At 40.0% G+C, this 95710-nt stretch carries 74 protein-coding genes, 1 tRNA gene and 1 pseudogene (1 of these 76 only partly in view); 37 read left to right on the forward strand and 39 right to left on the reverse strand.

Features of this window, described 5'->3' with window-relative positions; translation table 11 throughout:
* A protein-coding gene (hutH, locus tag FNW07_RS00795; protein ID WP_126743257.1) for a histidine ammonia-lyase crosses the window boundary here: on the reverse strand, positions 1-979 show its 5' portion. 548 nt of this gene lie to the left of the window's left edge; only the first 979 of its 1527 coding nucleotides appear in the window; it begins with the start codon at positions 977-979; the stop codon falls past the left edge of the window.
* A gap of 113 nt (positions 980-1092) precedes the next feature.
* Here hutH and FNW07_RS00800 point away from each other — a divergent pair, with 113 nt between their 5' ends.
* Entirely contained in the window at positions 1093-2352 is a 1260-nt protein-coding gene (locus FNW07_RS00800) for an NAD(P)/FAD-dependent oxidoreductase (RefSeq protein ID WP_126743256.1), read from the forward strand.
* Positions 2353-2369: 17 nt separating this feature from the next.
* Here the strand turns inward: FNW07_RS00800 and FNW07_RS00805 are convergent, their stop codons facing one another.
* Positions 2370-2963 carry a hypothetical protein gene (locus FNW07_RS00805; RefSeq protein ID WP_126743255.1) on the reverse strand — a complete coding sequence of 198 codons (594 nt, stop codon included), beginning with the start codon at positions 2961-2963 and terminating at the stop codon, positions 2370-2372.
* A gap of 119 nt (positions 2964-3082) precedes the next feature.
* On the opposite strand from FNW07_RS00805, the gene FNW07_RS00810 reads away from it, so the two are divergent.
* Complete coding sequence (locus tag FNW07_RS00810; protein ID WP_126743254.1) at positions 3083-3850, forward strand: enoyl-CoA hydratase/isomerase family protein; 768 nt, start codon at positions 3083-3085, stop codon at positions 3848-3850.
* Positions 3851-3916: 66 nt separating this feature from the next.
* Here FNW07_RS00810 and FNW07_RS00815 read toward each other — a convergent pair whose 3' ends face one another.
* The 3 genes from FNW07_RS00815 to FNW07_RS00825 form a co-directional block, all read right to left on the reverse strand.
* Positions 3917-4132 (reverse strand): hypothetical protein, encoded by a 216-nt coding sequence (locus FNW07_RS00815; RefSeq protein ID WP_126743253.1) that lies wholly within the window; start codon positions 4130-4132, stop codon positions 3917-3919.
* Positions 4133-4165: 33 nt separating this feature from the next.
* On the reverse strand, positions 4166-11212 hold the full coding sequence (locus tag FNW07_RS00820; protein ID WP_126743252.1) for a YDG domain-containing protein: 7047 nt from the start codon (positions 11210-11212) through the stop codon (positions 4166-4168).
* Between the two features lie 188 nt (positions 11213-11400).
* The gene (locus FNW07_RS00825) at positions 11401-11994 is read right to left on the reverse strand and encodes a hypothetical protein (protein ID WP_126743251.1); all 594 of its coding nucleotides are present in this window, start codon (positions 11992-11994) and stop codon (positions 11401-11403) included.
* A 39-nt stretch (positions 11995-12033) separates the two neighbouring features.
* On the opposite strand from FNW07_RS00825, the gene FNW07_RS00830 reads away from it, so the two are divergent.
* From FNW07_RS00830 to FNW07_RS00840, 3 genes are read left to right on the forward strand one after another with little or no spacing between them, the layout of a single operon-like run.
* Positions 12034-12486, forward strand: coding sequence for a 6-carboxytetrahydropterin synthase (locus tag FNW07_RS00830; RefSeq protein ID WP_126743250.1), 453 nt, complete (start codon positions 12034-12036; stop codon positions 12484-12486).
* A gap of 16 nt (positions 12487-12502) precedes the next feature.
* Positions 12503-13258, forward strand: coding sequence for a UDP-2,3-diacylglucosamine diphosphatase (locus FNW07_RS00835; RefSeq protein ID WP_126743249.1), 756 nt, complete (start codon positions 12503-12505; stop codon positions 13256-13258).
* 32 nt (positions 13259-13290) lie between these two features.
* Positions 13291-13701 (forward strand): DoxX family protein, encoded by a 411-nt coding sequence (locus tag FNW07_RS00840; protein WP_126743248.1) that lies wholly within the window; start codon positions 13291-13293, stop codon positions 13699-13701.
* 18 nt (positions 13702-13719) lie between these two features.
* On the opposite strand, the gene recJ is transcribed toward FNW07_RS00840, so the two are convergent.
* A complete protein-coding gene (gene recJ, locus FNW07_RS00845; protein WP_126743247.1) occupies positions 13720-15447 on the reverse strand; it encodes a single-stranded-DNA-specific exonuclease RecJ in 1728 nt (575 codons plus the stop codon).
* 149 nt (positions 15448-15596) lie between these two features.
* Between recJ and FNW07_RS00850 the strand changes: the two are divergent.
* Positions 15597-16898: pseudogene (locus FNW07_RS00850) on the forward strand (adenine deaminase C-terminal domain-containing protein).
* A gap of 6 nt (positions 16899-16904) precedes the next feature.
* Here FNW07_RS00850 and rsmI read toward each other — a convergent pair.
* Positions 16905-17606 carry a 16S rRNA (cytidine(1402)-2'-O)-methyltransferase gene (gene rsmI, locus FNW07_RS00855; RefSeq protein WP_126743246.1) on the reverse strand — a complete coding sequence of 234 codons (702 nt, stop codon included), beginning with the start codon at positions 17604-17606 and terminating at the stop codon, positions 16905-16907.
* Positions 17607-17646: 40 nt separating this feature from the next.
* Positions 17647-18690 (reverse strand): hypothetical protein, encoded by a 1044-nt coding sequence (locus FNW07_RS00860; RefSeq protein WP_126743245.1) that lies wholly within the window; start codon positions 18688-18690, stop codon positions 17647-17649.
* A 248-nt stretch (positions 18691-18938) separates the two neighbouring features.
* On the opposite strand from FNW07_RS00860, the gene FNW07_RS00865 reads away from it, so the two are divergent.
* From FNW07_RS00865 to mscL, 3 genes are all read left to right on the forward strand, one after another.
* Positions 18939-19559, forward strand: a complete 621-nt coding sequence (locus tag FNW07_RS00865; protein ID WP_126743244.1) for a thymidine kinase — start codon at positions 18939-18941, stop codon at positions 19557-19559.
* A 3-nt stretch (positions 19560-19562) separates the two neighbouring features.
* Complete coding sequence (locus FNW07_RS00870) at positions 19563-22007, forward strand: bifunctional UDP-N-acetylmuramoyl-tripeptide:D-alanyl-D-alanine ligase/alanine racemase (protein WP_126743243.1); 2445 nt, start codon at positions 19563-19565, stop codon at positions 22005-22007.
* Positions 22008-22088: 81 nt separating this feature from the next.
* A complete protein-coding gene (mscL, locus tag FNW07_RS00875) occupies positions 22089-22502 on the forward strand; it encodes a large conductance mechanosensitive channel protein MscL (RefSeq protein ID WP_126743364.1) in 414 nt (137 codons plus the stop codon).
* A 20-nt stretch (positions 22503-22522) separates the two neighbouring features.
* Here mscL and FNW07_RS00880 read toward each other — a convergent pair whose 3' ends face one another.
* Together FNW07_RS00880 and FNW07_RS00885 are read right to left on the reverse strand one after the other, a co-directional pair.
* Positions 22523-22984, reverse strand: coding sequence for a hypothetical protein (locus tag FNW07_RS00880; protein ID WP_126743242.1), 462 nt, complete (start codon positions 22982-22984; stop codon positions 22523-22525).
* 65 nt (positions 22985-23049) lie between these two features.
* A complete protein-coding gene (locus FNW07_RS00885; RefSeq protein ID WP_126743241.1) occupies positions 23050-25026 on the reverse strand; it encodes a metallophosphoesterase in 1977 nt (658 codons plus the stop codon).
* 223 nt (positions 25027-25249) lie between these two features.
* On the opposite strand from FNW07_RS00885, the gene FNW07_RS00890 reads away from it, so the two are divergent.
* The 5 genes from FNW07_RS00890 (at position 25250) to FNW07_RS00910 (ending at position 31659) form a co-directional block, all read left to right on the forward strand.
* Positions 25250-26239, forward strand: coding sequence for an aspartate-semialdehyde dehydrogenase (locus FNW07_RS00890; RefSeq protein WP_126743240.1), 990 nt, complete (start codon positions 25250-25252; stop codon positions 26237-26239).
* Between the two features lie 103 nt (positions 26240-26342).
* Positions 26343-26693, forward strand: coding sequence for a hypothetical protein (locus FNW07_RS00895; RefSeq protein ID WP_126743239.1), 351 nt, complete (start codon positions 26343-26345; stop codon positions 26691-26693).
* A gap of 83 nt (positions 26694-26776) precedes the next feature.
* The gene (locus FNW07_RS00900; RefSeq protein ID WP_126743238.1) at positions 26777-28984 is read left to right on the forward strand and encodes a TonB-dependent receptor; all 2208 of its coding nucleotides are present in this window, start codon (positions 26777-26779) and stop codon (positions 28982-28984) included.
* Between the two features lie 116 nt (positions 28985-29100).
* Entirely contained in the window at positions 29101-31152 is a 2052-nt protein-coding gene (locus FNW07_RS00905) for a prolyl oligopeptidase family protein (RefSeq protein ID WP_199745221.1), read from the forward strand.
* A gap of 129 nt (positions 31153-31281) precedes the next feature.
* Positions 31282-31659: a DoxX protein gene (locus FNW07_RS00910; protein WP_126743236.1), complete on the forward strand. Its 378-nt coding sequence runs from the start codon at positions 31282-31284 to the stop codon at positions 31657-31659.
* 60 nt (positions 31660-31719) lie between these two features.
* Here FNW07_RS00910 and FNW07_RS00915 read toward each other — a convergent pair whose 3' ends face one another.
* The 3 genes from FNW07_RS00915 to FNW07_RS00925 all read right to left on the reverse strand — a co-directional run bounded on the left by FNW07_RS00915 (position 31720) and on the right by FNW07_RS00925 (position 34508).
* Positions 31720-32535 carry an SDR family NAD(P)-dependent oxidoreductase gene (locus FNW07_RS00915; RefSeq protein ID WP_126743235.1) on the reverse strand — a complete coding sequence of 272 codons (816 nt, stop codon included), beginning with the start codon at positions 32533-32535 and terminating at the stop codon, positions 31720-31722.
* Between the two features lie 39 nt (positions 32536-32574).
* Positions 32575-33255: a monofunctional biosynthetic peptidoglycan transglycosylase gene (mtgA, locus tag FNW07_RS00920; RefSeq protein ID WP_126743234.1), complete on the reverse strand. Its 681-nt coding sequence runs from the start codon at positions 33253-33255 to the stop codon at positions 32575-32577.
* Positions 33256-33362: 107 nt separating this feature from the next.
* Positions 33363-34508 (reverse strand): FAD-binding oxidoreductase, encoded by a 1146-nt coding sequence (locus FNW07_RS00925; protein ID WP_126743233.1) that lies wholly within the window; start codon positions 34506-34508, stop codon positions 33363-33365.
* A gap of 224 nt (positions 34509-34732) precedes the next feature.
* Here FNW07_RS00925 and FNW07_RS00930 point away from each other — a divergent pair, with 224 nt between their 5' ends.
* The 3 genes from FNW07_RS00930 to FNW07_RS00940 all read left to right on the forward strand — a co-directional run bounded on the left by FNW07_RS00930 (position 34733) and on the right by FNW07_RS00940 (position 41656).
* Entirely contained in the window at positions 34733-38374 is a 3642-nt protein-coding gene (locus FNW07_RS00930; protein ID WP_126743232.1) for a GEVED domain-containing protein, read from the forward strand.
* Between the two features lie 91 nt (positions 38375-38465).
* The gene (locus tag FNW07_RS00935; protein WP_126743231.1) at positions 38466-40376 is read left to right on the forward strand and encodes a S9 family peptidase; all 1911 of its coding nucleotides are present in this window, start codon (positions 38466-38468) and stop codon (positions 40374-40376) included.
* Between the two features lie 131 nt (positions 40377-40507).
* Positions 40508-41656, forward strand: a complete 1149-nt coding sequence (locus tag FNW07_RS00940) for an aminopeptidase C (RefSeq protein ID WP_370511486.1) — start codon at positions 40508-40510, stop codon at positions 41654-41656.
* Positions 41657-41921: 265 nt separating this feature from the next.
* Here FNW07_RS00940 and accC read toward each other — a convergent pair whose 3' ends face one another.
* The 6 genes from accC to pdxA form a co-directional block, all read right to left on the reverse strand.
* Positions 41922-43268: an acetyl-CoA carboxylase biotin carboxylase subunit gene (accC, locus tag FNW07_RS00945; RefSeq protein ID WP_126743229.1), complete on the reverse strand. Its 1347-nt coding sequence runs from the start codon at positions 43266-43268 to the stop codon at positions 41922-41924.
* A gap of 132 nt (positions 43269-43400) precedes the next feature.
* A complete protein-coding gene (gene accB / locus FNW07_RS00950) occupies positions 43401-43877 on the reverse strand; it encodes an acetyl-CoA carboxylase biotin carboxyl carrier protein (protein WP_126743228.1) in 477 nt (158 codons plus the stop codon).
* A 21-nt stretch (positions 43878-43898) separates the two neighbouring features.
* Positions 43899-44897, reverse strand: coding sequence for a beta-ketoacyl-ACP synthase III (locus tag FNW07_RS00955; protein ID WP_126743227.1), 999 nt, complete (start codon positions 44895-44897; stop codon positions 43899-43901).
* Between the two features lie 166 nt (positions 44898-45063).
* Complete coding sequence (gene rpmF, locus FNW07_RS00960) at positions 45064-45258, reverse strand: 50S ribosomal protein L32 (RefSeq protein WP_126743226.1); 195 nt, start codon at positions 45256-45258, stop codon at positions 45064-45066.
* A gap of 9 nt (positions 45259-45267) precedes the next feature.
* On the reverse strand, positions 45268-45813 hold the full coding sequence (locus FNW07_RS00965) for a DUF177 domain-containing protein (RefSeq protein WP_126743225.1): 546 nt from the start codon (positions 45811-45813) through the stop codon (positions 45268-45270).
* A 90-nt stretch (positions 45814-45903) separates the two neighbouring features.
* Complete coding sequence (gene pdxA / locus FNW07_RS00970; protein WP_126743224.1) at positions 45904-46947, reverse strand: 4-hydroxythreonine-4-phosphate dehydrogenase PdxA; 1044 nt, start codon at positions 46945-46947, stop codon at positions 45904-45906.
* A gap of 59 nt (positions 46948-47006) precedes the next feature.
* Here pdxA and FNW07_RS00975 point away from each other — a divergent pair, with 59 nt between their 5' ends.
* A complete protein-coding gene (locus FNW07_RS00975) occupies positions 47007-47594 on the forward strand; it encodes a riboflavin synthase (RefSeq protein WP_126743223.1) in 588 nt (195 codons plus the stop codon).
* 30 nt (positions 47595-47624) lie between these two features.
* On the opposite strand, the gene FNW07_RS13995 is transcribed toward FNW07_RS00975, so the two are convergent.
* A complete protein-coding gene (locus FNW07_RS13995) occupies positions 47625-47702 on the reverse strand; it encodes a hypothetical protein (RefSeq protein ID WP_370511487.1) in 78 nt (25 codons plus the stop codon).
* On the opposite strand from FNW07_RS13995, the gene FNW07_RS13725 reads away from it, so the two are divergent.
* The 4 genes from FNW07_RS13725 (at position 47689) to FNW07_RS00990 (ending at position 51487) form a co-directional block, all read left to right on the forward strand.
* A complete protein-coding gene (locus FNW07_RS13725) occupies positions 47689-47859 on the forward strand; it encodes a hypothetical protein (RefSeq protein WP_158626836.1) in 171 nt (56 codons plus the stop codon). The two genes, FNW07_RS13995 and FNW07_RS13725, sit on opposite strands and share 14 nt — an antisense overlap.
* A gap of 709 nt (positions 47860-48568) precedes the next feature.
* The gene (locus tag FNW07_RS00980) at positions 48569-49129 is read left to right on the forward strand and encodes a DUF4468 domain-containing protein (protein ID WP_126743222.1); all 561 of its coding nucleotides are present in this window, start codon (positions 48569-48571) and stop codon (positions 49127-49129) included.
* Positions 49130-49311: 182 nt separating this feature from the next.
* Entirely contained in the window at positions 49312-50508 is a 1197-nt protein-coding gene (locus FNW07_RS00985) for a hypothetical protein (RefSeq protein WP_126743221.1), read from the forward strand.
* Between the two features lie 94 nt (positions 50509-50602).
* Positions 50603-51487 (forward strand): hypothetical protein, encoded by an 885-nt coding sequence (locus FNW07_RS00990; protein WP_126743220.1) that lies wholly within the window; start codon positions 50603-50605, stop codon positions 51485-51487.
* A 194-nt stretch (positions 51488-51681) separates the two neighbouring features.
* Here FNW07_RS00990 and FNW07_RS00995 read toward each other — a convergent pair.
* Positions 51682-51755, reverse strand: a tRNA-Ile gene (locus FNW07_RS00995).
* A gap of 113 nt (positions 51756-51868) precedes the next feature.
* A complete protein-coding gene (gene mce, locus FNW07_RS01000) occupies positions 51869-52270 on the reverse strand; it encodes a methylmalonyl-CoA epimerase (RefSeq protein WP_126742165.1) in 402 nt (133 codons plus the stop codon).
* Between the two features lie 199 nt (positions 52271-52469).
* Here mce and rbfA point away from each other — a divergent pair, with 199 nt between their 5' ends.
* Both rbfA and FNW07_RS01010 read left to right on the forward strand, forming a co-directional pair.
* A complete protein-coding gene (rbfA, locus tag FNW07_RS01005) occupies positions 52470-52862 on the forward strand; it encodes a 30S ribosome-binding factor RbfA (protein ID WP_126742166.1) in 393 nt (130 codons plus the stop codon).
* Between the two features lies 1 nt (position 52863).
* Complete coding sequence (locus FNW07_RS01010) at positions 52864-54066, forward strand: ABC transporter permease (RefSeq protein WP_126742167.1); 1203 nt, start codon at positions 52864-52866, stop codon at positions 54064-54066.
* Positions 54067-54072: 6 nt separating this feature from the next.
* Here the strand turns inward: FNW07_RS01010 and FNW07_RS01015 are convergent, their stop codons facing one another.
* The 4 genes from FNW07_RS01015 to dusB all read right to left on the reverse strand — a co-directional run bounded on the left by FNW07_RS01015 (position 54073) and on the right by dusB (position 59204).
* A complete protein-coding gene (locus FNW07_RS01015) occupies positions 54073-55095 on the reverse strand; it encodes a PAS domain-containing protein (RefSeq protein ID WP_126742168.1) in 1023 nt (340 codons plus the stop codon).
* A gap of 11 nt (positions 55096-55106) precedes the next feature.
* On the reverse strand, positions 55107-55553 hold the full coding sequence (locus FNW07_RS01020; protein WP_126742169.1) for a response regulator: 447 nt from the start codon (positions 55551-55553) through the stop codon (positions 55107-55109).
* Positions 55554-55577: 24 nt separating this feature from the next.
* The gene (locus tag FNW07_RS01025) at positions 55578-57965 is read right to left on the reverse strand and encodes a PAS domain-containing sensor histidine kinase (protein ID WP_126742170.1); all 2388 of its coding nucleotides are present in this window, start codon (positions 57963-57965) and stop codon (positions 55578-55580) included.
* A gap of 237 nt (positions 57966-58202) precedes the next feature.
* On the reverse strand, positions 58203-59204 hold the full coding sequence (gene dusB, locus FNW07_RS01030; protein ID WP_126742171.1) for a tRNA dihydrouridine synthase DusB: 1002 nt from the start codon (positions 59202-59204) through the stop codon (positions 58203-58205).
* 410 nt (positions 59205-59614) lie between these two features.
* Between dusB and lepA the strand changes: the two genes are divergently transcribed.
* From lepA to FNW07_RS01065, 7 genes are all read left to right on the forward strand, one after another.
* The gene (gene lepA, locus FNW07_RS01035; RefSeq protein ID WP_126742172.1) at positions 59615-61411 is read left to right on the forward strand and encodes a translation elongation factor 4; all 1797 of its coding nucleotides are present in this window, start codon (positions 59615-59617) and stop codon (positions 61409-61411) included.
* A 220-nt stretch (positions 61412-61631) separates the two neighbouring features.
* A complete protein-coding gene (locus tag FNW07_RS01040) occupies positions 61632-65684 on the forward strand; it encodes a T9SS type B sorting domain-containing protein (protein WP_126742173.1) in 4053 nt (1350 codons plus the stop codon).
* A gap of 89 nt (positions 65685-65773) precedes the next feature.
* Positions 65774-66823 (forward strand): thiamine-phosphate kinase, encoded by a 1050-nt coding sequence (gene thiL, locus FNW07_RS01045; protein WP_126742174.1) that lies wholly within the window; start codon positions 65774-65776, stop codon positions 66821-66823.
* A gap of 132 nt (positions 66824-66955) precedes the next feature.
* Positions 66956-67285 carry a helix-turn-helix transcriptional regulator gene (locus FNW07_RS01050; RefSeq protein ID WP_126742175.1) on the forward strand — a complete coding sequence of 110 codons (330 nt, stop codon included), beginning with the start codon at positions 66956-66958 and terminating at the stop codon, positions 67283-67285.
* 12 nt (positions 67286-67297) lie between these two features.
* Positions 67298-67801: a DUF6428 family protein gene (locus FNW07_RS01055; protein WP_126742176.1), complete on the forward strand. Its 504-nt coding sequence runs from the start codon at positions 67298-67300 to the stop codon at positions 67799-67801.
* 7 nt (positions 67802-67808) lie between these two features.
* The gene (locus FNW07_RS01060) at positions 67809-68444 is read left to right on the forward strand and encodes an MIP/aquaporin family protein (protein WP_126742177.1); all 636 of its coding nucleotides are present in this window, start codon (positions 67809-67811) and stop codon (positions 68442-68444) included.
* A 12-nt stretch (positions 68445-68456) separates the two neighbouring features.
* On the forward strand, positions 68457-68867 hold the full coding sequence (locus tag FNW07_RS01065; protein WP_126742178.1) for an arsenate reductase ArsC: 411 nt from the start codon (positions 68457-68459) through the stop codon (positions 68865-68867).
* A gap of 57 nt (positions 68868-68924) precedes the next feature.
* Here FNW07_RS01065 and FNW07_RS01070 read toward each other — a convergent pair whose 3' ends face one another.
* On the reverse strand, positions 68925-70472 hold the full coding sequence (locus FNW07_RS01070; protein WP_126742179.1) for a glycine--tRNA ligase: 1548 nt from the start codon (positions 70470-70472) through the stop codon (positions 68925-68927).
* Between the two features lie 93 nt (positions 70473-70565).
* On the opposite strand from FNW07_RS01070, the gene FNW07_RS01075 reads away from it, so the two are divergent.
* Together FNW07_RS01075 and FNW07_RS01080 are read left to right on the forward strand one after the other, a co-directional pair.
* The gene (locus FNW07_RS01075) at positions 70566-71249 is read left to right on the forward strand and encodes a ComF family protein (protein ID WP_126742180.1); all 684 of its coding nucleotides are present in this window, start codon (positions 70566-70568) and stop codon (positions 71247-71249) included.
* Between the two features lie 200 nt (positions 71250-71449).
* The gene (locus FNW07_RS01080; protein ID WP_126742472.1) at positions 71450-73048 is read left to right on the forward strand and encodes an Ig-like domain-containing protein; all 1599 of its coding nucleotides are present in this window, start codon (positions 71450-71452) and stop codon (positions 73046-73048) included.
* Here FNW07_RS01080 and FNW07_RS01085 read toward each other — a convergent pair.
* The 8 genes from FNW07_RS01085 to FNW07_RS01120 form a co-directional block, all read right to left on the reverse strand.
* Entirely contained in the window at positions 73041-73805 is a 765-nt protein-coding gene (locus tag FNW07_RS01085; protein ID WP_126742181.1) for an amidohydrolase, read from the reverse strand. The genes FNW07_RS01080 and FNW07_RS01085 overlap by 8 nt on opposite strands.
* A gap of 6 nt (positions 73806-73811) precedes the next feature.
* A complete protein-coding gene (locus tag FNW07_RS01090) occupies positions 73812-76625 on the reverse strand; it encodes a GH92 family glycosyl hydrolase (RefSeq protein WP_126742182.1) in 2814 nt (937 codons plus the stop codon).
* Positions 76626-76714: 89 nt separating this feature from the next.
* Positions 76715-77182, reverse strand: a complete 468-nt coding sequence (locus FNW07_RS01095) for a hypothetical protein (protein WP_126742183.1) — start codon at positions 77180-77182, stop codon at positions 76715-76717.
* A 142-nt stretch (positions 77183-77324) separates the two neighbouring features.
* Complete coding sequence (locus FNW07_RS01100; RefSeq protein ID WP_126742184.1) at positions 77325-78071, reverse strand: succinate dehydrogenase/fumarate reductase iron-sulfur subunit; 747 nt, start codon at positions 78069-78071, stop codon at positions 77325-77327.
* Positions 78072-78148: 77 nt separating this feature from the next.
* A complete protein-coding gene (locus tag FNW07_RS01105; RefSeq protein WP_126742185.1) occupies positions 78149-80149 on the reverse strand; it encodes a fumarate reductase/succinate dehydrogenase flavoprotein subunit in 2001 nt (666 codons plus the stop codon).
* A gap of 12 nt (positions 80150-80161) precedes the next feature.
* Positions 80162-80827 carry a succinate dehydrogenase cytochrome b subunit gene (locus FNW07_RS01110; RefSeq protein WP_126742186.1) on the reverse strand — a complete coding sequence of 222 codons (666 nt, stop codon included), beginning with the start codon at positions 80825-80827 and terminating at the stop codon, positions 80162-80164.
* 165 nt (positions 80828-80992) lie between these two features.
* The gene (locus tag FNW07_RS01115) at positions 80993-81859 is read right to left on the reverse strand and encodes a hypothetical protein (RefSeq protein ID WP_126742187.1); all 867 of its coding nucleotides are present in this window, start codon (positions 81857-81859) and stop codon (positions 80993-80995) included.
* 59 nt (positions 81860-81918) lie between these two features.
* Positions 81919-82773 (reverse strand): ChaN family lipoprotein, encoded by an 855-nt coding sequence (locus tag FNW07_RS01120; RefSeq protein ID WP_126742473.1) that lies wholly within the window; start codon positions 82771-82773, stop codon positions 81919-81921.
* 111 nt (positions 82774-82884) lie between these two features.
* Here FNW07_RS01120 and FNW07_RS01125 point away from each other — a divergent pair, with 111 nt between their 5' ends.
* From FNW07_RS01125 to FNW07_RS01135, 3 genes are all read left to right on the forward strand, one after another.
* On the forward strand, positions 82885-84177 hold the full coding sequence (locus tag FNW07_RS01125; protein WP_126742188.1) for an aminopeptidase P family protein: 1293 nt from the start codon (positions 82885-82887) through the stop codon (positions 84175-84177).
* Positions 84178-84222: 45 nt separating this feature from the next.
* Positions 84223-85026 carry a TIGR00266 family protein gene (locus FNW07_RS01130; protein WP_126742189.1) on the forward strand — a complete coding sequence of 268 codons (804 nt, stop codon included), beginning with the start codon at positions 84223-84225 and terminating at the stop codon, positions 85024-85026.
* 102 nt (positions 85027-85128) lie between these two features.
* Entirely contained in the window at positions 85129-85911 is a 783-nt protein-coding gene (locus FNW07_RS01135) for an alpha/beta fold hydrolase (RefSeq protein WP_126742190.1), read from the forward strand.
* Positions 85912-85914: 3 nt separating this feature from the next.
* On the opposite strand, the gene FNW07_RS01140 is transcribed toward FNW07_RS01135, so the two are convergent.
* From FNW07_RS01140 to FNW07_RS01155, 4 genes are all read right to left on the reverse strand, one after another.
* The gene (locus FNW07_RS01140) at positions 85915-88680 is read right to left on the reverse strand and encodes a PD-(D/E)XK nuclease family protein (RefSeq protein ID WP_126742191.1); all 2766 of its coding nucleotides are present in this window, start codon (positions 88678-88680) and stop codon (positions 85915-85917) included.
* 62 nt (positions 88681-88742) lie between these two features.
* Positions 88743-90149, reverse strand: a complete 1407-nt coding sequence (locus FNW07_RS01145; protein WP_126742192.1) for an OmpA family protein — start codon at positions 90147-90149, stop codon at positions 88743-88745.
* Between the two features lie 121 nt (positions 90150-90270).
* Complete coding sequence (gene kbl, locus FNW07_RS01150; protein WP_126742193.1) at positions 90271-91464, reverse strand: glycine C-acetyltransferase; 1194 nt, start codon at positions 91462-91464, stop codon at positions 90271-90273.
* 50 nt (positions 91465-91514) lie between these two features.
* Entirely contained in the window at positions 91515-94667 is a 3153-nt protein-coding gene (locus FNW07_RS01155) for an exodeoxyribonuclease V subunit beta (RefSeq protein WP_126742194.1), read from the reverse strand.
* Positions 94668-94925: 258 nt separating this feature from the next.
* Here FNW07_RS01155 and FNW07_RS01160 point away from each other — a divergent pair, with 258 nt between their 5' ends.
* Positions 94926-95534, forward strand: a complete 609-nt coding sequence (locus tag FNW07_RS01160; protein ID WP_126742195.1) for a superoxide dismutase — start codon at positions 94926-94928, stop codon at positions 95532-95534.
* Positions 95535-95710: the final 176 nt, after the last annotated feature.

Here is a 95710-nt window from a genome sequence, read left to right on the forward strand (position 1 = left end):
TCACATCCACAATCGGATTATCGTTCGCAGAGTTGATTTCGTTTTCCAAAACGGCAGCCACATTTTTTACCGTATCCAGAACAGGTCCTAAAATTTGAGGAACACAACGTAAAGAATAATATTCCTGAACTTTTTCCTTGAAAATATCTTCACTGTTCTCACCGGTATAGAGATGTTCTTCGCGTTTTCTGACCAATTTGCTATCGGTCAGGTTATCACGCATTCTTTGCGCGACTTGTTGTTGGCCAAAATGACGCTTGGTATTGTTTAATTCTGCCGACAAATGATCATCATATGCCTGAACGATTTCGTTGATCGCACAAGAACATTTAATGGACCAATCCAGTAGTTTTTCGGAGTTGTGTACATTCACGATACCAATTCCGGTCATTACCGAAGTACCGTTCATTAATGCCAACCCTTCACGGATTTCAACCTGGATAGGTTGTAGATTTTCTATTTCAAAAACTTCTTTAGTTGCTTTTCTTTCTCCTTTGTAAAAGACTTCTCCTTCGCCTATCAGCACTAAAGCCAAATGGGCCAACTGGACCAAATCCCCACTCGCACCTACACCTCCATGTTCAAAAATTAACGGAGTAATATCTCTGTTAATCAATTCCTTCATTAAATGGATAAGCGAAGGATGTACTCCTGAATTACCCAAAGAAAGCGTGTTCAGACGTGCTAAAATTGCCGATTTAACATTGACCGGGCTTAGTGGTTTTCCGGTTCCTGAGGAATGGCTTCGTATTAAATTGTATTGCAGCTGTAATTGGTGTTCGTCTTTAATGCGGTATTGGGCCATTGGGCCGAATCCGGTATTTACACCATAAATAACTTTATTTCCTGAAAATTCCTTTAAAAAATCGAAGCTTTCGTGAACCCGTCTTTCAACTGTATCGCTGATAACTACTTTCTTTTTTTTGAAAACAATATCCCCAAAATCATTTAAGCTTAAATATTCATTTATTGTACCCATTCAACAGTATCGTTTTTACAGAATTATAAAATTAATTCCGTTTTTTTATTTAAAAATTATGTGGTTAATTTGAACTCGCAAATGTAATACATTCTCCATAACAAAAAGAAAACATGATAAAGGAATTTGTTGATGTACTGATTATCGGCGCAGGTCCTTCGGGATGCGTCTCTTCCTGTTATTTACACAATAATGGCGTCAAGGTAAAAGTGGTCGAAAAAACCAAATTCCCAAGACTGGTCGTAGGCGAAAGCCTAATCCCACGAGTGATGGATCATTTTGATGAAGCGGGTCTGCTTCCTGCCTTGAAAGCGATGAATTTCGAAAAAAAATGGGGAGCACGTTTTATTCGCGGTGAAGAAATATGTGTTTTTGATTTCAGTAAAAAATTTGGCGAAGGCTGGGATTGGACCTGGCAAGTTCCCCGGGCTGACTTTGACAATACGCTGGCACAGGAAACCATCCGTAAAGGAGTTGATTTAGAATTTGAAAGCGAAGTTGTTTCAGTAGCTTTCGAAGGAAAAAATTCAATTACGGTAGTGAAAGATGTAAATGGGGTTGCCAAAGAAATTCACGCCAAATTCATCATTGATTCCAGTGGATATGGCCGGGTTTTACCTCGTTTATTGGATTTGGATACGCCTTCCAAATTAGACCCGCACTCTTCGATTTTTACGCACGTAAACGACATCAATCGTCCTGACGGAGAAGAAGGAACGTTAATTTCGTTCGATATCCTGGAAACCGAAGTTTGGCTGTGGGTAATTCCGTTCTCCAATGGAAATACAAGCCTTGGTGTGGTCGGCCCGACAACATTCATTAATTCTCTTTCAGAAAATAAGGATAACGCCGAAGCATTGAAAAATGCGATTCAGCTGTCTGATTATTATATCAAGCGATTTGGCGGAGTCGAATTCATGTTTGAACCTGTCAAGTTAGAAAACTACTCCCGTTCCGTAAAACAAATGTACGGTGATGGATTTGCGCTGACCGGAAACAGTTCGGAATTTTTAGATCCGGTTTTCTCGTCCGGAGTAGCGTTTGCTACCGAATCAGGTATGCTGGCAGCCAAATTAATCCACAAAGAATTAAATGGCGTAACTGTGGATTGGGAGAAAGATTTTACTGAGTACATGCGCCGGGGGATTGGGGTCTTTACAACTTATGTGAAAGAATGGTACACCGGGAATCTGCAGACTTTGTTTTTTCATCAGCCTGAAAACCCGGAGGTTAAGGAGAAAATATGTGCTGTCTTGGCAGGATATGTCTGGAATCAGGAAAATCCTTTTGTAAAAAAACATGATAATGTCATTAAAAATATGGCGCACCTGATTAATCAGGAAAAAGAGCATAAAACAAAAACCAGCGAATAGCTGGTTTTTGTTTAAAACTATTTCGTTTTGGACTTTAGATCGAAAGCAAACTCTTTGGCCAGTTTGGCATAGGCCTCCGAAATTCGATACCCTGAATTATAATCAAATCCTGCCGCACCGCTTCCTAAAGCTTTATCATACTTGAGTGAAATCAAAACATTTCCCGGATTAGCCGTTTCAAAAACAGTAACAACCGTGTCTAATTTCGACGACGATCTCATTACACCGACATTGTATCCAGGATAAATCCATACAGACTTAACATTTAATGTATAATTTGACGGGGAATTTTTGGCTACCTTTACTGCTCCATTGTCAAATCTTTTATTAAAAGACTCGATAAATTTTGGCTCATACCTTTCTTCCCGATCGGAAAACCATGATTTTTTAAAGTCTTCATCGGTGCCTTTTTCTTCCCTCTTTTTCATCTTATCGGCTAAAAATTCCTCCTCTGTGGCAAATTTGTCCACTTTTAAATTTGAATAATCGAAAGTCAAATTATATTCCGAAATTCCTTTAAGATTTTTAAAATCTCCGGACAAAACAGTCATCTTCTGAGCCATTACAAAAGAGGAAATAAACAATAAACTTAATACTGTGATTTTTTTCATTTTTTTGATATTGAAATTTTACCTTAAAAATATTATTTTATTTTTATAAATGCATTATTTATCAAAAAATACATCTAAAAGAAATCTGCTCTTTTTATCTTTACTTCAAAATTACACCCATGACAACGGACAGACCCAACGGTTCATTATACATTAAAATTGAAAACAAAATCGCAACCCTTGAATTCGGGCATCCGGCAAGCAATTCTTTTCCGGGCGAATTATTACAACGCCTGACGGAAGAATTAAATACATTGAGTACAAATCCCGAAGTCTCTGTAATTGTATTAAAAAGCGAAGGAAATGGGGCTTTTTGTGCCGGTGCTTCTTTTGATGAATTACTTGCCGTCTCCGATTTGGAACAGGGGGCGAAATTCTTTTCGGGTTTTGCCAATGTGATCAATGCGATGCGAAATTGTTCCAAACTCATTGTGGGACGGATACACGGAAAAGCAGTAGGTGGCGGTGTTGGATTGGCAGCTGCCTGCGATTATGCCATGGCGACTGCGGAGAGTGCTGTTAAATTATCGGAGCTGGCCATTGGAATTGGGCCTTTCGTTATTGAACCGGCCGTTTCCCGTAAGATCGGAAAAGCAGCATTGGCCGAAATGACCCTGGCTGCACATGAATGGCAAAATGCCTACTGGGCCAAGGAAAAGGGACTCTATGCGAAAGTTTTTGAAAACGTGACGGAATTAGACCGGGAACTGGATCTTTTCTGTTCCAAATTGGCCTCCTATAATCCGGAAGCATTAGCGGAGATGAAAAAAGTCATTTGGGACGGAACGGAGCATTGGGGGACTTTACTCCCGGAGCGGGCTGCAATCTCAGGCAGACTGGTATTATCTGACTTTACCATTCAGGCATTGACACAATTTAAAAAATAGTTTTTAGAATTTATAAATAAAAAACCCTGTTCGTGCTGAACAGGGTTTTTTTAATGCTAATCTCTTTTATGCTTTTTGTTGTTTAGAATACGTCCGGTATTTATAAAATACAAAAACCAATCCAACCAATATTAAAACCCATAAATAGTCATTTATCGGCGCAGCCGGCTGATCTAATGGATCCGGATCTACGGGATCTCCAAAATCTCCCTGCGCAAAAGATACCACGCTGAACATCAGCGTGAAAAACAGGGTATAAAGGAATGTGATGTACTTTTTCATAATTATAATATATTTTTAAATCTTAATCAATCTTTAATTTATAACCTTAACGGTTACAGTTTCCTCATTTTCAGACACAATCTTGAATAACAATGCTGCTGTGCTGGTATTCAATCCCGATAGTATCGCTGTATTACTGTTAATTCCGGATTGTTTGAAAATCATTCGGCCGTGGATATCAAATACAACAATCTCTTTCATCGTGATGGCTTTGGTATTCACATGGAAAACACCCTGGTTCTTGTAAACTATCACTGATGCTTTATCAAACGTGTTGTTTGAAACCGTTAATGTATTACTGTATACCACTTCAAAACGGGCATCAAAAGTTCCTGCATCTGAATAAAAAGTATATGGAGCCGTTTTAATATTATGGACTAATCCAGTTGTAAGGTCTCTGATAAATACTTCCTGTGCATCCAAAAACAGACCGTCCATCATCGCTAATGTAATTGTGTAATTTCCGGCAGTAGCCGCTTTGAATCCAAGCGAAACGACATCTGCTGAATTAAACGGCAGTGAACGTCCCTGAATCGTGAAATCCTGTCCTCCAATTTTCGATGACAAAGCACTTCCGTTATTACCATAGGCTAAACCGTCATAATCACGATCTACTGCTTCTGTTGCTCCTTCGGCATAGGCAATCATTATTTGATTGAAGGTACTTCCCGTGGCATCGGTTAAATTAAACCACAAACGGTGTCTTTCCAATGGTGCAGCCGTCGTCATATTCGTTTTGAAGAACTGATTAGCATTGTCGCCAACACGCATCGCATTGGTAAAATTCGCTGTTCCTGAGGAAGTAGCTTTTACCAAAAATCCTTGTCCTGCGTGAATAATCCCGTTTGGCACATTTGCCGGAACACCTGAAGTCCCTAAAGTAGCAGAAGTTCCACCTGAACCTGAATTCCATAGCGCATAATTGGTTCCTGCCGGGAACTGTCCACTGGCGTTCATCGTTAATGTATGCGCATAAAAATACAAGGTCCCATTAATAGCAGGATTATTGGTAGCATTAACAAAAGTAGTTCCATTAATTGCCGATGGATAAGGATTTCCTACCAAATTATACCCAGTTCCTGAAGTTTCCAATGTATAGGATGTGGCACCGTTGTTAGGTACTCCGCTGAAAATCCCTAGCCATACCTGAGGTGTAGTGGTATAATTATTAGGAGCACGAACTGCAAAACCTTTGGCCGGCGTGAAAATCGAAGCCGCAGACAGACCAGTAGTTACATAGGTATTGGTTGCGGTGTTATACACATAAAAACGATTGGTCAATGTTTGTGGTGAAAAAGCAAACAAATTTTGATTGGCAACCGGAGAAGACCATAACGTATGATCCAAACGCACCTGTAAAGCCGAATTTCTTTTCACTGTAATGGCACCTGTATTGGCAACATCATTGATCTGAATTAGATTGGCATTGTTCTCAATGGTCATTGTACCCGCATTCACAATTGCATCTGTTACCGTTAAATTATTACCTGATGAAACCGATAAAGTCGCCCCTGCATTTATTGTAAGATTATAAGCAGAAGCAGAAGTTGCAATTACAGGCTGATTGGTTACGGCAGGAATTAAAACCACTGTAGACAAAGTAGGTATCGATCCACAACTCCAGTTTCCAATATCATTCCAGGAAGTACTTATCGCTCCGGTCCAACTATTGGTTACGTTTGTTACGGTAATCGAGGCTTCTGCCGAACTGCCACAGTCCGCAGTAACATAAGCATAATAAGTTCCGGCTCCTGCAACAAAAGTACTTCCGGTTTCTAAGTTTGTTCCCGTTCCTCCGGTGCCAGTCCACCAAGTCACTGATGCATTGTCTCCAGTTATTCCGTTAGCAGTCAAAGTGGTTGTAGCTCCAGAGCATACTGGGTTAGAAGCTGCAGTTACAGAAGTTATTCCAGCAGGTGTTTTCACGGTTACCGTTGCAGAACCTGTTTGTGCCTGTGAACAAAATTGACCTGCAATACTAACTAAGTTATAAGCAAACGCTCCGCTTGTACCAGTTGGCACCGAAACCGTAACACTGTTACCCGCAGTCGTTGTTACCGTCTGATTAGAACCTCCGTTGATATTATAGGTAAATGTATAAGGCGCCGTTCCGCTTGCCCCTGTAAAAGTGATATTCGGAGCACTTGCATTATAGCAAACTGTTGCTGTTCCTGAAATTGTTGCCGTTGGCAAAGGATTTACCGTCAAAGAAACTGTATTGCTGCTTGTACAGCTATTCGCTGTTGCAGTAGCGGAATAAGTAACACTTGCTGATGGTTTGGCATAAACTGTAGAAGAACTTCCTCCTGAATAAAGAGTGGTTGCTGCTGCGTCGGTATATAAATCCGTATTAGGAGTCCATGTTATTGCCGATGGTTTAGTAAAGCTAAATTTAAGGTTATTTCGTGTTGAATAAGTAAAAGAAGGTGCTCCTGCATAATTATCAATTGTTGCTGAATCTACATTATCAATACGATAATAAGCGGTACTGACAAATGCGGTAGTACTGTAATATGCTGTATTTGTTGGTGTTGTCGCTCCTGTATTGTTATTAGTGTAATTGATTCCAATTAACAAATTGCTCGTTCCGTCCCAGGTAAAATTAGTTGAAAATGGGATGTTGTTATAACCCGATGTTGGGAAATAAGGTGAACCCCCAGAATAAACCGTAGTCCATCCCGTTGCTACCATAGCAGTGGTAGAAACAGAAGTAGCTGCCGTATTTTGTAACTTAACTTTCAGATTACTTAGTCCATATGTATTATCAGCAACGGCCAGCTGCAATTGTAATGCAGAAATCACCGATCCGGCTGACAGTCCCATACTACTTAGCGTTGCGGCCTGCACCAGCATTTGTTGTTTCGCGCCGCCGTAAAAATTTTGAAATGGGTTTGGCCCAAGTCCAATAGTACTAACAGCGGCACTCGTTGTTGCTGTTCCTGTTCCTACGCTGCCGGATCCTATATAAGTACTCGTGGCGGTAAGTGGTTGAATCGCTCCACTGCAGATAGTTGCAGAAGTCGGTGAAATAGTTACCGCAGTCGGTGCCTCGTTAACACTGACAACGGCTGCAGCAGACGTAGTTATTGCACATGCCGTACTGCCTGTAATAACGACATCGTAGCTTGCTGCATCAGCCGATGTGGCAGATGCAATAGAATAAGCAGATGATGTGGCTCCTGATATATTTACGCCATTTTTTCTCCACTGGTATGCAGTAGCTCCACTGGCACTAACACTCAAATTAATTGCACTTCCGGTACATAAGGACTGGGTTGCTGGCTGGGTTGATATTGAAGCTAATGTACCTGAACAGGCAGTAATATATCCGTTTAAGGTTAAATTATCAAGTCTCCAGTTACCGGTACTGCTTCCTCCATAGGGATAAATTCTAAAGGTGGTTGCACTCATCACATCAGTAAATGATGTCCCCGACAATGAAACAGTTGCACCAACAGTAGGAGCACCTGAACCTATTGTCGTTGCATAAATTCCAGAACCAAGATTAGAAGTATAGCCATCCGCACTTGATCTTACAACAAAATTAGTTGCTCCTGCCGCCGTACCCAACTGCATAAAGGTCAATGAGGTTGATGTTAATAGCTGACCACTCACAGGCGTTACGGTAAACTGTATATAATTATTTGTATTCACCGTTGTTCCCCAACCTCCTGAAACTGATAAATTATAATATCCGCTTGTTGTAGTGCCTGTAACTGTATTTGGGCTTACATCAGCATAAGTAAGATTTGCATTTGGAGTACTGACTATTAAATTACTTGCAAACTGATACTGACCAAGGCTTACACTTCCTTGTGTCACACTCAGACTTTGAGCAACATCCGAAGCAGCATTATAATTCCCGCTACCCGCCTGTGAAGCGGTAATAGTTGTCGTTCCAATACCGGTAATATGAATGTTACCACCAACAATCGTTGCAACGGCAGTATTCGAACTTACATAAGTAATAGGATTAGTTCCTGATGTTGTAGAAGTAGCGCCAGGACTGTAATCTGCATCTGTTGTCGTCTTTGGCGCTAGTGCTCCAAAAACAATCGTCTGATTGGCTTTAGTAATATCAGCCGTTCCGGTTGGCTGCGTTAATGTATAATTGCCCGCATCAGCGCCTGACTTAGTGTAACTAACGGTAACGGTCAAGGCCGTTCCAACATTTGACTGTGAAAAAGTTCCCGTACCACTACCAAGAGTAACCACATCACTCAATAATACGCCGCTTAGCGAACCGCCGCTTAATGTAGCTGCAGTAGTACCATCATATACCTTATTGTTGGCAGTAGCACCTGTAACTGTTAAAGTGGCAGTAGTGATATTTGCCGATATTCCTGTCGGTTGTGCAGCCGTATAATTTGATGTAGGTGCGGTATATCCTGATACGGTTATTGCCTTAGCTGTACCTACTACTTTTGTAGCAAAAACATATACCGGAGTTCCAGTTACTGTGTAAGTTTCTCCATTTTGCAAACCCGAATAAGCGGCTGTACCAGTTACTGAAGCTGCGGTTGTAGCATCATATACTTTGTTTACACCAGTCAGCCCTGTTATGGTCAATGCCGCTGCTGTAATATTAGCTGTTAATCCTGTTGGCTGCGTCAGCAGATAATTTCCTGAATTCGCACCTCCAAGAACCAATGATGGAGTTACTACAATACCGGTACCAACGTTAGCACTCGCAAAAGTTCCTCCACCACTTACCGTAACTGCATCCGGCGCAATAACCCCTACCAAAGTAGCACCTGTTATTGCAGCAGTTGTAAGTCCATTGTAAGTCTTATTAGAAGCAGTCGCTCCTGTCACCGTCAAAGTTTTTACTGTAATATCAGCACTCAGGCCTGTAGGCTGTGTTAATGTATAATTTCCTGCATTAGCACCACCCAAAGTCGATGTGGAAGTAACAACAATTCCAGTTCCAACGTTTGCCGAAGCAAAAGTCCCTGTTCCGCTGTAAGTAACTACATCAGCACCCACAACTCCTGTAAGCGTGCCAACCACCGTTGCCGCTGTAGTTCTGTCGTAGATTTTGGAGTTCGCCGTCGCACCAGCCAAAGTAAGCACTTTCGCCGTGATGGTATATACCAAAGTAGCGCTGCCGCTTCCTCCGCCGTTGATCGCTGAAATTGTAACACTATAAGTTCCTACGTTTGCGGTTGGAGTACCTGTAATCTCTCCCGTACTTGTATCCAGGCTTAGTCCCGCCGGCAATCCACTGGCAGAATAAGACGTCGGTGTATTGGTAGCGGTGATAAAATAAGAGGCCGATGCAACGCCATAAGTAGCTGATGCCGTTAACGCACTAGTAATTACAGGCGTAGCAAACGATGTTATATCTGCCGTCAATCCAGTTGGCTGCATCACAGTATAGTTACCTGAAGCAGGGCCACTGATAGTATATCCTGAAACTGTAACTGCCAATCCGGTACCCACTGCACTCTGTGAAAAATTAGCAACATAAGGTCCTGCAACAGTGACATTACCCGAATCACCTGCAACAACACCGAATAATGTAGCCGTGCCGCTCAAAGTGGCTGTGGTAGTGTTGTCAAACACCTTATTGTCAGCTGTCAACCCGGTAATAGTCAATGCTTTTGCAGTAATATCTGCTGTCAGACCCGTAGGCTGTGTAAGAGTATAATTTGTTGATGGTGCAGTATATCCTATAACTGTAATGGCTATTCCTGTACCAACACCTGCAGTCGCAAATGATAAACTAGGTGTACCCGTTACCGAAAAGCTTTCTCCATTAACCAGACCTGAATAAGCAGCAGTTCCTGAAGATGCTGCCGCAGTCGTACCATTATATATTTTATTTACTCCCGAAAGTCCTGTAATTGTTAGACCTTTTGCAGTAACTGAATTACCCGAGGCAGATGTCGTGATATTCACAGACGTTGCCCCTGTACTCGAAAGCACTATATTTTGCGAATTATAAGAACCGGTTACAGCCGCTGCTGCTTTTAAACGAATATATAAGGTCCCGCTTGCACTTCCTGCTGTTTGAGTATAAGTCGCTGTCGAACCAAAAGTTATATTATCACTCGAAACCTCAAAACCGGTTGGAGCAGTAGCCACAAGATTAGCAGTTAAGTTGCTTCCCGAAACAGCGAAACTTTGCGCTGTTGAAACAGTACCATAAATAGTAGTGAAAGCGGCTGCGGTGGCAGCACCGGTAATTGTAGGGGTCGGACCTGCGGTTGTGAAATTTACTGGATTACCCGTACCACTTGCATAAGTATTGTATACTTCTGAAAGTGCCGCACCATCGAATTCACAAACCATCACACGGTAAGTGCTAGATGCAGACAAGCCTGTTACCGTAACACTTGGCGTTCCTGTGTTATTAAAAACACAATACCAGCCTGTTGCGCCTATTTGAGTACCAGAACCGAAAACTGTATTAGCAGTATAAGTTGTGCTGTTAACAGGCAAAGCCGAACCACTACTGGAAGCTGAAATAAACATAGCCCTTTTCGCGCCAGAACCATTGGAACAGGAAATAGCGGCTATAGAGGTAGGAGTTATTGCTCCTGATGTTATAGCGGTTGCTTGAGTGGTTCCTTTAATATCAACTGAATACACTCTTGCACCAGCTGTCCCGGTTGCATTAGGTGCGGTAACTCGTATTTGAGCCGCAGAGTACACAGCCGTGGCGGGCATAACAACAGTCTGTGTCCCTTTAGTACTTGTTGTCGCTAGTAAAGCCCCTATTTGCGTCCAAGTGGAACCATTATAATATTCAACTTTAATTTTATCAGAATTAGTAACAATTGTTCCAAAAGACTGCAACGAAAGAGAAACTGATACATTACTGTAAAGTGAAAAATTCATTGCCGGGGAAGTCATACTGTTTGTCGTAAGAGTAATCATTTTCCAATAGTCAGTTGCGGCATTATTTGTTGCTGCTGTGATAGTCCATCCTGCATTTCCCGCCGGAGCATTTTGCGCCGGAAGATATAATTGAGGCACAATTGCTGTTGTTTGTCCCGATCCACTTAAAGACAAAAACAAAAAGGCAGTTAAAACCAAAAATGAACGTAAATTTTTAAAATGTAAAGTTTTTCTCATAACTGTATTTTAATATAAATTAGGAGCACAAATATATTACGTCACTATTTGATGGGATTTCATCAATCTTAAGAGAAAGATATACAACACCATAACCGCCGTTTTTTATTTTTTTGCGCCGACAAATATATGCAGAAAACTCATTACGAAATCATTATGCAATATTATTTTATTGTAAATCTTTTACTTTAAGTACCAAAGGCCTTTCTTGTTGAAGCAGAAAGGAATAAAATGTAAACCTGCTGAAATATTGCAGGTAACCGCAACGGTAATATGGATTTCTTGCAATCTGACTTAGCTATATGCCACCTCCATTTACAATTATGCCACCTCCATTTACAATTATGCCTCCCGCATTTACAATTATTGCTCCCGTATTTGCAATTATAGCTCCCGCATTTTACAATTATACCTCCCCGTTTTACAATTATGCCTCCCGCATTTACAATTATTGCTCCCGTATTTGCAATTATAGCTCCCGCATTTGCAATTATACCTCCCCGTTTTACAATTATGCCTCCCGCATTTGCAATTATCGCTCCCTGTTTTGCAGTTATACATCCCCGTTTTACAATTATGCCTCCCGCATTTGCAATTATTGCTCCCCGTTTTGCAGTTATACCTCCCCGTTTTACAATTATGCCTCCCGCATTTACAATTATTGCTCCCCTTTTTGCAGTTATACCTCCCCGTTTTACAATTATGCCTCCCCGATTTAGAATTACGGCTCCCCGACCTATAATTATGGCTATCCGCCGTAGGGACATCGAAAAGGAATACATAAAATAAATTCACTAAATTTGCCAATCAAATGCAAAGCAATGAGTAAAATCAGAATTACAAAACAATTCAGTTTCGAGACCGGTCATGCTCTTTTTGGTTACGATGGGAAATGTAAAAATGTCCACGGCCATAGTTATAAACTGTCCGTTACTGTTATTGGAAACCCAATTACCGATAATTCTAATGTGAAATTCGGAATGGTGATTGACTTTACCGATTTGAAAAAAATTGTAAAAGAAGAAATTGTCGACCAATTTGATCACGCGACCGTTTTTAACAAAAATACCCCACATATTGAACTGGCCAACGAATTGAAAAGCCGGGGACATGACGTGATTTTGGTCGAATACCAACCCACCAGTGAAAACATGGTCATTGATTTTGCCAAAAGAATTCAGGACCGTTTACCCAAAACCATCGAATTACACTCGCTGAAACTTCAGGAAACGGAAACCTCTTTCGCCGAATGGTACGCCAGCGATAATTTGTAATTCCAAAACCAGCCTTATGCAGTTATCCCAAAATAAAAAAATTTACTTTGCCTCCGACCAGCATCTTGGGGCCCCTACAGCCGAACTGAGTTTTCCAAGAGAACAAAAATTCGTCGCCTGGCTTGATGAGGTGAAATACGATGCGGAAGCTATTTTTTTATTGGGCGACCTGTTTGATTTCTGGTTTGAATATAAAACGGTGGTGCCAAAAGGATTCGTCAGAGTCTTAGGAAAACTGGCAGAAATCCGGGACAGCGGTATTCCTATTTACTTTTTTGTAGGGAATCACGATCTATGGATGAGTGACTACTTTGAGAAAGAACTGAATATTCCGGTATACCACACCAATAAAGAGTTTGTTTTCAATAACAAAAAATTCCTCATTGGGCATGGTGATGGCCTCGGTCCTGGGGACAAAGGATACAAAAGGATGAAAAAGGTCTTTAAAAACCCATTTTCGAAATGGATCTTCAGATGGCTGCATCCGGATGTGGGTATGCAATTAGGGCACTATCTTTCGGTAAAAAACAAGCTAATTTCCGGCGACGAGGACGTCAAGTTCCTTGGAGAAGAAAAAGAATGGCTCGTATTATACGCCAAACGGAAATTAGAAACCCAGCATTTTGATTACTTTATTTTTGGGCATCGCCATCTTCCGATGCAAATCGAAGTGGGCGAAAATTCCCAATACATCAATCTGGGCGATTGGATCGGCTATTTTACGTATGGCGTTTTTGACGGAACTTCTTTTGAACTGAAAAAATTCAAATAGTAACTTTCCACTTAAATATTTAATTTCACAGTATGGCATCTAACCTTTCTCCGCAAAAATCTTTACAGATCTTCCGTATCATCCTTCCCCTATTCCTTATGATTCATGGTTTATTCCGTTTAATTTCAGGCGGGGTGGACGGATTTGGAATCTTTTTGGACAGTAATCATTTTGTTGGCGGAGCAGTAATTGCATGGTCGCTTACCATACTGGAAATTGTGGGGTCATTGTTTATTATCTTAGGTTATTTCGTCAAATGGCTCTCGTTGCTATTTATTTGCGAACTGATTATGGGTGTTGTTTTGGTACACGCCTCAAATGGATGGTTTGTAGTGGGCGGAGGTTCCGGAGGCATCGAATATAGTCTGTTACTAGTTTTAGGATATCTCTTACTTGTCTTTTCAAACCCACAGCCTCTTACGGAAAGTCAAAAAAAGCTTTAAGCGAAGATTTGATAAAGGCTATTCTACTAATCTAATATCTTTCAATCGCAATTGTGCGGTAACAATTCCATTCCATTCGTTTTCATCAATGCAATACGCGGCTTCAAACGGTTTTTGATTTACCGTTAAATCCATTTTGTCCCCTAATCCAAAACCAATCGCGGCAATACCTTCAGAATTATTCTGTTTTACGAAAAGTTTCAGATGTTCATTATCAGCGCCTAATTTTTTTGGGTAACCGGTATCTTTTATGTTTTTAGAAACAAAAATCGGGGTCATGTTTTGTGGGCCGAAAGGTTCGAATTGTTTCAGGATCCGGATTAATTTTGGTGAAATGTCTGCAAAATCAATTTCAGCATCAACAGAAATTTCCGGGGTCAGCATATCGGGATGAATGGTATCTTCGACTACTTTTTCGAAAGCTTCTTTGAACGCCAGATAATTTTCTTCTTTTAATGTCATTCCGGCCGCATACATATGTCCGCCAAATTGTTCCAAATGCTCCGAACACGCATCTAAAGCATTGTACACATCAAAACCCTTAACCGAACGGGCCGAAGCCGCCAGTTTATCACCGCTTTTAGTAAAAACAAGCGTCGGACGATAATACGTTTCAATCAGCCGTGATGCCACGATACCAATCACGCCCTTGTGCCAGTCCGCCTGAAAAACAACCGTGGAAAAACGTTTCTGTTCCTGATTGGTTATAATCTGCAGCAATCCCTCTTTCGTAATCTGCTTGTCCAAATCTTTCCGATCGGAATTGTATTTCTCGATTTCGGAGGCAAACTGCTGTGCCTGTTCAAAATCAAATTCCGACAATAATTCTACCGCATGGTTTCCGTGTTTAATACGTCCCGCGGCATTGATTCGAGGCGCAATGATAAAAACAACGTCGGTGATGTCTAAAGTTTTCTTTTTTATCTGATGACCCGAGACCGAAGGTCGAATTGACGAAGTAATAAGTGCTTTGATTCCGGGACGCGGATCAGCATTGATCACCTGAAGTCCAAAATGTGCCAAAACCCGGTTTTCTCCTGTCATCGGGACAATATCTGCGGCAATGGCGGTCGCTACCAAATCCAGATACGGAATTAAATCCTCGATTGTCTGATTTCGGTTTTGACCCAAAGCCTGAATCAGCTTGAATCCGATACCGCAGCCACATAATTCATCGTACGGATAGGTGCAATCGTTCCTTTTCGGGTCCAATATTGCCACTGCTTCCGGCAACACATTTCCGGGTCGGTGATGGTCGCAAATCACAAAATCGATGTTTCTTTCTTTGGCGTAGGCCACATGATCAATAGATTTTATGCCGCAATCCAATGCAATAATCAATGAAAATCCGTTGTCGTCGGCAAAATCAATTCCTTTAAAAGACACGCCGTATCCTTCATCATACCGGTCGGGAATGTACGTCGCGACATTCGGATAATGGGTTTTCAGATAGGAAGCCACCAAAGAAACTGCCGTTGTTCCATCCACATCGTAATCCCCGAAAACAAGAATATTTTCGGCATTGGATATCGCCAATTCAATTCGGGCCACCGCCTTATCCATATCTTTCATCAAGTATGGATCGTGCAATTGATCTAAGGTGGGACGGAAAAAGTTCCGGGCTTCTTCAAAAGTTTCAATGCCGCGTTGCACCAAAAGCGTGGCGACAAAATCTTCCACATTCAGGGCTTCGGCGAGGTTTTTAATTTTTTCTTCGGAGGGTTTGGGTTTGATGGTCCAGCGCATAATTTTAGTTTAAATGAAAGGCGTTTAGTTGAAATCCAAAATTAGTATAAATTTCAATACGCTGACAATTACTTATTAACAGCAAAAGGCGTTTGGTAACTGCTTCGAAAAAAGAATTACTTTTGCCCCCTCATTCTTAAAAAGATACCATGTACATTCAGGGACAGATTGTAGATATAGCCAACAGACGCATTTATTCGGGCGAAATAATTGTCGAACAAGGAAAAATTGTTTCAATCACCGAAAAACAGCATGCCAATACAAACTATATCCTTCCGGGATTTATCGATGCCCCCATCCATATTGAAAGCTCGATGCTGGTTCCTTCCGAATTCGCCAAAATTGCAGTCCTTCACGGAACCGTCGCCACTATTTCCTACCCCCATGAAATTGCCAATGTGTTGGGAAAGCAAGGTGTTTACTATATGATAGAAAACAGCAAAAAAGTACCGCTGAAATTTGAAGGTGCTCATCCGGGAAGGAAGTGCCGCTAAAAATTTCGATACGTTAATTCCGTTGCTTTCCGAAAACTAAGAAAACATGATGTTCTGTTCCGATGACAAACATCCGGACGACTTGATTCTGGGTCATATTGATGCTTTATGTGCGAGAGCTGTAGCAAAAGGAAGCGATGTTTTTAAAGTCCTTCAGGCCGCCTGTATCAATCCGGTGAAACATTATAAAATGGACGTGGGGTTACTTCAGCAAAATGACCCTGCCGATTTATTGTAGTTGAAAATCTAACCGATTTTAAAATCATCCAAACCTATATCAACGGGAAGCAGGTAGCCTCAAACGGGAAATCTTTTGTGGAACATATTCATTTTGAAACACCAAATAACTTTAATATCTCTAAGAAAGAAGTAACCGATTTTGAAGTAACCAGCGTAGCTACTACAATTAGGGTCATCGAAGCTTTGGAAGGTCAATTGGTTACTAATGAAATCCATCACAAAGCCTTGATTCAGGACGGAAAACTGGTTTCAGATACTGAAAATGACATCCTAAAAATGGCTGTGGTCAACCGCTATCAAAACACGGCGCCTGCGATTGCATTTATTAAAAACTTTGGTTTAAAAACAGGCGCAATTGCGAGTTCAGTAGCACATGATTGCCATAATATTGTAGTGGTAGGCACTTCCGATGAAGAAATCTGCAAGGCCGTTAACCTGATTATTGAAAATTCGGGTGGGATTTGTGCTGTCGACGGCGACGAAAGCAAAATATTGGCTTTGCCTGTTGCCGGAATCATGAGTGATAAAGACGGATGGGAAATTGGAAAATTATACGAAGAAATAGACACGATGGCCAAAATGATGGGCAGCAAATTGAAAGCTCCGTTTATGACATTGTCTTTCATGGCGCTTTTGGAAATTCCCGATTTGAAATTATCCGATAAGGGATTGTTTAGCGGGAATACTTTTTCATTCGTGGATTTGGAAATCGAATAATCGAACTTATTCCGAATCTCTCTTATTTTCCTTAACTACGATTTTCCCGCCAACCACGACAACGATTTCGCCTTTTGGCGGCTTGTTTTCAAAATGGGTCAGTACTTCCCGAACCGTTCCGCGGACATTTTCCTCGTGCAGTTTGGACAATTCCCGTGACACACAAATCGGTCGGTCTTCGCCAAAATAAGTAATAAATTCCGCCAAGGTTTTCACCAATTTATGGGGAGAAACATATAGAATCATCGTGCGCGTTTCTTCGGCCAAAGCCAAATAACGCGTCTGTCTTCCTTTTTTATCAGGCAGGAAACCTTCAAAAATAAATTTATCATTGGGTAATCCGCTGTTCACCAAAGCCGGAACAAAAGCGGTAGCTCCGGGAAGGCATTCCACATCGATTTTATTTTCAACACAAGCTCGGGTCAGCAAAAATCCCGGATCGGAAATGGCCGGTGTTCCTGCATCGGAAATTAGCGCAATGTTTTCGCCCGATTTCAATCTCGAAATTAAATTCTCGATTGTTTTGTGTTCGTTGTGCATATGATGGCTGTGCATGTGCGTGCCGATTTCAAAATGCTTCAACAATTTCCCACTGGTGCGCGTGTCTTCGGCCAAAATCAAATCGACTTCCTTAAGGATTCGGATCGCCCTGAAAGTCATGTCTTCGAGATTGCCAATTGGCGTGGGAACAATATATAATTTGGACATAGCTGAAATTTAAACCCAGAATCGGGAGTGTGTGTTTAATTTATGAAAATCTTCTTTCGACAATTTCCATAAAACGCTGGGCATAATCGTCTTTCCCTTCCCAATTGTGATAATCCGGCTTGACCATCTCGTCAATAAAAATCTGTGCTTCATCAAAACTGTCAAAAGTGCTCAACTGAGAAACCACACGGTTCAAATCCTCGCTGCTTCCTCCAAACAATTGTTTTTCGAAGGCAATTTTATCATTCAGTCCGAAAGTGATCGGTCTCTTGATATCATTATTGGTACGGACAGGCTTTGGTTCGTCGCGGAATTCCTCACGCTCAAAAAATGTTTCTTTTGATTGGATTACTTCATCGTCTTCCTGGTGATTTTCTACTTTGGTGAAAACTTCCGGTTCTATTTCATCAACGATCGCTTGCTCTTCTTTTTTCTCCGTTTTCTGAACGCGTTCAAAAATTGGCTCCGAATGCGAACCGCCCAATAAATCCTCAAACGAGATCTGTTTGATTTCCCTTTTTGGTTCCTTTACTTCAAATGCGGGCTCTTCTTTAAACAATTCGAAATGTGGTTCAACATCGTTATTTGCTTCTAATTCCGCAATTGGTTCTTCAATATCTTCTGAAATTTCATGTTCGTCAACAATGGCAGTTTCTTCCAAATCCATTTCCTCCTCCACGGTTCGTTCAGCTTCTTGCGAAACCATTTCTTCTGTGTCCTCTGCTTCTTCCGGAACAGTTTCCTTTATTTCTTCAGCAATTTCCTCTTCCAGTATTTCGGGAGTGGTTTCTACTTTTTCTTCTTCAATATTCTCCGGCGCATCCTCCATTTTATTGGTGATTGCCGCAGTACCTGTAATTGCACTTTCATTTCCTTCAAAAGCACTATTCAGCTTCTCCTCTATTTCTGCCTGTCCAATAGTTGGTTTTACCTCAGCAAAATTTTCTTCCAGAAAACGTAAAACAGACAATTTCTCGTATAACTTCTGGGTTTCCTGGTGCAACTGAATGACTTCCGACTTATTTTTTAGCTTTAAAATTCTATGTGCAATGCTGATTAAATCGGCTTCCAACTTTTTTTTCATAACTTTTAGAATTATAGTGAATAAGGCGTGTCATTTTTAAATAAAATCTTTCCGTAGTTTTATTTATCTAAAGGAAGAAGAAACCTTTACCTACAATATTTATATTTTGCAAATAAGTGTTAGTGAATCTTCGATTTGATAAAATTTTTATACTTTTGAAACGACGTAAAAGTATAAAATTTTTAAGTCGGTTTATACCATTACAAAGTAATAAAAACTATTCATTTTTACGAGCAGAAAAATACAAAATGTTTCTCGAAAATACAGTAAATCATAAAGAACAATTTGGGTGGATCGAAGTCATTTGCGGTTCGATGTTTTCGGGTAAAACCGAAGAGCTCATCCGACGATTGAAAAGAGCGCAATTTGCCAAGCAAAAAGTCGAAATTTTCAAGCCGGCCATCGATACCCGCTACCACGACGAAATGGTAGTGTCGCACGATTCCAATGAAATCCGCTCGACGCCTGTTCCTGCCGCCGCCAATATTGCCATCCTTGCACAAGGTTGTGACGTGGTGGGCATTGATGAAGCGCAGTTTTTTGATGATGAAATTGTAACAATTTGTAACGATTTGGCCAATCGCGGTATCCGTGTCATTGTTGCCGGATTGGATATGGATTTCAAAGGCAATCCTTTTGGTCCGATGCCAGCGTTGATGGCTACAGCCGAATACGTGACCAAGGTTCATGCGGTATGTACCCGAACCGGGAATTTAGCCCATTACAGTTTCCGAAAAGCCAACAGCGATAAACTCGTAATGCTCGGTGAAACCGAAGAATATGAACCCTTGAGCAGGGCCGCCTATTTTTATGCGATGAAGCAAAATCAGGAAAAAGAAAACGAGCACGATATTCCAAGTAAAGACTAACTTTTGAGTTTCACCATAGAAAATATCGCCCCCATTGTGAATGCCAAATGGTCTGGGCAAACCGACTCCATGCCGATTGACCATATTTCCATTGACAGCCGTTCGATGCAAAATGGTCCGACCACGCTTTTTTTTGCCTTGAGCGGAGCCAACAATGATGCCCATAGCTATATTGAGGAGTTAATCAAAAAAGGGGTTCGGAATTTTGTAGTTACCCATATCCCTAAAAAAGCCCAGGACAAAGCCAATTTTTTACAGGTTGAAAATACCCTGGATGCTTTGCAGCAATTTGCTGCCTATTACAGGGGGTTATTTGATTTTCCCGTAATCGGAATTACCGGAAGCAACGGAAAAACCATCGTTAAGGAATGGCTTAATTTTCTGTTGAGTCCCGACTATCATATCATCCGAAGTCCTAAGAGTTACAATTCACAGGTCGGCGTCCCGTTATCGGTGATTTCGATCAATGAAAAACACAATTTGGGGATTTTTGAGGCCGGGATTTCGACCATCAATGAAATGGCGAAACTGGAAAACATCATCAAGCCAACTTTGGGGATTTTAACCAACATCGGTTCTGCACACGATGAAGGTTTTTCAAGTCTGGTAGAAAAAATAAAAGAAAAACTGAAACTTTTCAGCCATGTAAAAGTTCTCATCTATAATAAAAACCCATCGGTTGACCCATTTATCAACTCCAATATTCAAACCTTCAGTTGGAGTTTTACAGATAAAAGTGCTGATGTTTTCATTACTGAAAAAACAATTGCTGAGAATACCTTCTTGCAGCTGCAAACCGGGAAAACTGATTTCGAGATTGAAATCCCGTTTTCGGACGATGCCTCTGTGGAGAACACTATTCAGTGCCTGATGGTTTTGCTTCATTTGGAATATGATTTAAAAACCATTCGGGAACGCATTGCGTTATTGTATCCGGTCGAAATGCGTCTGAAGGTTAAGAATGGCATTCATAATTCGACCCTGATCGATGACAGTTACAGTTCGGATTTCCAGTCGCTTAAAATTGCGTTGGATTTTCTGGAAAGCCAGAAACATCATAAAAAGAAAACATTAATACTGTCGGATATTTTCCAAAGCGGCTTATCCAATGACGAATTGTATTCGAGAGTATCCCAATTGGTTGTTTCCAATAAAATCAACAGGATCATCGGTGTCGGCGAAACCATTTCGGAATTTAAAAATCAGTTTTCACACTGCATTACTTTTAAGAACACCGACGATTTTATCACCGCCTTTGACAGTTTGAGCTTTGGCAATGAAACCATCTTAATTAAAGGAGCGCGGGCTTTTGAATTTGAAAAAATCGTGGCACTGTTGGAGGAGAAAACCCATGAAACGGTTTTGGAAATCAACCTTAACGCCATCAGCCATAATTTGAATTTTTACAAGTCAAAGTTAAAACCCACGACCAAATTAATGGTAATGGTAAAGGCTTTTGGATACGGAAACGGCGGATTCGAAATTGCCAAACTGCTTTCGCACCATAAAGTGGATTATTTAGGCGTGGCTTTTGCCGATGAGGGAATTGCATTAAAAACGGCCGGAATTGAGTTGCCAATTATGGTCCTCAACCCGGAAACCACGAGTTTTGCCGCCATTATCCAACATCATCTGGAACCGGAAATCTATAGTCTGAAAGGCCTTAAAGCATTTCTTAAAATTGCAGAACAGAAACAATTGCATCATTATCCGATACATATAAAAATAGACACTGGTATGCACCGTCTGGGTTTTGAAGCCGAAACCATTGCCGATCTGACTGCAACTCTGAAGGAAAATAAATTCGTGCATGTAAAAAGCATCCTGTCACACATGGCGACCAGCGACGATACAGAACACGTTGATTTTGCCAATGCCCAGATTAATTTGTTTGAGAAACTTTCGTCTCAATTGATGCAGGAATTGCATATTAAACCCATCCTTCATTTATTGAATACATCGGGCATTTCGAATTATCCTCAGGCACAATACGACATGGTGCGTTTAGGAATTGGTTTGTACGGGGTTTCAAACGATGCGGAAGAAACCAAGCATCTCGAAAATGTAGGTACGTTAAAATCGGTTATTTCCCAAACAAGAACCATTCAGGCGGGAGAGAGCGTGGGTTACGGCAGACGTTTTTGTGCTGTCAAAGAAACCAAAATCGCCACAATTCCTATTGGTTACGCTGATGGTATTTCGAGGCATTGGGGTAATGGACTAGGTTATGTGATGATTAAAAATAAAAAAGCAATGATTGTGGGCAGTATCTGCATGGATATGCTGATGGTGGATATTACCGAAATAGACTGTAATGAAGGAAACGAAGTCATAATATTCGGAAAAGAACCAAGTGTTTCCCTTATTGCAGAAAAACTCGAAACCATTCCGTACGAAATTCTGACCAGTATTTCACAAAGGGTAAAACGGGTTTTTTACAGAGAATAAAAAATTAAATTATTAATATAAAAATACTTTTGTTAATTTAGCAGGACACTAACTATGAATTTAACTAAAAAAACTGGAATTATGGGATTTTTTGCAGATTTTAAGGCCTCTTTAATGAAAGGAGACGTAATAACTTTGGCAACGGCCGTAGTCATAGGGGCTGCATTTGGAAAAATTGTGGGTTCCGCCGTGGACGATGTCATTATGCCAATCGTAGGACTATTGACCGGCGGAATAGATTTCACCCAAAAGTTTATTACCCTTGATGGTAATAGTTATAGTAATCTTGCGGAAGCAAAAAAAGCCGGCGCTGCCGTTATCACATACGGTAACTTTATCCAGGCTATCATCAACTTCCTGATTATTGCTTTCTTTATTTTTATCGTCTTAAGAGCCGTTGAAAAAATGAGGAAGAAAGACGAAGTAATCGTGGTCGAAGTTTCCCCAACCCAAGAGCAATTACTAACAGAAATCCGAGATTTACTAAAGAAATAAATACCGCTACATTACATATTCTAACTTAACCGTTCCTTAATTGGGGCGGTTTTTTTTATTAATCTGAGAAAGGATCTGGTTGTTTGGGATTGATAACTCATCAATAAAAGAGTTAAGGGCAAACACCAATTCGCCGCGCGTTCGACAAAATCCACAAAAGGCTCTCCTGATATCGGCCGGCTCAAGGCTGTCAAAAATGCCCAAATGACAGCCCAGACTAAAATGCCCCGCATCGGGTAAATTAATGTAGTAACGGCTATAATAATATCCATTGCTCCAATAATTGGCATTAAAAATATGGCCTGATCAACACTGAATCCCACCGAGGTCAGTAAGGGAATCCATTTCGGGTTAACGCCGATTGCGACAATACCGTGACCGAGAAAAGTTCCAAAAACACCAATTCGCGCAATTAATTCCAACGGATTTTTTTGGAAAACATCTTGAATTTCTTTTTTGAACTTTCTAATTTTTTGTTTCATCTTTTATAAGTTAAAAACCACTGACTTACATTAAGTCAGTGGTTTGATAATATTTAATCTTAATGCTATTTCAAAATCAATAAGGAAGTATCCTTTTGATTTCCTACAGTTATTTCTACTGTATAAACCCCTTTTCCATACTTGGATAAATCTCCTTTAAAGTTGAACTTTCTTTCAGTTTTAGAGGCCTTTTTAGAAAGCACTACATTTCCATTCATATCTGAAATTTTGATGAAAGCCTCCCCTGTATCAGGAGAGTCATATTCTAAAGAAAAAACATCTACCACCGGATTGGGAGCGATTTTAATAGGATAAAATTGTTGGCTTGCAGATGTGGTTGTGGATATTTTACCTGTGCCATTGTTCAGACAAAACGAATCGATTACAGCTCCATTGTTATCATACGTAGTACTGCAGATACCCGTTGCCGTCACATCAAATTTGCAAAAGTGATATTTACTTTGGTATGATTGTACGAACCAATTGGCTGTTCCGGTATAAAGTGGTGCGCCGGCCCCACCACATACAATCTGACAACGTCCTTCACCCGGCTGGCTTCCATACTGCGCAACAGGAGCTGTCGTGCTTATATTTCTGTTCAATGGCTTGGTACGTTCGTACATATGATCGTGTCCGTTAACAATTAAATCCACACCATAATCATCAAAAGCTTTCCACCAAGTACCGAAATAAGAGTTCATTTCGCCGGCATGTGCTCCTATTGTATAAAATGGCCTGTGAAAGAAAATAATCTTCCATTTCTTGGCCGAATTTGCCTCTAATGTACTTACCAGCCAGTTGTATTGCGTCACATTCGCAGGATCTTCAGAATTTAACGCAATAAAAACCGCATCTCCATAAGTAAATGAGTAGTACAGATTAGTTCCGGTCGTAGGAACAGATTTAGGCAATTCGAAAACATTTTGGTAGGTAGGGACGCTCGCGGCATCGTGATTTCCCAAGGAATGAAAAACCAAATTGTTTTCTATAAAAGAAGTTCCGTTATTAAACCAACTATCCCAATCAGTAGCTGAACTTCCGCTATTAACTATGTCTCCTGTATAAATAGTGAAATCAGGCGTTTTTGCGTTAGCAAGGGCCGCTACCTGATTCCAAACACTCATTCCTGAACGGCTGTCGCCAATGGCTAAAAATGAAAAATCAGTTGAAGTCACAGACGGAGCGGTTTGGTAGGTCTTTTGAGATGTCCAAACTGCTGCCGGAGCATCATACAATTGATAGTAGATTGTAGCATTAGCGGTTACCGTTGGAAAAGTGTAGTTATAAAATTTATCAGCATAACCATTTCTTACTACAGCCGGAAAAGTACCTTGCTCACAAGCAGTGGTATATCCCCATTTAATTTGGCTGGTTGTACCTGTATTTCTCCAGGTTACCGTTAGACCTTCCAAAGGATTATTACTGCTTCCCCATCGGATGTGTTTTATAGTCGATGCTGCAGTCGCATTTCCGACAAGTGACATATCGAAACTAATATCAGAACTGTTAATAGCATTTTGATGAATTTCCACGGCGATAGTGTTCGTTCCGGCAACAAATCCGGCTTGCGCCTGTGTCAGAGTGCTGGTCAGAAAAGTGCTTCCATCATCGCTGCACGCCGTAGAAGCCTTAGTCGTATACGAAACTGTTCCGGCAGGCATATTGTTTCTGTAAACTTCAACACCATTAATATAAACAACCACACCATCGTCTCTTCTTACATTCATCGTGTAATTTACAAAAGCAGTAGGATTTGTAACGGTAAGATTTTTTCGGAAATATGTCGTTATGTATTTATTTGTTGAACTGGTACCATAACTCAATGTTGTTGCCTCGTCACCATCGCCGTAGCCTAATTGGGCCAAACCCGAGCTCCAGCTTGTATCCCCAAAAGAAGTCCCCTTCCAGGCGGTTCCCTGATTAGAACCGTTACTTAAATATTTCCATGATGATCCCGTGGGAATTAATGTTGTCTGCGCCGACATGTTGTACACAGCCGCACAGCATAAAAGGCCAAAAAGCAGTTTTTTAACGTTTTTCATAATTTTTGGTTTGTTTTGGTTTTGATTGTTTTGCTCGCAAATTTAACAACAAATTTTAACATATATTAACTTACAAGTTAATTAATTGTTATTGTATGATTAACTGGCTTATAACCTCAAGGCAGGAAACCCAAAAAGTGTCAAAACTTTATGATTATTTTAATTTTCTTATTGATTACTTTTGTACTGCAAAAATTAAGTTCAAGAAACTAAACTATCTATTATGAAAATTGCTGTAGTTGGTGCAACCGGAATGGTTGGCGAAGTAATGCTTCAGGTGTTGGCGGAAAGAAATTTTCCGTTAACCGAATTGATTCCTGTTGCTTCAGAGAAATCCGTTGGGAAAGAAATCGATTTCAAAGGAAAGAAATATACCGTCGTAAGTATGCAGACTGCAGTAGATAGGAAGGCCGACATTGCTTTGTTTTCTGCCGGTGGCGAAACGTCATTGGAATGGGCTCCAAAATTTGCGGCAGCGGGAACAACCGTAATCGACAATTCATCGGCCTGGAGAATGGATGCCTCCAAAAAACTGGTCGTTCCGGAAATCAATGCCTCCGAATTGACCAAAGAAGATAAAATTATTGCAAACCCAAATTGTTCGACCATTCAGATGGTTATGGCATTAGCACCTTTGCACAAAAAATACAACATCAAACGCATTATTGTTTCTACCTACCAATCCATTACCGGAACTGGAGTAAAAGCGGTACAGCAATTGGAAAACGAATATGCCGGTATCAAAGGGGAAATGGCTTATAAATATCCTATCCACAGAAATGCAATCCCGCAATGCGACAGTTTTGAGGAAAACGGGTATACCAAAGAAGAAATGAAACTGGTTCGCGAAACCCAGAAGATCTTAAGCGACAAGACTATTGCCGTGACTGCTACTGCAATCCGGGTGCCTATTGTTGGCGGCCATAGTGAAGCGGTAAATGTGGAATTTACTAATGATTTTGATGTGAATGAAGTCAGAAGTATTTTGCATAATACACCAGGAATTGTAGTTCAGGACAATACTGATACTTACACCTACCCTATGCCGATGTATGCTCAAGGAAAGGACGACGTTTTTGTTGGAAGAATCCGTAGGGACGAAAGCCAGCCTAATACGTTAAACATGTGGATTGTAGCTGATAATTTAAGAAAAGGGGCTGCTACCAATACCGTTCAGATTGCGGAATATTTGGTTGAGAATAATTTGATATAAAAGAAAACATATTGAAAATAGAAAAAACCCTTGTAGAACTTACAAGGTTTTTTTTTATTCTCTTAGATTTTAACCAATAGTTTTCTTACTACATTTGTAAGGAATGAAAAAGAAACTCATTATAGTTAACCTTTCTTTGATGACGGCGGTATTGTTCGCAATACTGTTCCAGTCCATGCATTCCTATGAGCATCTGGCAAAACAGTTCACTGAAAAACAATGCCACCACCAATACAATAGTACCAAAACAGAATTCACACACCACCACACTGAATTTGATCATTGTTTTGTTTGTGAATTTACACTGAGCAGTTTTATTGCTCCCGACACCTTCTGCTTTAAGCCGACTTTCGCTCCAAGCGAAATTCCCTATTTTCTCGCTACACCTGAAATTGTTATTCCTTTTTCGGGAAGTCGTTATACACTTCGTGGCCCTCCGCATTGTATTGTTTAAAACTGCATTTTATTCGAAAACAGATTCCAGATTGCTTATTAAGCGATTTGAAACCTGTCGCATTTTAACAATTAATAATTTCCATGAAAAATTTAATCATAGTTCTCCTTTTAGGGTGTTCAACAATACTGCATGCACAAAACAGTATTACAGGAACTGTTACGGATCTAAAAAATCAGCCAATACCCGGCGTCGAAATCTCAGCCACTGACATTCATTCGGAAACCACTACCGACAGCAACGGAAAGTACACCTTAACCAATATCCCAAGTGGAAATTACATCATTGTCTTTGCATATCCCGGATTTAAAACCATCAATAAATCCATAAAAATTGAACAGAAAGAAACCATTCTTGACGTTCTTTTAGACGATGAAATCGTTCACATGGATGAAGTAATTGTTTCGACAGCTTTCCACAAACTGCAATCACAGAATGTTATGAAAGTCGAACAGGAAAGCATCAAATCCATGCAGCAAAAAGGCGCAGCAACACTCATTGAAGGACTGTCAACCATTCCCGGGGTTTCACAAATCGCCACCGGAACGTCAATAGGAAAACCGGTTATTCGGGGTCTGAGCGGCAACCGCGTTTTGGTATACACGCAGGGTGTCCGTCTGGAAAACCAGCAATTTGGGGAAGAACACGGCTTGGGACTGAACGATGCCGGTGTTGAAAGTGTCGAGGTCATCAAAGGGCCGGCGTCGCTTTTACATGGTTCAGATGCGATGGGTGGGGTGTTGTATTTCAATCCTGAAAAATTTGCAAAAGCCAATACGTCTCAGGGAAATTTTAGCCAAAAAGTCTTCTCCAACACCTTAGGCAGCAACTCTACCGTTGGTTTAAAAACGTCCACCGAAAACTGGAAATACTTAATCCGGGGAAGTTACAATACGCATTCGGATTATCAAATCGCAAACAACGACCGCGTAACTAATACCCGTTATAATGAAAGTGATTTGAAAACCGGAATCGAATACGACAATTCCAAATTTTCGAGTGTTTTTCGTTATAATTTCAACCATCTGGATTTGGGCATTCCCGAAAATGGCATCGCCGCACAATCGACAACCAAAAAAACTGACTATCCAAAACAAGGCGTCTTTAATCATATTTTAAGCCTTCACAATCACATCTATTTTAAGAATTCATCGCTGGATGCCGATTTTGGTTATATCGCGAATGACCGAAGCGAATTCGAAGACAGTGATATCGCCGTGCTGCACATGAAATTAAAAACACTCAATTATGATCTGAGATATCATTTTCCGAAATGGGGCAATATAGAAACCATTGCAGGCATTCAGGGCATGCACCAAACAAATTTGAATTCGGGTGAAGAGTTTTTAATTCCTGATGCCGAAACCGATGATTTCGGGATTTTCGGAACCGCCAATTACGAATGGAAATCGAATGTAATTCAAATGGGGTTGCGTTTTGACAATCGGCAAGTGGTCAGTGAACAGAACGGTATTTTTGGAGAAGAAGGCTATTTTGAAGACATGGACAAAACCTTCAACAGTTTTAATGCGTCTTTGGGATACAAAACCAATATGACTAAAAATTGGTCGGTGCGTCTGAATGTGGCTTCGGGATTTCGCGCGCCTAATTTGGCAGAACTTACTTCTAATGGTGTCCATGAAGGCAGTAATCGCTATGAAATAGGGAATAGCAACTTGGAAAGCGAGCAGAATGTTCAGACGGATCTGAATCTGGAATACAAAACCGACCATTTGGAATTTTTTGTCAATGGATTTTACAATCATATCAACAATTACATTTTCATTTCTCCAACGGGAAATACTATCGACGGTAATGATCTGTACCAATATGTTCAGGATAATGCCAAATTATCTGGGGGTGAAATCGGACTCCATTTCCATCCGCATCCGATTGACTGGCTTCATTTTGAAAGTAATTTTGAAACTGTGAGCGGAGAGAAGCAAAATGGCGACTACTTGCCTTTAATCCCAGCCAGGAAATGGAACAACAGCATCCGTACGCAATTCAATTTAAAAAAATGGCTAACTGACGGATTTGCGACTTTCAATATCGAGAACACTTTCAGCCAAAAGAATGTCAGTGGTTTTGAAACCAAAACTCATGGCTATACCTTAGCCAATTTTGCTTTTGGCGGAAAAATCACCGTCGGCAAAACCATTTTTGATTTAAATCTGAATGTCAACAACTTATTAGACAAAGAGTACATTTCCCATTTATCGCGCCTGAAAACAGATGGAATTCCTAATATTGGAAGAAATATAATTGTAGGTGTTAATTTTAACATCTGACAAATTAATTATATTTGTAAGAAACAGCTTTAGATATGAAAATAATAACTTCCATGCTTGTTTTGGCTTTCGGCTTAAGTGCCGCAGCACAAGTATCCAAAAACACCACAGGAAAAATGAAATATCCTGAAACAAATAAAATCGCCCATACCGATACTTATTTCGGCACCAATGTCAACGATCCCCATCACTGGCTGGAAGACGACCGCTCTCCTGAAACCATGGCGTGGGTTAAGGCACAAAACGAAGTGACCTATAATTATCTGAAGAAGATTCCGTATCGGGATGCGCTTAAAAAAAGAATGGAACAACTGTGGAATTACGAAAAAATAGGCGCCCCTTTTAAGGAAGGCGGTTATACCTATTTCTATAAAAATAACGGTTTGCAGAACCAATCGGTTTTATATCGCAAAAATGCGTCGGGAAAAGAAGAAGTTTTCCTGGATCCCAATACTTTTTCTAAAGATGGCACAACTTCTTTGGGTGCTGTGGATTTCTCCAAAGACGGATCAAAAGTCGCCTATTCCATTTCAGAAGGAGGCAGTGACTGGCGCAAAATCATCCTGATGGATGCGCTTTCGAAACGAATTATGGAAGATACTATTGTTGATGTCAAGTTCAGTGGCGTGTCCTGGAAAGGCAATGAAGGCTTCTATTATTCCAGTTATGACAAACCGCAGGGCAGCGAATTATCAGCTAAGACCGACCAGCACAAATTGTATTTCCATAAATTAGGAACGGCTCAAAAAAGCGACAAGGTCATCTTTGGCATGGACCAAAAAAGAAGATACGTTAGTGGCAGCGTTACTGAGGATGATAAATATTTAGTAATTTCAGCAGCCAATTCCACTTACGGAAATGAATTATACATGACGGATTTGAGTAATGATGCCAATCCCATTGTGACCGTTGTAAATGATTTCAAAAGCTCCAGTTATGTAATTGAAAATGAAGACACCAAACTCTTTATTGTAACCGATTGGAATGCACCTAACCAAAAGATTGTGACCGTTGATTTCTCCAATCCGAAACCGGAAAACTGGAAAGATTTCATTGCGGAAACAGAATATGTGCTTTCGCCCTCTACCGGCGGAGGCTATTTTTTTGCCCATTACATGAAGGATGCGGTATCGGCCGTAAAACAATACGATTATAGCGGGAAATTGATCCGTGATATTGTGCTGCCGGGAATCGGGACCGTCAGCGGCTTTAATGGTAAAAAAACGGACAAACCGTTGTATTTTACTTTTACCAATTATATTACCCCGGGAAATACATATTCTTTTGAAGCCAATGGAGGGAAATCGGAGGTATATCAAAAACCAAAAGTAGACTTCAATGGGGACAATTATGTTTCCAAACAGGTTTTTTATACTTCGAAAGACGGCGCAAAAATCCCGATGATTATCACCCATAAAAAGGGATTGAAGCTCGACGGAAAAAACCCAACAATGTTATACGGCTATGGTGGTTTCAGTGTCAGTCTGACACCGGCTTTCAGTATTGCCAATGCGATCTGGATGGAAAATGGCGGAATTTATGCGGTTCCAAATCTTCGGGGAGGCGGTGAATATGGAAAAAAATGGCATGATGCAGGAACCAAAATGTTGAAACAGAATGTGTTTGATGATTTCATCGCTGCAGCAGAATATTTGATTGCCAATAAATATACGTCAAAGGATTATCTGGCCATCCGTGGCGGTTCTAATGGCGGATTATTGGTGGGAGCCACGATGACACAGCGCCCCGACTTGATGAAAGTAGCATTGCCTGCCGTTGGCGTACTGGATATGTTGCGTTATCATACGTTTACCTCCGGAGCTGGTTGGGCCTATGATTATGGAACTTCGGAAGATTCAAAAGAAATGTTTGAGTACATTAAAGGATATTCACCTGTTCATAATGTAAAAAAGGGCGTGCAGTATCCGGCAACAATGGTGACTACCGGTGATCACGATGACCGTGTGGTTCCAGCGCACAGCTTCAAATTTGCCGCAGAATTGCAGGACAAACAAACAGGGAATAATCCAACCCTAATCCGGATTGATGTCAAAGCAGGACATGGAGCCGGAAAATCAGTAGCGGCAACTATTCAGGAAAATGTGGATATTCAGGCCTTCACTTTGTACAATATGGGCATCAAAAGTTTGCCCAATTGGAAGAAATAACCTAAAAAATGCTACTGAACGCAATTTTAACACACTTTGTAGATTTAATTGAGTTTTTACCGATTCGCTGAGAAGTATTGATTAAATTAGTTAGCTTTTTAATTTTAATTAACTAATCCATATACGTTTATGAATTCAAAATTTACAAAAATCGTTAGAATTATGTTAGGTATTGTACTTGTTGTTTTTGGAAGTAACAAGTTTTTGCAGTTTTTTCCGTTACCCTCTGCCGATGGGTCTGCCGGTGATTTCATGGACTCATTAGCTGCCACCGGATATATTTTTCCCATACTCGGTGTTGCAGAAGTTTTTATCGGCACGATGTTGTTACTGAAAAAATGGGTGGCTTTTGTTTTGTTACTACTGGCCCCGATTTCCATTAACATTCTGCTTTTCCACTTATTTCTGGACATTCCGGTAATGGGTATGGCATTGATAGTGGCGACTTTTAACGGTATTTTGATTTATAAACATTACTGGCAGCAATACAAACCGCTGTTCAATTAAATAGAACCCAACAAAAAAGCGACAATACTATGTCGCTTTTTATTAAAATATTTCAAAGACTTACCTGAAAACAAAAAGGCGGATTACCCTGTTAAACAATCGGTAGCCCAAAATATACCGGAGTGTCTTCATGATATTCGCATCAAAGCCAATAGTATGCCTGCGGAAGTTTTTCGAGGGGTTTTCGGCTATTTTTAATAATTTGCTGACAATAAGCGGTTTTAGTTTTGTGTTTTTACTGGTTTTCTTGTGGAGTAATTTTGTAATCTTGTCCATCATTTTCGTATAGGAATGTACGCCTGCCGGTTCAAACTTGATGGTCTTACCCTGAAAATTTGTGGGTGCATTTCCAAATTGTACGGTACAGACACTAATGTTGAAATCCAGTAACTCGTAGGCCATGCATTCTGAAAAACTTTCAACCGCCTGTTTTGTAGAATGATAAAAACTCCCCAAAGGCAAATTGACCAATCCGGCAATCGAAGATATATTGATAAACTGACCGTAATGCTGCTCTCGGAAAACAGGAATGAAGGCACGGCAAACTTTGACCACGCCCAACCAATTGATATGGACAATGTCGTTGATTTTGTGATCATCCGACAATTCAACAAAACTGCGATACCCAACTCCTGCATTATTAATGACCACATCAATGGTATTATGATCCATCATAATTTGGGTTTTCGCGGCTTCAATACTCTCTGTTGAAGTAACGTCCAATATGTAACAATTGATGTTAGGAATGCCCTTCAGTGATTTTCCTTGGTCCAAACACAACATAGTCGCAATTACATTCCATCCGTTTTTCGCAAAATGTAAGGCAGTTTCATTTCCGATACCACTGGAAGTTCCGGTGATGAGTACAGTTTTCAATAGATTTTATTTTATGAATGGAATTAGTAGTTGATGCTTTTAATAGTTCAATCTCCCAACATAACGCATGACACGCTGGATTTTCTCTTTACGCCTATTGATATAAGAGGTCGAACTACTGGCGCTAAATTTTCTGGGGTTGGGTAATATTGCTGCAATACCCGCTGCTTCGCGAGCAGAAAGATGGGACGCATCTTTGCTGAACCAGTGTCTGGAAGCGGCCTGTGCACCATACACTCCATTACCCATTTCAATACTGTTCAGGTACACTTCCATAATGCGTTCCTTTCCCCAAATCAATTCAATCAGAACTGTAAAGTAGGCTTCCAATCCTTTACGAAAATAACTTCGGCCTTGCCATAAGAACACATTTTTGGCGGTTTGCTGGGAGATCGTACTACCGCCTTTCAATTTTCGTCCTTTTTCATTACTTTTCATGGCCTTTTGTATCGCAATAAAATCAAAGCCGCTATGTTTCAGGAAATTCCCGTCTTCACTGGCGATTACGGCCTTCTGAAGATTCGGCGAGATATTTTCCAGAGGTTCCCAGTCGTGACTGAAGACAACGGCATTCTCGCTGGTTTTATTTTCGATAAAACGGACTGCCATCAAAGGGGTAAACGGGACCGGCACAAATTTGAAAAGCCCCACGAAAAAAATGGATATGCCAAAAAACCAGAGCATGAGCTTAAAAAAGAATCGAAATATTTTTTTCAACATGAATTTATTTAAATTGGTATATAACGCTGGGTTTAAAAATCTATAACGGCATTGAATGCGATAAAACAAAATGCACTTATTCTCAATTATTTTTGGAAAGATTACAACTACTGTATTAAATCGGCTAATTCCTTTCCAATCAAACTGCCGATAGCCACGCCCATTCCGCCTAATCGAACGCCGCAATAGACATTATTGGAAAGCTGTTCAACGATTGGATTCTTGCTCGATCCCAATCCCATGATTCCGCTCCAGCGATGGGCGACATCAAATTTTTGATTTGGCAAAATTACTTCTTTTAAGACTTCTTCCAAACGATTCTGAATAATTTCCGTCTGGCCAAATTCGGAAGTGGTTTCGCCTTCAAAATCAAGATTACGTCCGCCTCCGAATAATATCCTATTTCCAATATTCCTGAAATAGTAATAGCCTTTATCCAAATGAAAAGTCCCTTTAATCTTTAAATCTGCTATAGGTTCTGTAATTAAAACCTGGGCACGTGCCGGTTTTACTTTGCCAGAAGTTAACTGGCCTGCAAATCCATTAGTGGCAAATAAAAGTTTTTTTGTTTTAAAACTAAAATCATCCACCCGAGGCGCAGCCGAATCGAGCGTAGCTAAAACCACTTCAACGCCGTTCTGATTGTCCACAAATGAAGTGACATTTTGCTGATTCAATATTAAGATATCATGTGAAACCGCTTGCTTTAATAAGGCCTGCATCATATTTCCCGTATCAATCTGGGCTTCAAACGGATTAAAAATCAATTGGTCATAGATGTTCAGGAAACCAAAAGGATTAACCGTCTTAGCGAAAACATCCGACTTAAAAAGAGGCGTTAAAATTTCGTTGATAAAAGGTAGTTTCTCCAGACATTCTTCATACGCGGTTTCATCTTTTTTTAAAAAAAGCTCATAACCACCATAGGGTTTAAAATCGATTGCCCCATCACCCAAACGTTTGCGCAGTAATTGGAGTCCGTCCCATCTTCTCTGAATCAGATGCACAACGTCGTCTTGACTATGGGATTTTAAATCATCGATGATTTCGGAGATACTGCCAAAACAGGCGAACCCTGCGTTTTTAGTACTGGCACCTTGTGGCAACATCCCTTTTTCCAAAACCAAAATCTTGCTTTTCGGGAATCGTTCGCGCAGACGCAATGCAGTATGCAATCCTACTATGCCACTACCTACTATTGTATAATCGACATCTGTAAACCAGTTTTTTAATTCCCAGTAACTTAAAAGCATTTTCTGTTTTTTATTTTCAAAAGTAATTAATTTCGTAAAACAATACTGATTTGTCCGATTATATTATAGACAGCCTTATTGTAAATTTTTAGCGAAATACCTAGATTTTATGAGCTTTTACAAAGATTACCAAAAATTAATTGAAAAATATTTGCGTTTTTCTTAAAAGAAAAGATATTTTCCTATATATTTGAATCGCTAAAAAACCAACCAAACCAATAATTATGAAAAATAAATTACTCTCGATTGCTTTACTTGCCGTCACCAGTTTATCGTTCGCACAAGGCGGAGTATGGAAAGCAGCAGTAAAGAAAAGCGGAACGACCGTTGTTGCGAACAAAACACAGCTAACTTCACCAAGATTGTATGATTTGGATGTAAATAGCCTTAAACAAGCCTTGGCACATTCACCAAAAAGGAATTCGGTGGCCGGAAAATCCAATACCATTATTGCTTTCCCAAATGCAGACGGAAAATTAGAAAATTTCAGAATATTGGAAACATCCAATATGGATCCGGCTTTAGCAGCCAGATTCCCTGAAATTAAATCCTATGTAGGTCAAGGCGTGGACAATCCAACGGCAACCATTCACTTCAGTCTGTCTCCGTTAGGATTACAAACCATGTTGATTTATGCCGATAAATCAGCGGTTTTCATTGAACCCTACACTACTGATTTAAGCACCTATACCGTTTATAAAAAATCTGATAAAGCGGCTTCACTTTCAAAATTTGAATGTACCGTAATCGAAACAGCAAAAAACGAAATCAATACTACTTTAAGACCAAATGCTGACGACGGAAATCTAAGAACGTATAGATTAGCGATGTCCGTTACCGGAGAATACACTACGTATTTTGGAGGAACGAAAGCATTGGCATTAGCTGCTATCAATAATTCGATGACACGTGTGAATGGCGTTTTCGAAAAAGATTTCGGAGTTCACATGAATCTGATTGCTAACAATGATCTGGTAATTTATACAAGTGGATCAACAGATCCATATTCTGATGCCGCAACCGGTTCAGGAGGAGCTTGGAATCAGGAATTGCAGACAACACTTACTAATGTTATCGGAAGTGCCAATTATGACATCGGTCATTTATTCGGTGCCTCAGGTGGGGGTGGAAATGCTGGCTGCATAGGATGTGTTTGTAAAAACCCAACTACATCAGTACCATTAGGAAAAGGGAGTGGATTTACTTCCCCTAACGACGGTATCCCTTCTGGAGACAACTTCGATATTGATTATGTAGCACACGAAATGGGACATCAATTTGGCGGAAACCATACCTTTACTCATAGTAATGAAGGAACCGGGGCTCAAATGGAACCGGGAAGTGGCTCAACTATTATGGGATATGCCGGTATAACTTCTCTTGATGTACAACCGCATTCTGATCCTTTTTTCCATGCAATAACCATTCAGCAAATTACCAATTATATCAAAACCACTACTTGCCAGACAACAACAGTGACTGGCAATGCAATCCCGACAGCTAACGCCGGGTTGGATTACACCATTCCTAAAAGCACTCCGTTTATGTTAACTGGTGCAGGTACAGATGCTAATGGTGACGCATTAACTTTCGATTGGGAAGAAATGGACAATGGTACTGCTTCAACTGCACCAAGTGCAACTAAAACGACAGGACCAAATTTCAGATCTTATGTACCTTCCACTTCGACAGTACGGTATTTTCCAAAAATGACGTCAGTCCTAACAGGAGCTACAACGACGGCAGGTACAGAACTTACCGTAGAAGCATTATCTTCTGTTGCAAGAACCTTGAATTTCAGATTAACTGTTCGTGATAATCGTGCAGGCGGACCGGCAAATAACAGCGATGACATGATTGTTACTGTTAATGCAACAGCAGGACCGTTTTCTGTAAGCGCCCCAAACACAGCCGTTTCTTGGGCTGGAGGGTCTACTCAAACCGTTACATGGATTGTTGGCGGAACTACTGCAAACGGCGTAAACTGTGCCAATGTTGATATTTTAATATCTACTAACGGAGGTACGACTTGGTCAACTTTATTAGCTGCAACTGCAAATGACGGAACAGAAGCTATTACAGTCCCTAACACAGCAGGGACCCAAAACCGAATTATGGTTAAAGGTAGCAGTCACATCTTTTTTGATGTTTCCAATACTAACTTTACCATTACGTCAGGAACATCAGACACAGTAGCCCCATCGGCTCCATCAAGCTTAGCAGCTTCGGGAACGACACAAACGACAACCAATTTATCTTGGACAGCTTCTACGGATAACGTAGCAGTGACCGGATATGACGTATATCAAGGTGCTGTTTTAAAAGCAACTGTAACCACTACTTCATATGCAGTAACTGGTTTAACAGCTGCAACAGCATACACTTTCTCTGTAAAAGCAAAAGACGCAGCCGGAAACGTATCCGCAGCAAGTAATACGCTGAATGTTACCACATTATCGGGGACTGCAGTTTATTGTGCTTCTCAAGGAAACAGTGTGGCTGACGAATTAATCGGAAGAGTACAAATCGGCACCATCAACAATGCTTCGACAGGCGGAACTGGGTATACAGATTTCACCGCTTTTTCTACAAACCTTACCAAAGGAGCAGCTGCAACTATTACTGTAACTCCAACATGGACAAGTACAGCTTATCCGGAGGCGTATGCAGTTTGGATTGATTATAACAATGATAAAGATTTCACAGATGCAGGAGAATTAGTTTGGAGCAATGCCGCTTCTACAACGACTCCGGTTTCAGGTTCGTTTACTGTTCCTGCCACCGCTGCAACAGGTGCAACAAGAATGCGTGTGTCTTTGAGATACAATGTTATTCCAGGATCATGTGAAGCTTTTGATTTTGGACAGGTAGAAGATTACACAGTTAATCTTATAACTGGTGCTGCTGACACAACTGCTCCATCGGCTCCAACAAGCTTAGCCGCATCAGGAACCACACAAACTTCTACAAGCTTATCTTGGACAGCTTCTACGGATAATGTAGGTGTTACGGGATATGACGTATATCAAGGTGCTACATTAAAAGCCACCGTGACTACAACTTCCTATGCTGTAACAGGTTTAACAGCTGCAACAGCATATACGTTTTCTGTGAAAGCCAAAGATGCTGCCGGAAATATTTCTTCGGCAAGCAACACGGTTAATGTAACCACATTAGCAGGAACAGTTACATATTGCACCTCTCAAGGAAACAGTACGGCTGATGAGAAAATAGGAAAAGTAGTTTTCGGATCCATTAACAATACCTCTACAGGTACTGCAGGATATGAAAATTTTACCGCAATGTCAACAAATGCGGTTCGAGGAACTTTAAACACTATTACAGTAACTCCTTCCTGGACTTCATCAGTTTATGCTGAAGGGTATGCTGTGTGGATCGATTACAATCAAAATGGCGTTTTCACTGATGCAGGTGAATTAGTTTGGAGCAATGCCGCTTCTTCTGCGACTCCGGTTTCAGGTTCCTTTACAATTCCTGCAACGGCTACTTTAGGAGCAACAAGAATGAGAGTTTCTATGAAATACAATGGAATCCCGACTGCTTGTGAAGCTTTTTCTTATGGACAGGTAGAAGATTACACGGTGAACATTACAGCTACTGCGAAGCCTGCTGAAAGCACAATCGGTAACATCAAATTATTCCCTAACCCAACATCGTCAATCTTAAATGTAACTTCAATTTCTGAAAATGCTACATTCAAAGTATACAATTTGTTAGGGCAGACAATTTTGAACGGTAAATTATCAAATGGTTCCATTGATGTATCAAGCATCAAAACAGGAAACTATGTTTTGGAAATTACCGATAATAATATAGTTGCAACAAAGCGTTTTATAAAACAATAACAAACTAACATATTTAAAAGCTATCTCATTGGGGTAGCTTTTTTTTTGGAATAAAATCAGTACTTTTAAACCTGAAAAATTATAGTTAAATATGAAAAAAATAGTACTCCTAACCTTATTTATGATGAGTGTAAATGCAGTTGTAGCCCAAAACGTTATGTCGCCCGAATTACTTTGGAAACTGGGAAGAATCACCGCTCTTGGGATTTCGAAAGACGGAAAAAATGTCATCTACAAAGTATCCACACCGGATGTTGCCGAGAATAAATCGGATTCAAAATATTATTCCATTCCGGTAAACGGAGGAAATGCCAGTGAAATTACTGATTTCAAAACGGTGCTCAAAGATAAAAATGTTTCTCCCGACGGGAAATACATCGTATACAATGATGAAGTAAAAATAGACAAGGTACACGGAAAGGATTTTTATCCCGAATTGGATAAATCAAACGTTCAAATCTACAACGGACTGAACTATCGCCATTGGGACACATGGAATGAAGGGAAATTCAATCACGTATTTTATAAAGGAAGTAATGGAAATGATAAAGCAATTCCGGTTGATATTCTGAAGGGCGAAGCTTTTGATTCTCCACAGAAACCTTTTGGCGGAGATGAGGATTACATCTGGTCGCCGGACAGCAATAGCATTTTGTATGTCTGCAAGAAAAAAGAAGGAACTGCCTATGCAGTTTCGACCAATACCGATATTTACGAATACAATTTGGCCACGGGAAAAACCATCAATCTCACTGAAGGAAACATGGGTTACGATACAAACCCGGCATTCTCCCCTTCCGGAAATTTAACTTGGTTACAGATGCAACGTGACGGTTATGAGGCGGATAAAAATGATATTATCGTTAGCTTCAAAGGCATGAAGATGAACCTGACCGGCGGATGGGATGGTACTGTGGATAGTTTTATGTGGAGTTCTGATGGTAAAAAAGTGTATTTCATAGCTCCGGTGGATGGGACCAAACAATTGTTTGAAGTTAATTTTCCGGGCCTGAGCAGAATCGCAATCACGGTAAAACAACTTACTAATGGTGATTTCGATGTGAGTGATATCGTAGGATTTTCCGGCACTACCGCGATTGTTACGCGAACCGATATGAATCATGCAGGTGAATTGTTTTCATACGATTTAAAGAAAAAAGTTTGGAAACAATTGTCGAACATCAACACGGCAACCTATAAAACTTTGGCGTTAAGCAAAACAGAGAAAAGATATGTGACCACTACTGATGGCAAAAAAATGCTGGTATGGGTAATTTTACCTCCTAATTTTGATGCGAATAAAAAATATCCAACACTCTTATTCTGTCAAGGCGGACCACAATCTCCTTTGACTCAAAGCTATTCATTCCGTTGGAATTTTTCCTTAATGGCAGCTCAGGGGTATGTAATCGTTGCCCCAAACCGTCGTGGAATGGCAGGACATGGAGTCGAATGGAACGAACAAATCAGTAAGGATTGGGGCGGACAGGTTATGGACGATTATTTATCTGCGATTGATGATGTAGCTAAAGAAAAATACGTAGACAAGACCCGATTAGGGGCAGTAGGAGCAAGTTACGGAGGGTATTCGGTGTTTTATTTAGCCGGCATCCACAACAACCGATTTAAAACATTTATCGCACACGATGGGGTTTTCAATACCCAAAGTATGTTCGGGACTACTGAAGAAGTATTTTTTAACAATTGGGACTTCGGAGGTGCCTATTGGGAGAAAGACAACAAAGTTGCTCAAAAAACCTACACTGTTTTCAACCCGGCTAATCATGTCGAAAAATGGAATACACCAATCTTGATTATTCAGGGAGGAAATGATTTCAGGGTTCCGATCGGGCAATCACAGGAAGCATTTCAGGCGGCACAATTGCGCGGTATAAAAAGCAGGTTCCTTTATTTTCCTGAAGAAAACCACTGGGTTCTAAAACCACAAAACGCCCAAGTATGGCAGCGGGAATTTTATAAATGGCTGAAAGAGACTTTATAAAAATGAATAAAATGTTAAAAACGAAATCAATATTGTAACAATTTCGTTTTTTTACCTACCAATATGAAAACCTAAAAACTAAAAAAATGTATACCTTAAAAATTAGACCGCTTCTATTAGCCTCTGCACTGATGCTGGGTATGGGTGGTTATGCACAAGACAATTTAGTAAATTCCTTAAAAGTAAATGCAAGCGACAACAGCAAAGCGGCTTTTAAATTTACAGATGTAGTAAATATTGAAAACACTTCAATCAAAAACCAAGGTTCTTCCGGGACTTGTTGGAGTTACTCTGCAAACTCTTTCCTGGAGTCTGAAATGATCAGAATGGGAAAACAACCGGTAGAATTATCTCAGATTTTCTCTGCCCGCAATGCTTACATTGAAAAAGGAAGAAACTATGTGCGCATGCACGGTTCTGTTGCTTTGGGTGATGGTGGGGCGTTTCACGATGTAATGAATATGTACAAAAAATACGGTGCCGTACCTCAAATGGTGTATACCGGATTGAACTACGGAACTGATAAAAATAAATTTTCTGAAATGGCTGGCATCATGGAAGCAGTATTGGCCGCCACAGTAAAAAATCCAAATGGCGAACTTACGCCAAACTGGGAAAAAGCATACACGGCTGTAATCGATTCATATTTAGGGGACGTTCCAAAATCATTTGAATACAATGGCAAGAAATACACTCCTGAAACTTTTGCAAAAGACGTAGTGGGTATCAATGCTGATGATTATGTAGAAATTTCTTCGTTACAGGAATATCCATATTATACAAAATTTACTTTATTAGTACCGGACAACTGGGCTTTTGACCAGGTTTATAATGTGAAGCTTAATGAACTTACCGACATCATCGATAACGCGCTTAAAACAGGTTATACAGTAGCCTGGGGTGGTGATGTGAGCGAGAAAAGCTTTAGTTGGAAAAACGGAGTGGCATTTGTTCCTGAAAAGAAATTTGATTCCATGACTGCTGAAGAAAAAGCTGACTTGTTTAACGGTCCTAAAAAAGAAATGATGGTAACTGAAGATATGCGTCAAAAAGCATTTGATAACTATACCACAACTGATGATCATGGAATGCACATTGTAGGTTTGTCTAAGGACCAAAACGGTAGGGAATACTATATCGTTAAAAACTCTTGGGGAGCTACCAACGACTACAAAGGATACTTATACATGACCAAAGAGTTTGTAAAATACAAAACCACTGACATCATGGTTCACAAGAAAGGACTTCCTGCTGCTATCGCTAAAAAATTAGGCGTTTAAGCATTATCCGATTATAAGACAAAAATCCCGAAGTCAGCTTCGGGATTTTTATATTTTACACTTATTACTTTAACTTGCAAACAAGCCTTAATTTCATTCCCTAGCCCTGATGGAACCGGTATCCTCGTGGAGAGTAACGAAACGAGATAAAGGTGAGAGCAGGAAAATGATTTCCTGAAAAAGCCCGAATTTTTCGCTTCTGAAAATTTTAGAAAAATATATTTTAAATCAAAAAGCCCCACTTAGCAGTGAGGCTTTTTTTATATTACTTTGGGTCTTTCATTTTAAAAGTATCCATAAACGCTGTGGTATAATCGCCCGCAACATAACGAGGATCATCCATCAATTGTCTGTGGAAAGGAATCGTTGTTTTGATTCCCTCGATAACAAACTCATCCAAGGCTCTTTTCATCTTGTTGATCGCTTCCTGACGCGTTTGCGCAGTAGTAATCAACTTGGCAATCATCGAGTCGTAATTTGGCGGAATAGAATACCCTGAATAAACGTGAGTATCTAAGCGAACACCATGTCCTCCCGGGGTATGCAAGGTAGTGATTTTTCCTGGTGAAGGACGGAAATCATTGTACGGATCTTCTGCGTTGATACGGCATTCGATTGCATGCAATTGAGGAAGATAGTTTTTTCCTGAAATTGGAATTCCGGCAGCCACCATAATCTGCTCACGGATCAAATCGTAATCAATTACTTGCTCTGTTATCGGGTGTTCTACCTGGATACGGGTATTCATCTCCATGAAGTAGAAATTCCTGTGCTTGTCCACTAAGAATTCAACAGTTCCGGCGCCTTCATATTTGATATATTCGGCTGCTTTCACTGCGGCCTCTCCCATTTTCTCACGCAATTCGTCAGTCATGAATGGAGAAGGAGTTTCTTCGGTTAATTTTTGGTGACGTCTCTGAACAGAACAGTCTCTTTCAGAAAGGTGACATGCTTTTCCAAAAGCATCTCCAACAACCTGGATTTCGATATGACGTGGCTCTTCGATTAATTTCTCCAAGTACATTCCGTCATTTCCGAAAGCAGCAGCCGATTCCTGACGGGCACCTTCCCATGCTTTTAGTAAATCTTCTTCTTTCCAAACGGCACGCATTCCTTTTCCACCACCACCGGCAGTAGCTTTCAGCATTACCGGATATCCGAATTCTTTGGATAATTGGGCTGCTTGTTCATAAGATTCCAAAATACCAACAGATCCCGGTACACAAGGCACACCCGCTTCAATCATAGTCGCTTTGGCGGAAGCCTTATCACCCATTCTATCAATCATTTCTGGTGAAGCACCGATAAATTTAATTCCGTGTTCCTGACAAATTTTAGAAAATTTAGCATTTTCAGATAAGAAACCATAACCCGGGTGAATCGCATCTGCATTGGTAATCTCTGCAGCGGCTATTATACTTGACATTTTCAAATAAGAAAGGTTGCTTGGAGGCGGACCGATACAAACCGCTTCGTCGGCAAAACGAACATGAAGACTCTCGGCATCTGCTGTAGAGTAAACGGCAACCGTTTTGATACCCATTTCCCTGCAAGTTCTGATGATGCGCAACGCAATCTCTCCCCTATTTGCAATTAATATTTTTTTAAACATCTTTTTTTAATTTAGATAATTTTATTCCGCTGCGCTCCATACAATTCGGCTACGCCTCGGGTGACAATTGGATTATTTAATAAATTAGATGATTAGACATTTCAAGAAGTCTAACAATCTAAAAATCTAAAATTAAGATGGATCTACCAGAAATAAAGGTTGGTCAAATTCTACCGGAGACATATCGTCAACAAGAATTTTTACAATTTTTCCTGAAATTTCTGATTCGATTTCGTTGAATAATTTCATTGCCTCAATAACGCAAAGAACGTCTCCTTTTCCGATTGAACTTCCTACTTCAACGAAAACCGCTTTATCTGGCGATGGTTTTCTGTAGAATGTTCCGATAATTGGAGATTTGATAGTGATATATTTTGAATTGTCGTCAGCAGCCGGAGCAGCTGCTACAGGAGCAATTGCTTGTGTTGCAGCTGGAGCCTGTGGCAAAGCATGTTGCGCTGGAGCTTGCTGCATATAAGTAATCTCTTGTGTATTCCCTTCTAAAGTCGTTCTGATCGTGATTTTCACATCATCCATTTCCAGTTTTACTTCGGCAACACCTGAATTGGCAACAAATTTGATTAAATTTTGAATTTCTTTTAAATCCATAATATTTGTGTTTGGGTTAGTTTATTTTGTGTCATATGCCCATTTGAGATAGATAGATCCCCATGTGAATCCACCACCAAATGCGGCAAAAATTAAATTATCTCCTTTTTTCAATTTTTTCTCGAAATCAAATAACAATAATGGCAATGTGGCAGAAGTAGTATTTCCGTATTTTTCGATATTCATCAAAACTTTGGCCTCATCCAATTCCATTCGGCCTGCAGTAGCATCCAAAATACGTTTGTTTGCCTGATGTGCCACTAACCAGTCTACGTTTTCTTTCGTAAGATTGTTTCGTTGCATAATCATTTCGCTAACATCAGCCATTCCTTTCACAGCATATTTAAAGACTGTTTTTCCATCCTGAAAAACATAATGCTGGCGGTTTTCAACGGTTTCTTTTGATGGAGGCAGAATTGATCCACCGGCGTCAATTTTCAGGTAATCCCTTCCGATTCCGTCTGATCTTAAAAACTCATCCTGAAATCCAAGTCCTTCATAATTGGGTTCAAACAAAACAGCACCGGCGCCATCTCCAAAAATAATGCAGGTAGCCCTATCGGTGTAATCGATGATGGAAGACATTTTGTCGGCTCCGATCAATAATATTTTTTTGTATCGTCCGGTTTCAATGTAGGCAGAAGCGGTTGACATTCCGTATAAAAAACTGGAACAAGCGGCTTGCAAATCGTAAGCAAAAGCGTTTACCGCTCCAATTTGTGAAGCAACAAAGACTCCTGTTGAGGCAACCGGCATGTCTGGCGTTGTAGTGGCCATCAATACCAAGTCGATTTCTTTAGGGTCAATATTTCCTTTTCTCAATAAATCCTGAGCCGCTTTTATGGCGAGGTAAGAGGTTCCTTTACCTTCCCCTTTCAGTATTCGTCTTTCTTTTATTCCGGTCCGCGTAGTAATCCATTCATCATTGGTATCAACCATTGTTTCCAGGATTGTATTGGAGAGTACATAGTCTGGCACGTAGCCTCCTACAGCAGTAATTGCGGCTGTGATTTTATTCATAGGGTTTGCTTATTTTCTTCCCGGAGGGTGCTCACGAAAAGTTGTTGAAATTACAAAAAAATTTCTAAACCTAAATGTTTTGTACGTGTTTATTGGGCACTAAAGTTTTAAGCAACAAAAAAAACTCTCACGTGGTGAGAGTTTATCTTTCGTTTGCTATAATGTATTATGCAACAGCAACTTGCTTGTCAATAACAACTTGTCCTCTGTAGTACATTTTACCTTCATGCCAGTAAGCTCTGTGGTATAAATGCGCTTCTCCTGTTACAGGGCATGTTGCAATTTGAGCAACTGTAGCTTTATAATGCGTTCTTCTCTTATCTCTTCTTGTTTTCGAGATTTTTCTCTTAGGATGTGCCATTTTACTATATTATTTATCCGTTAATAGTTTCTTTAATTCGTCCCAACGCGGGTCAATATTTTCTTCTTGCTTATTCTTTTCTGCTTTTTTCTCCTCAACTCTCAATTCATTCAGTTTTCGAAGGGCTTCACTATCTAAAGTTCCGTCCTTTACTCCCGGATGAACCCTTCTCAAGGGGATTGACAATGCAATCATTTCATAAATGATCTGCGAAACGTCTAATTGATGCTCACCATGCGGCAAAATCAACAATTCATCATTATCATCATTATATGCTTCCCCAAATTGAACTACTAATTTAACTTCTCCTTTAACAGGCAAATCAAACATTTCGTTCGTCAAGTCACACGGCACATGAACTGTTCCTTTGTGCTTGAATTTCAGTTCCAACATCGTGCTCTTTTTGTCCAAAACTACATTGACTTTGATGTCTGAACTTTCGAACTCATCATAATCAAAGCTATCAAAGAACGCTTTACTTATTTGATATTCAAACTGATGTTTTCCTAACTTTAATCCTACGAAAGGAATTAAAAATTCATTTAACTGTTTCATGCTAACAACAATTTGTCCCGAAACTTCGGGGTGCAAAGATATAAAATTATTGTAATATCAAAAGTGTTATCAACATTTTTTTGTTTACAACTACTTTTCTTTTGTTTTTAGCGGCTTTTTACTGATCTCCGCGTATTCATTTCGTGAATTATAGATATCAATTGCCAAATAAACGGCTTCTTTAAACGAATTAGGGTCAGCCATATTTTTTCCAGCCAAATCATAAGCGGTCCCATGATCCGGAGAAGTTCTGATTTTATTCAGTCCTGCGGTATAATTTACGCCTTTACCAAATGACAATGTTTTGAACGGAATCAGTCCCTGATCGTGATAGGTTGCTATTATCGCATCAAATTTTTCGTATTGGTTGCTTCCAAAAAAACCATCCGCAGCATAAGGACCAAAAACCATGGTTCCTTTTTCAAATAATTTTTTGATGGCCGGTTTCATAATTTCATTCTCTTCCTGACCGATTACACCGCCATCACCAGCATGCGGATTAAGTCCCAGAACGGCAATTTTTGGCTTATTGATGCTGAAATCCTGAATCAGCGATTGCTTAACCGTTTCGATTTTTTTTCTGATTAAATCTTCCGTCAGATGCGATGCCACTTCATTTACCGGAATATGATCGGTCAGAAGACCTACCCTCAAATTATCCTGAACCATCAACATTAACGCATTTCCTTCCAATTCCTGATCCAGATAATCGGTATGTCCCGGAAATTTAAATTCTTCCGACTGTATGTTAAATTTGTTGATGGGAGCTGTTACCAATACATCAACCAAACCTTCTTTTAAAGCACTTGTTGCCGCAACAAACGATTTGACGGCATATTTCCCGGCATTTTCATCATTGGTTCCGAAATTCACATCGACTCCTTCTTTCCAGACATTCAGCACGTTTATTTTCCCCGGAAGGATCTGATCCAAATTATCAATACCGTGTAAAGCGGCTGTAGATTCGAAATTTTTTCTGGCAAACGAAAGGATTTTTACATTAGCAAAAATAACAGGGGTGCAAAGTTCCAGCATTCGGGAATCTTCGAAAGTTTTGAGTATAACTTCGCTTCCAATACCGTTTAAATCTCCAATCGAAATTCCAACGATTATATTTTCTGCTTTTTTCACCATGACGACACGTTATTTATTGCTAATTTTGAAGTTGCAAATTTAGTAAAATAAAACAAGAAATGTTTACAGGAATTATAGAAACCCTTGGCACGATACAAGAAATCCGCAAAGAAAAAGACAACCTTCATATAACAGTGGCTTCATCCCTTACGGAAGCACTCAAAATTGACCAGAGTGTGTCCCATAATGGCGTTTGTCTGACGGTCGTGGCCATTGATTCGAACAGCTATACGGTTACCGCGATTCGGGAAACCATGGATAAAACCAATGTTTCGGAATGGAAATCCGGCGACATGATCAATCTGGAGCGAGGCATGAAGTTGGGCGACAGACTGGACGGACATCTTGTTCAAGGGCATGTGGACCAGATTGGAATCTGCAAATCCATTGAGGAAGCGAATGGAAGCTGGTATTTTACTTTTAAATATGATAAAAAATTAAACAATCATACCATCGAAAAAGGGTCCATCACCATTAATGGGGTCAGCCTGACTGTGGTGAATTCTCAAATAAGTGAGTTTAGCGTAGCCATCATCCCGTATACCTATGAGCACACGAACTTTAAAAATTTCAGAATAGGAACAAAAGTCAATCTGGAATTTGATGTTATCGGAAAATATGTCTCTAAATTACATTCCGTGCGATAAAAGAGACATATAAAAACAAAAAACTCCAGTTTACACTGGAGTTTTCTTATTGAGATTAAACTGATATAGCTTATAAAGACCAAATAATACTGAGATGAAAAGCAACACTAAAACACCTCCATCAATCGGGAGTCCCGGTGGTGGCGGTGGTGTGGGCGGTGGCGGATCTGCGGGAGCAGCAAAACTACTCACACATGTAAACAACATGCCTAAAACACCCAAAAGCTTATTTCTTGCGATTTTCATAGGGCGTAAAAGTAAATAAAAATTCCATCTATCAAAAAAAAATAACAAAAAAATTAAAAAAAACAAAAAAATATAAACAACCATAGAGTCTTTTGTTGAAACATTAGACTCCCAGTAATTATTATAATAATCTAAATAAGATTTGGCGGGTTTCATTATGTTTTGAAGAAACAATCAAAATACTATATAAATTTAAGCTTTTTTATTGTTAAATTAATAAAAATCCTATTCTAAAATTCAACTAAAAAGGGGTATGTTAAACCTTGCTTAACACAAAGTAATTTTAACCTTATTGATTATTCGAAAAGCTACACCAACGACAATCCAACTCCGACCTGTTCACAGATGCCGATTGTGCAGAATTTATAACCTTAAGAGGAAAAGGCTGGGTGTCTGCAATCAATAATGAAATTGTTGGTTCCGATTGTTGACCTATAAGACATTAATTTCTGGGCCGTATTTGCACGACCGGAGTTTAGAAAACAAGGCATTAGACAAAAGCTTCACAACATTATGCTGGGCTGGTATTTCAGCCAGACGAACGATACGGTTTGGCCAAACACAAAAGCCAAACGTTTTACAGAAAAGCGGGCTGGAGAGAAATCGGCATCCACGGAAAAGTTTAAATTAAGTTTGAAATGACTCATGAAAACTGGACCAATAGAAACAAATAAACATTTGCAAAATCAATTTTAAATTGATAGTTTTGGATTTAACCCCAATTTATCATGAGAAAAATTATTTTATTATCGTTGCTAACACTCACCACACTGTCTTTTGGCCAGGAAACCGAATTTAAATTTGCAAAAGAGGGCTTTACCGATTACATCATCACGACTATCGAAAATAAATCGCAGACGGAATTGTATAAAAAAACGTTGGAATGGATTGGTGCTACATATAAAAACCCGAAAGAAGCCATTAAGTCGCAAAAGGAAAATGAATTCATCCGTTTTGAGGGAGTAAGCAAATCTTTAATCAATGTGAATTCTGCCGGAAAAATTCCGCGCGAGGCCAAATATCAGATAGAAATAACCTTCAAAGACGGGAAATACAAATTGGATGTTACCGATATCAGTGTTTATTCCCCTCCCGGAGAAAATGGCGCGGGAGGCTGGGCGACCACAGAGCTTAAGAACCTCGAAGCCTATTATAATAAGAAAGGCGAAACAAAAACCGTTTATAAATATTACCCGGAAATGATCCCGGTCTTTTTTAACGACCTGAACAGAAACCTGAAAGATTTTATATTACACGGCCAGGCTGGTGGCAAAAAAAGCGATTGGTAGAAAAAAATTTAATTCAAGCCCTTCTAAATTAGAGGGGCTTTTTTTGTAAATTTAGTTTTTAAAAGGCATCGACGCTAGTTCAGTTCACTGATAAATCGAGAAGCCTCGAAATTTATAAAAATAATCGCCATTGAAGATTTGCAGGTGCTTTTGTATATATTTGAAAAAGAAACCTGCAAGAAATGAACACTGTAGATTATAACAAATCAATCCCATCTTATTTCGAATTAGATTCAAAAGGGAATATTACTTCTAAAAAAAGTGAAGAAGGTAAAAAGTTTTATGACTTTTTCAAAAATGCATTTCTAAAAGGAGAACCTATTGTTATGGAGAATCAAGGTTTTTGGCTGCATAATGACAAGTATCTAAAACAACTATTTAAAGACCTTGAAAAAGAATATTATTTTCACAAAGATTTAGAATTTTTTACAAGTCAATATCAAATTATAAAAAAATTCTACAAAAATCTTTTTCGCTCTCATTTGCACGATATTTTTGTTGACTTTCTAATTTCAATAGAGCATTTTGAAGAAGCTTGGAATGAATGGAATGTTTTAAACTTTGAAATGTGGGAAAATGATGTTACATATGGCCCAAACCATATATCTATTCTTATGGATTTTGAAAAAAGACTTAAAAGAAAAATTGTCGATGGAAAACAAATCTTTCATATGGCAAAAAAGGACAATCAACTTACCGAGTTTGGAAAAAAAAATAGAAATGAAGTATTCAAGATATTATCTATAATTCTTTCTGAAAGTACTGGGCAAAGTTTCTTTGAACAATTCTACAAGAAATTTAATTATACCAAAAATCTAGAAACTTTCCCTTTTGATTATTACAAAAAATTCTTTGAGCACAATAAAAAGTTTTTATCTATTTATAATTGGTATGATATAAATAAAATAGGAGGTGCAAAACTTAAAAACGGGAATTGCTCCAAGGCATTTATTTATGAAGCAATAAGCTCGGAAGCTAGTAGATTACTGCGAGAGGGAGAAAATGAATACAGAAAAATAATTGGCGCGAAACTTATTGGAGAAGGTTGGATAAGCGAAACCGAATTATATTATAAAATCAAAACATATTTTAATGACTTGGAAATAATTCATCACGGCAGACCCGAATGGTTAGGAAGACAACATTTTGATGTCTGGATTCCCAAACTAAATATTGCAATAGAATATCAAGGTAAGCAACATGATATAGCCGTTGAATATTTCGGAGGCGAAATTGCATTTGCAAATAATTTGATCAGAGATGAACAAAAAAAGAAGAAGTGCGAACTTAATAACTGCACTTTAATAGAAGTGAGACCAGGTTATAATTTAGAAGAAATATTAGAAAAAATAAAAACAATTTACAGGAGTTTTAACTAGTGTGGATTTAAGGTTTAGCTAAAGTTCTTTTTATATATTTGACATTAGTTTACCTGCCTAAAATAAAACGGAAGGTTGTAGTAATATTTAAAAAATGGGATACCGAGAATTTTTTCCTTTTGGCGCTAAATCCATCGAGATAGTTTTCAAATGTAATGGTTGCGGACATGAAATCACAAGCGAAGAATTATTTCTTCCAAAACTAAATTATCTCGTAGATGATGCAAACAATCAAAGCAATGAATATGCTTATTGTTCTCATTGCGAAAAAGAGTTTGACATTTCTGTTAACGTTGCGTTTTCAGATTCATATGTTGAAATATCTGATGTTCCTAGTCTAGATATTTTAGATATTATAGAGAATTCTGATAATGATGACTACTATAATGAGCAAATTGATTCAATATTAAGTGGCTCTGATTATTATGATATCTTCCTCGTGGAGATGGAAAATCTAAAATCTCTCAATGATGTTGATTTAAAAAGTAAAGAACTTCAAAACACACTTTTACGTCAAATATATTCCAGTGTTATAAGTTGTTTGGAAGATTATTTGTCTTCAACATTAATTAACGAAGTATTGAACAAAGAAGAAAACTTTAAAAACTTTGTTAAGACAAATCCAAAAATAAAAGAAAGGAAATTTAGTCTTAATGATATTTATCAAGAATTAGATAAAATAAATGATATTGTTAAAAAAGAATTGGTTGATGTAATATACCATGATTTGCCTAAAGTTCGAAACATGTATCAAGACAGTCTAAAAATACAATTTCCTGAAATAGCAGATTTGATGTCAATTATAAAAACTCGACATGATATGGTCCATAGAAATGGCAAAGATAAAGAGGGCAACGTCATAAGAATAACTGAAAGTACAATTGATGACATAATTGAAATAGTAGAGGAGTTCGCAATGGACATAGAATCTAAAGTTAGACATACTGGGGTTTTGGGAAAGATTCCTCCCATCTCGTGAAATTGACACTTTTTGAAATTAATAACATCGGGCTGTAGCGCTTTATTCAATAAGAAACCTCATTTAGAGGTTTTTTTTATTTAATGTCCAAAACCATTTTTGAATATTCATAATAATTCCGCCCCTCATTCCGCCCCAGCAAATAAAAAAGCCTTACAAACGAAATGTTTATAAGGCTTTTTAAATGTAAATCGTGGTCCCACCTGGGCTCGAACCAGGGACCACCTGATTATGAGTCAGGTGCTCTAACCAGCTGAGCTATAGGACCGGTTAAGAGTTGCAATATTACTACTATTTTTGGTCGGCTCCAAATATTTTTTGCTTTTTAGCGGTTCTATTTTTGGAACAATTGATTTTTAAATCTTTAGGAACCAGTTTCTGCTACCGGATTTCCTGACACAATTCGATCAGCACGCCATTGGTTCCTTTCGGGTGCAGGAAGGCCACGAGCTTATTGTCGGCCCCTTTTTTGGGCGTTTCGTTCAGTACCACAAACCCTTCTTTTTGCAAACGGGCGATTTCCGATACAATATCCTCCACATCAAAAGCGATATGATGGATGCCTTCCCCTTTTTTCTCGATGAACTTGGCAATGGGACTTTCCGGATTGGTGGCTTCCAGCAGTTCTATTTTGTTGGGACCATTCAGAAAGAACGAAGTTTTGACGCCTTCGCTGGCCACTTCTTCGGATTTGTATGGCGGTGCGCCGAAGAGTTTTTCAAAAAGAAGATTGGATACTTCCAGATCTTTGACTGCTATTCCGATATGTTCTATTTTTCTCATCTATATTACAAAGGGTTACCAAATTAAATAAAGAAGCCGAAAACTCATCTTTTAGCCCTGATGGCAGCGGCATCCCACGCTTTTTTACGTGGATACAGCGAACAGCAGGAATACGATAAATAAAGACACTCAGGCCTTTCGCTCCTAATAATTATGCAAAGATAAAAACTTTGAAACTTAAAAATCGTATTTTTGCACCATGGAAACAAATAGACAGAAAAAAATAGGCGGGGTACTCCAACAGGATTTGGCGGATATCCTGCAGGGTGAAGTGAGAAAAAACGGGATTTCTAATTTAGTGATTTCGGTATCCAAGGTTAACGTAACGTCTGATTTATCAGTCGCTACGGTTCATTTAAGCATTTTTCCCCAGGATAAAGCAGCCGAAACATTGGCCGCTATAAAAAGCAATACCAAATTAATCAAGCACGATTTGTCGCAAAGAGTACGTTTGCAATTGCGTAAAGTGCCGAATTTAACTTTCTTTATCGATGACTCTTTGGACTATATCGAAAAAATAGATAATGCGCTTGCCGCCAAAGAAAACCCGATTGAAAACCGTGAACTTTTAGAAAAACGAAGAAAATCATAATTTGAATTTTTCGTTATACATAGCCAAACGCTACCTCAGAAGCGCCAGTAAAAACAATGCGATAAATATTATCAATATCATCGCATCGCTTGGAATTATTGTCGGGTCGATGGTTTTGTTTGTGGCTTTGTCGATTTTCAGCGGTTTGATTGATTTCAGTCTGTCCTTCAGCAATGATTTTGATCCCGATTTGAAAATCAGCTCCACTTTAGGTAAATCCTTTACCGTTTCTCCCCGTCAACAGACCGACATTAAAAATATTGACGGCGTTGTGGCCTCAAGTAAAATTGTGGAAGAGCGCGTGCTTTTCATGTTCGCCGGAAAAGAACAGGTGACTTTCATCAAAGGCGTTGACAAACATTACCGGGAAGTGAATGATTTGAAAGAAGTCATATACCAGGGGCAATGGTTTGCTGACAGTACCGCTCAAGTGGTGGTCGGTTATGGCATTACCCAAAAATTATCGTTAGGCCTGATGGATTTCAATAATGCTTTTGAGGTTTTTGTACCCAAATCAGGAAGAGGAACGATTGACAGTCCTGAGCAGGCATTCACCAAATCAGAATTATATCCGGTGGGGATTTACGCCATCAGTGAGGAATTGGATTCAAAATATGTTTTCGCTGATCTGACGCTGACCCAGGAATTGGTGGGCTGGAAAGCGAACCAGGTTTCAGGAATCGAATTGAAGCTAAAACCTGGCGCTGATGAAGAAAAAATAAAGGAGCAGCTTCAGAAAATTTACAACAACAAAATTACCGTTAAAAACAGGAAGCAGCTGAACGATTCCCTTTATAAGATGCTGAACACGGAAAATACGATTCTGTATCTGATTTGTACGCTGGTTATTGTGCTTACCTTATTTACCCTTGCGGGAGCCATCATCATGATGATTATCGACAAGAAAAGCAATCTGAAAACGATGTACAGTTTAGGGACAGAAGTTAAGGATTTACGAAAAATATTTTTGTTTCAGGGGACATTACTGAGCATTATCGGGGGACTTTTGGGATTGGTTCTGGGGATTATCTTCGTAATAGTCCAGCAGCAATTCAGCCTCATTATGATTACGCCAAGCCTGGCGTATCCGGTGGTTTTCTCTGTTAAAAATGTATTGATTGTATTGGCGACTATTGTTCCGTTGGGATTCATCGCTTCGCTGATTGCCAGCAGTCGCGTGACTAAAGGATTATTGGAATCGTAAGAAATTCTAGTTTTTATTTTTTTCCTTCAAATCCTCCATGAAAGTCGTTAACTCCCTGGTGAATACTTCTAAGTAATGGGCCGGTTCTTTCATATACTCGATTATTCTTTTTACATCTGCCTCTGAATTCGTTTTTGCGCTGATTAGATCCGTAAGTCCTACTATTTGTGTGATGGACTGCCGCACTTTATGAGAGGTCATAAAAAGCATTTCTTCGAGTCCTTTTATATTTTCCAATTTCTGCAAACCGGCATTTTTCAGGTCAGAGATTTCTATCCAGGCACCATGGATATGATTTTCTCCATTTTTATCTTTTACAAAGGTAAAATTATCCAGAAACCACTTCCAGGTTCCATCGGCACATTGCCACCGATACTCAATACTACCACTCAGACCTTGCTTTTCTTCCTTGTAATTTAATAGTTTTTCGGCATCATCAGGATGTACATTTCCAGGCCAGATCTCCGGATTGTCTAGAAATTGTTTCGCTGTATAGCCCGTAATATTTTGTACATTATCGCTTATTGAAGTAATCGCATGGTCGCTATCGGCTTTGGCAATATAAAACACGACCGGCTGCGAATTCATCAACTGTTCCATAAAGACATTCTTCTGCTTGATTTCCTCAAACGCCTTTTCTCTTTCGTGTTCCGCCTTTCGGGTTTTAAGGGCATGTATTATAGCCGAGGATAGCCGCATTAAATTACTTTTGAGAATGTAATCATCTGCTCCTTCCTTAATCATTTTGACCGCAAATTCTTCTGATACGGCACCCGTTACCAAGATAAACGGGATGGAATAATTAAAGTCTTTATAAATCTTTAATGCCTCCTGGGAATTGAATTGGGGCAATGAATGATCGCACAGAATCACATCCGGATTAAAACTGGTGAGGGCTTCTTCAAAACCAACCCTGCAGTCCACTGTTTTTCCCGCAAAATTAATTCCGCCCTTCTTTAATTCCCACTGGATAAGGTCCACATCGGTTTGAGAGTCTTCAACAAATAATATTTTTAAATGCCTGTCCATACAGATTATAATTATTGTGGCGCCTGATTCACTAGTAACCAATATAGTCCCAAATCGGACACTGCCTTGGCGAAATTTTCAAAACCTACCGGCTTCACTACATAACTGTTTACCCCTAATTTATAACTTTCCACGATATCCTGTTCTTCTCTGGAGGAAGTCATCATCACGACCGGAATACTTTTTGTCCGATCATCCTCCCGGATGGTTCGCAGTACCTGAAATCCGTCTACCTTGGGCATTTTGATATCTAACAAAATAACGTTTGGCCGGTCCTCTACGTTTCTGTCCGCGTATGGCCCTTTCGCAAAAATAAAATCCAGGGCTTCCGCACCGTCCGAAAGATGTACCAGATTGTTGGCAAGATTACTTTTTTTCAGCGCCCTGATTACGAGTCCTGCATCATCGGGATTGTCTTCTATCAACAGGATTTCGATATTGTGAATGGTGATTGACATAGTTATATTTTTTACTTTTAGTACTTAATTGTTCTGTAAGGAAAAATAAAAAGTGGCGCCTCGGTCCACCTCGCCTTCTCCCCAAATCTTCCCGCCGTGCCTGTTTATGATCCGTTGGGCAATAGCCAGGCCAACGCCGGTTCCTTCAAATTCACTCATGCTGTGCAGGCGTTGAAAAATACCGAAAATCTTATCATAATAAAGCATGTCAAATCCCGCGCCATTGTCTTTTACGTAATACACGATACTGCCGTTTTCTTTAAAGGAACCGATTTCGATTATCGATTTTTCCCTTTTGCTGGAGTATTTGATAGCATTGGACACGAGATTTATAACGACCTGTTTCAACATACTGCTGTCACCCTGGGCGTGTAAGAGCGGTTTAACATCCAATTCGATTTCCTGTTTGGGCGATTGGCTGAGTACCTCCTCCGTTACGGATTGTACCAGCGCATCCATATCGACATCTACCTTGATAAAATTTTGTTTGCCCAGTCGGGAAAAAGCCAAAAGATCATCGATCAATTGCCCCATTTTTTTGGCATTGTTCATAATGACATTCAGCGTATGCTGGCCGTCGGCGTCTATTTTATCGCCATAATCTTCCTTTAAAATCCGTGCATATCCATCGACAGCACGCAAGGGCGCTCGTAAATCATGAGAAACCGAATACGAGAAAGATTCCAGTTCCTTGTTGACCGCCACCAATTCTGCGGTACGATCCGCCACTTTTTGCTCCAGATTCACATTCAGCTCATGGATTTCTTCCTCTGCTTTTTTCCGTTCGGTGATATCTGTAGAAATGGTAAGAATCCCTTCCGGAACCGGCTGTATGTTTAACTCATACCAGCAACGGGAACCATCCGGATACACAAACTCATTTTCCATGTGATGGGTAGTCCTGTTAGCGAGACACTCATTGAAAACACGGAATAATTGAGTGTTTTCAACTCCCGGATATTTTTCTGGCATCGTACTGCCGATCAAGTCTTCTTTTAAAAACCGTCCTTGATTTGCAGCGGCATTGTTGACATACGTATACCTAAAATCAGCATCAATAATCTGCACCCCTTCCATCAGGTTGTCCAGCATGTTTTTGAAATATACCTCTTTACCAATTACTTCCCGGGTACGCTCTTCGACCCTTTTTTCCAAATTCTCGTTGAGTTCCTTAATTTCGGCTTCCGCTTTTTTTCGGGCTGTTATATTGACCAATGCGGCAATAAGGCAGATTTGGTTGTCAATTTCCATTTTTTCGATGGAATAGAAGATATCAATCTTTTTACCATCGGCTTTTCTGATTTGTAATTCAATATCTTTTCCGCTCCCACCCGTTTTTTTAACCTGTTCCATCATCTTATTCCGTTCGACCGCGCGGACGATATTGACGTCCACCGATTTTCTTCCAATAATATCTTCCTGCCTAAAACCTGTCATATCGCAAAAAGCATCATTTACATATAAAAATCGGCCATCCTCGAATTTGGTAATGGACATCGCAATCGGACTTTGATTGAACATTTTAGAGAACTTATCATTTGATTTCTGAAGCAGGTCTTCCGCCCTCATTCTCGCCTTGAATGTCCGTACGATAATGAAAAACAAACCCACAAGAACAAGGATGATAATCACCTGAAAAAAGGTAATCATCCGATTGAAATTTTCAATTCCTGCCTGATTGTTCTCTTTCTGCATTTCATTCATGATGAAATTGGTATTGCTTTTATTGAACGCAAAAAACAAAATGAGCAAAATCAGAACGACTACACCAAAACCCCCACCTACTTTCTTTTCAAAAGAGAATTTCAAATACCGGAGTTCCGGAGAAAAAAACGTGCCAATACATAAAGCGATGAAAGCAATTGCCGACAACATTGCCATTTTAGCTATCGAAGAAATGTCATTGAGATAATTGTTCCCAAAAACAAAACTCAACAGCGAAAGGAGTGAGAAAGACAAAATCAAGAACAAGACCAACTGCACGTAAGGATGTGATTTTTGGTTTCTGATAAATAGCATCGCCGCACCAAACAAAAAAAACGATAAGGATGTATTGGGACTCATTCTTCCGGGGGTTGAAGTAGCTACGGCATCTGTTCCTTCCTTCCACAACAATTCATCGATACCCAAATGCAGGCCGGTCAGGTATTGAAAAAAAGTCAGGAGTCCGACAACCGAAACGATGGCAAAACAAAATTTGGTTACCCCTATTGCCTTTTTGCGGATATGGAATAATAAAGCGCTCCCCGACATTAAAAAACACAACGCCGAATTGAATTTCATCGAAACCATGTGCGGCAGCACACTTTTAAAAAGTGTAATGTCAAAAAACCATCCTATCAGGCCAAGACAGCTGATTGCAATTGTGGAAATTGCTGCAGTTTCCGCTATGTATCTTTTAAATAAGGTCATTAGGACTGGCTTAAATTACACACTGCAATTAAATCGGGGACTTTTTAATATCTGAATTAATCCAACTTCGCGAACGTTTTGTTCTGGTGTCTGACTATATGTGGGACTATTTGGGTCAAAGTACTAAAATAGTGAATATTTTCCTTCAATTAACGAAATGCTGAAAATTATTAAAAAAATATCGGCGCAAAAAAATGGCCGCTAAGTTAGCAGCCATATTATATAATCCTTTAAGTTTTAATGTTGTTTTACAAACTGATAATCCGAATAAACGTCCTGTATCAAATCCAACATTTTAAACAAACTTTCCGCATCGTTGAGTGTAACCAACTGTTGGCGGTATTCCTTAAAACCGTGAATTCCCTTAAAATAATTGGTATAATGACGGCGCATCTCCACAATCCCGACGTGTTCGCCTTTCCATTCCATTGCCCAGGTCAGGTGATTACGGGCCGCCTCTACTCTATCAGTAATAGTTGGTGCCGGCAGATGCTCTCCGGTTTTGAAGTAATGCTTGATTTCATCAAAAATCCAAGGATACCCAATAGCGGCACGGCCGATCATCATGCCATCGAGACCGAAACGGTTTTTATATTCCAATGCTTTTTCAGGGCTGTCAATATCGCCGTTTCCGAAAATAGGCATGGTTATTCTGGGATTGTTTTTTACTCTTTCGACATGTGTCCAATCGGAATGTCCTTTATACATCTGGGCGCGGGTTCTGGCATGCACGGTTAATGCCTGCACCCCAATATCCTGCAACCGTTCGGCCACCTCATCAATGTTGATGGAGTTTTCGTCCCAACCCAAGCGGGTCTTTACCGTAACCGGAAGGTGCGTGCTTTTGATAACCGCCTTGGTCAGACGAACCATTAAATCCACATCTTTCAAAACTCCTGCTCCGGCACCTTTGCAGACCACTTTTTTTACGGGACAGCCAAAATTGATATCGACCAAATCGGGGTTGACCGCTTCGACGATTTTGGCCGAAAGTGCCATAGCATCTTCATCCCCGCCAAAAATCTGGATTCCAATCGGGCGTTCATAATCAAAAATATCAAGCTTCTTGCGGCTTTTGACTGCATCACGAATTAACCCTTCAGACGAAATGAATTCCGAGTACATCAAATCGGCGCCATGCTGTTTGCACAGGCGGCGAAACGGGGGGTCGCTCACATCCTCCATCGGAGCGAGCAATAAAGGGAAATCCGGTAATTCTATGTTGCCAATCTTGACCATCTGCTGTATTTTGGTGCAAAATTACGCTTTTTTAGCCGAAATTGGAAAAGAGAAGCTTTAACTATAAATGGATTAGCTTGTTTCGTCATCGACAAGTTTTAATTGCGAGTTCGGAACCCCTGTTGAAGGTGAAAATCTTGCCTGCTTTATGGAGGAAAACTGTTTGTTTCTGAAATCTAACTACAGGAATTTCTCAGATTAAAACTTGGGGCTTTGAAACTGTTGAATTTAAACTATATTTGCAGATTAATCACTACCTTTAGTGATAGCCCGCGTTAGATTTGACGACAAAGATTGATTGCGTTAGGGATTGCAGTGGAAATCCTTTTGTTTTTCCTTTAAAAACAAAAGATTGCAACGGAAAGCCCGACCCTTGTGGTAACGCCCAAAAAAAAAGACAAAGAACGAAGATGAAGAATATTAGAAATTTTTGCATAATTGCGCATATTGACCACGGAAAAAGCACCCTGGCCGACCGATTGCTGGGCGCGACCCAAACCGTAACGGCCCGTGAGGAAAAAGCACAATTGCTGGACAACATGGATTTGGAACGGGAACGTGGGATTACAATCAAGAGTCACGCAATCCAGATGGAATACACGTATAAAGGGGAGGATTATATCCTGAACCTGATTGATACTCCCGGTCACGTGGATTTCTCGTATGAGGTTTCGCGTTCGATTGCGGCCTGTGAAGGAGCGCTTTTGATTGTTGATGCTGCACAAAGTATTCAGGCGCAAACTATTTCGAATTTGTATCTGGCTTTGGAAAACGACCTTGAAATTATTCCAATTTTAAATAAAGTGGATTTACCGAGCGCCAACCCGGAGGAAGTGAGCGATGATATCGTTGATTTATTGGGTTGCAAATTAGAGGAAATCATCCATGCTTCGGGTAAGACCGGCTTGGGTGTCGAAAATATCCTGGCCGCCATTATTGAGCGTATCCCTCCTCCGAAAGGAAATGTTGACGAGCCGTTACAGGCCCTGATTTTTGATTCGCACTACAATCCGTTCCGCGGTATTGAAGTTATTTTCCGTGTCAAAAACGGACAAATCAAAAAAGGCCAGAAGATTAAATTCATGGCTACCGGAAATGAGTATTTTGCAGATGAGATTGGAACCCTGAAACTGAATCAGGTTCCGAAACAGGTCATTTCGGCCGGTGATGTAGGCTATCTGATTTCGGGAATCAAAGAAGCTAAAGAAGTAAAAGTAGGTGATACACTGACCGATGCGAAAACACCAACCACCAATATGATCAAAGGTTTTGAAGATGTAAAACCAATGGTTTTTGCCGGAATTTACCCAGTGGACACCGAAGATTATGAAGAGCTTCGAAATTCGATGGAAAAACTGCAGCTAAATGATGCTTCTTTGGTATTCTTACCGGAAAGCTCGGCAGCATTAGGATTTGGTTTCCGTTGCGGATTCTTGGGAATGCTACATATGGAAATTATCCAGGAACGTCTGGAACGCGAGTTTAACATGACGGTAATCACGACTGTACCCAACGTATCGTATTTGGCTTACACCAAAAAAGATCCGGAAGTGGGCTTGGTAGTGAACAACCCTACTGACTTACCGGAACCTTCCAAATTAGACCACGTAGAAGAACCTTATATCAAAGCGACCATTATCACCAAAGCGGATTTTGTGGGTAACGTCATGTCGTTGTGTATCGAAAAAAGAGGATTGATTACCAACCAAACGTATTTGACAACCGAACGTGTGGAATTGACCTTTGACATGCCTTTGGCGGAAATTGTATTTGATTTTTATGACCGATTGAAAACGGTTTCCAAAGGATATGCGTCTTTTGATTATGCACCAATTGGCATGAGAACTTCGAATCTGGTGAAAGTGGATATTCTTTTGAATGCCACCATTGTAGATGCGCTTTCTTCCCTGATACATGTGGACAATGCGTACCATATTGGAAAGAAGATGTGTGAGAAGCTGAAAGAACTGATTCCGCGCCAGCAATTTGATATTCCGATTCAGGCTGCAATCGGGGTGAAAGTAATTTCGAGAGAAACCATAAAGGCCTTGCGTAAGGATGTTACTGCCAAATGTTATGGAGGTGATATTTCACGTAAGCGTAAATTATTGGAAAAACAGAAAAAAGGTAAAAAACGAATGCGGCAGGTAGGAAATGTCGAAATCCCTCAAGAAGCCTTCATGGCGGTTTTAAAACTGAACGATTAAAAAATCCACTACATATAAGAAACCCGATAATGTACTTTGTCGGGTTTTTTTATGGGCAGAAAGCAACCTCGGTTTGTTGCGCTATTATTCGCTTTTTGAAGTAAATATGTAATTAAAGCACAATGATTGCAGCAATGTTTTCAGAATCAAAAATAAATTAATTAAAAATGTCAAAATTATTTTTAAATATTTCGTACTTTTAGTTGTATATAACTAATATATGAGGAATTCTCTATCTCTCCTTCTTTTATTATTTTCTATTGTTTCGTTTTCGCAGGGAATCGTTGTAGATACTACTGCCTTAAGCATTCCTCAATTAGTGGAGAATCAGCTGATGCCAAACTCATGTTCCGATGAATCTAATTTTGTGTTTTCTTCCCATCGCAGCATCGGACAATTTACCAATACAAATCCATCTTTTCCTTTTGCAAACGGCGTTATCATCCGAAACGGAATCGCAAAATACACCGAAGGGCCTTACAATGCAACGAATGAAAGCAGCCAGATAAATAATGCCGGAGATGCCGACCTACAAGCAGTAAGTAATAGTAACGGACAAACGGCCCCAATTATCGATGCGGCTTTTCTTCAGTTCGATTTTACCCCTCTATCGAGTAATTTTAGCTTCGAATTCCTGTTTGCCTCAAACGAATATGGAGAATATCAATGCGGCTTCAGTGATGTATTTATTTTTTTACTGACTGATTTAACTAGTGGCACTACTACAAATCTTGCCGTTATTCCCGGAACGACAACGCCTGTTTCGGTATTAAACATCCGTGATGCTGCGTACAATTCTTCGTGCATTTCCGCGAATCCAAATTTGTTTTCCAGATACAACGTTACTAATCCGGCAGGATCGGCCATTAATATGAGGGGGCAGACAGTGCTGCTGAGCGCTACTTCTCCTGTAATTCCTAACCGGACGTATCGTATAAAATTAGCTATCGGGGATTATAACGACACCAATTATGATTCCGCTGTTTTTATCAAAGGTGGAAGCTTTAACACCACGACGAATTTAGGCCCTGATCAGGCTATGTGCCAAGGGGAAAGCTTTATTCTTAATAGCGGACTTGGCCCTCAGTATACCTATGAATGGACATTAAACAATACTGTTCTGATCAATGAAACCAATGCGACATTGACTGTAACCCAACCGGGAACCTATGGCGTGAAAGCTACCACGGCGGGATGTGAAATCACAGATCAAATCGTTTTTTCGGACCTGCAAACTAATACCCCGGTGGATGTAAAGGTCTGCAACAAGGGACAAGCCACATATCAATTCGACCTGACTACCAACAATCTTACTAGTTTGGGTATTGATCCGGCAAATTATTCCATCATGTATTTTGCCAATCTGGCGAATGCAAATGCTAACGGACCACAAATACCGGCAGGACAATTAAATTCCTACACCAGCGCAGGGAATCAGACTATCTACATTAAAGTCACCCATCTGTCTAATGGAAATTTTATTTGCGATAATTTACTTTCCTTTCGGTTAGTGGTAAAACCAAATGTAACCGCCACCGCTCCTCCTCCATTACGATTTTGCAGTAATACCAGTGTGCCGGTAAATTTACTGGCTCAGAACACTCCAATTCTAAATGGACAAAGCCAGGCAGACTTCATCTTAACTTATTTTACCTCGCAATCGGATGCTCAAAACAATACCAATGCAATTGCGAGCCCAAATTTATATCCAATAACTCCTGCCCAATCCCCTCAAACCTTTTGGGTTCGGGTTGAGGAGAACTCAAGTTTAGGGTGTTTCACTATCGTTAGTTTTATTGTCAACGTTTTCCCTGAGCCTCTGGCAAGTGATATTGCTGATGTAATCGAATGCAGCAACTATACTTTACCTGCCATCGCCAATGGAAATTATTATACGGGCCCCAATGGAACCGGAACATTACTGAATGCGGGCGATGTCATCAGTACCAACGGTACCTACTATATTTATAGTGGGCCGTTAGCCCCTGGAAACTGTACCGCCCAAAATTCCTTTGTGGCGACTTTCATAGACGAACTGGATTTTGAAGATACGGCATGCGGTGAATATATAATTGCAGCTCAGCCTGCCGGCGATTTCTATACAGGTGCCTCCGGAACGGGCACACTACTTACTCCGGGAACTGTATTAAGCACTAGTCAGACCATTTTTTATTATGGTGTTATTAATGGCGTAGTGTGTAGGGATGAAGCTTTGCCTATTACCGTTTTTCCATTACCTCCTGTAGACGACCCGGCTGATGTGATAACGTGCAATTCATATACATTGCCGGGACTTACAAACGGCAATTACTTTACAGGTTCTCGAGGTTCGGGAACCCCTTTAAACACCGGGGATTTAATTAGCACAACTCAGGATGTGTATGTTTTTGCCGATGATGGGACTTGTACCAATGAGAATGTCGTTACAATCAACATTATAGACCCTTCCATTTATCAACCTGTTGACGCTTGCGGGAGTTTCATTTTGCCTGCCATTACGGTTGGGGGATATTTTGACCTACCTTCGGGTGGAGGGAATCCCATTCCAGCCGGAACCGCTATTATGAGTTCGCAGACGGTTTATTATTATGCAGTGGTAACAGTAGGTGCAAACTGCACCGATAATTTAAATTATGCCATCACTATTTTTCCACTGCCACCTGTGGACACACCTCCGATTTATAGGCTGGAATGCCAAAGCTATACCTTACCTCAATTAACCAACGGAAATTACTTTACCGAAACCGGTGGCGTTGGACCTCTGAATGCCGGAGATATTATCACCACTTCACAAACAATTTATATTTATGCAGTTGGCGGAGGTTGTACGAACGAGCATGCTTTTGAAGTAGAAATCAGGGAGCTTCCATTGGTTGACAGTTTTACCAATGTTTTTACCTGTAGTGATTTTACACTCCCTGCTTTAGTTAACGGAACCTATTATACAGCTATAGGCGGGCCAAGTGGGACAGGAAGCGCCATTGCTCCAGGCACGGTAATTTCCACTTCACAAATTATTTACATTTACAATGAATGGCCCGACCTTACCACTTGCAGCAATGAATCCCGTTTTACAGTAGAAGCCAGCGGGGTTGAAGTAGGTACTTTTGCCGATGTTGCTATATGTGATAGTTACACCTTACGTCCATTAACTGTTGGGAATTACTATTCCCAGCCCGGAGGACTAGGGCCCTCGATTCCGCCCGGAACTGTCCTGACAAGCAGTCAAACAGTATATGTTTATGCTATCAAAGGCAACCGATTAACCTGTACCGACGAAGATGATTTTATCGTGTCCATTTCACAGACTCCTAATGTAACGAGTCCGCCTGATATAGAAAAATGCGGGGATTACATTCTCCCTCCTTTGGCGGTAGGAAATTACTTCGCCGGCCCTAACGGTACATTACCCACCTACGCAGCTGGTCAAAGCATTGCATCCAGCCAAACAATGTATGTGTATGCAGTATCGCCAACCAATCCGAATTGCTGGGATCAGGAAGACTTTAACATCGTTATTCATCCAATGAAAGATTTGGTTATCCGACCTGGCGTCATTTGCGTTGACTTTTTAACTGGCGAATTGCTTAGTCCGGCACAATTAAATTCCGGTCTGAATCCCGCAATATATACTGTTGAATGGTACCTGAATGGCGTTTTGATAGCAACTGGACCGGATTTCACAGCGACTCAGGAAGGAACGTACGATGTTAAAATCATTAAAAATACACCCGACATTGGGGATGATTGTGGTTACAATACAACAACCGTTATTGTTGAGAAATCGAGTATCGCCATTGCAACCGCCACTGCCACCGGCGCTTTTGAAGAAAATATCGATATTATCGTAACTGTTACCGGAGGATTTGGCACTTATGTTTATCAATTGGGCGACGGAAATTTTCAAACAGACAATGTATTTTACAATGTCCCATCAGGAGAACACATAATTACAATACGTGATACCAAAGGTGATTGCGGCGACATTCGGTTAACAGTGATCGTGTTACATTACCCCAACTATTTTACCCCTAACGGAGACAATTACCATGATACATGGAATATCCCTGATTTGGACGACCAGACCGCTGCAACCATATTTATCTTTGACCGTTATGGTAAATTCTTAAAACAAATCAGTCCTGCCGGAGCGGGATGGGATGGCACTTTAAATGGGCAGCAACTTCCCTCTAGTGATTATTGGTTTCAGGTCTTTTACAAAAATGAAGCAGGGGATCAGGAATTTCGGGCGCACTTCAGCCTTAAACGCTGATATAACGATTCGGATGAAAAAAAACGACTCCCTTTTATATGATATAAACTTGTACATCTTTCGTACCTTTGCCGCTCAGATTTTATAAAATGATTGAAGATAAAAACCCACAAAGAACTAGTATTGCACAATTAGGAGAATTTGGCCTCATAAACCATCTAACCAAGAATTTCTCGATAAATCAACCCTCAACGTTGAAAGGTATCGGAGATGACGCCGCTGTTTTGGATTTTGAAGATAAAAAAATTGTCGTTTCAACTGATTTGTTAATCGAAGGAGTTCATTTCGATTTGTCATATATGCCTTTGCGCCATTTGGGATATAAAGCCGTTGTTGTCAATATTTCAGACATCTGTGCGATGAATGCGAAAGCCACCCAAATTACGGTATCGGTAGCCGTTTCAAACCGTTTCCCATTGGAAGCTCTTGAAGAGTTATTTGACGGAATTACGCTTGCCGCAAATGAATACAATGTCGACGTTATTGGTGGGGATACTACTTCTTCACAAAAAGGTTTAATCATTAGTATTACTGTACTGGGACAAGCCGATGAAGCCGAATTAGTGTATCGGAATGGTGCTAAGCAAACCGATTTATTGGTGGTTTCCGGTGATATTGGTGCTGCCTATATGGGTTTACAGGTTTTGGAACGCGAAAAACAAGTGTTTCAGGTAAATCCAAATTCGCAACCTGATTTAGAAGCCTACACGTATTTAATTGAACGTCAGTTGAAACCGGAAGCCCGAAAAGACGTCCGTACTTTATTGCATGCTTTGGAGGTGAAACCCACAGCAATGATTGATATTTCTGATGGATTGTCATCTGAAATTATTCATTTGTGCAAACAATCTAATGTAGGCTGTAATTTATACGAAGACAAGCTCCCGTTGGATCCCCAATTAATCAATGTCTGTGAAGAGTTTAATATCGACAGTACAACCGTAGCCATCAATGGAGGTGAAGATTACGAACTTCTTTTCACCATTAACATAGAAGACTTTGAAAAAATAAAAGGCAATCCGAACTTTACCATTATCGGTCATATGACCCAGGAAAGTGAAGGAATGCATCTGGTAACGCGTGCCAATACCAGAATCCCATTAAAAGCCAGGGGATGGGATGCTATTACGGAAGAGTAAAACATTCTCAAAAACACTAAACCAATCCTGATACTAGTGTCAGGATTTTTTCTTTAAATCTACAACCATTAATTTATTGTTAAAACTAAAATCGAGTGTTGTCAATTGGAAACTATATCGTAATATTGCGATATGGGAATAACAAAAACATCCGGTTTCTCCGAAGAGACCAATGAAATGGCCGAAATCCTGAAAGCTTTAGGACATCCGGCTCGTTTGGAAATCGTAAAATTCCTGATGATATCACCTTCTTGCATTTGCGGTGACATCGTTGAAGTACTGCCTTTGGCACAATCTACGGTTTCCAAACATTTATCCGAATTGAAAAAAACAGGTATTATAAAAGGAACGATTTCTGGCAATAATATTTGCTATTGCCTGGATGAAAAGGTTATTCAGAAAATTCAGAACTTCATAAACTTAGTGCAAACAACCTGCTGCAACTCTTCGGATTGCTGCTAAAAAACAACTATCATGAATTGGACAGACTTTAAAACACAGTTAGCTCAGAATCCGGAACTTCATCTGCAATTTGAATTTGCGGAAAACCAAAGAGTGCATCCTTCTTTTCACATCACGGAAATCAAGCAAGCCAATATCACATCAGTCGATTGTGGCGGAAAAATGAATGCCTGGACAGAAATTATCGTACAACTTTGGGAACCAGGACTTCATGAGGAAGAACGCTCGATGAAAGTTTCGAAAGCCATTTCGATTATTGATTTAGTAGAAAAAATGCTTCCGCTAAATCCGCACAGCCCGGTAAAAATCGAGTTTGGTAATGACAGTTTCGACACGCGTCAAATGCATCCGCAGGATTTTGAAATAAGCAAGGATGAAATCATTGTAAAATTAACCGCCGACAAAACCGAATGCAAAGCCATTGGAAGAGGTCAAACTTGTGGGACACCAAAAGAAAAAGTAAAATTATCCCAAATCGAAACCAGTTGTTGTGCTCCCAACTCCGGTTGTTGTTAAATCTAATATGAAGAAATATTTATCGGAATTAATCGGAACGTTTGTTTTAGTCTTTTGTGGTACCGGAGCTATTATTATCAATCAGGAAACTGATGGCGCAATTGGACATATTGGTATTGCTATCACCGTCGGACTCATTGTAACGGCCATGATTTATGCTTTTGGAGACAAATCAGGGGCGCATTTTAATCCTGCAGTAACGATTGCATTTTCTTTGGCGGGACTTTTTAAAGTAAAAGAAGTAGCCCCCTATATTATTTCGCAAGTTGCAGGCGCATTTTTGGCAACAGGAATGTTAAAATTATTATTTCCCGACAATCTGAACTTAGGAGCCACATTGCCCTCGGGAACGCAATTACAATCCTTTATTTTAGAAATTATATTGGCTTTCATTTTGATGCTTGTGATTTTATTTACCTCCCAAGGTTCAAAAGAAGCCGGCACTATGGCTGGTATCGCAATTGGAGGAACTGTTTTGCTAGAAGCTATGTTTGCGGGCCCCATTTCAGGAGCATCAATGAATCCGGCCAGAAGTTTAGCTCCCGCAATAATTTCAGGCAACCTCGATAGCCTTTGGATATATATCACAGCCCCAATTTTGGGAGTAGCAATAGCAACATTAGTTTGGAAATTCATTAAATAAAAAATATAGACGATGAAAAAAATCTTAGTCTTATGCACCGGAAACTCGTGCAGAAGTCAAATGGCACATGGCTATTTACAGCATTTTATAAAAGATAAAGCACAGGTTTACAGCGCAGGTGTAGAAATTCACGGACTGAATCCGTTTGCGGTAGGCATCATGGCGGAAGACGGAATTGACATTTCCAAACACACATCCAATCACGTAGATGAATATCAGGACATTGAGTTTGATTATGTGATTACGGTATGTGATAATGCCAAAGAAGCCTGTCCATTCTTCCCGACTAAAACCAAAACGATACACCACAGTTTTGAAGATCCGTCCAAATCTTCGGGTACCGCCAAAGAGTTAATCGCAGAATTTCGAAAAGTGCGGAACGAAATAAAGGAATTTTCAAAAGAATTTATAACCGGAATATAAAAACAAAAAAAGGCTTCCCGATATGGAAAGCCTTTTTTTTATATAATTATAAGCTAATTACACTTTCGCCTTCATCAGCCAGCTTCTCATGGAAACTTCGTTTTCAATAATCGATTTCAATTCCGTAATCTTTACGCGATCCTGCTTCATCGAATCCCGATGACGGATCGTTACCGTTTGGTCTTCCAGTGTTTGGTGATCCACCGTAATACAGAAAGGTGTCCCTAATGCATCCTGTCTTCTGTAACGGCGACCCACTGCATCTTTTTCATCATAGGCCACGTTGAAATCCCATTTCAATTCATCAATAATCTGGTGGGCAATTTCAGGCAAACCGTCTTTTTTAACTAATGGAAAAACAGCAGCTTTTGTTGGCGCCAAAACCGATGGCAATTGTAATACTGTTCTAGTCGAACCATCTTCCAGCGTTTCTTCTTTTAAAGAATTAGAGAAAACTGCCAAAAACATTCGGTCCAGACCAACAGAGGTTTCCACCACATATGGCGTATAATTTGCATTGGTTTCGGTATCGAAATATTGCAACTTTCTGCCTGAATGTTGTTCGTGTGCTTTTAAATCGAAATCGGTTCGGGAATGGATTCCTTCCAGTTCCTTGAAACCAAACGGGAAATTAAATTCGATATCCGCAGCAGCGTTCGCGTAATGCGCCAATTTTTCGTGATCATGGAAACGATAGTTCTCCCGGCCTAAACCAAGAGACAAATGCCAATTCAAACGGGTACTTTTCCAGTATTCGTACCATTTCATTTCTTCGCCCGGCTTTACAAAAAACTGCATTTCCATTTGTTCGAATTCGCGCATGCGGAAAATGAACTGTCTGGCTACAATCTCGTTTCTGAAGGCTTTTCCGGTTTGTGCAATTCCAAAAGGAATTTTCATTCTTCCGGATTTCTGCACATTCAGGAAATTGACAAAAATACCCTGAGCCGTTTCAGGTCTCAAATATAAATCCATCGCCGTATCGGCAGAAGCTCCCAATTTGGTTCCGAACATCAGGTTGAATTGCTTTACGTCAGTCCAGTTTCGAGAACCGGTTTCCGGATCGGCAATTTCCAATTCTTCGATTAAGGCTTTTACATCTTCCAGATTTTCATCCCCAAGGGATTTAGCCATTCTTTCCAGAATTTCTTTTTTTCTTGCCAGGTATTCCATCACACGAGGATTCGTCGTGATAAATTCCTGCTCATTGAAAGCATCACCAAAACGGCCACGCGCCTTTTCGATTTCTTTTTCGGCTTTCTGGTTTAATTTTTCGGCATAATCCTCAATCAGGACGTCTGCACGGTATCTTTTTTTGGAATCTTTGTTGTCAATCAACGGGTCGTTGAAAGCATCGACGTGTCCGGAAGCTTTCCAGGTTGTCGGGTGCATCAGGATTGCGGCGTCAAGGCCGACAATGTTTTCATGCATCTGAACCATGGATTTCCACCAATATTCCCTAATATTTTTCTTTAATTCCACTCCGTTTTGTGCGTAATCGTATACTGCACTCAACCCATCGTAGATTTCACTTGACGGAAAAATATATCCATACTCTTTTGCATGCGAAACTACATTCTTAAATAAATCTTCTTGTTTTGCCATGGTGCAAAAATATAAAAAGTGAACTTAAAAAGTGATATAAATTCCGATTGAATCGTTGAATTTTGTTATTTTTATAGCTAAATCTGACCGTAAATGTTCAAAAACCTGATAAATCTTCTTTTCCCAAAAGTCTGCATGGGCTGCAAATCTTTTCTACTGACCAATGAAACTGTAATCTGTACCACGTGCCGACATGAAATCCCATTGACACAACACACATTGGCTCCTGAAAATGAGGCTTTCAAGAAATTTTACGGGAGGATTCCGGTGGCACATGCTTCGGCCCTGATGTATTATCATAAAAAAGGGATTGTTCAGGAAATCATCCACAGCCTGAAATACCGCGGACAGGAAGAAATTGGGACTGTGTTTGGGCACTGGTATGCCGAAGATCTGAAAGCTACAGCCCAGACGATGCAGTTTGATGAAATTATTCCGGTTCCGCTTCATAAAAAGAGAATGCGAGAAAGAGGGTATAATCAGGTGACCACTTTTGGAAAAGGATTATCGGACGGATTAACGATTCCCTACAATCCTAAATTGTTGCAGCGAACCGCTTATTCCAAAACCCAATCGAAGAAGAATCTTTTGGGGCGTACCGAAATCGACGAAACGGTTTTCGATGTGACTTTTGATGAAAGAGACCACAACAAACATTTCCTGCTCATCGATGATGTTCTGACGACCGGTTCGACTCTGGAAGCGTGTGGCAGGGCGTTGTTAAAAATCCCGGGAGCCAAAGTGAGTATTGCCTGCATGGCGATGTCGCATTCTTAACTATTCTATGGGATTGGAGTGGTTTTAGCCCTGATAAAAGCGGCATCCTTTTTTGTTTTTTCTTTAAAAACAAAAAGATAGAGCGGATAGCAGGAAATAGCTCCCTCCTTCGACTGCGCTCAGGATGACAAATAAAATCTAAAACGTTTCGATTACAATAAATATAATTGTTATTTTGTAGCTCTTAATTTTTGATTATGATGTTGAAAAACAACTTTAAATATATTTTCCTTTTAGCACTGTTGACTATCATAGGCTGCGCTAAAAGAGGTTCCATTACCGGAGGATCGAAAGATACCATCGCACCGGTTTTGAGGATGAGCGTACCAAAGAATTACAGCACCAATTTTAAAGGCAATACCATTAAATTGACTTTTGACGAATTCATCAAGCTGAAGGACCTTACGAAACAGATCATTATTTCGCCCCCCATGGCAATTGCACCGACCATTACCCCAACTACGGCAAGCAAGACTATTACGATTCATTTCAATGACACGTTGCAGGCGAACACGACCTACAATATCAATTTTGGGCAGAGTATTGAGGATAATAATGAAAGTAATCCGTATAAGCAGTTTAAGTATGTGTTTTCAACCGGAAGCTATGTTGATTCGCTGACCCTGGGCGGGAGAGTAAAAGATGCGCTCAATAAGGAAGCGGATCCCAATGTTTCGGTAATGCTGTATGAAGTCAACGGAAAATTCACCGATTCTATTATTTACAAAGAAGCGCCGAGGTACATTACTAAAACGCCGGACAGCATGCAGACGTTCCTGTTTGAAAACCTGAAAGCGGGAAAATATCTTTTGGTTGCGATGAAGGATTTGAACAGCAACAATAAATTCAATCCGAGGGATGATAAAATCGGTTTTCATAAGCAATATGTAACCGTTCCTAACGATACGGTATATGAAGTGGAATTGTTCAAAGAAACTCCAAAATTCAAAACCCTAAAACCCGTTCAGGCTTCAGGGAACCGCTTGTTGTTGCCTTACGAAGGCAAACCTAAAGATCTGAAAATTGTTCTGAAAAACGGAAATGATATCCTACCGACCATTGTGACGCAATTCCCTAAAAAGGATTCCGTCCAGATTTGGTACAAACCGATTAAAACCGATTCGCTGAATCTGGCTGTGACCAAAGAACAGTACAGTGCTAATTTCAATTTTAAAATCAAAGATCAGAAAAAAGATTCGTTGAGTTTTGAGGCCAAGCAAGGCGGGGTATTATCTCTTCGCGACAAATTCACATTAATTCCTTCACGACCTTTAGTGAAATTTGACAATTCGAAAATGAAGATCACGAAAGATTCAACAAACGTCGTTTTCAAGACTGAATATAACGAATTCCTGCAACAGCTGGAGTTTGACTTCGTTAAAGAACCGCTGAAGAAATACACTATAAAAATACTTCCGGGCGCGTTGACCGATTATCTCGAGCAATCCAACGATACGTTGTCGTATACATTGACTACCAAAAATACTTCCGATTACGGGAATCTAAAGGTGAACCTCCAAAACGTGAGGCAATTTCCCGTTATCGTCCAATTAATCAGTGCCAAAGGCGAGATAATAGCCTCTGAATATTCGGAAGTCAGCACGGTCATCGATTTTACCAATCTCGATCCGGCTTTGTTTACGTTGCGTCTGATCTATGACGAAAATAAAAACAAGGAATGGGATTCGGGGAACTATCTCGAAAAAACACAGGCTGAGGAAGTGATTTATTTCCCGAAAGAAATTGATGTTCGGGCCAATTGGGATGTCGACCAAATTTTTGATGTGTCTTCTAATTAATTGTAAAGGAGTCCTGATCATCTAGGAATCCGAGCTTTTCGCGGGTTTCAATCAACGAGTGCATGTCCAATGTTGCCATCAAAACACCTTCCTGTTGGGTTGGATCAATCATGTGCTTTCCGAGATAATTCACCATTTGGGAATGTCCGGGATAGTTATGTTTATTATGGTCGGCGCTAATTCGATTGACGCCAACGACATAACACATATTCTCAATGGCACGAGCTTTCAGCAACGCATCCCAAGCTGAAATTCTTGGTTCGGGCCAATTGGCGACGTAGATTAGCACATCGTAATTCTCCGTGTTTCTTGAGAATACCGGAAAACGTAAATCGTAACAAACCAACGGGCAAATTTTCCATCCCAGATAATCGACAATTAATTTCTTCGTTCCTGCCGTATAGACTTTATCTTCACCGGCCAATGTAAACAAATGTCTTTTGTCATAATGCTGGATTTCTCCTGACGGAAAAACGAACAGCAACCGGTTATAGAAGCAGTTGTTTTCTTTGATTATAATACTTCCGGTAATGGCAATATTATGCTTTTCGGCCAAATTCCGCAGCCATTGCACGGTTTCGCCTTCCATTGTTTCGGCTATGGCATTAGGATTCATCGTGAACCCGGTAGTGAACATTTCTGGAAGTACAATCAAATCGGCGTTTCTGTGCATCGCATTGATCTTGTCAGCGAAATAGTTTCGGTTGGCTGATGGGTTTTCCCATTGCAACGGAGCTTGGATAATGGCGATATTCATATTTTTTTATTTAATGATTATTTCATCCACAAAAATAAAAGCATCCCCACCGAAGCCCTGATGCCATTCCGGTAACTTACCATAATTACAGGCAATGACTTTAATGTATTGCGCCTGCGTTGGATTTATACTTCCTTTGAAATCAATAATTTTGGTTTCTGTTACTTTAGCATCTATAGTGTTCTGGATTGTTTTTACCAATGTAAAATTGATATTGTCGGTTGATGTGTAGAATTCGACTTCGGTTGGCATTAAAATCCAGGAGCGGCTGTCCTGAAGGAAATTGGCGGACACTTCGGAAACTTTCTGTACTTTTTTCAAATCAACTACAGCCTCAAAATCCTGCGATTGATAGCCTTGCCAGTCCCCTTTACGCCAGTAATCTGATCCGAAAATTCCGTCTATCAAACCATCGGAACCGCCAGCGTGGTATTGCGGATTGTATTTTGATTTGATGTTGGCAGTGTAATTGTTTGGTTTTTTGAAGAAGGTTGCGGAAATGGTGTTGCTAACTATTTTATCATTTGTTTTTTTTACCACAGAAACTGCTTTGATTATACAGGATTCATTAATTTCAAATGGCCCCTTATAAACATACGGTGGTCTTATTTTATGATCTCCAGATTCTTCTATAGTGTAATGAACGAAATATTTGTCCTGGTCATAATTTATCTCAATTTTCATTTTATCTTTAAAAGACTTTCTGTCAGCCTGAATCACTGGCGCCGCAATAATCAACGAATAAGGAATATTATTTTTTAATTTTTTAGAAGGAGTTAAGCCAAATTCCTTTCTGTTTGCTGAAAGATTTTTTGTAATCACTTTTGAAGTTCCGTCCTCAAAGTTGACTTTTATTTTGTCAAAATAAGGAACAGTGGTGCTCCATTCCGGATTACCGGGAGTCACGGCATAAATTCCTATCGAACTCAACACATACCAGGCACTCATTTGTCCGCAGTCCTCATTTCCTATTAATCCATTAGGCGTGTTTTTATAGAATTCATTCAGGATATAATGGACTTTTTCAGTCGTTTTTTCTGGCTTTCCCACGAAATTATACAAATAGGCCATATGATGACTTGGTTCGTTTCCGTGTGCATATTGCCCAATTAATCCGGTAACGTCAACTTGTTCGCGGCCAGTCGTTTTGGATTCGCTGTTAAACATTTGGTCTAGTTTGGTCTCAAATTTTTCTTTGCCACCATAAGCTATAATCATTCCTTGGATATCCTGCGGAACGAAGAAAGAATACTGCCAAGAATTGCCTTCGGTAAAATTATTATTTACTTCCTTCGGATCAAAAGGTTTGTCCCAGCCTCCGTTTTTCTTTGGACGCATAAAACCCGTATTCCAGTCGAAAACGTTTTTCCAGCTTTGGGAACGTTTCATGAAATATTGATAATCTTCGGATTTGTTTAAAATTAAAGCCATTTGTGCAATACACCAGTCGTCATAAGCATATTCCAATGTTTTGGAAACACTTTCATGTTCATCATCAATAGCTATAAAACCATTTTTCTTATACGCATCCAATCCCAAGTGGTCAAGCATGGCACTGTGTTTTGCGGCTTCAAATGCTTTTTCGTAATCAAATCCTTTGATGCCTTTTGCCATTGCATCCCCCATAACCGAAACGGAATGGTACCCAATCATACAATCGGTTTCATTAGATGCCAATTCCCAAACCGGCAATCTTCCGCCGTGCTCGTATTGTTTCAGGAATGTATTGATGAAATCGGCAGTGCGTTTTTTGTCAATCAAAGTATATAAAGGATGTGCCCCACGGAACGTATCCCAAAGCGAGAAAACAGTATAGTAATCAAATCCCTCGGTTTGGTGGATTTGGTTGTCCCTGCCACGGTATTTTCCGTCGATGTCCTGTGCTATGTTCGGCTGAACCATCGTGTGATATAAAGCCGTGTAGAAAATGGCTAACTTGTCTTTATCTTCCGAAGTGACTTCAATTTTAGATAATTCGGTGTTCCAAAGTTGCTGAGCCTGTTTTTTTGCCTTTTCGAAATCCCAATCCTTTATTTCCGACATATTTAATTTCGCTCCTTCGTAACCAGTCGGCGACAGCGATACTTTTACCAAAATGGCTTCTCCTTTTTTCACATTTTTTGAAAAACTCAGCGCCAATTCGGTTCCGGAATAAAAATCCTTCTTTTGGTCACCATTCGACTTTTTTTTATTAATCTGCATCGGCTGGCTGAACTCAATTCTGGCATATACATATTGGTCACGGGCCCATGCCTCACTTCTTCTAAGAATCTCTATGGTTTTCGAATCGATAATCCGGACTTCACCATACAACAGCTTATCACGATGATTCAGGTCGAGAATAATATTGGCCGGACCATTGGCATTAAAAGTATATTTATGGAAGCCTACACGAGCCGAAGAAGTCAATTCGACATCGATATTGTGTTTACCTAATTTTACGCTATAAAACCCGGCTGTTGCTTTTTCATTCTGATGGGAAAAAGCAGAAGCATATACTTTGTTGTCAAAACTGGGTTCGCCCATTGTTGGCATCAGTAAAATATCACCAAAATCGGAAACACCCGTTCCATTGAGATGGGTATGCGAGAAGCCGTAAATCACATTGTCAGTGTAATGATATCCGCCGCAACCGTCCCAACTTCCGTCGATTCTGGTATCGGGAGACAGCTGCACCATCCCGAAGGGAACCGTAGCACCCGGAAAAGTATGGCCATGTCCGCCTGTTCCAATAAATGGGTTAACATATTGCTGCAAATTAGCTTGGGCGATACAGGCAATCGGAAGGAGAAAAAGGAATTGGAAAAAGAATTTCTTCATGTCGGAATATTGTTTCCCAAATATAAAAAAAACGCATCCAACTTTTACGTTGAATGCGTTTTTAACTAGTACTGTTTTGAGATTAATTTTTAATTCACAATTGTATACTCCCACTTTTCTTTTTTATGACCCCGAGGTATAGCCGGTATTGCAAGGCCTATCCCGTCAATAGCTACACCAATAGGAAGCACTAACCATGCAACACCACCAGTAGCAGCACAGGCTACTATTATTGGACTGCCAATACCCGCAATAACTACTCCCGACACAACAGCCAAAATTACCGGACGTCTTTTTATTTTTACAACAGAATTCATAGCAATGGTATCTTGTCTAATTACCATTGATTCGCTGTCAATTATTTTAAATTTTCCTTTAAAAACCTTACCCTTATCTGTTTTAATTAATATCCTTTTGTTTTCCTTTAAAAAAGTGGTTTTATTTGTTCTTCTGTTCACCAAATCGATTCCCTTATCCTGGGCATTCGATAATGTAGGTGAAAATAAAATCAAACTAAAAATCACGAATTTTTTGCAGTCTAAAGTCCAGTTTATCATATTTTGCATTTGTTTCGGTAAATATATTCTGACGGAAACTAAAAGCATTGTTATTTAATATTTAATTGGGAAAACGGTTTTAATCAAACAAAAAACGCATCCAAATCAATGAATGCGTTTTTTAAATTGAAAATATATAAGTTTATCCTTTCAAACTGGCTGAAATGTATTCTCTGTTCATTCGGGCAATGTTCTCTAATGAAATTCCTTTTGGACATTCAACCTCGCAAGCTCCGGTGTTGGTACAGTTACCAAAACCTTCCGCATCCATCTGGTTCACCATGTTCAGAACACGCTCCGTCGCTTCCACTCTTCCCTGAGGCAATAATGCAAACTGAGATACTTTTGCAGAAACAAAAAGCATCGCGGAAGCATTGATACAAGAGGCTACACAAGCCCCACAACCGATACAGGTTGCCGCATCAAAAGCGTCATCCGCATCTTTCTTATTGATAGGAATGGTATTGGCATCAATCGTGTTTCCGGAAGTGTTTACCGATATAAATCCTCCCGCATGTTGGATTCTGTCAAAAGAAGACCTGTCTACCACTAAATCCTTTATTACAGGGAATCCTTTGGCTCTGAAAGGTTCGATAGTAATGGTATCGCCATCCTTGAACATTCTCATGTGCAACTGGCAAGTCGTTACCAATCTGTCCGGTCCGTGCGCTTCTCCGTTGATGAACAACGAACACATACCGCAAATTCCTTCGCGACAATCGTGATCAAAAGCAACCGGTTCATCACCTTTATTGATTAAGCCTTCGTTGAAAACGTCAAGCATTTCGAGGAATGACATATCCGGTTCAATTCCGTCGATTTGATAATCAACCATTGCTCCTTTATCCTGGGCGTTTTTCTGACGCCATATTTTTAATGTAAGTTTCATCTTTTTTTAGTTTAAAAGTCTCAAAGTCGAAGGTGAAAAGCCGTTTGACTTTATGACGTTTGACATGTGACTAATTTTTACTTATAACTACGAGTTACTAATTTAACGTTGTCGAATGTCAATGGTTCTTTGTGTAAAACGGCATCGCTTGGTTTTCCTGTATATTCCCATGCGGCAACGTATGCAAAGTTTTCATCATCACGCTGTGCTTCTCCATCTTCTGTTGCGTATTCTTCTCTAAAGTGGCCTCCACAAGATTCATTTCTGTGCAAAGCATCTTTTGCGAAAAGCTCTCCCAGTTCCAGGAAATCGGCAACACGAGTAGCCTTTTCTAATTCTTGGTTGAAGCCTTTGTCTGTCCCAGGCACTTTAACGTCTCTATAAAATTCTTCACGTAAAGCAGCAATTTCAGTAATCGCTTCATTTAATCCTGTAGCATTACGAGCCATTCCTACTTTATCCCACATGATTTTTCCTAATTTCTTGTGGAAATAATCCACAGAATGCGTTCCGTTGTTATTCATGAATTTTTCTATCTGATCTTTCACTGCTTTCTCAGCTTCAATGAATTCAGGCAAATCAGTTGAAATTGGTCCAACTTTGATGTCCGGCGCCAAGTAATCTCCAATCGTATATGGCAATACGAAATATCCGTCAGCCAATCCCTGCATCAAGGCAGAAGCTCCCAAACGGTTCGCTCCGTGGTCTGAGAAATTAGATTCCCCGATAGAGAAACAACCCGGAATGGTCGTCTGTAAATTATAATCTACCCATGTTCCACCCATTGTATAGTGAACGGCCGGATAAATCATCATTGGCGTAGCGTATGGGTTTTCGTCAACGATTTTTTCATACATCTGGAATAAGTTACCGTATTTATTGGCTACGGCATCTGTTCCTAATTTTTTTACCAAGTTGGCATCATTGGCATCCAATCCTTTGATGAAAGCTTGTTCTTTTCCGTAACGTTGGATAGCCGTAGCAAAATCCAGATATACCGCTTCACCTGTTTTGTTAACACCAAAACCGGCGTCGCATCTTTCTTTAGCCGCACGCGACGCAACGTCACGAGGCACTAAATTTCCAAAAGACGGATATCTTCTTTCTAAATAATAATCTCTTTCCGCTTCCGATAAATCGGTAGGTTTCTTTTTGCCTTCACGGATTGCTTTGGCATCTTCCAAACTTTTTGGGACCCAGATACGTCCGTCATTACGCAACGATTCCGACATCAAAGTTAATTTTGACTGGTGATCGCCGGAAACCGGAATACACGTTGGGTGAATTTGCGTGTAGCAAGGATTCGCGAAGAATGCGCCTTTTTTGTGGATTTTCCAGGCAGCCGTAGCGTTACTTCCCATAGCGTTTGTCGAAAGGAAGAATACGTTTCCGTAACCTCCTGAAGCGATAACTACTGCGTGAGCCGAATGTCTTTCGATTTCTCCTGTGATAAGATTACGTGCGATGATTCCGCGAGCTTTACCGTTTACGATTACTAAATCAAGCATCTCGTGACGGTTGTACATTTTTATTTTTCCACGACCGATTTGACGGTTCATGGCAGAATAAGCACCTAACAATAATTGTTGTCCTGTTTGACCTTTTGCATAAAAAGTACGGGAAACCAAAGTTCCTCCAAACGAACGGTTATCCAACAATCCACCATATTCACGGGCCAAAGGAACCCCTTGCGCCACGCATTGGTCAATGATGTTGGCTGAAACTTCCGCCAGACGGTGTACGTTTGCTTCACGAGCGCGGTAATCACCCCCTTTTACGGTATCATAAAACAAACGGAATGTAGAATCCCCGTCTCCCTGATAATTTTTTGCTGCGTTGATTCCACCTTGTGCAGCAATTGAGTGCGCACGACGTGGTGAATCCTGAAAACAAAATGCTTTTACGTTATATCCTAATTCTGCTAAAGTTGCAGCAGCAGAACCTCCCGCTAATCCAGTACCTACAATGATAACGTCTAAGTTCCGTTTATTGGCAGGGTTTACTAAATTAATATGATCTTTATAATCTGTCCATTTGTCCGAAATCGGTCCGTTAGGAATTTTTGAATCTAATGCCATTATAATTTAATATTAATGATTGAAATGATGAAATAATGCAATGAATATGAATCCAACAGGAACCACAATTGCAAAAGCATATCCTAATGTGTGTAATGATTTCGAATATTTGTTATTGAAACCTACCGACTGGAATGAAGAATTGAAGCCATGCCATAAGTGTAAAGCCAATAATACAAAAGACAGGCAGTATAATCCGGTACGAACCGGGCTTACAAATTTGTGAACCAATTCCGGATAATATCGTGTTGCTTCCAAAGGACTGGCGTCAACATATTTGTAGACCATTTCCGGAAACCAGAAATCGTATAAGTGCAAGGCGATGAAAGCCAAAACCACTGAACCTGAAATAATCATATTTCTCGAAGCCCAGCTGGCGCTTACCGCACCATTGTATTTTGCATAAGCAATTGGTCGGGAGCTTCTGTTCTGAAAATCCAAAACAAAACCCATGATAAAGTGAAAAACTACTGCGAAGATAAGGATTGGCTGTACAATGTATTGAACCAGCGGATTATAGCCCATAAAATGAGAAACTTCATTAAAAGCATCAGGACCAAAAACGGACAAACTGTTTATAAAAAAATGTTGTGCTAAGAATACGATTAAAAAAAGTCCCGAAAGCGCCATTGTGACTTTTCTCGCAATGGAAGACTTCAATACTGCAGATTTTGCCATAAGAATTTGAATAATTTATTTTAAAAAAATTATACAAAAATAAAGCAAATAGACATGAAGTACAACCTTTTCGGTCTTATTTATAATGATTTTAAAATGGCTGTCTTGAAACACTTTTAATGACATAAAAAGTGTTATATTTTGGACTCAGACTAAAAAGATGTCTTACTGATACGACGGAATTAAACCTCTCAAGCCCATATCAACTACATTTTCTCCTGCCGCGGGTTCGTATTTTCCATCAGCATTTATCTCGCGCCATTCAAAACTATTGTTATTGGACAAAGAAAGCGTCATTTCTATGTCCTGTGTTTCGTTTCCGGCAATCACAAGGTTATTTGTAAACTTACCTGTCACCACACAGCTTCCTGCAGGTATTGGTGAAGTCGATGCGATTGGATTCGGAACGGTAGTTGCTCCGGCCGGTGCCTGGCCCGAAAATGGTATTCCCTGAACATTCAATGCCCAATAACCCTGCGCTTTGTTGGCATTCACGGGAAAAGTACTATTCCCGATATAATGTGTTCCAATGTAAGTATTGAACCCAACAAAACTCGCTAAAGTTCCGGTATAATCAACATTATCCTGACGGATTACAATGTCGTAATTCTGATACGATAAAGAAACCCGTACCCATTCGTAGCTTCCGCTTACAATTTGACTTAACGGGATTTTAAGAAACGTTTCGCCTTCCGCATAAATTTTAGCCTGACTGAAATCAATTGCATTGGCACCTCCTAAAGTAGTTTCCGGCGCATGGTATAAAATTGTCCCTTGACCTAATGCGGTATTTGCATTTGGAGCCAGCTCGATATAATGGGAAGAAATAGTATTGAATAGTGGTGATTGGGCAGCATTTCCCGATAAAACCCCGGCAGGTTGTCCGATATTATTTAACCGCACCTGATTTTCATCAAATTTGAATTTGATAATTAAAGACGGTTCATTAGCAGCGATATCATCGGCATCTTCACAGGAATAAAATCCGATACTTACTATAGTTATAAGTAATCCTAAAATAAAATTTTTCATATCCCTGTCTTTTTATGAAGTCCTTAACAGCAACAACCTTGCCAAGATTTCGTTAATTTTTACCTCGTTTTGGTCACATCTTCATCTACAACGAGAATAAAGTCGGCTTTATTGTAATGTTCAGTTTCTAATTTTGAAATATTGTTTTGTGACACCGTTGCAATGCTAATTATTTTCAGAGACGGGCTTTCTTTTTTCAGATACCAATAAATTCCGTCGTAATTATCGCTATGATAGGTTCCGTTATAATGGATAAAAACAGTATTTTCTTTTCTGTTTTTGGCAATCCAATATGCCATCGTCGCGTCTTTGACTGCCTGCGCTTTGGGAAGATTTGCGCCGCCATGGCCTTCCATTTCTTTCATCATTTTGACATATCCCGGCAAATTTGCATCATACCGGATTGGAAGTGGTGCCATCCAGGTTTTTTCTTCATCCGATAAGGATTCCAGGGCTTCAAAACCTTTCTTAAAAACCATACTCGCAAAACGTCTGGGAATGTTGGTCGCTATAAAAGGAATTTTTTTGCTTTTGGCAAAATCAACCAAAGGCTTGTAATCGGTTCCATAATTGGGCCATAAACGGGCAACTGAATCCAACGTTTCTTGCTCAATTTCGCCTTTCAGATAACGGTTGAGCTGTTGTTGATTATCGGCCTCCAGCATTTCCGCACCAAGTACCAAATCTTTTCTCAGGGACAGATCCTTTGTGAATTCAAGTTGCAACCAGTGAACTATTGAATTATTATGGTGCTCTCCAAATAGGACCACATCGGTTTTTGCCGAAGCCTTCAGTAATTTTTCATACGAAGTCTTCTTTCCTTTTTTATCAAAAATCCGATACGGTATTTTATCCTGGGCATTACAAACAGACCCAAAAAATACAATTATCAGAAGGAAATATTTTGCTCTCATAGCCGAAAAATACTCATTTTGCTCATTCTTACAAAATTTATCACCCAATTAACCACATTTAGTGTTAAAGTTCCTAATTTTGAAACTTACAACTTTTAAACAAACTCCGATATGAAATACCATCAAATAGATCGAAACCTATTTATTAAAAATCGTGAAAAGTTTATCACTCAGATGAAGCCTAAAAGCGTAGCGGTTTTCAATTCCAATGATATATACCCGGTTTCGGCCGACAGTACTTTGCCTTTCGCGCAACACAGAGATATTTTTTACTTAAGTGGCGTGGATCAGGAAGAAAGCATCTTATTACTTTTTCCGGATGCCCCATATGAGCATCAAAGGGAAATTCTTTTCTTGAAAGAAACCAGCGAGCATATTGCAATTTGGGAAGGTGAAAAATTAACGAAAGAACGCGCTTTTGAAGTCAGTGGCATCAAAAGTGTTTATTGGTTACCCGAATTCGAAAAAGTTTTGTTTGAAATCATGACACATGCCGAAACGATGTACATCAATACCAATGAACATTACCGTGCAACTATTGAAACAGAAACCCGTGAGGCCCGTTTTGTAAAATGGTGGAAAGAGAAATACCCGGCGCATGCTGTCGCAAAAAGCAATCCGATTTTACAGCGTCTGCGTTCCGTGAAAGAAAAAGAAGAATTGGATTTAATCCAGAATGCCTGTAACATTACCGAAAAAGGATTCAGAAGATTATTAGGCTTTGTAAAACCTGATGTAATGGAATATGAAATTGAGGCGGAACTGATTCACGAATTTATCCGCAACCGTTCCAAAGGGTTTGCCTATACACCCATTATCGCCTCCGGAAACAATGCCAATGTGCTACATTACATTGAAAACAACCAACCATGTATAGCCGGTGATTTGATTTTATTGGATATAGCTGCTGAATATGCCAATTATTCCAGTGACATGACCCGAATGATTCCGGTTTCAGGGAAATTTACAGACCGACAAAAAGAAGTATACAACGCTGTTTTGCGCGTTAAAAACGAAGCGACAAAAATGCTGACTCCCGGAACGCTTTGGAAACAATATCATGTGGAAGTTGGTAAAATAATGACTTCTGAATTACTCGGTCTTGGACTTTTGGATACGGCAGATGTGCAAAACGAAAATCCGGAATGGCCGGCGTATAAAAAATATTTCATGCACGGAACATCCCATCATTTAGGATTGGACACCCATGATTACGGAATTTTGACGGAACCAATGCAGGCCAGCATGGTATTTACCGTTGAGCCTGGAATTTATATTCCGGCTGAAGGTTTCGGAATCCGCCTGGAAGACAACCTCGTGATTCAGGAAAGTGGCGAGCCTTTTAACCTGATGCGCAACATCCCGATTGAAGCGGAAGAAATTGAAAGTTTAATGAACCGTTAATCGGATTCATTTCAATTAAATTTAGAGTCTTAAAAAAACATAATTATGCAAGCACACGAAATAGATTACCACATTTTTGGTGAAGAAATGCAGTATGTGGAGATTGAACTGGATCCGCAGGAAATCGTCATCGCTGAGGCAGGAAGCTTTATGATGATGGACAATAACATCATAATGGAAACTATCTTTGGTGATGGTTCAGACCAGCAGCAATCCGGATTATTCGGAAAATTATTAAATGCCGGAAAAAGAGTCCTGACCGGTGAGAGCCTTTTCATGACCGCTTTCCTGAACCAGAGCAACACCAAAAGCAAAGTGTCTTTTGCAGCGCCCTATCCCGGGAAAATCGTTGCCATTGACCTGACCCAATACCAAGGGAAATTCATCTGCCAGAAAAATTCTTTCTTATGCGCCGCAAAAGGAGTTTCGGTCGGAATTGAGTTCTCCAGAAAATTAGGCCGTGGTCTTTTTGGTGGGGAAGGATTCATCATGCAAAAAATTGAAGGCGACGGAATGGCATTTGTACACTCCGGTGGAACATTGGCTAAAAAAGAATTAGCCGCAGGCGAAATACTGAAAGTAGATACAGGTTGTATTGTTGGATTTACAAAAGATGTCGATTATGATATCGAATTTATCGGCGGCATCAAAAACTCCATCTTTGGCGGCGAAGGCTTGTTTTATGCCACCCTTCGTGGCCCCGGAACCGTGTATATCCAATCGTTGCCTTTCAGCAGACTTGCAGACCGAATCATTGCATCGGCACCAAGATCCGGAGGCAGTGGCCGAGATGAGGGCAGTTTGCTGGGAGGATTGGGAAATCTTCTCGATGGCGATAATCGCTTTTAGATACAAATTGAACGGCTTACTGATTTGTAAGCCGTTTTATTTTTTAGTCCGAATCAAAAAAATTATTTTTGCATTGGAATCCAACCCTCATTCAAACTTCTTTTGAAACACATCATCCACAAAAACACCAAAATCACTTATTCCGATACCGGAAAAGGTACCGCTATTGTATTGCTTCATGGGTTTTTGGAAAACCAGACCATGTGGAATCCGTATGTTGAGGAGTTTTCAAAAAAATACCGGATCATCACCGTAGACTTACTGGGGCATGGTCAAACCGACTGTTTGGGATATGTCCACTCGATGGAAGACAATGCCGATGCCGTCCACGCTGTTTTAGCCGAACTGCGTATCCGGAAAGCCATTTTTGTAGGACATTCAATGGGCGGTTACGTGGCTTTGGCTTTCGCCGAATTGTATCCTGAAACCGTAAAAGGATTAGTGCTGTTAAATTCAACAACAAGAGCCGACAGCGAGGAACGTAAAACCAATCGCGACCGCGCTATTGTAGCTGTGAAACAAAATTATGCCAATTTTATCCGCATGTCGATTTCGAATTTGTTTAGCGAAGACAATCGTGAAAAATTAGCGGATGAAATCGAGAAGGTCAAATTGGAAGCGTTGAAAACTTCGTTACAGGGCATTGTCGCTTCACTGGAAGGAATGAAAATCAGACCCGACCGTGAAGTATTATTACACTTTGCGCCCTATCCGATATTGTTAATTTTAGGGAAAAAAGACCCTGTCCTCGCGTATGAGGAAACAGTGGAACAGATTGAAAATACCGATGTGCCATTGGTCACCTTCGCCCACGGGCACATGTCGCATATTGAAAACGAAACCGAATTGAAGAAAGTGTTATTCAATTTTTTTAAAAATATCTAGCAATTACAAAACCTTTTCCTCAAAAGGAACCGTTTCATCCAAAATCTCATTCAGCAACAAAACCATTTGGTCCAGATAATTGGATAAAATAGCTTCATCTATAATTAACACTGCTTCTTTTTCTTCCTTAAGGTTAAAGGGTAAAAACCCGGATCGTAGATTTTTGAAAGAAATGATTCCGGCTTCCATCGGCATGTTGTTAGCTTTTTCTTCATACATAAAAGCATACGCCAAAACCTGAATGATTTTGTCGTTTTTGATGTCATCGGACAAACCCGTCCATGCTTTTAAAGTGACGTTTGTTTTGTCAACTTTGCCGGTTTTATAATCGATAATGCGAATTTTGCCATTCCGTTCTTCAATCCGGTCAACATTCCCTTTAATCAATACCGGAAAAGGCAGGGTCGGATGGTTTAAGGTACGTTCGAAAGTTTCTTCCAAAGCAATAATCTTGATGGAATCCCCATTTTTGATGCTTTCCATTTCCACTTTCAGAAAGTTGGACACATTTCGCTTGGCGACTTCAAAAGCCAACAGATTTCGCCCTTTCTTGATTTCGCCTTCTTTGTATACGAGTTTGAATTGCTTCAGAACCTCCGCATCAATCAGCTTAAAGCATATTGTTATATCATGTTCCGATAAAAATTTACCTATGAAAGGTTCATACAGGGCTTTTAAAGTCTCGTGGATGATAGTTCCCAACGTGTTCAGCGCGATATTTTCTTCGACTTCTTCGACTTCCCGGATGCGCAGGATTTTTTGAAAATAAAACTGGATGGGATTCCGGATATAACTGGTCAGGGCAGATGGCGAAAATCCGGTATCGGCAATCTCCCGTAACCTCATCATTACGGATTCCGATTTTGGAATAACCATCGGCCGATAAGCGGCTTCAGGTAAAACGGCATTGTATATTTCGTGTGACAAATGGTGATTCGGTTGTTTTTCTACCTCCAATTGGGTAATAAAACGGCTTTTTTCACCGGCATCCAAACCTTCACTTTCGGTATTATACAACAGGTAAATATTTTTGGCGCGTTGCAACAAATGATAAAAATGATAGGTGTAAATGGCATCTTTTTCTTTGAAGGTTGGCAAGCCCAATTCTTTTTTCACATCATACGGAATAAATGAATTCAGGGATTTTCCGGCAGGAAACTTGCCTTCGTTCATAGAAGTAACAATTACGGTATTAAAATCTAAAACCCGACTCTCTAGGACACCCATAATCTGAAGGCCGTTCAATGGCTCCCCTTCGAAAGAAACTTCGGCTAAATCGATTATTTGCTTATAAATCGCATACAACGTTTCGATTTTGTCGATGTGCTGATGCTGTGAATAATAATTGATGAGTTTGTTGATGACTTTGAAAATGGCAAAAACAAAAGCTTTGGTAATTTTTTCCTCCTCATTATCATTACTCAGATTCGTTTTTATGGTCTGAAGCAACTTGGAGATTGTTTCCAGAACTGCCATCGACCCGCTTTCCCATTTTTGAAACAACAACAAGAACAAATCACTTGGATAAGGATTAAGTTCCATCAGTTTTTGATGGGTAATAAACGTGTAATTATGCTGATTGATAATATTCACCACTGCACCGGCTTTGGAAAATGGTTCCACCAGCGGATGCGTCAGGATATCGAGTACATCTTTATAATAGAGCACATAACTGTTGGCATTCCGCGACAACGCATTGGTGTGCATTTTAAACAATTTGGCAATCAGGATTTGTGCGGGGTTGTTTTTTCCGGAATAGCCCATCGTAATATTCAGTGCGCCTACCGTAGCAGGCAACGAATATAAAAGCGGCACCAGCAGATTTTCCTCTCCCAGAACGACGGCGACTTTATCAAGGGATGCTGTGGGATTTTCATTTAGCAAATTTTCAATAATGCTTCCGGCAATTTTTGCTTGACCAATGGTTTTTGGTGTTCCGATAATCTGGATACTCTTGGTTGCTGAGAAATCATTAACAATCCAGTCGAACGGATTCGATTTGTAATGTTTCCAGTTCTCTTTGAAACGGCGGACAAACAAACCGGCATCATGGAAAGGATCGTTCATAAAAGCCTGATCGGCGTCCCAAAATATTTTAGCCTGATCGGCTTCGATTAAATGTTGAATGATTTTTTCTTCGGCTGCATTCAGTGCATTGAAACCCGCAAATACAAATTGCTTTCCGGGAATAGATTCGGAAAAATGGTTCAGATTATTTACGGCTTCCCTGTAAATTAACCCCTGATAACCGATTTCCTTATTTAGCAAATGAGCGTACAGCGACTGGTAGTAATTGGGCAGTAATTTCCAGAAGTCAATATAGTTTTCCAGCAATTGCGTTTTATTTTCGACTTCGACGCCCCATTTTTTGATGTCTTCAATATCTTTTAAGTAAGAGAGGACATGCGAAGGATCCAATAAATAACGGTCTATTTCATTAAAATCCTGCAGCAGTGTTTTGGCCCAATTGGCAAAGAGTTCAAAGGACTGCTGGTTTGCTTTATCAGTAATCGATAAATATACTTCAAAGAATTCGAACAGCAGTTCTATCGAATCGACGGAGCGGATGCCGGCGACATTTTGTATAAAGTCTTCAATGCTGATAATCTCTGGCGAGAAAATGTTATTGCTGACCTGCTTTTTTAACGCTTCGATTAAAAATACCTTTGCCCGTTTGTTGGGCAGAACCACAATAGTATCCGATAATTGGCCGGCATAATTATCTATTATAACCTGCGCTATTTTACCTAAAAAAGAAGAATCTGTCATTTTATAAAAATAAAAAAACGCCCCGATAAATCGAGGCGTTTTCTATAAATATTTGAAATAAATTATTCCTTAATCAGATTCACTTCAACTCTTCTGTTGTTAGCTTTTCCTTTAGCTGTTTTATTTGAATCAATTGGTTTAGTTTCACCATAACCAGCTGAATTTAATCTATCAGCAGCGATTCCGTTTTCAATTAAGAAATTCTTAACTGCAGCAGCTCTGTTTTCAGACAATGTTTGGTTCAATTCATTTGTACCATCAGAATCTGTATGACCTTCAATCATGAATCTTGAATAAGGATATTCTTTTAAGATTGCAACAATTGATTGTAAAACTGGGATAGTCTGTGCTTTGAAAGTAGCTTTTCCAGAGTTAAACAAGATCGTTTTAGCGTAAGCATTCAATTTTTTGATAGCCTCTTCCGTTACTTCAGGACAACCAGCGTTAGCAACAGTTCCTTTAACGTCAATACATTTATCATCTTTGTCTAATACACCGTCACCGTCAGTATCTGGCCAAGGACAACCTGCGTTCTCTTTTGGTCCTTTTACAGTAACACATTTGTCATCTTTATCAGCAACACCGTCACCGTCAGCATCTGGACATCCTTTCATAGATACAGGACCAGCAACTTCAGGACAAGCATCATCTTTATCAGCGATTCCGTCTCCATCAGTATCAGGACAACCGTTTAATGCAGCTAAACCAAAATCATTTGGACACTCATCAGCACTATCTTGAATACCATCAGCATCCGTATCAGGACAACCGTTGAATTGCTTTAAACCAGCAACTTCTGGACAAGCATCATCTTTGTCATAAATACCGTCTCCGTCTGTATCCTTACCACCAAATTTGAAAGTAAGACCAGCAAAGTGCTGCATATGAGAAGCAACATCTACATCTGGAGTTCTTGTGTCATCAAATGAATGTTTGTAAGTAGACGATAAAGAAAGACCTACTTGCTCAGTAAACCAAAAAGTCAAACCTAAACCTCCATTTACAGTTCCAGCGCTAGCTTCACCCATAAAAGTATAACCTCCACCAATGTGGATAGAAGGATCGATAACTTTAGATTTCATTAAGTTCATAAGGCTATAGTTAATAACCCCATCAATTCCATAATAAGCCAAATTTCCAGGATTTGTTACTACATAATCCCATGATGGATCAACGCGTTCGTTAACGAATCTCGAAATTTTGTTCACAGATCCAACTACTCCAAACGAGAAATTGTTTCCTACATACTTCGAAACTTTCAAATAAGAAACTGAAGGAATAATGTTCCAGTTGTCTTTTGCGTCAAAATATTGTCCAAATTGATCTTCAATACTTGAAGCTGCACTAATTCTAGTGTCTACCGCATTTGCCCCGAATGTCAATGCCCATGGGTTGTTACTGTCCTGAGCTTGTGAGCTAAGACCAACAAACAGGCATATAACAGCCATTAATTTGTTAAGATGTTTCATACTTAATTTTGTTAGTTTACATTATATTATTAAAACAAAAGTAACACGTAAATTTTTAACTACAAAATTAAATGTTAAAAAATTTAACTAAATCCATAATTATATAACACTTAACCTATAATTATATAACCTTTAGCTGCTGCCCAACCTCAGTAAATGCAGCTATCGCTTTGTCCAAATGTGCAGTGGTATGTGCGGCTGACAGCTGAACTCGGATTCGTGCCTTATCTTTTGGAACCACCGGAAAAAAGAATCCAATTACATAAATCCCTTTCTTTAAAAGTTCATTTGCCATCGTCTGGGACAACTTAGCATCATATAACATTACCGGAACAATTGCAGAATCGCCATCAATAATATCAAAACCGGCCTTTTTCATGCCAGCTTTGAAATAGTTGGTATTCCATTCCAATTTATCCCGTAGTGTGGTGTCTTTTTCCAATAACTCAAAAACCTTTATCGACGCCCCTACAATGGCAGGAGCCAGTGAGTTAGAAAATAAATACGGTCGGGAACGTTGACGCAAAATTTCAATAATTTCCTTTTTGGCTGTCGTATATCCGCCCATTGCGCCGCCTAAAGCCTTTCCTAATGTTCCTGTAATGATGTCGACTCTTCCCATTACCCCCTTAGCTTCCAGCGTCCCTTTTCCAGTAGCGCCTATGAAACCGGCAGCATGGCATTCATCCACCATCACCATCGCATCATATTTATCGGCCAAATCACAGATCTTATCCAGCGGAGCCACGACACCATCCATGGAGAACACGCCATCGGTTACGATTAACTTATATCTTGTTCCTGCTTCATTGGCTTTAATCAGTTGCTGTTCCAAATCCTCCATATTGCTGTTTTCATAGCGATAGCGGGCCGCTTTACACAAACGAACACCATCAATAATTGAAGCATGATTCAGGCTGTCGGAAATTATCGCATCGTTCTCACCTAATAAAGGTTCGAAAACCCCGCCATTGGCATCAAAAGCCGCAGCATAAAGGATAGTATCTTCGGTACCGTAAAATTCGGCGATCTTTCTTTCCAATGTTTTATGAATATCCTGCGTTCCACATATAAAACGAACCGAAGACATTCCGAAACCGTGTGTGTCCAAAGCGTCTTTTGCCGCCTGAATCACTTCCGGGTGCGAGGATAACCCTAAATAATTATTCGCGCAAAAGTTTAAAACAGTTTCTCCGGTTGAAATCGTAATTTCCGCTCCTTGAGGGGAAGTGATAATTCTTTCCGATTTGAAAATTCCATTGTCCTGTATTGTATCCAATTCTGATTGCAGGTATTCCTTGATTTTTCCGTACATTTTAGGCAGTATTTATTTTTAGTCAGTTATGTTTTCTTTAATTTTTCAGTTTACAAATTTACTACATTGATTTGTTCCCCTATATATATGAGGGCTTTTTTTGTCACTTTAAACCCCATTAATTCAATGGCGTGTTGGTAATTTTCCAATTGAAATTGATATTTGCTTTGATGTATTCCGGTTTTATAATCCAACAGCAAAACTTCGTTGTTTTTGGCCAGTACTATCCGGTCGGGCTTAATCGTTTTTCCTTCTTTTTGAATAATGGTCTGTTCGTTCAATACTTCGTTACCTTCTGCAAAATAATTTTCCAATTCCAAATGGTTGACAATTTCATTCACTGTCCTATATACTGTATCTTTTTGATTGAAGGTAATCAAACCGCTTTCAATTGATTTGATAATTGCGAGGTCGACATCTTTTTTGATTTTGACAAAAGACAATATTTCATGAATCACGTTACCATATTCGATAGCTTCCTGTTGATGTGTGCCCCACATCAGCGCTTCTTTTTGGGCAATCTTTATATTTTTTGGATTCAGGATTTCACTGACAAGCGGAATCATTTTCAATGCGGAATCTTCATGATTATCGCTAGATAATTTGACCGGATTTCCAAATTCATACTGCAGTATATTTTGATCAAACAATCCTTTGCCTGCCAAATAATCGATAAAGAAGGTCGACATATTATTAGTCTTCACTTCACCTTTGGATGTAAAATTCATATTAGAAATGATATACAACTGTTCTTCCGAACGGGTTAATGCCACATACAACACATTGATGTTATCCAATAAGTCTTCCTGTTTTTTCTGGTTGTAAACCAAAACGGCGTCTTCCCCGAATCCTTCGACGGCACTGCTATTATCAATCAAAACTTTAGGCAGCCCAAATACTTCATCTTCCGTGGTGAGCCATAATCGGTCTTTTGGTTTTCTGGCATAATCTTCTTCGGCGAAAGGCATGATCACCACCGGAAACTCCAATCCTTTTGATTTGTGAATGGTCATAATCCGCACCGCATTTTTACCTTCCGGCGATGGAATGCTGAATTTTTCACCGTTTTTATCCCAGTAGTTTAGAAAGTCTGAAATTCCGGCTTGGTTCCGCACATCGCGTTCCAAAACGATATCCAAAAAATATTGCACATAGGCGTTGTTACTTTTGGGATTGATGAATTTAGAGATAATGGTTTCGACTGCTTCATACAGCGATTTTTTTCGGATGTTCTGAAAAGAAAGCGAAATATCAAAACTCATCAGCCAGTCCTCGAAAATCGTTTCATCTTTGGCCGCCATTCCTTCGGCAATAAAATCATGAACCGGTATTTTATGTTGCACATTTTGCGCCACATAATGGAGAAAATGTGCTTTTGCCTCTAAATCAGCGTGGTTTTTTAAATAGCGCAGCAAATGAATAATCAGCCGGACCTCCGTCGCATTCTGAATCATCAACGTTTCCGATGAAAGCAACGGAACGCCCTGCTCTGTCAGATAATTGGCTATTGCAATTCCCTGGTCGCGTTTTCGAGTAAGAATCACGATGTCCTTATATTGGAATCCCTGTTGCTTGACTTTCTGAATGGTATGTAAAGTCGTTAGCAGATATAATTCGGTTTTACCAAGCGTTTCATCCTGATCCTCTACATCCAGAACCGGTGGAATAAAGGAAATATTTACATAGCCGCCCGTTTTTTCATTGGTATTCTGCGTGCTGTGGTTTTCATATAAATCCTTGTAATCCACATGCGCAAATTCATTGGACAGCATTTGGAAAAAATCATTGTTGAATTCAATTATCCGGGAATAACTGCGGTAATTTTTATCCAGCGTTTCCAGTTTTTTATCCGGATTATTGAAAGGATTCTGATCTTTACTCAATTCAATAAACTGTTCCGCTTTCCCACCACGCCAACGATAGATAGATTGTTTCGGGTCGCCGACAATCATTAACGATCCTTTGACCCCAAAATCATCCTGGCCGGAAAGCGCATTGTCAATTAGCGGAATCAGGTTTTGCCACTGCATTTCGGAAGTGTCCTGAAACTCATCGATAAAAAAATGGCGGTAACGCTCGCCCAATCGTTCATAGATAAATGGGGCAGGCTGGTTTTGGATTTCGCGATGGATAATCGCATTAAACTCGCTAATCGAAAGAACGTTTTGCTCTTTCTGGATTTTATTTAATTCGTTACTCACGGTATTGAGCAGCGAAAGCGGCGTGATGTTTTTTAGGAAAGCTTTATAGAAATCACTTTTCTCGTAATTTTTATAGACGCTTCCCAGGATTTCCAGCAACTCGGGAATAATGTCTTCGATAATTGAGCGGTCGCCAGCGGTTTTGTTAATGGCTACATGATCAAACTCGTGAAAGGTTTTATTTTTTGGGTTGAATTTCCCGGTTTGAATGCTGACAATGTGATTTGGAAAAGTGCCTCTTGAGAATGACTTTAGATCGATTCCGTTTTTTTCGAGTAATGACATTGCCTCATTACCAAAAACGATGCTCTCTTTTTCCAAAACTTTGCAGGCTTCCGCCAAATTGACTTTGATATCGACGAACTCCCCAATGGATTTCTCGCGGAAGTGAACGATTTCGTTTCGGTTATTTTCGTTTAAAACCAGGCGGCCGGTTTCGAGTATTTCCCGTGAGATGTCCCAACTTTTGTCATCGTCGGTTTTTTCCATCGTGAAATCGATCAGCAGTTTGGTCAGCGTTTCATCTTCCCCGGCTTGTGCAATAATGGCGTCGACGGCTTCAATTAGCAAATTTTCGGTATCGAGTGTTACCTCGAAAGTCATTGGCAGGTTCAAATCGTGTGCAAAAGCCCGAATGACCTTGTGGGTAAATTTATCAATCGTGGAAATATCAAAGGCAGCATAATTATGAATGATGTGCTTGATGATGTTTTGGGATTTGGCTTTGATCTGGGGCAATGACAGTCCGGTATCTCCCGACAAATGGTTCATTAAATCGGAAGCTTTCGAACTCGGTTCGTCTTTGGCAAATTCGGATAAGCTGCCGACAATCCGGCTTTTCATTTCGTGCACCGCTTTATTGGTGAACGTAATGGCGAGAATGTGACGGTACGCATCATTTTTATGGGCAACAAGAATGATTTTGAGGTATTCTTTGACAAGGGCATACGTTTTTCCGGAGCCGGCCGATGCGTCGTATATGGAGAAGGAAGGTCTTTGCATTTTGTTGTCTTGTATTAAATCCTAAATCTTATTTCGGAGGGTTTAGCCCTGATGTAAGCGGCATCCTTATGGGCCGGGGTTCGGTACAAAAGATACAGCGGACAGCAGGAAACAGCTCCTGAAAACGACCCTCACAATTCACTAAAAATAAGATATTTCAGATTATTTAGGTAAATTATAACAAGGTAGTATTTCAATTCCAAAGTTAAATGTTTAAATTTGAATAAAATATTTATAAATCATTTAAACACCTATACTATGGCTTTCGAATTACCGACATTACCGTATGCGTATGACGCATTAGAACCACATATTGATGCGCGCACGATGGAAATTCACCATTCAAAACATCATAATGCTTATACCACCAATTTGAACGCTGCGCTTACAGGAGCGGATACGGATGGCAAAACTATTGAAAATATCCTGATTAACCTCGACATGAAAAATGCGGCGGTCCGTAACAATGGTGGTGGTTATTACAATCATAATCTTTTCTGGACGGTAATGTCACCCGACGGCGGGGGACTACCAACCGGAGATTTGATGGAAGCCATCGAAAGGGATTTCGGGACATTTGAAGAATTCAAAGCTAAATTTTCCAAAGCAGGTGCTACTCAATTTGGTTCCGGATGGGCTTGGCTCTGTGTTCAAAAAGGGGGTAAACTGGACGTTTGCGGAACTCCGAACCAGGACAATCCGTTGATGCCGGGCACAGGTTGTGGCGGAACTCCAATTTTAGGAATGGATGTTTGGGAACACGCTTATTATTTGAATTACCAAAACAGAAGACCGGATTATATTGAAGCTTTCTTCAATGTGATCAATTGGACGGAAGTGGCGAGAAGATATGCATCGGAGAAATAAGATTTTTATTGTTTAAATAAAAAAGCGCCGGGAAAATTCCCGGCGCTTTTTTTTATGTTTGGTTTTCTTGACTTTGTCCCAATAAAAAAGGTGGAATCGCTTCCACCCTTTTTGCCCCAAATCTACCATAAACTTTACCTACTAATGCTATGGTGAAACAAATCTATACTGAAAGA

It is taken from the genome of Flavobacterium sp. GT3R68 (assembly GCF_007109225.1).
In the GTDB taxonomy this organism is placed as follows: Bacteria; Bacteroidota; Bacteroidia; order Flavobacteriales; family Flavobacteriaceae; genus Flavobacterium.

What these genes read in the sequence shown, in the direction of transcription:
- mscL (WP_126743364.1), top strand. Translation starts at nt 22,089, where the DNA reads ATGGGATTTTTTGCAGATTTTAAGGCCTCTTTAATGAAAGGAGACGTA.
- FNW07_RS01015 (WP_126742168.1), bottom strand. Translation starts at nt 55,095, where the DNA reads ATGGACAGGCATTTAAAAATATTATTTGTTGAAGACTCTCAAACCGAT.
- FNW07_RS01080 (WP_126742472.1), top strand. Translation starts at nt 71,450, where the DNA reads ATGTTGAAAAACAACTTTAAATATATTTTCCTTTTAGCACTGTTGACT.
- FNW07_RS01070 (WP_126742179.1), bottom strand. Translation starts at nt 70,472, where the DNA reads ATGGCAAAACAAGAAGATTTATTTAAGAATGTAGTTTCGCATGCAAAA.
- FNW07_RS00910 (WP_126743236.1), top strand. Translation starts at nt 31,282, where the DNA reads ATGAATTCAAAATTTACAAAAATCGTTAGAATTATGTTAGGTATTGTA.
- dusB (WP_126742171.1), bottom strand. Translation starts at nt 59,204, where the DNA reads ATGGTCAAGATTGGCAACATAGAATTACCGGATTTCCCTTTATTGCTC.
- recJ (WP_126743247.1), bottom strand. Translation starts at nt 15,447, where the DNA reads ATGCGCTGGACCATCAAACCCAAACCCTCCGAAGAAAAAATTAAAAAC.
- FNW07_RS00810 (WP_126743254.1), top strand. Translation starts at nt 3,083, where the DNA reads ATGACAACGGACAGACCCAACGGTTCATTATACATTAAAATTGAAAAC.
- FNW07_RS01050 (WP_126742175.1), top strand. Translation starts at nt 66,956, where the DNA reads ATGGGAATAACAAAAACATCCGGTTTCTCCGAAGAGACCAATGAAATG.
- FNW07_RS00815 (WP_126743253.1), bottom strand. Translation starts at nt 4,132, where the DNA reads ATGAAAAAGTACATCACATTCCTTTATACCCTGTTTTTCACGCTGATG.
- FNW07_RS01095 (WP_126742183.1), bottom strand. Translation starts at nt 77,182, where the DNA reads ATGATAAACTGGACTTTAGACTGCAAAAAATTCGTGATTTTTAGTTTG.
- FNW07_RS00825 (WP_126743251.1), bottom strand. Translation starts at nt 11,994, where the DNA reads ATGTATTCCTTTTCGATGTCCCTACGGCGGATAGCCATAATTATAGGT.
- FNW07_RS00830 (WP_126743250.1), top strand. Translation starts at nt 12,034, where the DNA reads ATGAGTAAAATCAGAATTACAAAACAATTCAGTTTCGAGACCGGTCAT.
- mce (WP_126742165.1), bottom strand. Translation starts at nt 52,270, where the DNA reads ATGAGAAAAATAGAACATATCGGAATAGCAGTCAAAGATCTGGAAGTA.
- FNW07_RS00930 (WP_126743232.1), top strand. Translation starts at nt 34,733, where the DNA reads ATGAAAAATAAATTACTCTCGATTGCTTTACTTGCCGTCACCAGTTTA.
- FNW07_RS00925 (WP_126743233.1), bottom strand. Translation starts at nt 34,508, where the DNA reads ATGCTTTTAAGTTACTGGGAATTAAAAAACTGGTTTACAGATGTCGAT.
- FNW07_RS01065 (WP_126742178.1), top strand. Translation starts at nt 68,457, where the DNA reads ATGAAAAAAATCTTAGTCTTATGCACCGGAAACTCGTGCAGAAGTCAA.
- rbfA (WP_126742166.1), top strand. Translation starts at nt 52,470, where the DNA reads ATGGAAACAAATAGACAGAAAAAAATAGGCGGGGTACTCCAACAGGAT.
- FNW07_RS01145 (WP_126742192.1), bottom strand. Translation starts at nt 90,149, where the DNA reads ATGAAACATCTTAACAAATTAATGGCTGTTATATGCCTGTTTGTTGGT.
- FNW07_RS13725 (WP_158626836.1), top strand. Translation starts at nt 47,689, where the DNA reads ATGAAAAGCAACACTAAAACACCTCCATCAATCGGGAGTCCCGGTGGT.
- FNW07_RS01130 (WP_126742189.1), top strand. Translation starts at nt 84,223, where the DNA reads ATGCAAGCACACGAAATAGATTACCACATTTTTGGTGAAGAAATGCAG.
- FNW07_RS00805 (WP_126743255.1), bottom strand. Translation starts at nt 2,963, where the DNA reads ATGAAAAAAATCACAGTATTAAGTTTATTGTTTATTTCCTCTTTTGTA.
- FNW07_RS01125 (WP_126742188.1), top strand. Translation starts at nt 82,885, where the DNA reads ATGAAATACCATCAAATAGATCGAAACCTATTTATTAAAAATCGTGAA.
- FNW07_RS00955 (WP_126743227.1), bottom strand. Translation starts at nt 44,897, where the DNA reads ATGAATAAAATCACAGCCGCAATTACTGCTGTAGGAGGCTACGTGCCA.
- FNW07_RS01120 (WP_126742473.1), bottom strand. Translation starts at nt 82,773, where the DNA reads ATGAGAGCAAAATATTTCCTTCTGATAATTGTATTTTTTGGGTCTGTT.
- FNW07_RS00820 (WP_126743252.1), bottom strand. Translation starts at nt 11,212, where the DNA reads ATGAGAAAAACTTTACATTTTAAAAATTTACGTTCATTTTTGGTTTTA.
- FNW07_RS00835 (WP_126743249.1), top strand. Translation starts at nt 12,503, where the DNA reads ATGCAGTTATCCCAAAATAAAAAAATTTACTTTGCCTCCGACCAGCAT.
- FNW07_RS00885 (WP_126743241.1), bottom strand. Translation starts at nt 25,026, where the DNA reads ATGAAAAACGTTAAAAAACTGCTTTTTGGCCTTTTATGCTGTGCGGCT.
- FNW07_RS01020 (WP_126742169.1), bottom strand. Translation starts at nt 55,553, where the DNA reads ATGTCAATCACCATTCACAATATCGAAATCCTGTTGATAGAAGACAAT.
- FNW07_RS00980 (WP_126743222.1), top strand. Translation starts at nt 48,569, where the DNA reads ATGAGAAAAATTATTTTATTATCGTTGCTAACACTCACCACACTGTCT.
- FNW07_RS01025 (WP_126742170.1), bottom strand. Translation starts at nt 57,965, where the DNA reads ATGACCTTATTTAAAAGATACATAGCGGAAACTGCAGCAATTTCCACA.
- kbl (WP_126742193.1), bottom strand. Translation starts at nt 91,464, where the DNA reads ATGTACGGAAAAATCAAGGAATACCTGCAATCAGAATTGGATACAATA.
- FNW07_RS01090 (WP_126742182.1), bottom strand. Translation starts at nt 76,625, where the DNA reads ATGAAGAAATTCTTTTTCCAATTCCTTTTTCTCCTTCCGATTGCCTGT.
- rsmI (WP_126743246.1), bottom strand. Translation starts at nt 17,606, where the DNA reads ATGTCCAAATTATATATTGTTCCCACGCCAATTGGCAATCTCGAAGAC.
- FNW07_RS01110 (WP_126742186.1), bottom strand. Translation starts at nt 80,827, where the DNA reads ATGGCAAAATCTGCAGTATTGAAGTCTTCCATTGCGAGAAAAGTCACA.
- pdxA (WP_126743224.1), bottom strand. Translation starts at nt 46,947, where the DNA reads ATGGTGAAAAAAGCAGAAAATATAATCGTTGGAATTTCGATTGGAGAT.
- FNW07_RS01140 (WP_126742191.1), bottom strand. Translation starts at nt 88,680, where the DNA reads ATGACAGATTCTTCTTTTTTAGGTAAAATAGCGCAGGTTATAATAGAT.
- FNW07_RS00800 (WP_126743256.1), top strand. Translation starts at nt 1,093, where the DNA reads ATGATAAAGGAATTTGTTGATGTACTGATTATCGGCGCAGGTCCTTCG.
- FNW07_RS00900 (WP_126743238.1), top strand. Translation starts at nt 26,777, where the DNA reads ATGAAAAATTTAATCATAGTTCTCCTTTTAGGGTGTTCAACAATACTG.
- FNW07_RS00905 (WP_199745221.1), top strand. Translation starts at nt 29,101, where the DNA reads ATGAAATATCCTGAAACAAATAAAATCGCCCATACCGATACTTATTTC.
- FNW07_RS01060 (WP_126742177.1), top strand. Translation starts at nt 67,809, where the DNA reads ATGAAGAAATATTTATCGGAATTAATCGGAACGTTTGTTTTAGTCTTT.
- FNW07_RS01115 (WP_126742187.1), bottom strand. Translation starts at nt 81,859, where the DNA reads ATGAAAAATTTTATTTTAGGATTACTTATAACTATAGTAAGTATCGGA.
- FNW07_RS00935 (WP_126743231.1), top strand. Translation starts at nt 38,466, where the DNA reads ATGAAAAAAATAGTACTCCTAACCTTATTTATGATGAGTGTAAATGCA.
- FNW07_RS01155 (WP_126742194.1), bottom strand. Translation starts at nt 94,667, where the DNA reads ATGCAAAGACCTTCCTTCTCCATATACGACGCATCGGCCGGCTCCGGA.
- FNW07_RS01075 (WP_126742180.1), top strand. Translation starts at nt 70,566, where the DNA reads ATGTTCAAAAACCTGATAAATCTTCTTTTCCCAAAAGTCTGCATGGGC.
- FNW07_RS00965 (WP_126743225.1), bottom strand. Translation starts at nt 45,813, where the DNA reads ATGAAACAGTTAAATGAATTTTTAATTCCTTTCGTAGGATTAAAGTTA.
- accB (WP_126743228.1), bottom strand. Translation starts at nt 43,877, where the DNA reads ATGGATTTAAAAGAAATTCAAAATTTAATCAAATTTGTTGCCAATTCA.
- FNW07_RS01100 (WP_126742184.1), bottom strand. Translation starts at nt 78,071, where the DNA reads ATGAAACTTACATTAAAAATATGGCGTCAGAAAAACGCCCAGGATAAA.
- mtgA (WP_126743234.1), bottom strand. Translation starts at nt 33,255, where the DNA reads ATGTTGAAAAAAATATTTCGATTCTTTTTTAAGCTCATGCTCTGGTTT.
- lepA (WP_126742172.1), top strand. Translation starts at nt 59,615, where the DNA reads ATGAAGAATATTAGAAATTTTTGCATAATTGCGCATATTGACCACGGA.
- FNW07_RS01040 (WP_126742173.1), top strand. Translation starts at nt 61,632, where the DNA reads ATGAGGAATTCTCTATCTCTCCTTCTTTTATTATTTTCTATTGTTTCG.
- FNW07_RS00840 (WP_126743248.1), top strand. Translation starts at nt 13,291, where the DNA reads ATGGCATCTAACCTTTCTCCGCAAAAATCTTTACAGATCTTCCGTATC.
- accC (WP_126743229.1), bottom strand. Translation starts at nt 43,268, where the DNA reads ATGTTTAAAAAAATATTAATTGCAAATAGGGGAGAGATTGCGTTGCGC.
- FNW07_RS00940 (WP_370511486.1), top strand. Translation starts at nt 40,508, where the DNA reads ATGCTGGGTATGGGTGGTTATGCACAAGACAATTTAGTAAATTCCTTA.
- FNW07_RS01160 (WP_126742195.1), top strand. Translation starts at nt 94,926, where the DNA reads ATGGCTTTCGAATTACCGACATTACCGTATGCGTATGACGCATTAGAA.
- thiL (WP_126742174.1), top strand. Translation starts at nt 65,774, where the DNA reads ATGATTGAAGATAAAAACCCACAAAGAACTAGTATTGCACAATTAGGA.
- rpmF (WP_126743226.1), bottom strand. Translation starts at nt 45,258, where the DNA reads ATGGCACATCCTAAGAGAAAAATCTCGAAAACAAGAAGAGATAAGAGA.
- FNW07_RS01105 (WP_126742185.1), bottom strand. Translation starts at nt 80,149, where the DNA reads ATGGCATTAGATTCAAAAATTCCTAACGGACCGATTTCGGACAAATGG.
- FNW07_RS00990 (WP_126743220.1), top strand. Translation starts at nt 50,603, where the DNA reads ATGGGATACCGAGAATTTTTTCCTTTTGGCGCTAAATCCATCGAGATA.
- FNW07_RS00880 (WP_126743242.1), bottom strand. Translation starts at nt 22,984, where the DNA reads ATGAAACAAAAAATTAGAAAGTTCAAAAAAGAAATTCAAGATGTTTTC.
- FNW07_RS00975 (WP_126743223.1), top strand. Translation starts at nt 47,007, where the DNA reads ATGTTTACAGGAATTATAGAAACCCTTGGCACGATACAAGAAATCCGC.
- FNW07_RS01085 (WP_126742181.1), bottom strand. Translation starts at nt 73,805, where the DNA reads ATGAATATCGCCATTATCCAAGCTCCGTTGCAATGGGAAAACCCATCA.
- FNW07_RS01055 (WP_126742176.1), top strand. Translation starts at nt 67,298, where the DNA reads ATGAATTGGACAGACTTTAAAACACAGTTAGCTCAGAATCCGGAACTT.
- FNW07_RS00865 (WP_126743244.1), top strand. Translation starts at nt 18,939, where the DNA reads ATGTTTCTCGAAAATACAGTAAATCATAAAGAACAATTTGGGTGGATC.
- FNW07_RS00860 (WP_126743245.1), bottom strand. Translation starts at nt 18,690, where the DNA reads ATGAAAAAAAAGTTGGAAGCCGATTTAATCAGCATTGCACATAGAATT.
- FNW07_RS00985 (WP_126743221.1), top strand. Translation starts at nt 49,312, where the DNA reads ATGAACACTGTAGATTATAACAAATCAATCCCATCTTATTTCGAATTA.
- FNW07_RS00895 (WP_126743239.1), top strand. Translation starts at nt 26,343, where the DNA reads ATGAAAAAGAAACTCATTATAGTTAACCTTTCTTTGATGACGGCGGTA.
- FNW07_RS00890 (WP_126743240.1), top strand. Translation starts at nt 25,250, where the DNA reads ATGAAAATTGCTGTAGTTGGTGCAACCGGAATGGTTGGCGAAGTAATG.